The sequence below is a fragment of the Amycolatopsis sp. VC5-11 genome (genome assembly GCF_037034185.1).
Lineage (GTDB): Bacteria > Actinomycetota > Actinomycetes > Mycobacteriales > Pseudonocardiaceae > Amycolatopsis > Amycolatopsis nivea.
Genome location: NZ_JBAGKF010000001.1, coordinates 1 through 110,387, shown reverse-complemented (window position 1 = coordinate 110,387; position 110,387 = coordinate 1). Strand labels below are relative to the sequence as shown.

The 110,387-nt window shown below is 69.1% G+C and carries 127 protein-coding genes and 1 riboswitch (1 of these 128 running past the window's edge); of the genes, 82 read left to right on the top strand and 45 right to left on the bottom strand.

Annotated features, from left to right (window positions below; genetic code table 11):
- From WA670_RS00635 to WA670_RS00615, 5 genes are all read left to right on the top strand, one after another.
- Positions 1–670, top strand: the 3' portion of a protein-coding gene (locus tag WA670_RS00635; RefSeq protein WP_336156662.1) for a hypothetical protein. The gene continues 287 nt to the left of window position 1, outside the view; the window shows 670 of its 957 coding nt (coding positions 288–957); its start codon lies off the left edge, out of view; the stop codon is at positions 668–670.
- A gap of 3 nt (positions 671–673) precedes the next feature.
- On the top strand, positions 674–1,408 hold the full coding sequence (locus WA670_RS00630; protein WP_336156660.1) for an ATP-binding protein: 735 nt from the start codon (positions 674–676) through the stop codon (positions 1,406–1,408).
- 13 nt (positions 1,409–1,421) lie between these two features.
- Positions 1,422–1,664, top strand: coding sequence for a hypothetical protein (locus WA670_RS00625; RefSeq protein WP_336156659.1), 243 nt, complete (start codon positions 1,422–1,424; stop codon positions 1,662–1,664).
- Positions 1,665–1,742: 78 nt separating this feature from the next.
- Positions 1,743–2,288: a hypothetical protein gene (locus WA670_RS00620; RefSeq protein ID WP_336156658.1), complete on the top strand. Its 546-nt coding sequence runs from the start codon at positions 1,743–1,745 to the stop codon at positions 2,286–2,288.
- Between the two features lie 174 nt (positions 2,289–2,462).
- Positions 2,463–2,978 carry a helix-turn-helix domain-containing protein gene (locus WA670_RS00615; RefSeq protein ID WP_336156657.1) on the top strand — a complete coding sequence of 172 codons (516 nt, stop codon included), beginning with the start codon at positions 2,463–2,465 and terminating at the stop codon, positions 2,976–2,978.
- 28 nt (positions 2,979–3,006) lie between these two features.
- Here WA670_RS00615 and WA670_RS00610 read toward each other — a convergent pair whose 3' ends face one another.
- Positions 3,007–3,207, bottom strand: a complete 201-nt coding sequence (locus tag WA670_RS00610; RefSeq protein ID WP_336156656.1) for a hypothetical protein — start codon at positions 3,205–3,207, stop codon at positions 3,007–3,009.
- Between the two features lie 57 nt (positions 3,208–3,264).
- On the opposite strand from WA670_RS00610, the gene WA670_RS00605 reads away from it, so the two are divergent.
- From WA670_RS00605 to WA670_RS00470, 28 genes are all read left to right on the top strand, one after another.
- The gene (locus WA670_RS00605; RefSeq protein ID WP_336156655.1) at positions 3,265–3,528 is read left to right on the top strand and encodes a hypothetical protein; all 264 of its coding nucleotides are present in this window, start codon (positions 3,265–3,267) and stop codon (positions 3,526–3,528) included.
- Positions 3,525–4,532 (top strand): glycosyltransferase, encoded by a 1,008-nt coding sequence (locus tag WA670_RS00600; protein WP_336156654.1) that lies wholly within the window; start codon positions 3,525–3,527, stop codon positions 4,530–4,532. The genes WA670_RS00605 and WA670_RS00600 overlap by 4 nt, the downstream gene beginning before the upstream one ends.
- A complete protein-coding gene (locus tag WA670_RS00595) occupies positions 4,529–4,777 on the top strand; it encodes a hypothetical protein (RefSeq protein WP_336156652.1) in 249 nt (82 codons plus the stop codon). The genes WA670_RS00600 and WA670_RS00595 overlap by 4 nt, the downstream gene beginning before the upstream one ends.
- Positions 4,777–4,920, top strand: a complete 144-nt coding sequence (locus tag WA670_RS00590; protein WP_336156651.1) for a hypothetical protein — start codon at positions 4,777–4,779, stop codon at positions 4,918–4,920. The genes WA670_RS00595 and WA670_RS00590 overlap by 1 nt, the downstream gene beginning before the upstream one ends.
- A complete protein-coding gene (locus tag WA670_RS00585) occupies positions 4,917–5,600 on the top strand; it encodes a galactosyltransferase-related protein (RefSeq protein ID WP_336156650.1) in 684 nt (227 codons plus the stop codon). Before WA670_RS00590 ends, WA670_RS00585 begins: the two co-directional genes overlap by 4 nt.
- Positions 5,601–5,671: 71 nt before the next feature.
- A complete protein-coding gene (locus WA670_RS00580; RefSeq protein ID WP_336156649.1) occupies positions 5,672–7,174 on the top strand; it encodes a hypothetical protein in 1,503 nt (500 codons plus the stop codon).
- 10 nt (positions 7,175–7,184) lie between these two features.
- The gene (locus WA670_RS00575; RefSeq protein ID WP_336156648.1) at positions 7,185–8,702 is read left to right on the top strand and encodes a hypothetical protein; all 1,518 of its coding nucleotides are present in this window, start codon (positions 7,185–7,187) and stop codon (positions 8,700–8,702) included.
- Positions 8,689–9,795, top strand: a complete 1,107-nt coding sequence (locus tag WA670_RS00570) for a hypothetical protein (protein WP_336156647.1) — start codon at positions 8,689–8,691, stop codon at positions 9,793–9,795. The genes WA670_RS00575 and WA670_RS00570 overlap by 14 nt, the downstream gene beginning before the upstream one ends.
- A gap of 37 nt (positions 9,796–9,832) precedes the next feature.
- Positions 9,833–10,456 carry a phage scaffolding protein gene (locus WA670_RS00565; RefSeq protein ID WP_336156646.1) on the top strand — a complete coding sequence of 208 codons (624 nt, stop codon included), beginning with the start codon at positions 9,833–9,835 and terminating at the stop codon, positions 10,454–10,456.
- A 109-nt stretch (positions 10,457–10,565) separates the two neighbouring features.
- The gene (locus WA670_RS00560; protein ID WP_336156645.1) at positions 10,566–11,501 is read left to right on the top strand and encodes a phage major capsid protein; all 936 of its coding nucleotides are present in this window, start codon (positions 10,566–10,568) and stop codon (positions 11,499–11,501) included.
- A gap of 61 nt (positions 11,502–11,562) precedes the next feature.
- Positions 11,563–11,991, top strand: a complete 429-nt coding sequence (locus WA670_RS00555; RefSeq protein WP_336156644.1) for a hypothetical protein — start codon at positions 11,563–11,565, stop codon at positions 11,989–11,991.
- The gene (locus WA670_RS00550; protein WP_336156643.1) at positions 11,991–12,335 is read left to right on the top strand and encodes a hypothetical protein; all 345 of its coding nucleotides are present in this window, start codon (positions 11,991–11,993) and stop codon (positions 12,333–12,335) included. The genes WA670_RS00555 and WA670_RS00550 overlap by 1 nt, the downstream gene beginning before the upstream one ends.
- Before the next feature lie 3 nt (positions 12,336–12,338).
- On the top strand, positions 12,339–12,662 hold the full coding sequence (locus tag WA670_RS00545) for an HK97 gp10 family phage protein (RefSeq protein ID WP_336156642.1): 324 nt from the start codon (positions 12,339–12,341) through the stop codon (positions 12,660–12,662).
- Complete coding sequence (locus tag WA670_RS00540) at positions 12,662–13,123, top strand: hypothetical protein (protein WP_336156641.1); 462 nt, start codon at positions 12,662–12,664, stop codon at positions 13,121–13,123. The genes WA670_RS00545 and WA670_RS00540 overlap by 1 nt, the downstream gene beginning before the upstream one ends.
- Positions 13,124–13,181: 58 nt before the next feature.
- The gene (locus WA670_RS00535; RefSeq protein WP_336156640.1) at positions 13,182–13,790 is read left to right on the top strand and encodes a hypothetical protein; all 609 of its coding nucleotides are present in this window, start codon (positions 13,182–13,184) and stop codon (positions 13,788–13,790) included.
- Positions 13,791–13,887: 97 nt separating this feature from the next.
- Positions 13,888–14,292, top strand: a complete 405-nt coding sequence (locus WA670_RS00530) for a hypothetical protein (protein WP_336156639.1) — start codon at positions 13,888–13,890, stop codon at positions 14,290–14,292.
- Entirely contained in the window at positions 14,199–14,621 is a 423-nt protein-coding gene (locus tag WA670_RS00525) for a hypothetical protein (RefSeq protein ID WP_336156638.1), read from the top strand. Before WA670_RS00530 ends, WA670_RS00525 begins: the two co-directional genes overlap by 94 nt.
- Before the next feature lie 10 nt (positions 14,622–14,631).
- Positions 14,632–18,132: a hypothetical protein gene (locus WA670_RS00520; RefSeq protein ID WP_336156637.1), complete on the top strand. Its 3,501-nt coding sequence runs from the start codon at positions 14,632–14,634 to the stop codon at positions 18,130–18,132.
- Between the two features lies 1 nt (position 18,133).
- A complete protein-coding gene (locus tag WA670_RS00515; protein ID WP_336156636.1) occupies positions 18,134–19,033 on the top strand; it encodes a hypothetical protein in 900 nt (299 codons plus the stop codon).
- Positions 19,034–19,045: 12 nt separating this feature from the next.
- Entirely contained in the window at positions 19,046–20,254 is a 1,209-nt protein-coding gene (locus tag WA670_RS00510) for a hypothetical protein (RefSeq protein ID WP_336156635.1), read from the top strand.
- Positions 20,255–20,264: 10 nt separating this feature from the next.
- Entirely contained in the window at positions 20,265–21,416 is a 1,152-nt protein-coding gene (locus WA670_RS00505; protein WP_336156634.1) for a hypothetical protein, read from the top strand.
- A 10-nt stretch (positions 21,417–21,426) separates the two neighbouring features.
- A complete protein-coding gene (locus tag WA670_RS00500; protein WP_336156632.1) occupies positions 21,427–22,164 on the top strand; it encodes a hypothetical protein in 738 nt (245 codons plus the stop codon).
- A 10-nt stretch (positions 22,165–22,174) separates the two neighbouring features.
- Positions 22,175–22,432 (top strand): hypothetical protein, encoded by a 258-nt coding sequence (locus WA670_RS00495; protein ID WP_336156631.1) that lies wholly within the window; start codon positions 22,175–22,177, stop codon positions 22,430–22,432.
- Between the two features lie 36 nt (positions 22,433–22,468).
- Positions 22,469–22,708, top strand: a complete 240-nt coding sequence (locus tag WA670_RS00490; protein ID WP_336156630.1) for a hypothetical protein — start codon at positions 22,469–22,471, stop codon at positions 22,706–22,708.
- The gene (locus WA670_RS00485; protein WP_336156629.1) at positions 22,705–23,436 is read left to right on the top strand and encodes a hypothetical protein; all 732 of its coding nucleotides are present in this window, start codon (positions 22,705–22,707) and stop codon (positions 23,434–23,436) included. The genes WA670_RS00490 and WA670_RS00485 overlap by 4 nt, the downstream gene beginning before the upstream one ends.
- Position 23,437: 1 nt before the next feature.
- Positions 23,438–24,364, top strand: coding sequence for a glycoside hydrolase domain-containing protein (locus tag WA670_RS00480; protein ID WP_336156628.1), 927 nt, complete (start codon positions 23,438–23,440; stop codon positions 24,362–24,364).
- The gene (locus WA670_RS00475; RefSeq protein ID WP_336156627.1) at positions 24,361–24,567 is read left to right on the top strand and encodes a hypothetical protein; all 207 of its coding nucleotides are present in this window, start codon (positions 24,361–24,363) and stop codon (positions 24,565–24,567) included. Before WA670_RS00480 ends, WA670_RS00475 begins: the two co-directional genes overlap by 4 nt.
- Positions 24,567–24,833 (top strand): hypothetical protein, encoded by a 267-nt coding sequence (locus tag WA670_RS00470; RefSeq protein WP_336156626.1) that lies wholly within the window; start codon positions 24,567–24,569, stop codon positions 24,831–24,833. The genes WA670_RS00475 and WA670_RS00470 overlap by 1 nt, the downstream gene beginning before the upstream one ends.
- Positions 24,834–24,897: 64 nt before the next feature.
- Here the strand turns inward: WA670_RS00470 and WA670_RS00465 are convergent, their stop codons facing one another.
- The 7 genes from WA670_RS00465 to WA670_RS00435 all read right to left on the bottom strand — a co-directional run bounded on the left by WA670_RS00465 (position 24,898) and on the right by WA670_RS00435 (position 30,378).
- Complete coding sequence (locus tag WA670_RS00465) at positions 24,898–25,143, bottom strand: PadR family transcriptional regulator (protein ID WP_336156625.1); 246 nt, start codon at positions 25,141–25,143, stop codon at positions 24,898–24,900.
- A 456-nt stretch (positions 25,144–25,599) separates the two neighbouring features.
- Positions 25,600–25,983: a helix-turn-helix domain-containing protein gene (locus tag WA670_RS00460; RefSeq protein WP_336156624.1), complete on the bottom strand. Its 384-nt coding sequence runs from the start codon at positions 25,981–25,983 to the stop codon at positions 25,600–25,602.
- Positions 25,984–26,369: 386 nt separating this feature from the next.
- On the bottom strand, positions 26,370–26,639 hold the full coding sequence (locus tag WA670_RS00455; protein WP_336156623.1) for a hypothetical protein: 270 nt from the start codon (positions 26,637–26,639) through the stop codon (positions 26,370–26,372).
- A 64-nt stretch (positions 26,640–26,703) separates the two neighbouring features.
- Entirely contained in the window at positions 26,704–27,903 is a 1,200-nt protein-coding gene (locus WA670_RS00450) for a helix-turn-helix domain-containing protein (protein ID WP_336156622.1), read from the bottom strand.
- Between the two features lie 114 nt (positions 27,904–28,017).
- Positions 28,018–28,338 (bottom strand): hypothetical protein, encoded by a 321-nt coding sequence (locus tag WA670_RS00445; RefSeq protein WP_336156621.1) that lies wholly within the window; start codon positions 28,336–28,338, stop codon positions 28,018–28,020.
- Between the two features lie 521 nt (positions 28,339–28,859).
- The gene (locus WA670_RS00440; protein WP_336156620.1) at positions 28,860–29,138 is read right to left on the bottom strand and encodes a hypothetical protein; all 279 of its coding nucleotides are present in this window, start codon (positions 29,136–29,138) and stop codon (positions 28,860–28,862) included.
- A gap of 109 nt (positions 29,139–29,247) precedes the next feature.
- Positions 29,248–30,378 (bottom strand): TetR/AcrR family transcriptional regulator, encoded by a 1,131-nt coding sequence (locus WA670_RS00435; RefSeq protein ID WP_336156619.1) that lies wholly within the window; start codon positions 30,376–30,378, stop codon positions 29,248–29,250.
- Between the two features lie 224 nt (positions 30,379–30,602).
- Between WA670_RS00435 and WA670_RS00430 the strand changes: the two genes are divergently transcribed.
- From WA670_RS00430 to WA670_RS00415, 4 genes are read left to right on the top strand one after another with little or no spacing between them, the layout of a single operon-like run.
- Entirely contained in the window at positions 30,603–31,469 is an 867-nt protein-coding gene (locus WA670_RS00430; protein ID WP_336156618.1) for an FAD binding domain-containing protein, read from the top strand.
- Positions 31,466–31,990, top strand: a complete 525-nt coding sequence (locus WA670_RS00425; protein ID WP_336156617.1) for a (2Fe-2S)-binding protein — start codon at positions 31,466–31,468, stop codon at positions 31,988–31,990. Before WA670_RS00430 ends, WA670_RS00425 begins: the two co-directional genes overlap by 4 nt.
- Positions 31,990–34,329 carry a xanthine dehydrogenase family protein molybdopterin-binding subunit gene (locus tag WA670_RS00420; RefSeq protein WP_336156616.1) on the top strand — a complete coding sequence of 780 codons (2,340 nt, stop codon included), beginning with the start codon at positions 31,990–31,992 and terminating at the stop codon, positions 34,327–34,329. Before WA670_RS00425 ends, WA670_RS00420 begins: the two co-directional genes overlap by 1 nt.
- A gap of 29 nt (positions 34,330–34,358) precedes the next feature.
- Entirely contained in the window at positions 34,359–34,934 is a 576-nt protein-coding gene (locus WA670_RS00415; RefSeq protein WP_336156615.1) for an SRPBCC family protein, read from the top strand.
- Positions 34,935–34,978: 44 nt separating this feature from the next.
- On the opposite strand, the gene WA670_RS00410 is transcribed toward WA670_RS00415, so the two are convergent.
- From WA670_RS00410 to WA670_RS00370, 9 genes are all read right to left on the bottom strand, one after another.
- The gene (locus WA670_RS00410) at positions 34,979–35,593 is read right to left on the bottom strand and encodes a DUF4190 domain-containing protein (protein WP_037808111.1); all 615 of its coding nucleotides are present in this window, start codon (positions 35,591–35,593) and stop codon (positions 34,979–34,981) included.
- A gap of 72 nt (positions 35,594–35,665) precedes the next feature.
- Positions 35,666–36,235 (bottom strand): helix-turn-helix domain-containing protein, encoded by a 570-nt coding sequence (locus WA670_RS00405; protein WP_238603998.1) that lies wholly within the window; start codon positions 36,233–36,235, stop codon positions 35,666–35,668.
- A 43-nt stretch (positions 36,236–36,278) separates the two neighbouring features.
- Positions 36,279–37,604, bottom strand: coding sequence for an MFS transporter (locus WA670_RS00400; protein WP_336156614.1), 1,326 nt, complete (start codon positions 37,602–37,604; stop codon positions 36,279–36,281).
- A 180-nt stretch (positions 37,605–37,784) separates the two neighbouring features.
- Entirely contained in the window at positions 37,785–38,741 is a 957-nt protein-coding gene (locus WA670_RS00395; RefSeq protein ID WP_336156613.1) for a PDR/VanB family oxidoreductase, read from the bottom strand.
- Between the two features lie 21 nt (positions 38,742–38,762).
- Entirely contained in the window at positions 38,763–39,506 is a 744-nt protein-coding gene (locus WA670_RS00390) for an SDR family NAD(P)-dependent oxidoreductase (protein ID WP_336156612.1), read from the bottom strand.
- A complete protein-coding gene (locus WA670_RS00385) occupies positions 39,503–40,006 on the bottom strand; it encodes an aromatic-ring-hydroxylating dioxygenase subunit beta (RefSeq protein WP_037808101.1) in 504 nt (167 codons plus the stop codon). The genes WA670_RS00390 and WA670_RS00385 overlap by 4 nt, the downstream gene beginning before the upstream one ends.
- Positions 39,999–41,270, bottom strand: a complete 1,272-nt coding sequence (locus WA670_RS00380) for an aromatic ring-hydroxylating oxygenase subunit alpha (RefSeq protein ID WP_037808099.1) — start codon at positions 41,268–41,270, stop codon at positions 39,999–40,001. Before WA670_RS00380 ends, WA670_RS00385 begins: the two co-directional genes overlap by 8 nt.
- Before the next feature lie 13 nt (positions 41,271–41,283).
- On the bottom strand, positions 41,284–41,664 hold the full coding sequence (locus tag WA670_RS00375) for a hypothetical protein (protein WP_037808097.1): 381 nt from the start codon (positions 41,662–41,664) through the stop codon (positions 41,284–41,286).
- Between the two features lie 32 nt (positions 41,665–41,696).
- A complete protein-coding gene (locus tag WA670_RS00370) occupies positions 41,697–42,818 on the bottom strand; it encodes an acyl-CoA dehydrogenase family protein (protein WP_037808095.1) in 1,122 nt (373 codons plus the stop codon).
- Positions 42,819–42,953: 135 nt separating this feature from the next.
- Between WA670_RS00370 and WA670_RS00365 the strand changes: the two genes are divergently transcribed.
- The 4 genes from WA670_RS00365 to WA670_RS00350 all read left to right on the top strand — a co-directional run bounded on the left by WA670_RS00365 (position 42,954) and on the right by WA670_RS00350 (position 46,499).
- Entirely contained in the window at positions 42,954–44,411 is a 1,458-nt protein-coding gene (locus WA670_RS00365) for a PAS domain-containing sensor histidine kinase (protein WP_037808094.1), read from the top strand.
- Between the two features lie 96 nt (positions 44,412–44,507).
- The gene (locus WA670_RS00360) at positions 44,508–45,014 is read left to right on the top strand and encodes a flavin reductase (protein WP_037808091.1); all 507 of its coding nucleotides are present in this window, start codon (positions 44,508–44,510) and stop codon (positions 45,012–45,014) included.
- A 22-nt stretch (positions 45,015–45,036) separates the two neighbouring features.
- On the top strand, positions 45,037–45,285 hold the full coding sequence (locus WA670_RS00355) for a hypothetical protein (protein ID WP_051171481.1): 249 nt from the start codon (positions 45,037–45,039) through the stop codon (positions 45,283–45,285).
- Positions 45,282–46,499, top strand: a complete 1,218-nt coding sequence (locus WA670_RS00350) for an amidase (RefSeq protein WP_336156611.1) — start codon at positions 45,282–45,284, stop codon at positions 46,497–46,499. The genes WA670_RS00355 and WA670_RS00350 overlap by 4 nt, the downstream gene beginning before the upstream one ends.
- Here the strand turns inward: WA670_RS00350 and WA670_RS00345 are convergent.
- Both WA670_RS00345 and WA670_RS00340 read right to left on the bottom strand, forming a co-directional pair.
- Positions 46,489–47,103, bottom strand: a complete 615-nt coding sequence (locus WA670_RS00345; protein WP_009084166.1) for a response regulator transcription factor — start codon at positions 47,101–47,103, stop codon at positions 46,489–46,491. The two genes, WA670_RS00350 and WA670_RS00345, sit on opposite strands and share 11 nt — an antisense overlap.
- Entirely contained in the window at positions 47,100–47,708 is a 609-nt protein-coding gene (locus WA670_RS00340; RefSeq protein WP_238604004.1) for a nuclear transport factor 2 family protein, read from the bottom strand. The genes WA670_RS00345 and WA670_RS00340 overlap by 4 nt, the downstream gene beginning before the upstream one ends.
- 568 nt (positions 47,709–48,276) lie before the next feature.
- On the opposite strand from WA670_RS00340, the gene WA670_RS00335 reads away from it, so the two are divergent.
- On the top strand, positions 48,277–48,822 hold the full coding sequence (locus WA670_RS00335) for a TetR/AcrR family transcriptional regulator (protein WP_037808084.1): 546 nt from the start codon (positions 48,277–48,279) through the stop codon (positions 48,820–48,822).
- 452 nt (positions 48,823–49,274) lie between these two features.
- Here WA670_RS00335 and WA670_RS00330 read toward each other — a convergent pair whose 3' ends face one another.
- Complete coding sequence (locus WA670_RS00330; protein ID WP_037354589.1) at positions 49,275–49,487, bottom strand: hypothetical protein; 213 nt, start codon at positions 49,485–49,487, stop codon at positions 49,275–49,277.
- A gap of 326 nt (positions 49,488–49,813) precedes the next feature.
- Here WA670_RS00330 and WA670_RS00325 point away from each other — a divergent pair, with 326 nt between their 5' ends.
- A complete protein-coding gene (locus tag WA670_RS00325; RefSeq protein WP_134728437.1) occupies positions 49,814–50,368 on the top strand; it encodes a hypothetical protein in 555 nt (184 codons plus the stop codon).
- A 20-nt stretch (positions 50,369–50,388) separates the two neighbouring features.
- On the opposite strand, the gene WA670_RS00320 is transcribed toward WA670_RS00325, so the two are convergent.
- Entirely contained in the window at positions 50,389–51,213 is an 825-nt protein-coding gene (locus tag WA670_RS00320; RefSeq protein ID WP_043827210.1) for an acyl-CoA thioesterase, read from the bottom strand.
- 21 nt (positions 51,214–51,234) lie between these two features.
- The gene (locus WA670_RS00315) at positions 51,235–51,963 is read right to left on the bottom strand and encodes an alpha/beta fold hydrolase (RefSeq protein WP_336156610.1); all 729 of its coding nucleotides are present in this window, start codon (positions 51,961–51,963) and stop codon (positions 51,235–51,237) included.
- 47 nt (positions 51,964–52,010) lie between these two features.
- On the opposite strand from WA670_RS00315, the gene WA670_RS00310 reads away from it, so the two are divergent.
- Positions 52,011–53,282 carry a cytochrome P450 gene (locus WA670_RS00310; RefSeq protein WP_336156609.1) on the top strand — a complete coding sequence of 424 codons (1,272 nt, stop codon included), beginning with the start codon at positions 52,011–52,013 and terminating at the stop codon, positions 53,280–53,282.
- A 5-nt stretch (positions 53,283–53,287) separates the two neighbouring features.
- Here WA670_RS00310 and WA670_RS00305 read toward each other — a convergent pair whose 3' ends face one another.
- Positions 53,288–54,046 carry a maleylpyruvate isomerase family mycothiol-dependent enzyme gene (locus WA670_RS00305; protein ID WP_336156608.1) on the bottom strand — a complete coding sequence of 253 codons (759 nt, stop codon included), beginning with the start codon at positions 54,044–54,046 and terminating at the stop codon, positions 53,288–53,290.
- Between the two features lie 86 nt (positions 54,047–54,132).
- Complete coding sequence (locus WA670_RS00300) at positions 54,133–55,113, bottom strand: small ribosomal subunit Rsm22 family protein (protein WP_336156607.1); 981 nt, start codon at positions 55,111–55,113, stop codon at positions 54,133–54,135.
- Positions 55,114–55,266: 153 nt separating this feature from the next.
- Between WA670_RS00300 and WA670_RS00295 the strand changes: the two genes are divergently transcribed.
- From WA670_RS00295 to WA670_RS00285, 3 genes are read left to right on the top strand one after another with little or no spacing between them, the layout of a single operon-like run.
- Positions 55,267–55,692, top strand: coding sequence for a YciI family protein (locus WA670_RS00295; RefSeq protein WP_037808070.1), 426 nt, complete (start codon positions 55,267–55,269; stop codon positions 55,690–55,692).
- Positions 55,692–56,048 (top strand): YciI family protein, encoded by a 357-nt coding sequence (locus WA670_RS00290; protein WP_336156606.1) that lies wholly within the window; start codon positions 55,692–55,694, stop codon positions 56,046–56,048. Before WA670_RS00295 ends, WA670_RS00290 begins: the two co-directional genes overlap by 1 nt.
- A gap of 54 nt (positions 56,049–56,102) precedes the next feature.
- A complete protein-coding gene (locus tag WA670_RS00285; protein WP_134728431.1) occupies positions 56,103–57,380 on the top strand; it encodes an RNA polymerase sigma factor in 1,278 nt (425 codons plus the stop codon).
- 309 nt (positions 57,381–57,689) lie between these two features.
- Here WA670_RS00285 and WA670_RS00280 read toward each other — a convergent pair whose 3' ends face one another.
- Positions 57,690–58,469: an IclR family transcriptional regulator gene (locus WA670_RS00280; RefSeq protein ID WP_081684630.1), complete on the bottom strand. Its 780-nt coding sequence runs from the start codon at positions 58,467–58,469 to the stop codon at positions 57,690–57,692.
- A gap of 242 nt (positions 58,470–58,711) precedes the next feature.
- Here WA670_RS00280 and WA670_RS00275 point away from each other — a divergent pair, with 242 nt between their 5' ends.
- From WA670_RS00275 to WA670_RS00255, 5 genes are read left to right on the top strand one after another with little or no spacing between them, the layout of a single operon-like run.
- A complete protein-coding gene (locus tag WA670_RS00275) occupies positions 58,712–59,938 on the top strand; it encodes a MurT ligase domain-containing protein (RefSeq protein WP_037808061.1) in 1,227 nt (408 codons plus the stop codon).
- Positions 59,931–60,638 (top strand): type 1 glutamine amidotransferase, encoded by a 708-nt coding sequence (locus WA670_RS00270; protein WP_037808058.1) that lies wholly within the window; start codon positions 59,931–59,933, stop codon positions 60,636–60,638. The genes WA670_RS00275 and WA670_RS00270 overlap by 8 nt, the downstream gene beginning before the upstream one ends.
- A 59-nt stretch (positions 60,639–60,697) precedes the next feature.
- Positions 60,698–62,056 carry a HAMP domain-containing sensor histidine kinase gene (locus WA670_RS00265; RefSeq protein WP_238604009.1) on the top strand — a complete coding sequence of 453 codons (1,359 nt, stop codon included), beginning with the start codon at positions 60,698–60,700 and terminating at the stop codon, positions 62,054–62,056.
- Between the two features lie 2 nt (positions 62,057–62,058).
- Positions 62,059–62,727: a response regulator transcription factor gene (locus WA670_RS00260; RefSeq protein WP_009084133.1), complete on the top strand. Its 669-nt coding sequence runs from the start codon at positions 62,059–62,061 to the stop codon at positions 62,725–62,727.
- The gene (locus WA670_RS00255) at positions 62,724–63,254 is read left to right on the top strand and encodes a chloramphenicol phosphotransferase CPT family protein (protein WP_037808053.1); all 531 of its coding nucleotides are present in this window, start codon (positions 62,724–62,726) and stop codon (positions 63,252–63,254) included. Before WA670_RS00260 ends, WA670_RS00255 begins: the two co-directional genes overlap by 4 nt.
- Here WA670_RS00255 and WA670_RS00250 read toward each other — a convergent pair.
- Genes WA670_RS00250 through WA670_RS00240 form a run of 3 tightly spaced genes read right to left on the bottom strand, consistent with a single transcriptional unit; the run spans position 63,243 to position 64,798 of the window.
- Positions 63,243–63,644, bottom strand: coding sequence for a CoA-binding protein (locus WA670_RS00250; RefSeq protein WP_037808048.1), 402 nt, complete (start codon positions 63,642–63,644; stop codon positions 63,243–63,245). The genes WA670_RS00255 and WA670_RS00250 overlap by 12 nt on opposite strands.
- Positions 63,645–63,685: 41 nt before the next feature.
- Positions 63,686–64,252: a hypothetical protein gene (locus WA670_RS00245; protein WP_037808047.1), complete on the bottom strand. Its 567-nt coding sequence runs from the start codon at positions 64,250–64,252 to the stop codon at positions 63,686–63,688.
- 42 nt (positions 64,253–64,294) lie between these two features.
- Positions 64,295–64,798 (bottom strand): VOC family protein, encoded by a 504-nt coding sequence (locus tag WA670_RS00240; protein ID WP_037808045.1) that lies wholly within the window; start codon positions 64,796–64,798, stop codon positions 64,295–64,297.
- Between the two features lie 152 nt (positions 64,799–64,950).
- Between WA670_RS00240 and WA670_RS00235 the strand changes: the two genes are divergently transcribed.
- Both WA670_RS00235 and WA670_RS00230 read left to right on the top strand, forming a co-directional pair.
- Positions 64,951–65,748 (top strand): 2-keto-4-pentenoate hydratase, encoded by a 798-nt coding sequence (locus tag WA670_RS00235; RefSeq protein WP_336156605.1) that lies wholly within the window; start codon positions 64,951–64,953, stop codon positions 65,746–65,748.
- The gene (locus tag WA670_RS00230; RefSeq protein ID WP_051728617.1) at positions 65,745–66,506 is read left to right on the top strand and encodes a 2-keto-4-pentenoate hydratase; all 762 of its coding nucleotides are present in this window, start codon (positions 65,745–65,747) and stop codon (positions 66,504–66,506) included. Before WA670_RS00235 ends, WA670_RS00230 begins: the two co-directional genes overlap by 4 nt.
- Here WA670_RS00230 and WA670_RS00225 read toward each other — a convergent pair.
- Positions 66,496–67,353 (bottom strand): alpha/beta fold hydrolase, encoded by an 858-nt coding sequence (locus tag WA670_RS00225; RefSeq protein WP_134728428.1) that lies wholly within the window; start codon positions 67,351–67,353, stop codon positions 66,496–66,498. The genes WA670_RS00230 and WA670_RS00225 overlap by 11 nt on opposite strands.
- A 91-nt stretch (positions 67,354–67,444) precedes the next feature.
- On the opposite strand from WA670_RS00225, the gene WA670_RS00220 reads away from it, so the two are divergent.
- From WA670_RS00220 to WA670_RS00200, 5 genes are read left to right on the top strand one after another with little or no spacing between them, the layout of a single operon-like run.
- Complete coding sequence (locus tag WA670_RS00220; RefSeq protein WP_107050892.1) at positions 67,445–67,882, top strand: hypothetical protein; 438 nt, start codon at positions 67,445–67,447, stop codon at positions 67,880–67,882.
- 32 nt (positions 67,883–67,914) lie between these two features.
- Positions 67,915–69,552, top strand: a complete 1,638-nt coding sequence (gene boxC, locus WA670_RS00215; RefSeq protein WP_043827222.1) for a 2,3-epoxybenzoyl-CoA dihydrolase — start codon at positions 67,915–67,917, stop codon at positions 69,550–69,552.
- 4 nt (positions 69,553–69,556) lie between these two features.
- On the top strand, positions 69,557–70,978 hold the full coding sequence (boxB, locus tag WA670_RS00210) for a benzoyl-CoA 2,3-epoxidase subunit BoxB (RefSeq protein WP_037808036.1): 1,422 nt from the start codon (positions 69,557–69,559) through the stop codon (positions 70,976–70,978).
- Positions 70,979–70,988: 10 nt separating this feature from the next.
- Positions 70,989–72,551, top strand: a complete 1,563-nt coding sequence (locus WA670_RS00205) for a benzoate-CoA ligase family protein (protein ID WP_037808034.1) — start codon at positions 70,989–70,991, stop codon at positions 72,549–72,551.
- 13 nt (positions 72,552–72,564) lie between these two features.
- Positions 72,565–73,419, top strand: coding sequence for an amidohydrolase family protein (locus WA670_RS00200; RefSeq protein WP_037808033.1), 855 nt, complete (start codon positions 72,565–72,567; stop codon positions 73,417–73,419).
- Between the two features lie 2 nt (positions 73,420–73,421).
- Here WA670_RS00200 and WA670_RS00195 read toward each other — a convergent pair whose 3' ends face one another.
- The gene (locus tag WA670_RS00195; protein WP_037808031.1) at positions 73,422–74,063 is read right to left on the bottom strand and encodes a dihydrofolate reductase family protein; all 642 of its coding nucleotides are present in this window, start codon (positions 74,061–74,063) and stop codon (positions 73,422–73,424) included.
- A gap of 78 nt (positions 74,064–74,141) precedes the next feature.
- Here WA670_RS00195 and WA670_RS00190 point away from each other — a divergent pair, with 78 nt between their 5' ends.
- Complete coding sequence (locus WA670_RS00190) at positions 74,142–74,636, top strand: winged helix-turn-helix transcriptional regulator (protein ID WP_037808030.1); 495 nt, start codon at positions 74,142–74,144, stop codon at positions 74,634–74,636.
- 161 nt (positions 74,637–74,797) lie between these two features.
- On the top strand, positions 74,798–75,301 hold the full coding sequence (locus WA670_RS00185) for an RNA polymerase sigma factor (protein WP_037808028.1): 504 nt from the start codon (positions 74,798–74,800) through the stop codon (positions 75,299–75,301).
- Between the two features lie 6 nt (positions 75,302–75,307).
- Here WA670_RS00185 and WA670_RS00180 read toward each other — a convergent pair whose 3' ends face one another.
- Positions 75,308–75,760 (bottom strand): MarR family winged helix-turn-helix transcriptional regulator, encoded by a 453-nt coding sequence (locus WA670_RS00180; RefSeq protein ID WP_037808026.1) that lies wholly within the window; start codon positions 75,758–75,760, stop codon positions 75,308–75,310.
- An 84-nt stretch (positions 75,761–75,844) separates the two neighbouring features.
- Here WA670_RS00180 and WA670_RS00175 point away from each other — a divergent pair, with 84 nt between their 5' ends.
- Genes WA670_RS00175 through WA670_RS00165 form a run of 3 tightly spaced genes read left to right on the top strand, consistent with a single transcriptional unit; the run spans position 75,845 to position 78,025 of the window.
- A complete protein-coding gene (locus WA670_RS00175; protein ID WP_037808024.1) occupies positions 75,845–76,444 on the top strand; it encodes an alpha/beta hydrolase in 600 nt (199 codons plus the stop codon).
- Positions 76,441–77,571 (top strand): dipeptidase, encoded by a 1,131-nt coding sequence (locus WA670_RS00170; RefSeq protein ID WP_336156604.1) that lies wholly within the window; start codon positions 76,441–76,443, stop codon positions 77,569–77,571. Before WA670_RS00175 ends, WA670_RS00170 begins: the two co-directional genes overlap by 4 nt.
- A gap of 37 nt (positions 77,572–77,608) precedes the next feature.
- Positions 77,609–78,025 (top strand): LapA family protein, encoded by a 417-nt coding sequence (locus tag WA670_RS00165; RefSeq protein ID WP_037808018.1) that lies wholly within the window; start codon positions 77,609–77,611, stop codon positions 78,023–78,025.
- Here WA670_RS00165 and WA670_RS00160 read toward each other — a convergent pair.
- Positions 77,997–78,779: a hypothetical protein gene (locus tag WA670_RS00160; protein ID WP_442893055.1), complete on the bottom strand. Its 783-nt coding sequence runs from the start codon at positions 78,777–78,779 to the stop codon at positions 77,997–77,999. The genes WA670_RS00165 and WA670_RS00160 overlap by 29 nt on opposite strands.
- Positions 78,780–78,870: 91 nt before the next feature.
- Between WA670_RS00160 and WA670_RS00155 the strand changes: the two genes are divergently transcribed.
- From WA670_RS00155 to WA670_RS00120, 8 genes are all read left to right on the top strand, one after another.
- Entirely contained in the window at positions 78,871–79,662 is a 792-nt protein-coding gene (locus tag WA670_RS00155) for an Abi-alpha family protein (protein ID WP_037808011.1), read from the top strand.
- A 5-nt stretch (positions 79,663–79,667) separates the two neighbouring features.
- Positions 79,668–80,912 carry a DUF445 domain-containing protein gene (locus WA670_RS00150; RefSeq protein ID WP_037808009.1) on the top strand — a complete coding sequence of 415 codons (1,245 nt, stop codon included), beginning with the start codon at positions 79,668–79,670 and terminating at the stop codon, positions 80,910–80,912.
- A 48-nt stretch (positions 80,913–80,960) separates the two neighbouring features.
- Complete coding sequence (locus WA670_RS00145; RefSeq protein WP_336156602.1) at positions 80,961–83,969, top strand: patatin-like protein; 3,009 nt, start codon at positions 80,961–80,963, stop codon at positions 83,967–83,969.
- Between the two features lie 243 nt (positions 83,970–84,212).
- Positions 84,213–84,707 carry a diaminobutyrate acetyltransferase gene (gene ectA / locus WA670_RS00140; RefSeq protein WP_037808003.1) on the top strand — a complete coding sequence of 165 codons (495 nt, stop codon included), beginning with the start codon at positions 84,213–84,215 and terminating at the stop codon, positions 84,705–84,707.
- Positions 84,708–84,748: 41 nt separating this feature from the next.
- Positions 84,749–85,999, top strand: coding sequence for a diaminobutyrate--2-oxoglutarate transaminase (gene ectB / locus WA670_RS00135; RefSeq protein ID WP_037808000.1), 1,251 nt, complete (start codon positions 84,749–84,751; stop codon positions 85,997–85,999).
- Between the two features lie 30 nt (positions 86,000–86,029).
- A complete protein-coding gene (locus WA670_RS00130; RefSeq protein ID WP_037807993.1) occupies positions 86,030–86,422 on the top strand; it encodes an ectoine synthase in 393 nt (130 codons plus the stop codon).
- 63 nt (positions 86,423–86,485) lie between these two features.
- Positions 86,486–87,388: an ectoine hydroxylase gene (thpD, locus tag WA670_RS00125; RefSeq protein ID WP_037807990.1), complete on the top strand. Its 903-nt coding sequence runs from the start codon at positions 86,486–86,488 to the stop codon at positions 87,386–87,388.
- A gap of 361 nt (positions 87,389–87,749) precedes the next feature.
- On the top strand, positions 87,750–90,503 hold the full coding sequence (locus tag WA670_RS00120; RefSeq protein ID WP_336156601.1) for an AfsR/SARP family transcriptional regulator: 2,754 nt from the start codon (positions 87,750–87,752) through the stop codon (positions 90,501–90,503).
- A 784-nt stretch (positions 90,504–91,287) separates the two neighbouring features.
- Here WA670_RS00120 and WA670_RS00115 read toward each other — a convergent pair.
- The 6 genes from WA670_RS00115 to WA670_RS00090 form a co-directional block, all read right to left on the bottom strand.
- Positions 91,288–91,959 carry a hypothetical protein gene (locus WA670_RS00115; RefSeq protein WP_037807985.1) on the bottom strand — a complete coding sequence of 224 codons (672 nt, stop codon included), beginning with the start codon at positions 91,957–91,959 and terminating at the stop codon, positions 91,288–91,290.
- 236 nt (positions 91,960–92,195) lie between these two features.
- Positions 92,196–93,080 carry a hypothetical protein gene (locus tag WA670_RS00110; RefSeq protein WP_037809292.1) on the bottom strand — a complete coding sequence of 295 codons (885 nt, stop codon included), beginning with the start codon at positions 93,078–93,080 and terminating at the stop codon, positions 92,196–92,198.
- Complete coding sequence (locus WA670_RS00105; RefSeq protein WP_037807980.1) at positions 93,077–93,553, bottom strand: DUF6932 family protein; 477 nt, start codon at positions 93,551–93,553, stop codon at positions 93,077–93,079. Before WA670_RS00105 ends, WA670_RS00110 begins: the two co-directional genes overlap by 4 nt.
- A 71-nt stretch (positions 93,554–93,624) precedes the next feature.
- Positions 93,625–94,065 carry a LapA family protein gene (locus WA670_RS00100; RefSeq protein ID WP_238604026.1) on the bottom strand — a complete coding sequence of 147 codons (441 nt, stop codon included), beginning with the start codon at positions 94,063–94,065 and terminating at the stop codon, positions 93,625–93,627.
- 6 nt (positions 94,066–94,071) lie between these two features.
- Positions 94,072–94,788 carry an OmpA family protein gene (locus WA670_RS00095; RefSeq protein WP_336157175.1) on the bottom strand — a complete coding sequence of 239 codons (717 nt, stop codon included), beginning with the start codon at positions 94,786–94,788 and terminating at the stop codon, positions 94,072–94,074.
- A 156-nt stretch (positions 94,789–94,944) separates the two neighbouring features.
- Positions 94,945–95,784 (bottom strand): SGNH/GDSL hydrolase family protein, encoded by an 840-nt coding sequence (locus tag WA670_RS00090; RefSeq protein ID WP_037807977.1) that lies wholly within the window; start codon positions 95,782–95,784, stop codon positions 94,945–94,947.
- Between the two features lie 276 nt (positions 95,785–96,060).
- On the opposite strand from WA670_RS00090, the gene WA670_RS00085 reads away from it, so the two are divergent.
- Entirely contained in the window at positions 96,061–96,744 is a 684-nt protein-coding gene (locus WA670_RS00085; protein ID WP_336156600.1) for a DUF3159 domain-containing protein, read from the top strand.
- Between the two features lie 90 nt (positions 96,745–96,834).
- Here WA670_RS00085 and WA670_RS00080 read toward each other — a convergent pair whose 3' ends face one another.
- On the bottom strand, positions 96,835–97,797 hold the full coding sequence (locus WA670_RS00080) for an N-acetylglucosamine kinase (RefSeq protein ID WP_037807971.1): 963 nt from the start codon (positions 97,795–97,797) through the stop codon (positions 96,835–96,837).
- Positions 97,794–98,837: an SIS domain-containing protein gene (locus tag WA670_RS00075; protein ID WP_037807968.1), complete on the bottom strand. Its 1,044-nt coding sequence runs from the start codon at positions 98,835–98,837 to the stop codon at positions 97,794–97,796. The genes WA670_RS00080 and WA670_RS00075 overlap by 4 nt, the downstream gene beginning before the upstream one ends.
- A gap of 155 nt (positions 98,838–98,992) precedes the next feature.
- Here WA670_RS00075 and WA670_RS00070 point away from each other — a divergent pair, with 155 nt between their 5' ends.
- Positions 98,993–99,742 (top strand): GntR family transcriptional regulator, encoded by a 750-nt coding sequence (locus WA670_RS00070; protein ID WP_009084055.1) that lies wholly within the window; start codon positions 98,993–98,995, stop codon positions 99,740–99,742.
- Positions 99,743–99,746: 4 nt separating this feature from the next.
- Positions 99,747–101,246 (top strand): MFS transporter, encoded by a 1,500-nt coding sequence (locus WA670_RS00065; RefSeq protein WP_336156599.1) that lies wholly within the window; start codon positions 99,747–99,749, stop codon positions 101,244–101,246.
- A 24-nt stretch (positions 101,247–101,270) separates the two neighbouring features.
- Here WA670_RS00065 and WA670_RS00060 read toward each other — a convergent pair whose 3' ends face one another.
- Positions 101,271–101,699, bottom strand: a complete 429-nt coding sequence (locus WA670_RS00060; RefSeq protein WP_037809291.1) for a MarR family winged helix-turn-helix transcriptional regulator — start codon at positions 101,697–101,699, stop codon at positions 101,271–101,273.
- An 87-nt stretch (positions 101,700–101,786) separates the two neighbouring features.
- On the opposite strand from WA670_RS00060, the gene WA670_RS00055 reads away from it, so the two are divergent.
- Positions 101,787–102,476, top strand: coding sequence for an SDR family NAD(P)-dependent oxidoreductase (locus WA670_RS00055; protein ID WP_134728411.1), 690 nt, complete (start codon positions 101,787–101,789; stop codon positions 102,474–102,476).
- Positions 102,477–102,635: 159 nt separating this feature from the next.
- On the opposite strand, the gene WA670_RS00050 is transcribed toward WA670_RS00055, so the two are convergent.
- On the bottom strand, positions 102,636–103,580 hold the full coding sequence (locus WA670_RS00050) for a threonine ammonia-lyase (RefSeq protein ID WP_134728410.1): 945 nt from the start codon (positions 103,578–103,580) through the stop codon (positions 102,636–102,638).
- Between the two features lie 154 nt (positions 103,581–103,734).
- Here WA670_RS00050 and WA670_RS00045 point away from each other — a divergent pair, with 154 nt between their 5' ends.
- Positions 103,735–104,514 carry a hypothetical protein gene (locus WA670_RS00045; protein ID WP_336156598.1) on the top strand — a complete coding sequence of 260 codons (780 nt, stop codon included), beginning with the start codon at positions 103,735–103,737 and terminating at the stop codon, positions 104,512–104,514.
- Positions 104,515–104,741: 227 nt separating this feature from the next.
- On the opposite strand, the gene thiE is transcribed toward WA670_RS00045, so the two are convergent.
- Positions 104,742–105,407 carry a thiamine phosphate synthase gene (gene thiE, locus WA670_RS00040; RefSeq protein WP_238604031.1) on the bottom strand — a complete coding sequence of 222 codons (666 nt, stop codon included), beginning with the start codon at positions 105,405–105,407 and terminating at the stop codon, positions 104,742–104,744.
- Between the two features lie 30 nt (positions 105,408–105,437).
- Positions 105,438–105,544: riboswitch (TPP riboswitch) on the top strand.
- Between thiE and thiO the strand changes: the two genes are divergently transcribed.
- The 3 genes from thiO to WA670_RS00025 all read left to right on the top strand — a co-directional run bounded on the left by thiO (position 105,541) and on the right by WA670_RS00025 (position 107,584).
- The gene (gene thiO, locus WA670_RS00035; protein WP_336156597.1) at positions 105,541–106,629 is read left to right on the top strand and encodes a glycine oxidase ThiO; all 1,089 of its coding nucleotides are present in this window, start codon (positions 105,541–105,543) and stop codon (positions 106,627–106,629) included. Its footprint overlaps the riboswitch before it by 4 nt.
- Entirely contained in the window at positions 106,629–106,829 is a 201-nt protein-coding gene (gene thiS / locus WA670_RS00030; RefSeq protein WP_037361904.1) for a sulfur carrier protein ThiS, read from the top strand. The genes thiO and thiS overlap by 1 nt, the downstream gene beginning before the upstream one ends.
- Positions 106,830–106,831: 2 nt before the next feature.
- A complete protein-coding gene (locus WA670_RS00025) occupies positions 106,832–107,584 on the top strand; it encodes a thiazole synthase (protein WP_037807946.1) in 753 nt (250 codons plus the stop codon).
- Position 107,585: 1 nt separating this feature from the next.
- Here the strand turns inward: WA670_RS00025 and WA670_RS00020 are convergent, their stop codons facing one another.
- Together WA670_RS00020 and WA670_RS00015 are read right to left on the bottom strand one after the other, a co-directional pair.
- Positions 107,586–108,134: a zinc-binding dehydrogenase gene (locus WA670_RS00020; RefSeq protein ID WP_336156596.1), complete on the bottom strand. Its 549-nt coding sequence runs from the start codon at positions 108,132–108,134 to the stop codon at positions 107,586–107,588.
- Positions 108,135–108,190: 56 nt separating this feature from the next.
- Positions 108,191–109,135, bottom strand: coding sequence for an NAD(P)-dependent alcohol dehydrogenase (locus WA670_RS00015; protein WP_336156595.1), 945 nt, complete (start codon positions 109,133–109,135; stop codon positions 108,191–108,193).
- A gap of 57 nt (positions 109,136–109,192) precedes the next feature.
- Between WA670_RS00015 and WA670_RS00010 the strand changes: the two genes are divergently transcribed.
- The gene (locus tag WA670_RS00010) at positions 109,193–109,816 is read left to right on the top strand and encodes a TetR/AcrR family transcriptional regulator (protein ID WP_037807937.1); all 624 of its coding nucleotides are present in this window, start codon (positions 109,193–109,195) and stop codon (positions 109,814–109,816) included.
- A 144-nt stretch (positions 109,817–109,960) separates the two neighbouring features.
- Positions 109,961–110,387, top strand: a 427-nt coding sequence (locus tag WA670_RS00005; RefSeq protein WP_336156594.1) for a MarR family winged helix-turn-helix transcriptional regulator, incomplete at its 3' end; no start/stop codon positions are given.

Genomic DNA, 110,387 nt, shown 5'->3' with positions numbered 1-110,387 from the left:
GATGGCCCGCGAGTTCATGGCGACCGCGGCCGCAAAGGCGTACGAGGGTGTCGCGTCCGCGCGCATCCGAGGCGTGATCGTCCACGAGCTGCAGCGGCTGCGCCGCGACGAACCGAGCCTCCTTGGATGGAACTCGAAAAGGCTCCTGGCCGTACTCAAAGACCCTTCGGTTGATCCGTCCGAAATGGACCCGCCAGAGGCATCCGCAATGCCATTGGACAAGGCATCGGCCGAGCCATTGCCGTTGCCGATTGTCGAGGCATCGGGAGAAGAGCCCCCTACTACCTCTACTACTACCTCTACTACTTCTACCTCTACAAACTACGCCGATTCCGGCGACGCTCGCGCGTCCGAGAACAAGCCCGCGGCCTACTCCGAGAGCTTCGAAGCCGCGTGGGTCGCATACGGCCGCAAGGGCGGAAAGCGCACCGCCTACGCCGAGTGGCAGCGCGCGATCAAGCGCGCGGATCCGGCAGTGATCACTCAGGCGATTCCCGCCTACGTCGCGGCCACCACCCGAGAGCCGAAGTACCGCAAAGACTTCGAGCGCTGGCTCAAGGGCGACCTGTGGGAATCCGCCGTCGTCCCGGATCAGCCAGCCGCCAATGGCGGCCACCGAACCTTCCGCAACCCGGCCGACCAATCGGCCTACGACCAACCCCTGGGGTGACCCATGACGACCAACCAGCCCCGACGACTCGCCGACACCCTCGCCGAATGGGAAAACCAGCAACGCGCCCAATGGGAAGCCGCAGACACGCCGCTCACCTTCGACGCGTGGAAGCAGCAGCAGCGCGCACAGCGAGAGATCGAAGCCGAAGCCCGCATCGCCGCCGAAGAACGCGCCGCCGCCGCGCGACGCATCCGCGCCCACTTCGAGCGGAACGTGCCCTACCGGTACCTCGACGCCAGCACGGACCACGCGGACCTGCTCTCCTGGGCAGGCTCGCTCGCCGAGGCGAACACCAGCAACGGCTACCTGCGCGGCCGGAGCATCCTGCTCGTCGGCCCGACCGGCGTCGGCAAAACCCACGCCGCGTTCGGCGCGCTCTACCGGTACGTCCAAGACGGCGGACACTGCCGACCCACCATCGTCACCGCCGCCGACCTCTACGCCCAGCTCCGGCCCCGCCCCGGCCGCGACTCCGAAGAACTCTTCGAGCAGCACGCCCGCGCGAACCTGCTCTTCGTCGACGACCTCGGCGCCGCGAAATCCTCGGAATGGGTCGAGGAGATCAACTACCGGCTCGTCAACCACCGGTACGAACAGCAACTCCCGACCCTGATCACGAGCAACGTCCCGCCCGCCGAACTCGGCACCATCCTCGGCGACCGCGTCGCCTCCCGGCTCACCGAGATGTGCACCACCGTCGTCCTCAAAGGACACGACCGCCGCCGCGCCGCCTGAACGGAGAACCGCCATGCGCGAATCCATGCCCGGCCGCCCCGCGGCCCAGCGCGAGCAGTACCAGCCCGACGAGACCCGGCCGCCATCCGAACTCGACCGACTCTACGACCGTGCCGCGATCTTCCGGCAAATGATGATCGACAACCCGCCCGAACCGCCCGACGAATTCGCCCTCGCCGCCAGCAAGGTCATCGACCGCGAGGAGCGCCATCGCGGACCCGAATGGCACCGGGCCCGGATGGCACTCGGCGGCTGAATGTTCTTGCCGCTGCCTTCTTGCCAACTCCTTACGCTGTAAAGTGATCGGCGAGGGTTGTTTCGGTAGGGAGGCAGCGTGCAAGCATCCGAGGTTGTTGACCTGCTCGGCCACGTCGTCCGACGCGAGGCCGTCACCCGCAAACCGGGCGTGATCGGCACCAAATCAGGGTTCCGCTCCCGGCCGCCGATCGACCTCGACGCGCTGGAGTTGCGCGACCGGCTCGCATGGGCTGCGGGCTCGGAGTATGTCGAGCTGGAGGAGTTGGCAATGGAGCGCATCGAGCGCCCGGCGCGGGTCCCACTCGGCCTGTGTACGTGCGGCGAAGCCGTCCATTGCGAGTTCGACCGCGTGGCCGGCCAGTGCGGAGGCTGCGGAGAGTGGCTGTCGCGCGCCGAGTCGGTGCACGCGGCCCGCGAGTACGTCGAGACGACGTGGCTGACGGCTGCCGAGATCGAGGACGAGACCCGCGGCTGGGGCGAGCCGGTCAAGGCGGCGCGGGTGCGGCAGTGGCGCTGTCGCGGGCAGATCGTGCCGGATGAGCACGGCCGGTTCCTGCTGGCTGACGTGCTGGGCATGATCGATGTGACGACCGTGTTTGACGACCGTGCCGAGGTTGCCTAACATTTGTTCTGTCACGCGTGTGACAAGTCGAGGCGGAGCTGTCTCCGCAGAACCCCACCAGACCACAGGGTCGGTGGGGTTCTCTCATCTCCGGTCGAGCGCGGCGCAGCGTGCACCTACCTCGCGCCTGCGCCGCGCTCCCGGATCCACGGTGCGGAAGGGCGGTGACCCGTCATGCCCGACGCCGGCCAGAACCACGCGAACCGCGCCCAGCAGGCCGAGCGCCGCGCCGAGGCGTACCGGCTCAAGCTCCGCGGCTACTCGGACCGCGCCGCCGGGGAGAAGCTCGGTGTCTCGCACACCACGATCCAGAACTGGACCAAGCAGGAAGCCGACGAGGTCGTGCTGCCGCTCGCAGCGGAGTACCGGAAGGTCCAGCTGGAACGGCTCGGCGAGATGCGGCAGGCCGCGCTCGCGGTGCTGGAGCGCTACCACGTCACGGTCTCCAACGGTCGCGTCGTCGAACTCGACGGTGTCCCGGTCGAGGACGACGCGCCGCAGCTGGCCGCGATCGACCGGCTGCTGCGGATCGAAGAGCGGATCGCGAAGCTGCTCGGCCTCGACGCGCCCACCCGCGCGGAAGTCGAAGCCCGGGTCGAGCCGAAACCGGACGGACTGATCGACCTGATCAAGCGTGCCAGGCAGCAGACGGAGGAAGACGAGGCCCGGCTGACCGAAGGGCCGCCGTGACAGCCGGTGCGACCACGGCGGCGAGCGGTCAGAAGAGCTTGATCACCAGCGGCACGCCAGGCGAGATCAGCAGCTCTACCTCGTTGCTGCCATTCGGTGCACCGACGATCTCGGCGGACAACCAGAACGGGCCCTGGCTCAGCTTCTCCTTGATGTCGTCTTGGGCGTGCGCTGGGTTGATCGCGTCGTGCACACGGTAGTCGACGCCTGCGTAAGTGATGTTGACCATGCTTCGTAGTCGTGAGCTCGCGCTTCGCCGTTTCAACTCGCTGATCACGATCGGGGGGTGGCTCGCATGGCTGGCGCGATGCCCGCGCGGCTGCAGGCGTACTGGCTCGGCGAAGGGCTGGCCCGCTGGGCGGCGACGGCGACGCCGTACCGCTCGCTCGTGGCTGCGCTGCTCAAGGAGGGCGTGCCCGAGCGCCAGGTGCACGGTGCCGCGGCCCGGCTTTACCACAAGCACTTCGGGCGCTGGCCCGGCAAGCACGACGGCGCACCGACCGCCGGCGAGCAGATCGCCGCACGACACGGGAGAGGGCGGCGCGCGTGAAGATCTTCTACTGGCTGGCCGACTACTCCGGCTGCGGCTACTACCGCTGCCTTCTGCCCGGGGTCGAGCTGGCGAAGCGCGGACACGACGTGATGGCCGACGGCCGCGTGGTGCCCGACGAGGCGAAGAACGGCGAGTGCGACGTGATCGTGGGCCAGCGCGTGTGCACCGTGGGTGCGTCGCACACGTGGCAGAAGCTCGCGCGCGCCGGGCATACCCGGCTGGTGTTCGAGACCGACGATCTGCTGTCCGAAGTGGACCCGTCGAACCGGCAGGCGCACCGCTTCTACGACGAGGAGAGGGTGCGCCGGTACCACGAGAACATGGCCGTGGCCGACGTGATCACCGTGACGACGGACCGGCTCGCCGAGCACGCGCGCACCATCAACCGCACCGCGGCGATTCACGTGCTGCCCAACCAGATCCCGGGATGGCTGCTCGACCACGAGCGCCCGAAGACCGGCGACCTGGTGACGATCGGCTGGCGCGGCGGACTGAGCCACGGAAGGGACTTCGGCGAGCTGGCCAAGCCGCTGCGCCGGTTCCTGCAGCACCCGGACAACCGCGACCGCGCGGAGTTCCACGCGATGGGCGCGCCGTACCACGAGCGCGTCGCCACGCGGCACGGCCGGACCCGGTGGACCGGCTGGCACGAGGCGGTCGGCGACTTCCTGCGCGCGGTCGACTTCGATCTGGCGGTAATCCCGTTGCGGCCCAGCCGGTTCAACGAGGCGAAGTCGGACCTGGCGCTGGTCGAGATGTCCGCGCTCGGGATCCCGGCGATCGTCTCGGACTTCCCCGGCTCGCCGTACCGCGTGCTCAATGGCTACGCGGCTCCGGTCGCCCACCTGGCCTCGCGGGCGAGCGATTGGACGGACCATCTGCGCTACCTCGTGAACGACGCCGAGGCGCGCGAACAGCTGGGCAAGCAGGCCAAGGAATGGGCCGCTGGCCGAACGATCGAAGGCAACGCACATCGGTGGGAAGAGGCGTACAGCTCATGATCAGCAAGTTCAGCGACCTCACAGAGGCCGAGCGGAAGTACCTCGCGGCGGCCGCCACCGAAGAGTCGCAGCGGCACGACGAGCTGACCCGTCGCCCGGGGATGACCCTGGACGAGCAGTACCGGCTCTGCGCGCGCTGGCGGGAGATCGCCGACGCGATCGCGCACGGCGGCAAGCAGCCGCACCGCGTCGAGCCGGGCCGGTGGACCGCTCTGCCGGACGCAGGAAACGGGGGCTACTGCTGATGAAGCGTGTTCGATGGCAGCCGTACCCGCATGAGCCGTTGTTCGGCTGGGCCGACGACCACCCGGTCTGGGCGTGCGTGTTCGTCGTGGCGTGCATCGTGGGCGTGAGCCTGCTGGCCACGTGGTCAGGGATGCAGTCGTGAGCGCCGTGATTGTGCCGTGGGGCACCGACAACGGGCCGCGCGAGCGGGTGTGGACCCGCGTGCGGAAGCTGTGGGAGCAGACCGACTGCGACCTGATCGTGGCCGCTGACCCGCTGTTCGGCAAGGTTCGTGAAGCCGAGTACTTGGTGCCGGATGGTCCGATGTGGACGAACGTGCACCGGTTCAGCGTGGCGCGTGCGGTCAACAACGCCGTGCGCGTGGCGCCGCCGGAGTACGACAAGTTCGTGACCTTCGGTGCGGACTTCCTGCCGTGCCCCACGACAGTTCGGTGGGCAGCGAGCGAACTGGACCGCCAGCCGTGGACGCTGCTGTTCGATCGCGGCGTCGACTTGGACCAGGCGCGGACCGACGAGTTCGTGGACACCGGCGCGGTGCGGGGGCTCCGGGACTTCCCGCACCAGATCTTCACAAGCCCGTGCGTCGGCCCGATCGCATTCAGCCGCGCGACCTTCGAGAAGGTCGGCGGGTTCGATGAGCGCTATGAGGGCTGGGGCTACGAAGACGTGGACCTCTGGTATCGCCTGCAGCGCGACACTCCGCGCACCGCGGCGCAGAACTACCCGGGCACGCCGCTCGTGCAGTTCTGGCATCCGACCGAGCATCACGATCTGTCGCAGGCGAACCCGAACGTCCGGCTGTTCGCCGAGACCTGGGGCTGAGCGGCTGCCCGGCGGAGTCGGGTAGAGCCCTCGGTCACGGCACCGCGCACGGGCAGGACGCGGAGGGCACCATGTTCGACCTCGACGCGTACCTGTCCGGCCTGGACGAGCGGCTGCTGGCGGATGCCGAAGGCCGGCGGATTCTGACCCGGCTTGACCCGATGTTGTTCGCGCTCGTGTACCTGCCGCACCACCTGGCGGGGCCGGAGACGCGGGGGGAGCTGACGTTCAGCGAGGCGCACCTGGACTGGTGCGACCTGGCGAAGCGGTACATCCGGCCGATTGCCTCGTATCTGCCCGGCGAGCTGCGGGACGCGATCATCGCCCCGCGCGGCAGCGGCAAGTCCACGTGGTGGTTCCTGCTGATCCCGATGTGGCTCGCCGCGCACGGGCACCGGCGGTTCATCGCGGCGTTCGCCAACAGCGACAAGCAGGCGACGGACCATCTCGGGACCTTCAAGCGGGAGCTGGAGAACAACGAGCTGCTGCGGTTCGACTTCCCCGACCTTGTCACCCCGGCGCGCCGGCCGTCGGGCACCACGGTGTCGGACAGCCAGCACATGTACGTCGCCGCGAGCGGGTTCGTGTTCAACGCCGCGGGCATCGACACGCAGGTGCTCGGACTGAAGATCGGGAACACCCGCCCGGATCACCTCATCCTCGACGACGTGGAGGGCACCGAGGGCAACTACTCGCCGGTGCAGAAGGCGTCCCGGCTTGCGACGATCACCGGCGGGCTGTTCCCGATGAACAACCTCGCGTCGGTGACGATCGCGGGGACGGTGGCGATGCCGGGCGCGATCATCGACGACATCGCGGCGAAGCAGCGCGGCGAGCAGCACCCGGAGTATGTCGACGACGAGCAGCTGACGGCCCGCTACTACGACATCATCCAGACCGACGCCGAGGGCGTCGAGCGGTCGCTGTGGCCGGAGCGCTGGCCGATGGCGTGGATCAACAGCATGCGGCACACCCGGTCGTTCCAGTCGCAGATGCGCAACGACCCGATGGCCGCGGACACGGCGTTCTGGTCCAAAGAGGACTTCGTCTACCGCGCCGATCTGCCGGTCGCGCGGCAGTTGCTGTCGATCGACCCGGCGGTGACGACGAAGGCGAAGAGCGATTACACCGCGCTGGCGGTGATCGGCGCGACCGCGCCGGGCCCGGACCGCGCGTGCGTGGTGCGCTACGCCCGGCAGGTGAAGATCCCGCCGGGGGAGCGGCTTCGGCTGCTGGTACTGGAGATCCTGACGGAGTTCCCGGACATCGGCGGCGTGGTGGTCGAGACGAACCAAGGCGGGGACACCTGGTTGGCGATCCTGCACGACCTGCCGGTGAACGTCGCGACCGTGCACCAGACGCGGCCGAAGGAGGTCCGCGCGGGCTCGCTGCTGGCGAAGTACCAGCGCGGCATGGTGTTCCACGAGCGGCGGCTGCACCAGCTGGAAGCGCAGATGCTGAAGTTCCCGCTCGACGCGCACGACGACCTCGTGGACGCCGTCGGCACCGGCGTGGACGTGTTCCTGAAGGACGTACCCCCGCAGCAGGTGAGCGCGCGGGAAGCAGCAGCGTGAGGGGGTTGTGGTGGCGGATCTCGACGACGGTCTGAAGGCGATGGACGACGCCGCGCCCGGCTACAGCAAGGCGAAGGCGTACAGCGACGGCCCGGTCGAGGAGGTGTTCACCTCCCGGCGGGTGCGGCGGCTGCTGCGCGACCAGGGCGTGGAGTTCGAGACGCTGCACGGCGATGTGGTGATCGACGCGGTGGCGGACAAGCTGACGATCGAGGCGATCACGTCCGACACCGACGAGCGCACGCAGATGATCGCGGACGTGGACGAGGCCAACAACATGGCGCTGGTCCGGCCCGCGGTGATGCGGCGCGCGCTGCAGCTCGGCGACTCCTACCTGATGGCGTGGCCGCGGCTGGACGACAACGGCGACGTGGTCGAGGGCAAGGTGCAGGTCTCGGTGCACGACCCGAAAACGATGCGCGTGGTCTACGACGAGGACGGCGAGGAACGGTTCGCGATCCAGCGGTGGCAGGTGAAGACCCCGCTCGGCGCGAAGCGGACGCGGGTGGACCTGATCTACGCCGACCGGATCGAGCACCTGATCTCCCGCGGTGCTCGTGCGTCGAAGGCCGGCGACTTCCAGCCGTACGAGACCGACGGCGTCCCGGCCGAGGAGGACAACCCGTACGGCGAGCTGCCGGTGTTCCACTTCCACGGGACCGGGCTGCCGGGGGAGTACGGCACGCCGGAGCACAAGTGCTTCTACGGCACGCAGAACAAGCTGTTGAAGCTGGAGATCGGCGACATGGCGGGCGTGGACTTCAACACGCTGCCGCAGCGGCTGGGGCTGCGCGAGGCCGGGAAGGTCGGGCCGTCCCCGGTGGACGATCTCGACGAGGACGAGTTCCTGGCGAGCCCGGACGGGCAGCGCACCCGCTCGACGACCGGCGACCGGAAGTCGAAGCTGTCGAGCGAACCGGGTTCCTTCTGGGACCTGGAGGGCTACCGGGACGTGAAGCAGCTCGACCCGGGCAGCCCGGCGGTCTTCCTCGACCGGCGCGAGGCGTACCTGCGCGAGGGCGCGCTGGTGTCGAAGACGCCGCTGCACCTGTTCGACCGCACCGGCCAGATCCCCAGCGGCGAGAGCTTGAAGACGGCGAACGAGCCGCTGGACAACAAATCCTCGCGGCGCAAGACCGCGTTCGACCCGACCTGGCGCGGCTTCTACCGGTTCGTGCTCAAGCTGCTGGGCCAGGACGACGCACCGGTCACGCTGGCGTGGGCGCCGATCGAGTCCACCGACGAGACGACGAAACTCGCGCAGGCCAAGCAGAAGCAGGAACTGGGCGTCCCGGTCGACCAGGCGCTGACCGAGGTCGGTTACAAGGCCGAGGACGTGGCGCGCTGGTTCGAGGACGGCGACGGCGGCCTGCCGCAGCGGGTCGAGCTGCTGGCCGTGCTGGGCCAAGCGATGGCGTCGATGGCGACGGCCGTCTCGTCCGGGGTGATGGACCAGGCGGCGGTGAACCAGATGGTCACCAAGGTCATGGGCGACCTCGTCGAGGACGGTCGAGATGGATCCGCGTGAGCTGATCCGCCGCCACGACAAGCAAGCGCAGGACGCCGAAGACGCCGCGGTCGCGGAGATCGTCGGCCCGGTCGAGAACGCGTTCACCGCGCTGTGGCGGTGGCTGCTGCGCACGTGGAACCGGTTGTTCGGCAAGCCCGCGGACATCGCGAACGGGAAACCGTTGCGGTCGTTCCTCGACGACCTGATCGAGCGGATCGTGGGCGTGGGCCTGGACCCGGTCGACGCGATGCTGCACCACGCGCAGCGCGCCCGGCTGCTCGGTGCCGACCAGGGAGCCCGCGAGATCGGGCTGCCGACGCTGGCCGACCCGGGCGAGGTCGAGCGCGGGACCCGCGAGGCGATCGAGCGCGGCGTGCGCTGGGCACAGGAAAAGCTCGAGACCGGCGCGGCCGAGCTGGACCGGCTGCGCGACGCGACCCTGGACCAGGTGCTCGCGCGCGCGTCCGTTGCCCGGCAGGCGAACGCGATCCTGGAACGCACCGCCCGCACCGCGTGGAACGCCGAGCTGAACGCCGGCATCCGCGAAGCGGCGAAGGCCTCCGGCGCGCGGCTGGTGTGGGTGGCGGAGCGGGACGCGTGCGTCGACTGCCTCGCCCAGTCCGGGCAGGTGATCGACTGGGACGGCCAGTTCAATCCGGCGCGCACGTTCGGCAAGAAGGCCCGTGTGTTCCACGGTGCGCTGCACGGGCCGCCGCGGCACCCGAACTGCCGGTGCCGGGTCACGCCGTGGCTCGGGCACGACACCGAGGGCGCGCTGTCGGTCACGCACGACTGGGCCGACGCGATCAAGGAAGCCGAAGCGAAGGGCGACACCGTCGCCGCGGACGCCGCGCGCCGCGCAGCCGCCGCCGCGGCCGATTCGGCCAGCTTCGACCTGCCCGCCTCACTCCGGCGGGAGGCCGAGCGCTCGATCCTGCGCGGCGACAAGCTCCCGTCGGAGTCGGAGAACATCCGGCTCCGCGCCGCGGACCGGCTGCTCGCGCGCATCGGATCCGGCAAGAACTCCCGCTCACCGTCCGGCTGGCAGGTGCCCGCCTCGGTGAAGAAGCGGGCCGAGAAGGCCGTGCAACGCGGCCGGTTCACCAGATAGCCCCGAGACGGGGCGGACACGAAGAGAGGACGCCGCGATGGCGACCAAGACGCTCAACTCCCGGTTCCGCCAGTTCGCCCGCGAAGCAGGCGAGGACGGCGGCACGGGCGGCGGAGGCACTGCCGGTGGCGATGGCCAGGGCACCGGCGGGACCGACAACGGCAAGGACGGCGGCGCGGGCACTCCGACCGAATGGAAGCCGCCGACGAAAGCCGAGTGGGAGGCCCAGCAGGCCGAGTTGTCCCGCGTCAATGCCGAGTCGGCCAGCCGCCGGGTGAAGCTGAAGGAGCTTCAGCAGCAGCACGAGACCGACGCGGAGAAGGCCAAGCGCGAGGCCGAGGAGGCAGCCGCAGCTAGGTACAAGCCGACTGCGGTGAAGGCAAGCGCCCGCGCGGCGCTGCTGGAGGCCGAGGCGAAGACCGACCGCGTGGCCGCGCTCATCGGCCTGGTGGACGTGTCCAAGCTGGACATCGACGAGCAGGGCGCAGTCACCGGCCTGGAGGCCGAGGTGAAGCGCGTCAAGACCGAGTACCCCGAGTTCTTCAAGGCCGAGGGCGACGGCGAGAAGCCGCGGCCCGGACGGCTGACCCCCGGCGGCAAGCAGACCGCCGACACCCCGAAGACCCCGGGCGAGATCATCGCCGCCCGGTACGGCGGCTGATCCGGTCCGCCACCCCAGCACCAAGAGCAGCCCGTGAGGGCATTCCGGCCGCGCAGCAACCCGAGGCACGGCCCTTTCCCTCATTTCCCAACTGAAACGGAGAGCCGTCATGGCTGTCGCTTTCACCGGGGCGGGCTGGATCCCGATCGAGACCAACCCCGATGTCATCCAGAAGGTTCAGCAGACCTCGGCCGTGGAGCGCTTCGGCAACCACGTGCCGATGGGCTCGAACACCCTCTACACCCCCCGTTCCGGCGGCGTGGTCCTCGGCCGCTGGGCCAAGTCCACCAGCGCGCCGGCCGACAGTTCGCCGAACGACTCGGTGCTGCTGGCCTCGGACAAGATCGGCGGCAAGGTCACCGTCGCCGAGGAGGACATGTCCGACTCGCTGGCGTCCATCGTGGACACCAAGAGCGTGGACGCGGGCAGCTCGTACGGCAAGCTGTTCGACAACGTCACCCTCGGCATCACCGCGTCGAAGGCGACGAGCGGCTGGCTGTTCGACAGCCTCTACTACGTCCTGACCCAGTCGGACACGGTCACCGGGTACACCGCGAACGCGAACCTGACCACGGGCGCGACCGCGGCGACGTACGACAACCTGTCGGCGGCGCTCGGGCTCTACGAGGTGGGCGACTTCTTCGACGAGGCCGAGACGGTCGTGATCGCGCACCCGTCGTTCAAGCAGGTGCTGCGCGGGATCAAGAACGCCAACGGCGATCCGATCTTCCAGGAGTCGAGCAACGGCACCGCCGGCGGCGGCCAGGCGGCGACCGCCCGGACGCTGTTCGGCTACGACCTGCAGTTCTCGATGGGCGCCAAGACGAGCGCGGCCGGGTCGGCCAACCCGACCGGCAAGCCGTTCATCGTGTTCGGCAACCGGCAGTACCTGCAGGTCGGCGACCGCAACCCGCTGGCGCTGAACTTCCAGGACAGCCAGACCGGGATCGGCGTCGACACCGACGAGAACGTGCTGTACTTCCGCGCCCGCAAGGGTTTCGCGGTCGGTGCACCGGGCGCGTTCTCGATGCTGGTGATCGGCTGACGCACGGCGTGACGGGGCCGCGTGGTTCGCTGCGCGGCCCCTCTCCGGAAGGGAGTGCGCCATGGTCGACAGCTGGGCCACCGTCGCGGACGTGACCACCTACGCGAAGTCCACAGTGGACGACGCCGAGGTGCTGCGCGCGCAGGCGGTGATCGACAGCTACGCGGGCCGGATCTACGCCGACGCGGCCAAAGTCGGCGACCGGGACAAGTACTGGCTCAAACTCGCCGTCGCATACCAGGCCGCGTGGCAGGCCGCGCAGCCCGACCAGTTCGAGCGCCAGGACATCACCTCGACCGGCGGGAGCCAGTCGACACAAGGCACCGGCACCTGGCTAACCCTCGCCCCGCACGCGGCGCAGGCGCTGCGGCGGGTGTCGTGGCTCGGCTCGGGCTCGCTGCACGTCCGCGCGCCGAACGAACCGGTGGACCTGCGCCGCGAGGTGTACGGCGACGACGGGAACGACCCCGGACACTGGCGGCCGCTCTGATGTGGGCGCTCGCGACGTGCCGGGCGTCGATCTTCCGCGGCGCCACGCCCTCGGCTTACGGCGACCCGGTGCCGGACAACACCACCCCGGCCGCGTCCGGCGTGCTGCTCGCGGTCAACGAGCGGCACTCCCGCACCTGGGACCCGGCGACCCAGACCCCGCGCGTGGTGCGCGTCGTCTCCGGCGCGGTCCCGTCCACCACGGACATCCGCACCGGCGACCGGATCCGCGACGACACCAACGGCGTGCTGTACCTGGTGCAGAACGTCACCCGCCCGCGGACGCCGGGCCGGACGCCGGACACCGAGCTGGAGCTGAAACGCATCGGCGACGACGGGGGGTGAACCGTGGCGGAATACCGCGAAGAACCCGGCTGGCGGGAGAAGATCGCCGCCGATGTCCGGGATCTGTTCAGCAGGCTCACCGGCGAAGTGCTGGAAGACGCGAAACGTCTGGTGCCGGTCGATACCGGGCACCTGCGCGAGTCGCTGTCGAGTGAGATCCGCGGCGACACCGCGCGGATCGGCACGGACCTGAACTACGCGCTGTACGTCGAGGAAGGGCACCGGGTCGCCTACCGCGGGCCGGACGGCGAGACGGTGTTCACCGGCGACGTGGCGCCGCCGCAGCCGTACCTGCGTCCGGCGCTCTACCGCAAGCGGGGCGCGTGATGACGGCGCCGTTCATCTACGCCTCCGACGAGGCGGTGACGCGGGCGTGGCTCGCGCAGCTGTCGGGGTTCTCGGCCGCGATGGTCGGGGAAGTCCTGCCGCGCGAGGCGAACACCTGGGCTGTAACGGGGTTCCTCACTGTCGCGGTGGCAGGCGGAAGCACGCTGCCGGAAGCTCGGTTCGAGTCGCCCGTGATGGACGTGCGCGCCTGGGCGACCACGCCGGGCACCGACGCGCCGCCGTGGAACATGGCGCGCAATCTCGCCACTGCGGTGCAGGCGGGAACCTACCGGCGAGAGCCGTGGTTCCTGCAGCTGGCCGAGTGCAGCGAGAACGCGGTGGTGAAAACCGCGTGGGTCCTCGGGAAGCCGAGGCGGGCGTACGGCGATTTCGGCGACTACGCCGTGTATGCCCTCGACCTGGTCCTGAATTGGGTCCCGGTCGCCAAGAGCACCCCGTGAGGGGACTGGTCAACCAACCGTACGGGCCGCACGGCCCACAGTCCTCTTTGGAGTGATCATGGCCGATACCGATGGCCTGCAGCCCGGAAACCTGGTGATGGGCCCGGCCCGGCTGTACATCTACCGCAACGCGTTCGACCCGACCCTGCCCTACGAGCCCGCGCTGGCGGACGTGAACCTGGCCCCGGCCGCGAGCGCCTGGTACGACACCGGCATCACGCTCGGCGGCACCGACGTGTCGGTCGAACCGACCTGGACGCCGCTCACCGGCGACCAGCTGGTGGACAAGCTCGGCGCCCGGCTGACCGACCGCGACATCAAGGTCTCCGGCAACCTCGCCGAGATGACCCGCGTCAGCCTCGCCTACGCGTGGAACATGACTGCGGGCCCGACCGGCGCGAACTACTCCGTGTCCGACCTGAACGCCGGCCAGAACGCGAACCGCGCCCCGTACCGGACGCTGCTCATCGACGGGCTCGGCCCGGACGTGACCGACGGTTCCCGGTCGCTGAAGCGGCGCGTGATCGTGCGCAAGGCGCTGCCCTCGGGCAACACGAAGCTGAGCTGGACCAAGACCGATCAGCAGGTGCTGGCGGTCGAGTTCCAGGCGTTCTTCGTCGCCGAGACGGTGAGCCCGTTCCGGATCATCGACGAAGTGGCGAGCTGACCCCACCCCCTCGACGCAGCCCCGGGCTCGTGCGCGCCTGACCGCCGCGGGCACGGGGCTGCCCCTCTTTCCCTTGTCCTGTCAGGAGGACCGCACCATGGCCGCATCCGCGCCCCGCAAGACCACCACCGCCCGCAAGACGACACCGCGCAAGCGTCCGACCAAGGCCCCGGCCGACCTCGGCCTGGTGCTCGACGACGACGCTGCGCGCGCCGAGACCGACAAGATGCTCGCCGACCGCGAACCGCTGTTCACCATCGGCGGCACCACCTACACGATCCCGAAGCAGGTCCCGCCATCGTGGTCGGTGAAAGCGTTCACGATCGCTGTCACGAAGGGCGAGTCCGCAGCCATTGAGTACGCCGCGGAGAAGCTGCTGACGCCGGAAGCGTGGGAAGCGCTGCAGGAATGCGAGACCGTCACCCCGGCCGCCTGGAAGACGATCTTCAAGGCGTTGATGGACCGGATCCTGCCGGAAAGCGGGTTCGGCCCAAAAGCCTGACCGACGCCTGGCGCGAACGGCTGTCGACGGTCGGCTGGTTCTTCCAGCACCTCGACGACGTGCTGAGCGACATGTCCGTGTTCCACCGGGTCGACGACCTCGACCAACTGCCCGCCGCGGTGTTCCTGCCGCGGATGGTGCGGCTGCCGCTCTACGACGGCGCCGTGCGGCACGCGCTCCGCCTGGAAGCAGAGCGGCCGGCACCGGCGGCCGAGCCCGTCGACGAGCAGCCCGCACAGGAACCGGTCGCGATGGTCACGGCACACAACCAGTCCCGCGAGTTCGCCCCGATGGGGGTGAACCAGGCGGGCGTCTTCGACTTCGGGTGAGGAGGCTTCCGTGACCGCACCTGGCGGAGAGTTCAAACTGGCCGGCGCTTTCGTCGAGATCCGGCTGAAGGACGAGACTTCCAGCGACCAGAAGCGCATCCGCGCCCGCATCGAGGGCGAGTCCGCGGTCAAGTGGGACACCGCGCTCAACGACCCGAAGAACACCGAGGCCGTCAAGAAGAAGGTCTCGGCCGGGAAACCGGTCAAGTTCGACGCCGACCTCGACGACAAGCTCGCGCAGGCCAAGGCGGACGAGTTCGTCGCCACGCGGCGCAAGGCCGTCATCGACCTGGACGCGAACATCGCCAAGCTCCGCACCAAGCTGGAGGAGCTGAACAAAAAGCGCGGCACCTCGGTCGAAGTCGACGCCGACATCCGCAAGGCCGAGGCCGAACTGGCCGCGCTGGTCGCCCGGCGCCGCACCGTAAAGCTGGAAGTCGAGGCGAAGACCCGGCCCGCCGAGGACGACCTCGAGCGGATGGCCAAGCGTGCCAACGCACAGTTCGACGCCCTGAAGTTCACCATGCTGTCGGTCGGGCTGCCCGCCGCGGCTGCGGTCGGCGCGGCCGGGGTCGGCACGTCGCTGGCGCTGATCGCCGGTGGTTTCGCCGCGCTCGGCACCTACATCGCCTCGACCGACGAGGGCATCGCGACGAAGTTCACCGACCTGGTCGAGCACATCGAGCGCGACGCGAAGCAGATGGGCGGCGGCTTCAAGACCGAAGTCGCCGGGGCGCTCGACGACGTGGGCGCGGCCTGGGGGCGGCTGCGCCCGCAGGTCGCGGCCGCGGTCAACGGTTCGGCGCCCGCGGTGCGGATCCTGACTGGCGCGGTGACGGACTTCGCCGAGGGTGCCATGCCTGGCGCGGTGACTGCCGTCATGGCGTCGAAGGAACCCCTGCTCGGATTCCGCGCGCTGGTCGGCCAGACCGGCACAGGCCTCGGGCAGTTCTTCGCGAACGCGTCGGCCGGCGCGGCCGGTGCCGCACAGGGCATGACCCTGCTCGGCGGGATCGTGCAGCTGCTGCTGTCCCGATTCGGCACCCTGTTCGCCAACCTGGCGCAAGGCTCGGCCGGTCCGCTGCACTCGCTGTACGCGATCACCGACGATGTCACCGGCGCTCTGGTCGACCTGACTGCGCAGGGTTCGGGAGCGATTGGGTTCTTGCAGGGGTTCACCAACGCCGGGACCGGTGCCGTGGGAGTGCTGCGGCTTGTGCTCGGTCTGGTGTCGCTGCTGCCGCCCGAGCTGACGCAGCTGGCAGGTTCGCTCACCGCGTCGACCATGATCCTCTCGAAGCTGGGCATCGACGCGGGCAAGGGTTTCGAGGGCATTGCTGACAAGGTGCGTTCAGCTGAGGGCGCCGGAGGGAAGTTCAAGGCCACCATCAGCGGGCTAGCTGCGGGTGCGTTCCACCCGGCCGCGTTGGCCGCCGTGGCGCTCGGTGTGGGCCTGGACATCCTTGGACAGAAGCAAGCTGCGGCAGCGGCGAACGCGGCGGCGCACGCGGAACGCGAGCGCAACCTGGCGCAGGCACTGCGGGACTCCGGCGGCGCGATCGACGAGAACGTGCGTTCGCAGGCGGCCTACGACCTCGGGAACTACAAGGTCGCCGACGGCGTGCGGAACCTGAACAAGGACGTGCTGAACCTGGTGGGGCAGCAGGGCTTGCAGCAGCTGCAGGACGCCTACCTGGGCAACACGCAGGCGGGCGACACCCTGAAGGCGTCTCTCCAGGCGATCGCGACCGAGCACAGCAAAGTCGCGACGGGATTCCAGGCGGGGCGCGCGGCCTTCGACGACCACATTAACTATGTGGACGGCGTCGCCCGCGCTTACGACGACACGGGATTCCGGGCGCAGCAGCTGCTGGACATCATCAGTGGCGAGGGCGGTACGTTCGCCAATGCGTCGAAGGATGCGAACGCCAACTCGCAGGCGCTGAAGGGCGTTTCCGCTGCGGCGCAGGAGGTCACGCCCGCGCAGTACGCGGCGAAAGCCGCGGCGTCCAGCCTGAACTCGGCGTTCACGACGCTGAACCAGACCGCCGGGGACACGGTGTCCAAGGGCCAGGCGATCATCGACCTGCTCGACCGGCTCTCCGGGCGGCACAAGTCCGAAGAGGAGGCGCTGCAAGCCTGGAACGATCACCTGCGGGCCATCGGCGATTCGTTCAAAGACCTGGGTTTGTCCAAGCACACCAAGGATCTGATCGACAACTCTGGCGCGATCAACACCACGTCCGAGGCCGGGTCGAAGCTGCAGGATGTCCTGCAGCAGGGCGCTACCGACATGGCGTCGTATGCGCAGTCGCTCAAGGACGGCGGTGCGTCGGCGGAGGACATCACGTCGAAGCTCGGGCCGTTGCGGGAGAAGTTCGCCGAGCAGCTGAAACAGTTGGGGCTCAACGATTCCCAGGTGCAGACGCTGCTGCAGCACTACGGCCTGGTCCCGGCTGACATCGTGACCACGCTCGGCTTGGAAGGCGACACCGAGACGCAGGACAAGATCAAGCGCGTCGTGTCGGACCTGACGAAGCTGGGAGCGGGCGCGTCGGTGAAGCTGACCGCGGACGACAAGCAAGCAGTCGACGCGCTCGGAAAGCTCGGCTACCAGATCGTCAGCTTGCCGGACGGCACCTTCCAGGTGTTCGCGAACACCGCGGAAGGCAAGCATGCCGCGGACGTGCTGCTCGCGAACATCAACCAGACCAAGGGAACCGTGTCGGTCTACGGCAACACGGTCCCTGCGGGCTCGGCTGTTGCGAACTGGAAGACCGTCACGAACAGCACCGAGGGCAAGACTCGGACCACGACCGATATCGACCCGGCGACGGGGAAGGTGCGGCAGTGGAAGCAGACGACCGATTCCACTGGTGCCACGACAACGACCTTCGCGACCACCGACCCGGCAACGGGCGCGGTGCGGTTGTGGAAGCAGAATGCTGACGGCACGTGGGCTGAGGTGCACGCCAAGGCCGATGTGCGGGAGGCTGAGGCTGCGCTGAACGAGGCCGCTCGCAACCGGTCGATGAAGATCACGGCGACCTACAGCATCCCGGTTTTGCCGCGCGGCGCGAACCGGGCGGACTTCGCTGCGGGCGGCGGTCTGCTGACGCATCACGGTGCTCGCCGGTACGCCTCGGGCGGTGCGACGGCCGGAGCGCTGTCGGCGATCGGCGGTGGTCTGTTGTCCGGTCCGGGCGGTCCGCGTCAGGACTTGATTCCGGCGTGGGTGTCGCCGAAGGAGTTCGTGGTCAACGCGGTGGACACCGCGAAGTGGCTGCCGGAGTTGCTGGCGATCAACCGGGGGATGACTCCGGACGCGTTCGCGCCGAAGGCGGCCCCGGTTGCAACGGCGGCTATTCCGGCGCAGCGGTCGGCATCATCTGCCGTCGCCGGAAAGCAGGTGGTGCAGCACTTCCACATCTACCCGCCGGCCGACTCGGATCCGCAGCGGATCGCGGCGTCGGTCTCCAGCCAGGTCGGCTGGTCGATGAGGGGAGTGTGAGGTGCCGACGCAGGTCATCCTCCCGACGTACACGATCGGCTCGTGGTCGGCCAACGTGGACGACGATCAGGGGTGCCGCTGGGTGATCTCGCCCGGCGGTGCCTCGTTCGTCACCGACGGCCCGGCACGGAAGATGCACACCAACGAACGCCCGTTCGGGTCGGGCGCGTACCGCTCGCGCTCGTACCCGGCGGCCCGCTCCGGAGTCCTGCAAGGCTGGTGCGACGCCGGAAACCGGGTCGCCCGGGTGGCCGCGCGCGACCGGCTGATGGGGATCTTCCCGGACGGCGGCCAGGCGCTGCTCGTGGTCGACGACGGGATCTCGCCGCGGCAGATCACGGTCGAGCTGGACGCGGACGCGCCGCGGTGCGCGGTATGGGCGGACGGCGCGGGTTTCGACTGGCAGCTGCCGCTGTACGCGGCAGACGGTCGGTTGCTGTCCACGGTGGAGCGTTCGGCGAAGGCGACGTTGGCCACCGGGGCCACTGACGGTCTCGACTGGATCGGTGGCACGCCGGGCGGTCTCGACTGGGGCAACGGCGGCTTGGACTGGGGCAGCAGCGGCGCGAACAACGTGCTGGCGCTGGAAAACAGCGGCAGCACGACCACGTGGCCGCTGCTGGTCGTCACCACCCCCTCGAGCTTGCAGAACCCGGCCTGGACCGACCCGGTGTCCGGCGGGGTGCTCGCTTATACCGGGACGATCGTCGCGGGGCAGACGCTGCGGATCGACTGCGATCCGTTCAACCCGACGCCGGTGACGCTCGACGGCATCGACCGCACGGGCGCGCTCGGCAGCGCCCAGTTCATCTCTCTCCCGCCCAAATCCTCTCGGGCGATCCAGTTCACCGGCGTGGGCGCCGGAACCACTGTCGCCTTCTGGCGCGACGCGAACAACTGAAAGGGGGCTGTCATGGCTGCTGTGAACGCCGACGCCGACGGCTTCTGGTCCGCGATGCCCAACGGCAACCGGGTCAACAACTCCCGCCAGGGCCGTGCCCTGGTCCAAAGCCTGTTCCTTGGCGGCTCGAACACCTCTCCGCTGTCCGCCATCCGGTCCGGGGTGATCCCGACGGCGGCGGACGCGCTGTCGGCGTACGACCTGCGGGTGTCTGTCCAATCCGGACGGACGCTGCTGGTGAACCCGGGCTCCGCGGTCATCGGCCGGTCGGGGCAAGGCGGGTACCTGTCGTGGGAGCTGCCCGCCGCGCGCACCGTCACGTGCGACACGCCTCCGGCGACCAACCCGCGCAACGACATCGTCGTGTTCCGCGCCTACGACACGCAGCTGGGCGACACCATCCCGGCGAGCGGTGGCATCCCGGGCCGGATCGAGATCATCACCGGCCAGCCGGGCGGGACCCCGGTCGACCCAGTGACCTGGGACCCGATCCTCGGGCACATCTCGACGTGGCCAGCGGCCGCGTCCGGAGGCGGCGCAGGTATCCCGCTGGCACGCGCGAGGGTGGCCACCGACGGCACGGTGACGTTGACCGACCTGCGCCGCAGCACGGCCCCGATCGGCGGCGTGCGGGTGCTGCTGCCCGGTGACCTGCTGTCGGATCCATCGTTCATGCCGGGGGATATCGCTTGGTACAACGGGCATCGCTACTGGGACGGCACGTCGTGGAACGAGCTGTCGTCGCCGCTCGGCTACGCCAAGGGCTTGATCGCGAAGACGGTGTATTCCGCCGAGGGTGTGTTCGACACCCAGACTGAGACCGTGGGCGACGGCGCATCCTTCACGTTCGACCCGGCGAGGTCGTACCAGTTCGAGTGGCAGGGCACCATCTCCGCGACCGCCGACCGGCCGTACATGAGCATCGGCTGGCGCATCGCCAACGGCGGCACCGTCACCAACACGTCGCCGCTGATGTACTCGACGCTGCTGCCGATCCAGGGCAACGGGAAGTTCGACAAGGCGCACCTCACCTGCCCGATCAGCGGCGCGGCCATCGCGGCGCTGGGCATCTCGGCGGGGACGGTCCGGGCCGCGATCACGCACTACATCACCGCGGGCAACGGCGGCAGCGGCTGGCAGGTCCGCGGCGACAACGGCGCGGCCCCGGCGCTGCCGAACAAACGGCATTTCGCGGTGTTCGACACCGGGCTGAGCCGGTAAGGGGGCCATAGTGGCGACCGTCGAGCGCGAGTACACGGCGCTGGTCTACGAGACCGTCACCGGCCGAGTGCTCTACGACCTCGATCTGCTCGCCGAGCCGGACTGGTCCGCGCTGATCAACGATGCGGGCGGCTGGAAAGTTGCTGTCCCGCTCGATGGCGGGCCGCGCACCGCGCGAGTGCGGGAGTGGTGCGTGCCGGATCGGCATTCGGTCGCGGTGCTGCGCGGAGACTTCGTGTGCCAAGCCGGGCCGATCACGCCGTACCAGCCGGATTCGGAGACGACGGACTTCACGGTGTCCGGCAAAGGAATCTGGGACATCCTGGATCGTCGCGTGCTGCACAACGCGGCGTGGAATCCGGCGTCCGGGCAACGGCTGACCGATCCGGCGGCGGACATCACGATCAACGGTTCGTTGCCGTACATCGCCCGCGAGATCGTCAACCACCAGATCAACATGAGTTTCATCCCGGGCAGCAACCTGCCGATCGATCTGCCGACGATCAGCCCGGGCGGGGGGAATACCCGGACCTATCACGGATACGACCAGGCGTACGGCGGTGCGCGGCTTCGAGAGCTGACGCAGGTCGACCAGGGGCCGGACATGTTTTTCCAGCCGTACCTCACGACAGTGGGCGGTCAGCGCTACATCCGGCACCGGCTGCTGGTCGGGAACCCGTATCTGGTGCAGCCCGGCGTCGATCTGCGGTTCTTCTACCGGCGCACGCTGACGAAGCTCGACATCGCCGGGGGAGTGAAACCCGGTGCGGTGCGGTCGTTCGTCAAGGGAGCCGGAAACGAGGCCGGCCAGCTGTACGGCACCGCGACCGCGGATTCGCTGATCGCCGCCGGGTGGCCGTTGACCGACGACGTGGACAGCAGCCACGCCGACGCGTCCGTGCAGTCCACGTTGGACAGCTGGGCGACCGCGAACGTGACGCTGTCCTCCTCGCAGCCCGAGCAGTGGCAAGCCACCGTGCTGGCGGACGCGGACCCGCAGTTGGGCACCTACAACCCCGGGCACTTCGCCACCTACTCGGCGACCGATCACCACTGGCTGCCGGACGGGAATTACCGGTGGCGCGTCATCGGAATCTCGCGCACCAGCACGACCCCGCGCGACCGCGTCGACCACCAGCTGCAGGCCATCCGGGCCGGATAGGAGAAAGCCCGTGGTTGCGAACGACCCCGTCGAACGTCCGGGCTCGCCGGACTTCATCAAAAACGAGCTGACTGCGTTGCGGAGGGACCTCGACGCGCTCACACGCCAGTCCAAGTACCCGTTCTCGATCAGCCACGACGGCACCCCCGATTTCGAGGTGCTGCCGGACCCGGCTGATCCAGGCGGCGGCGCGAAGGTCCGGATCCTCAACGGCGCCGGGGCTCCGATCTTCGAGACTTTCTACTCGACCACCTACAGCGGCAAAGCCGCGCGGATGCTGGACTTGTCCGGAGCCTCGATGTGGGCGCAGGACCAGTTGGCCGGGTACGGTATCTCGCATCCCAGCCTCACCGGCTGGCTCGCCCCGGACTTCTACGGGCAAGGGCTCAATCCATTCGGCACCGGCGCGGAGACTTCGGTCGCGACCGGACAGTTCTTCGCCTACAACCCGGCGTGGCGGCTCGGCGCGCTGGTGCGCACCGGAGGCACTGGCCTGGTGAGCTGGCGGTTCAGCATCGCCTACAACGGCGGGACCGTGTACGGGCCGCTCACCACCGGCGCGACAGGCAACTTCTACATCGGCTCCACACTGCTGCTGCCCGCCAGCGCGATGGCCAACCAGGTGACCGCGTCCCTGCTCGTCACCAACACGTCCGCGGCCCAGACCATCCAGGTCTCGCCGACACGCTGCTACGGCGTCTCGGCCGCGCAGTACTACATCGACAACGGCCTGCCCCTCCCGTTCTAGGAGCGCCAACGTGAGCACCTTCGCTTTTCCCAAGCTGCAGTACGCCGTCTGGGACGGCACGAACGTCGCCGAGATCGGGGAGTTCGTGCACGGCGCGTTCGTCGCCGCCGACGGATCCCTGCAGTACCCGGGAGTCCCCGGCATGGGAGTCCCGATCACGTCGGATCACGGCGTGTACGTCGTCGGCACTCCCGGCGGGGTGTACCCGATCGGCGTGTTCGCCACCGAGGCCGAGTTCCTGGCCGCGTACTCGCCGGTTTCCAACTGACGGCTCGTCCGTCCACTGTGCACGAAAGGGGTGGGCGTGAGTGCGCTCGCACAGCTGTTCTTCGGGATTGCGGCCCTGGTTACCGCACTGCTGTCCGGGGTCGCCGGGATCATCGCCGTGGTCCGCGTCCCGAAACGGGCTGCGGAGAAGGCCGCCGAGATCGCCGTCGCCCGGACACTCGGCGACGACGATGACGACGAAGACCAGAAGGAAGAGATTCTCGACGCAGTCCGCAAACTCCTCGAGGAGAAGGCCCGGGATGGTGAGGACGAGTGACCGGTGATCTGAACCGCACGGTCGTGCAGCCCGCGGCCAAGCGTGCAACGTCCGGGCGGCGACGCTGGATCGTCGCGGTGGGCGTGCTGTTCGTGATCTCGCTCGCGGGGATCGGCCTGGTGCTGTTCTCTCAGCACAGCCAGATCGCGCAGCTCGAGACCAGCGGAACCGCGCGGGACACCACGAACCGGGAGCTGGCGCGGGACGTGGCGGCGTTGGCCGACCAGGTGAAGCGGCTCGGCGGGACTCCGGTGGTGCAGCCGCCCGCCGCGCCAGCGGCCGCGCAGGCCGACCCCACCCAGTTGCGGGCAACCGCGCGACAGGCGGTCGAGGACTACTGCGCCACGCGGAACCAATGCCGCGGCGCGAATGGCGCGAGCCCGGATTTCGACGCGCTGACGAACGCAGTGTTGGCGCGGATCCCGGTCCCGAAGGACGGCACGGACGGCCACGACGGGCGCGACGCACCGGTCCCGGACTATCCCGCGCTGGTGGCCTCGGCGGTCGCGTCCTACTGCGACGCGCACGACCAGTGCCGCGGCGAACCCGGCACCAACGGCAAGAACGGGAACGACGGCGCGCCCGGCCCGGCGTGCCCGTCGGGGTTCGAGCTGCGCGATGCCGTGATCACCGCCCCGGATGGCACCACCTACCAGGGCAAGGCGTGCGTCGACCCCGCGTCCGGCAGCGCGCCGCCCTCCACCGACCCGCCGACCACCGGAGGCTGACATGGCTCGATGGGCCGACTATTCCGCTGGACGCCCGTCCGGCGCCGCGCTGCGCAAGGCCGGGTTCTCCGGCGTGATCCGCTACATCGGGCTCGGCAGCGAGGGCAAGCAGCTCGTCGCCAGCGAGTACCGCGACCTCGTCGGCGAGTTCGGCGCGGCCAACGTGCTGCTCGTCGCTGAGGCTGGGACAGGTGACGCGTGGGGCACCGAGACCGACGACGACTACGGCCGCGGCGTGGCCTACGGCCGGACCGCGCTCTCCGACGCCCGGGCGCAGGGCGTGCCGGACTGGGTCGGGCTCGCCTGCGCGGCCGACGCGCACGCGCAGGCGTTCCAGCTCGACGACGTGGTCCGCTACGCGAGCGGGTTCCGCGACGCGGTCGGACAAGCGCGCTGCGGGTTCTACGGCTTCTCCGAAACCCTCGCCGCGGTGCACAACGCGGGGATCGGTTCCTGGTACTGGCGCTGCGGATCCGAACCCACCCAGGTCGAGAAGCAGTGGGTCAACTTCTGGCAGCGCAACCGCGACCCCCAGCGGATCACTGTCGCCGGAATCCCGTGCGACATCAACGAGGTCTACCGCATCCCCACCACGGAGGACGACATGCCCAGCGTCAACGACCTGCTCGACGCATCCGTCGGCAAGCGCGCCGACGGCACGGACGTGCTGCTGAAGGACGCGATCGTGAACACCTACCTCGCGCAGTTCCAGGGCGGAGGCGACGGCGGAGCGCTCGCGGTCAAGGCGGGCATCAACGCGTTGAACGCGAAGCTGGACGCGCTCACCCAGGCTGTCGCGAAGCTGGCCGCAGACCCGGAGATCACCCCGGACGCGCTCAAGGCGATGCTGAACGAGGCGATCGCCAACAACGTCAAGATCACCGGCTCGGTGGAGATCACCGGCGCGAACGCCGAGGCCGCCCAGTGACCGGCCAGCAGCGGCTCGCCGGCTGGGCTCCCATGCGGAAGATCCTCGCCACCATCGCCGCGGCCGTGCTGACCGCCGGACCTCTGGCCGTGCTCGACGCGGTCGGCGTGCACGTCGACCAGGCCGTGGGAGTGCTGATCGTCGGCATCCTCACCCCGCTGGCGGGATACCTCACACCCGAGAAGAAGACCGAGGAGCCCTGATGTCCGAGACCGAATACCACCCGGCCGATCCGCACTTCAACCCCGCGCACCCCGACCACGAAGGGTGGGCGGGCCGAGCTGCCTCGCCGCAGCTGCCCGCCGAAGCGCAGATCGTGCGCGACTTCCCAGACCCGGCCGAAGCGCCGGCCGCCGAAGCCGGGATCGTGCAGGCGCTGGCCGACGGCGCGATCGCCGCCGAGCACGTGGCCCTGCCGAGCACCGAGCCCGGCGGGCAGGCCAAAGCGAGCCGGAAGCGATCCGCCTGACCCCCGGACACATGAAAAGCCCCCGCCTCCTGCAACGCGCAGGGGGCGGGGGCTTTTCGTCGTGCTAGTCGTCGGACAGTTCTTCCCGGCCGTGCTCGGTGAGCGCATAGACGCACCGAGCACGGGCCGGATCTGACTCGGGCCACTCTTGTGCGATCCAGCCCTGTTGCTTCATCTCTTGCAACAGCGGGAGCATCCGCGCGTTGCTCAGGCCGGTATCGCGCCGGAGGTCCGTAGCGTAGAAGCGGGCGTCGGTGCCGCCGATGAGGAACACCGTCGCCAGCTTGTCCATTTCACGGGCTGACCGCATGGCCCGATGCTACTCCGGCTGGCCGTCTCCCGGCGGCTGGTCGGGACGCCACTTGAACCGAGTCGACCGGTAGTCCGCACCGGGGTGCGTCGGTCCGGCCGGTTGGCGCGGCGGGTAGCTTGCAGGTGACCCGTAGACCAGATTGCCCGGCCGACCGGAGGCCAAGCAGCTGCGCATCTTCCGAGGTTCGCGACGATTCGGCATCCCTACTGCTTCCGCTTAGGGTCGGGCCGGTCGGGCTGGATCGCACGGGGCTGCGGGCTGCGGTTCTTCTCTGTGGGATTGGTCGTCCGGTGGTCCTTGCCCGACACCTGACTGGTCGGCCCCTTGCCCGCGGTGTTCCGCGGCTGATCTCCTCGCGCCATCTGACTGTCCTCATTCCGTCGTGGAAACGTGGGCAGCCCGATAGCCCGACCGTCGGGCGAAGCGCGACGACCGGGCGGCATCGGATCGGGCCTACTCGCGGGATCGGGGAGTCAACAGGGGCGAGAGTTCAATGGCGTTCTGCCCGCCGTGCGGCCGGATGGTCACCTTGTTGCGGAGCAGCAGCCGGCGGATGGTGCCGTACGACGTGCGGTGCTTGTCCGCCAGTGCCTGCATCGACGCCCCCTTGCCGTACTCGCGGATGATCGACGCGGTAGGCAGGTCGGCGCGCCTGACGCCCTGACGGATCGGCGGGAGCACCGCGCCCTCCTGCCGCAGCAGGCGACCGGTCCAGCTCAGCGACAAACCGTGCTCCCGAGCGATATCGGTGATCGGCGTACCGGCCCGCCAGGATTCGAGCATCCGGCGATTCCGCTCGATCCGGTTCGCGCGCGCCTCTTCCGGCGTGTCGGCCATTCGCTGTCCCGTCGTCGCAAGTCTGTGGATGGGGGCGGCGGCCTTCGGGAGAGGCCGCCGCCCCCTGCGCCCCGGCCCGGCGGGGGCGCACCCGGCGCCGCGGCGTGTCGGGGGATTACCGCCGCGGCACTCGGGGGTCTATTTGCCGCAGGTCCAGAACGGCTCGCCGCAGGTGCCGCACCGGTGGTCTGTCGCTGTGGCGGTCGCTCGGCAGGCTTTGCAGGCGAGCCGTATCCGAATCGGCCGGCGGGGCGGGCCCGGCCGAATGAAACCCGGAGCTTGACGCAGCCAGTCCGCGAAGAGGAACAGGGGATTGATCCCGCATTCGTCGTCAGCGTGGTGACGCCGCCGGTAGGCGTGGCCCCGCTGTTGCGCCGCTGCCGCGGTCATCTTGCGTCCAGCCCGGTGCAGCCGGGGCACCAGTCGGCGTCCACGAAGCCGGTCAGGTCGATCTCGCCGCGCTCGTGCCGTTCCGGGTAAGGGTCGCCAGTCGAGCACCACGGGATCAGCCAGCGCACCGACGGGTCGGCGAGGTCCCGCTTCCAGTAGCGGTGCGCTGTCTGGCGGTTCCCGTTGGTCGGGTCGGAGTGGACCCGCAACGCGAGCTCCGAGGTGTGCGGCCCTCCGTGTCGCCTTAGCTCACTCCGCGCTGTCATGCGAACAACGCTAAGAGTGATCGACGAGGCGAGGGGTACGGTTCGTACCCTCACCTGATCGGAGTCAGGCGATGGCGAGCCCGACTCGGCCGACGAGGTTGCGTACGGCGTCGCCTTGCCCCGCTGGCGGGCGCTTCGTGAGATCGATCAGCATGTCTCGGGCGTACCCGTTGAAGGAAATCGTCTCGCTCGCGACGCGCTGTGCCCGGTCGAGCAGCGCCAGCGTCCCGGCGCCGTCGTCCTCCTGGGCGTGGATTCGAGCCACCTCGATCAGATGCCGACCTCGGCGAGCAAGCGACGGGATCAGGACCGGGTCAAGGGCATCAGCGGCACGCCGAGCCTCCCCAGTGCGGCGCAGCTCGACGCCGAGCGTCACGGCGTGAGCCTGCATCACGCTGCGGGAGAACGAGGTTTGCGTGTGGCGGTAGTCGTCGCCGAGCTGCCGGGCGGTGCGCTCGGCAGCCTCCCAGTGGGCCCACGCGTCGCCGTGCCGCCCGCGCCGTGCGTGCACGTAGGCGATCTCCGCGTCGAGCGCGCCCGCCATCCCCCGCCAGTCGGCCGGCGAGCCGTCGAGGTACGGCAGCAGCAGGTCGCGCGCGTCGGTCGCCAGCGTGATGGCCTCGTCCCATCGGCCCGCGTCGCGCAGGGCCTGCACCATCGCCCACGAGCCCCCGGCCATGGCGTACGGGTCGTCAGCCTCCTGGGCTTCGGTCAGGGCGCGGTCGGCAACCATCCACACCAGTTCAGGCGACGGCTGGTACGCCACGTAGAAGTCGGCGAGCTGGTAGACGCCGCTGAGCACGACCCGTGCCGCGCGTCGTTCCTCGCCGCGCAGGGCGCGCGCAGTTGCTTGCGCGTCGCGGATGAGACCCGGCAGCAGGCTTCCGAGCTGGGTGCGGTGGTCGGACGACGAGTGGCGGACCAGCCATGCCATGCGCAACCGCTCGGCAAGATGCGGGACGGACGCCGGTGCCGGTGTGCGGCTGACGCGGTATTCGGTCAGCGCCGCCTGTACCTCGGAGAGCGCCGCGTGCCGCGGCCCGGCGTACACACTGACTGGGACAGCGTGACCGTTCCCGGTCAGGTCGGCGAGGTCGTCGAGTTCGAGCGCCTGGGCGATGCGCAGCAGCATCTGAAGCCGCGGCGTCTGGATACGGCCGTTCTCGACGGCCTTCAGCCACTCCGCGCTCTTGCCGAGCAAGCCAGCAAGAACAGGTCGGGACATGCCCGCCCTGTCGCGGTAGTGCTTGATCCTCTTGCCCACAGGAACATCGTCCGTGCTGGCCACAGTGACCACCCTCGTTCGCGGAGTCGTCCTCTCCACGTGGCCCCGGTGATCAGCCGGGGCCGTCCCTCCGCGAAGAGGTGCAGCGCCAGCCTAGCGCGCCGGTCCGGTGGGCCGCGGCCTCTGGCGCTGAGGGTTCACCAGCGCTACGCCGGCCAGGCCGACGATGCCCAGGATTCCGAGCGGAAAGGTCCAGGCACGGCGTGTGCCGACTGCGGAATCGCACGCCGTTTGCCTTAGCAAGTCGCCCAAATGGTCGTTGGCGCTGAGGCTGGTTCCGCAGTCGGACTGCGCGACCGTTGAGGCCGTGGGGGTGATGCTGAGGTCGGGGGCATGCACCTGCAGCACGGATCCGATGAGCGCCGCGATCAGGCACGCGGCGGCGATGACACCGATGAAGGCTCGGGGACTCATTCTCGCTCCCGGTTTGTGTAGTTCTGGCTCCGGTTGGTCGTGTTGATCTCCGTGGGTGTTACTGCTTCGCGTAGTGCGGCGTCAGCTTGATGCGGCCGTCCGCGCAACCGCGATCGCTGGTTGCGCGCAGGTTGCGCGGACGGCCGCGTAGCAGCAGGAATGAGGCGGTTCCGACCGGCATACGGACCGCCCTGACCTGTACTGACTAGTCCTCGTCGTCACCGAAGAGGACTAGCCGTCACCTACCTTGTCGGACTTGTAAACAGAAGGTCAGGGGTTCGAACCCCCTTGCCGGCTCCAGGAAAGCAGCCTTCGGGCCGCCCGAGTTGATCTTAACGCGCTGAGGCAAGCCCGAGCGGGCGCGACGAAGCGATTCGCGCCGTCCGTCTCGGGCGGGCCGGAATGGCCGCCGGTGCGGCAGTCTTGCCGACGACCGGAATCAGGCATCGCGCCTTGGTTGAGCCGGTTTCCTTCACTCGGCCCCAGGTTCGCGAAGACCCATTTGCGTCGAGGCTGCTGGTTCAGGCAGCGGACCGCGGGATGTCCGTGGCAGGCAAATCGATCGCGGCTCGACCGGCCTCGGTGAGGAGGGCCGGAACGCGCTCGCCGCGGCGGCCTGAGCGCAGGGGGACCACCAAGGCGAACCGGGCGAGGCGGTGGGCGGTGAATTGGTCGCAGCAGGGGACGCCGTCGATGTAGAGGTCGGGTTCGCAGCTGCAGGTCATTTCGGCGCGGCCGAGGCCGACGGCGGTGAGAGTGGCTCGCTCGCGGTGGTTCAGCGGGAGGATCTGGGCCGACATGACTGCCTCGCTGGGGTGGGTTCGCTTAGTGCTTCCTCCCACTGTGCGAGATCCATCTGGTGCCAGCCAGAGCCAGTTTCGAGCCTATCTCGCGGTACCAGATCCTGGATCAGGCCGGATCCGCCGAGGATAGGGATTCTTCCAAGATTCCCAGCAGCCTCGACAACGCAGTCCGTTCCGCGCTGCCCACTTGGCCGAGAAGTTCGTTCTCCCGCGGGAAATGCTCGCGCGCCACGCGGTCTATCAGTGCCCGGCCGGATTCGGTCAGGCGGAGGTGGACGACCCGGCGGTCCTTGCTGTCTCGTTCGCGGACTACCAGGCCTGCCTCCTCCAGTTTGTCTGCGCGGAGGGTCACGCCGCTCGGGCTCACGAGCGCCGATTCCGCGATCTCGCCCACGGTGCGGCGATACGGCGCGCCTGCCCGTCGCAGTGCGGTCAGGACGTCGAACGCCGCCATGGTGATCCCGTGTTCTTCCGCGATCCGGCTCACCGAAGCCCGGTACAGCGCTGAACATCGGTGCAGCCTGCCGAAAACGGCGAACGCGGACACGTCCTGCCCGGGGGTTTCGGTCCGCCATTCGTCCGGGACGCGGTCGACGGTGTCCGCGGCCGGCGGGTGTGCGCTGTCCAGGGCCGCGGACATCGCTTCGGCGAAGTAGGGCGCGAACGCCGCGCTCGGCACCGAGTGGGCTGGCTCGTGCGCGAACAGGTACCGCTCCATGACCACGCCGAACAGCACGCTGCGGACAAGCGCGATTCGCTCTCGTGCGTCCGGCGCGTCGGCCAGCAGTTCGGCGAGCGGTTCGGTGACTTGTTCGTCGAGGATCGCGCGCAATTGCTCAGCGCTCGCTTCGTGGGTGACCGCCGAGCGGATCAGCGCGGCCCAGGGGTGTTCGGCCGGCGTGCGGTCCCAGCGTTCGAGATAGGCGTTGGCCAGCGCGTGCGACAGCCGGGCCGGGCCGTCCGCGGCTGCCGCGACGATGTCGACGGTGATGCCCGTGCTCCCGCCGACGATTTCGCGGAACAAGCCGTCCTTCGAACCGAAGTACGCCATCACCGAGCCCGCTGTCACCCCGGCTTCGGCCGCGACCTCTCGGATCGACGTTCCCTCGTAGCCGCGTGCGGCGAACAGCCTGCGCGCGGCGTCCAGCACCGCGCGCCGGTTGCCTTCCGGATCTTGGGGGCGACCGCGGCGGCCCGCGGTCTCGCCCTGGGGCGGCGGGGCGTCGTCGGCGCTCATGCGGCCATCTTAATCGGTGGAGTTTGAACGACTGTTCATGATCGCGGGAGAGTGTTCGGGCGGCGGGTGGGGTGGATATATGGCAGGTGGGGGCGAATATTTCGATATGCGGCGGGGATCTGGCACGCGGGCCGCGGCAAGGAAATCTGCGGATGATCCTTGCGGTAGTAAATCTTTGGTGTAACTATCTTAGGGCTCAACGAACTTGACCGGAGAGGGTCAGCATGAAACCGAGCCCCTTCGATTACGCCGCTCCTGCCACCGTCGCGGAGGTCGTCGCGCTGCTGGCCGACGGGGACCGCGAGGCCAAGGTGCTCGCCGGGGGCCAATCGCTCGTGCCCATGTTGTCCATGCGGCTGGCTCGGCCCGAGGTGCTGGTGGACATCACCCGGATCGCCGGTCTCGCCCGGTGCGCGGTCGGCGGCGAAGGGGAGCTGCGGATCGGTGCCGCGGCCCGGCAGTCGGCGGTCGCGGCCGACCCGGTCGTCCGGCGCGGCTGGCCGTTGCTCGCAGCCGCGATCGACCGCATCGGGCATCCGCAGATCCGTCAGCGCGGGACGGTGTGCGGCAGTCTGGCCCACCATGATCCGGCCGCGGAACTCCCGGCCGTCGCGATCGCGCTGGACGCGTCGTTCGTGCTCGCCGGGCCATCCGGGACCCGAACGGTGCCCGCGGCCGAGTTTTTCGTCGCCACGTTTCAGACCGCGCTCGCCGACGACGAATTGCTCACCGAGGTCGTTTTCCCCGCGCAGCCTCCCGGACGAGGCTGGGCGTTCGAGGAACTGGCGCGGCGGCACGGTGATTTCGCCACCATCGGTGTCGGTGTCGTGCTCGATCGCGCCGCCGATTCTGTCGCCGGAGCACGGGTTGTGTTTTGTGGTGCGGGACCGGTGCCGGTCCGGCTGCTGCCCGCCGAAGCCGCCTTCACCGGAACTGCGCTCGACGCCGATGACCTGGCAGCGGCCGCGCGTGTCGTCCGCAGCCAGCTGGAACCGGCCGGGGATGTGCACTCGAGCGCTGAGTACCGCCGCGAAGCCGCCGCCCACTTGCTGACCCGCGCCATCACCATCGCTTGGGAGCGCACCCGATGAACACACCTGCCAACCCGCCGCTGACCGAACCGTCCGCATGGCACGCCGTCCGCCTGACCGTGAATGGGGAAGTCGTTGCCGCGCAAGTGGAATCCAGGCTGCTGCTGTCCGACTTCCTGCGCGATCGGCTGCGCCTGACCGGTACCCACACCGGTTGCGAACACGGGGTCTGCGGTTCGTGCACTGTCCTCGTCGACGGCGCACCAGCGCGCGCGTGCCTGACGTTCGCCGTGCAGTGCGAAGGCGCGGACATCCGGACTGTCGAAAGTCTCGCGCCGGGCGACGCGCCGCTCACGGCCGTGCAGCGCGCCTATCACGAATGCCACGGAATGCAGTGCGGTTACTGCACTTCCGGGCTCCTCATGACCACGACCGCACTCGCGTCGGCCGAGCACCGGCCCACCGAAGCCGAGGTCGCCGACGCGCTCAGCGGGCATCTGTGCCGATGCACCGGCTACCGCAACATCCGTCGTGCCGTGACGCAGGCGCTTGACGCGCAATTAGGAGAGGAATCCGCCTGATGACCGGAAAATCCGGCTGGATCGGCCGCCCGATGGCTCGCGTCGAGGACGACCGGCTGCTGCGCGGGCAAGGTCGATACGTCGACGACCTCGCCTTGCCGCACGCGTTGGAGGCGGCGTTCCTCCGCAGTCCCGAAGCGCACGCTCGCGTGGTTTCCGTGGATGTGTCGGCCGCGCTCGCGGCACCGGGCGTCACCGCCGTCTGGACCGGAGAAGACCTGGCGGACCTCGCCCCCTTGCTCAACCGCGAAGAATTGCGCATCCCGGCGGGGCTCGCGGAGACCGTCGATCCGACAGTGCGGATTACGCCGATGCCGCTGCTCGCCCGCGAGAAGGTCGCTTACGTAGGTCAGCCGGTCGCCGTCGTCTTCGCCGAAAACCGTTACCTGGCAGAGGACGCGCTCGAGTTGATCGACGTGCGATACGCATCGCTGCCGGTGGTAGTCGATCCGGAAGAGGCGTTGAAACCCGAGGCGCCGTTGATCCACGAAGACCTTCAGGACAACACCGCGGTCGCTGTGACGGCCCGCGTCGGGGAACCGGACGCGGCGTTTCGCAACGCTCACACCGTGATCAGCGAGGAATTTCACGCACACCGGTACGTTGCCTCTCCGATCGAGACCCGTGCCGTCGCCGCGCACGTGGACCCGTATCGCGGTGAGCTGACCGTCTGGTCCGGAACCCAGACGCCGCACCGGCTTCGCGATTCGATCGCGCGCACGCTCGGGCTCGACGCCGAAGCCGTCCGGGTGCTCGCCGTCGACGTCGGCGGCGGGTTCGGGCAGAAAGGAATTCTGTATGTCGAGGAGCTGATCGTCCCGCACGCCGCGCGATGCCTCGGCAGGCCGGTGCGCTGGCGCGAGGACCGCACGGAGAACCTCGTCGCGTCGTCGCACGCCCGCGAGCAGATCCATCGCATCGAACTGGCGGCCGACGCGGACGGACGGCTCCTCGGCGTGCGCGACCGGATCACGGTCAATTTCGGCGCTTACAACATGACCGGCCTCGTGGTGCCGTACAACTCGCTGTGCCACCTGCTCGGCCCGTACCGCGTGCCGAACGTCGCGATCGACGTGACCGGCGTGCTCACGAACACGACGTTCTCGACGCCGTACCGCGGGGCCGGGAGGCCCGAAGCGGTGTTCGCGATGGAGCGTGCGATGGACCGGCTCGCCGCCGCACTCGGGCTCGAACCCGCTGAGCTGCGCGCGCGGAACCTCGTGCGGCCCGCCGAAATGCCGTACCGGACCGGGCTGGTCGACCGGTCCGGTCAGCCGCAGGTCTACGACTCCGGGGACTTCCCGGAGCTGCTCCGCCGCGCGGTGGCGAGGGTCGATCTGCCCGCGATCCGGGCCCGGCAGGAATCGGGTGCGGTGGAAGGGAAACGCGTCGGCGTCGGGTTCGCGCTCTACATCGAGGCCACCGGCCTCGGCCCGTTCGAGACCGCCCGGATCGACCTCGCGCCCAGCGGCCGGGTGAAGCTGGCGATCGGCACCCCGTCGCAGGGCCAAGGGCACCGCACGGCCATGGCGCAGATCGCCGCGGACGCGCTCGGAGTCTCGCCGCGGCAGGTCGACGTCGTCGGCGGCGACACCGCCGCAACGGCCTTCGGGGTCGGCACTATCGCCAGCCGTGCGCTGGTCAACGCCGGCAACGCCACGCACCGCGCCGGACTGCTCGTGCGGGGGAAGGCACTCGCCGCCGCGGCCCGCAGGCTGGAGGTCGACGCGGCTGATCTCGACCTGGCAGACGGCGTGTTCACCGTGCGAGGGACCCCCTCCGGGCCGTCGCTGACGCTCGCCGAATTGGTCTCGGGTGCCCCGCTGTCCGACGACGGCCCCGGTGCCGAGCTGTCCGAAACCGTGCACTTCCGCCCGCCGGGATTCGCCGTGTCCAGCGGGGCGCACGCGGCCGTCGTCGAGGTCGACGAGCGCACCGGCGTGGTGGAGATCCGGAAGTACGTCGTCGTGCACGACGCCGGTGTCATCGTGAACCCGCTGATCGCCGAGGGCCAGGTGACCGGCGGGATCGCGCAGGGCATCGCGGGCGCGCTCTACGAGGAGATGATCTACGGGCCGGACGGCCAGCCGCGCACCGCCACGTACCTGGACTACCTCGTCCCGACGTCGTCCGAGATTCCGGATCTCGACCTCGACGAACTGCACACCCCGAGTCCGATGAACGACCTCGGCGTCAAAGGACTGGGCGAGGGCGGTGCGATCGCGCCGCAAGCGGTTCTCGCGAACGCGATCGAGGACGCCCTGCGCTCGCACGGCGTGGTGGTCCGCCGCGGCCCGCTCTCGCCCAGCCGGGTCCGCGACCTGCTGCGGTCTGTCTGAACCCGCACTCACGAAACGGAAAGAACGCGATGCGCCTCGACCACTCTTTCACCGTTCCTGCTGCCCCGGACGCGGCGTGGGAGCTGTTCCTCGACCTCGAGCGGGTCGCGCCGTGCCTGCCCGGCGCGGTCCTCGACCGGCTGGACGGGGAGTCGTTCTCCGGACGGGTCAAGGTCAAGGTCGGTGCGGTCCAGATGAGCTATCAGGGCTCGGGCACCGTCAAGCGCGACGAAGCCGCCCGGACTGTGGTGCTCGACCTCGAGGGCCGCGAAAGCCGGGGCACCGGCACCGCCGCCGCGACGGTCACGGCCGTGCTGGCCCCCGATCCCGCCGGGACTCTGGTGCGGGTGCGCACCGAACTCGCTCTCACCGGCCGTCCCGCGCAGTTCGGCCGCGGGATCCTCGCCGAAGTGAGCGACCGGATCGTCCAGCAGTTCACCGCGCGGCTCGCGGAAGCTTTGGCCGACCCGGGTTCCTCCCCGGCCGAGCCGGAAGCCGTCGATCTCGGGGCCGCGGTCGTGCCGGTGCTGCTGAAGAAGGCTGCGTTGCCCGCCGCGGCGCTCGTGGCTGTGGCGATTGTGGTTCGCCTGTTGCGTCGTCGATAGCTGCCGGTGCGGAGAAGGGCCCGACGAGCCCTTCTCCGCGCCGATCAGAAGCCGTCGCAGGTGGCGGTCGCGAAGTTGCCCGATGCCTTTGCCGTCTTGGCTTCCTTGCCGTCCACGACGACCTTGCAGGCCACCTCTCCGCCCTCGGCGCCGGTGGTCACCGACAGGCTGCCGCCCTTGAACAGGCCCTTCGTGGTGATGTCTTTCGACCACGGCAGGGTCTGCGGCTGGTCCTGGTTGGAGGACGCGTTGCCGTCGCCGATGGTGGTGTAGGTGATCGAGGCTTCCTTCGCGGTGCCGGTGACCTCGTAGTGGATCGTCACGACGCGGTTCGCTTCGTTGTTGACCTCGTTGACCACCTTGGCGGCCGTCACGGTCCACACGATGCAGATCGCCAGGCCGATCACCGACAGCACGAGACCGGCGATCGAGAGGCCCTTGTTCGTGGCCTTTCCGGACCGCGTCCGGACGAAGCCGAGTGCCGAGAAAATGATCCCGAGGATCACCAGCGGCCACGCCACGAGCCCGACGACCGGGACGAACGAGAAGATCAGGCCGATCAGTCCGAGCACGAACCCGGCGGTGCCGAGCCCGTTCTTCGGCTGGGCGGGCGGGGCCGGGTAGGGAGCGGGCGGCGGAGGATAATCAGGGGCGGACATGAGAGCCTTTCGTGATCGAACGTGCACAACCAGGTCGCACTGATCGCCCCGAGTGTTACGTGATGTCTGGTATCAATTCGTGCGCGGCTCCACATGCACTCGCTCGCCCTGCAGTCCGAAGAGGATCAGCAGTTCGACCGCGCCTCCGTCGGCTGAGCCGAGCCAGTGCGGTTCCGTCGTGTCGAACTCCGCTGCCTCGCCGGGCGGGACGGTCAGGTCCTTCGCGCCCACGATCAGGCGGAGATGCCCGTTGAGGACGTACAGCCATTCGTAACCGCTGTGTGTTTTCAACGCTGGTTCGGCGGAGCGGCCGGGGATGAGCATTTTGTACGCGTGCACGCCGCCCGGTCGCCGGGTCAGCGGTACGTAGGTCATCCCGTGCTGGTGGATCGGGCGCAGGTGGACGCGCGGGTCGCCGGCGCGGGGCGCGCCCACCAGGTCGTCGATCGGCACGTCGTAGGCGCGCGAGAGCGGCAGCAGCAGTTCCAGGTTCGCCCGGCGCTGGCCGTTTTCCAGGCGGGACAGGGTGCTTTCCGAGATGCCGGTCTCCGCTGACAGGTCGGCCAGGGTGATGCCTCGCCGGGTGCGCAGGGTGCGCAACCGCGGGCCGACCGCGTCCAGGACTTCGTCGATCTCACGCATGACCCCAGTCTCGCGGAAGCGGCGAGACTGGGGCGCGTTCAGGTCAGCCGACCAATTCGGGAGCCGGTTTCGCGGCACGCCGCGCGGGGGCGGTTTCCGGGAGGATCAGCAGGCAGACCAGGCTCAGCACGAGCAGCGCGGCCAGGTAATAGCCGACCGCGAGGGCGTCGCCGGTCGCCGCGACGATGCGGTTGGCGATCATCGGGGAGAGACCGCCGCCCAGCACCGCGCCGACGTGGTAGCCCACGCCGAGGCCGGACTGGCGCTGCTCGCGCGGGAACAGTTCGGCGAACCACGTGTACATCGGTCCGAAAAGGATTCCGGTGGCGGCGAAACCCAAGAGCAGCGCGACGAATACCGAACTGATGGTGCCCGCCGACGCGATCGGGAACATCACGAGAGCGGCGATGATCGACAGGACCGCGCCGGTCACCATCACCGGTTTGCGGCCGATCCGGTCGGACAGCCAGGCGGATCCGACATTCGCGGCGGCGTGGCACAGCAGCGTGATCGTCGAAATGGTGACGATCGGCGCACGCGGGAGGCCGAGACCTTCCGGGGCGGCGGCGGTCGCGTAGGACAGCATGAACGTGACGAGCGCGAAAGTGCAGGCGGTGAGGCCGAGGTTCGCGCCGGCGATCAGCAGCAGTCGTCGCCAATTCGAGCGGAGGACGTCGGCGAGCGGCTTTTTCGCACGCGTTTCCGCGGCGGCCATTTTCTCGAATTCTGGGCTTTCCGAAACGCCGCGGCGGACCCAGATGCCAATCGCCAGCACGATGCCGCCGGCGAGGAACGGGAGACGCCAGCCCCAGTTCATGATGTCGTCGTTGGGCAGCAGGAGAACCAGCGCGAACGCCAGGTTCGCCAGGACGACACCGATCGGTGAGCCCAGTGCGACGAAGGAACCGTAGAGGCCGCGCCGTTTTTCGGGCGCGTGCTCAACGGCGAATACGGCCGCACCTGCGCTTTCCCCGCCGCGGGCGGCACCGTGCAGCAGGCGCAGTCCGACGAGCAGCAGCGGCGCGGCGATGCCGATCACCGCGTACGGCGGGAGAACGCCCATGCCCAGCGTCGCGATACCCATCAGCAGAAACGCGGCGTACAGCGCGGTGCGACGGCCTCGACGGTCGCCGATCCAGCCGAAAAGCGCCGCGCCGAGCGGGGCCATCACGAAACCGATGGCGAAGGTCGCGAGGCTCATGAAGGTGCCGAACCAGGCGTTGCCGGTTTTGAAGAACACCGACCCGAACACCAGCGCCGCCGCGGTGCCGTAGATCGAGAAGTCGTACATTTCCAGGGAAGTGCCGACGCCGGCGGCGAATCCGAGCCGCAGCACGCCGGGAGGGTGCGCTTCGTCGCGCTTGGCCATAGCAGGCCTTTCGTCGTCTCGCGCGGAATGCGCGGAGTGTCCGGTGGTGGGGAAACGGTGGACACAGCTTAGGGAAAGCGTGACGAAGGAGGCAAAGTCCGATTTGCGGCGGATTGATAAATAAAATCGATCAATTAATAGACAAGACGGCCGGAATCGCGAGGATTCCGGCCGCTCGGCTCAGTACAGTTCGATCACCAGTTTTTCGGAGCGCGCCCGCGACACGCACAGCGCCATCTGGTCGCCGGAAGCCTTGTCGCTGGCCGAAAGACACTGGTCGCGGTGCTCCGGCGTGCCTTCCAGCACTCCGGAAACGCACGAACCGCAGATGCCTTCCTCGCACGATTTGAACACCTCGATCCCGTTGTCGGTCAGCACCGACAGGATCGACCGGTCGGCCGGGATCTCGAATACCTCGCCGGTGTCGAGTTCGACGGTGAACGGCTGGTCGCCGCTCGTGTCGACCTCGGCCGCGGTGAAATGTTCGACGTGCACCTGCGGTTCGCCGACCACGGGAGCGAACACGCCGGTGACCTGCTCCATGAACCCTTCCGGGCCGCAGGTGTACACGTGCCCAGCGGAACCGAGCCCGGAGGCCACTTCGGTAAGCACGGCGGGCTGTTCATCGCGCGGTACCCCGAAATACAGCAGCACTCGGTCCCGGAATTCAGCCTGTTCCTCAAGCAGGGAAACAAAAGCCGCTGACTCCCGGCTGCGCGCGAAGTAGTGCAGTTCGAATTCCGCACCGTCCGCGTGCAGCTGATAAGCCAGGCTCAGCAACGGAGTGATGCCGATGCCGCCCGCGATCAGCACGTGCCGCTCGGCGTCCGGAGCCAGCGAGAGCAGATTCCGGGTTTCGCCGATCTCGAGCTTGTCGTTCTCCGCGACGGTGTGCAACGCCTCGGAACCACCGCGCGAATCCGGCTCCCGTTTCACCGCGATCAGCAGCGAGGACGTGTCGTCCGGCCGCCCGCACAGCGAATACTGGCGCAGGATCCCGGTCGGACCGGTGACGTCGACGTGCGCACCGGCGGGATGCGGGTCGAACGGCAGACCGTCGGCGCGCACGAGGCGGAGCGCCCGGATTCCAGGCGCTTCCTCGACGACCTCGGCCACGCGGACCACGGTGTTCGGCATCGGCTCTCCGTTTCAAGCGGTTCAGCGCAGGTAAAGGCCGCCGTTGGCGTCCCAGCAGGCCCCGGTGACCGAGGCCGCGCCGGGCGAGGCGAGCAGCGACACCATCCGTGCGATGAACGCCGGGTCGCCGAGCCGTCCGACGGGGATGTTCTTCGTGAAGGCCTCGAGGTTGTCCTCGCCGACGATCGAATGCACCATCGGGCTGTCCAGCGGCCCGGGGGACACGGAGTTCACGGTGACCCCGCGCGAGGCGAGTTCGCGCGCGAACACCTTCGTCGCGGACATGATCGCGCCCTTGGACGACGCGTAGTGCCCGCCGGTCGCGGTGCCGCCGTTCTGGCCTGCCAGCGACGCCATGTTCACGATCCGCCCGTAACCCTGCTCGGCGAAGTACGCGCCGAAGATCTGGCAGGCGGTGAACGTGCCGGTGAAGTTGACCGCGAGGACCGCGTCGAGGTCTTCCGGCGTGATCTCCATCAGCGGGGCTGCCTGGGTGCGGGCCGCGTTGTTGACCAGCACCTGCACGCTGCCGAAATCGCGGACGACGTCGTCCTTCAGCTGCGCGAGCGCCGCTCGATCCCGTACGTCGACCTCGTAGCCGCGGCAGTAGCCAAGGGACGCGGCCAGCTTTTCGGCCGCTTCACCGTTGATGTCCACGATCGCGACGCGGTAGCCCTCGGCGTGCAACTGCCGCACGATCGCTTCGCCGAGGCCGTTCGCGCCACCCGTAACTACCGCGACGTGCGGCTCCGTTTGCGCGCTCACAGCAGGAATCCCGCGGCCGGAACGGCTTCGTCGCTGTTGACCAGCCGGACGACCTTCAATGCGATCCGGTCGCCTTCGGGACCGTCTGGCGAGAACCGGATGCGGTGCACCAGATCCGCCGCCCACAGGTCGTGGTTGCCGCGCTTGTAGGCGACCAGGATCTGGGCTGAACGCAGCACGACTTCTTCGTCCGAAACAGATTCCGGCACGAAACGCGACACCGTGCGCACGGTGCGGGCGGAGTCGACGGCGGCGAGCGCGTAGCCCTCGGTCATCCGCGCGACGCGCATCTGCCGCATCCGCGCGTCGTCGTAGACCATGTTCAGCGAACCGGCGAAATCATCGGTTTCCCGGTCGATCGGGATGACGTAAATCCCGTCTTCGGCGAACAGCTTTTCCCACTCGTGGTATTCGGTGCGGTCCAGCAGTTCCGCTTCGCGGTTGACCAGCTCGACGGCGCGCGCGACCCGCGTGTCGGTGGTGGGGATGGTCTCAGTCATCGCCCATCATCTCCTTCCACTGGGCGTACGCGGCGCGCATGCCGGTTTCGTCGGTGACGTGCGAGGTCGGCCAGCCTTCGGGGCTCGCCTTTTCCCGCGCGAGCCCGCGGTTGACCAGGATCGGCAGGTCCGGGCCGCCGTGCGCCCCGCGCTGCACGCGGTCCCAGCCCTCGGCGTCGTCGGGCGTGCCGAACCCGAACGGGCCCTGGAAGTGTTCGTGGATGCGCAGCCGTTCGCGGTTGACCACGTCCAGCTCCGGCGGTCCGTCGGGACCGATCGCGACGTGCTCGATCAGCGTCTCGTTGACCGAAATCGGCCGCAGCACGCGGAAAAACGCCGCGGACATCGAGACGTTCGGGAACAGGTTGAGGTTGAACCCGGTGCCGTGCATGGCCCGGACCACCTTGCGCACCTGCGCCTCGTCCAGCGTCTTCGACAGTTCGGACACGACGTGGTCGAACCGGCCCTGCAGCGGCTCGGTGCCGTCGTCGACGTCCAGATCGGAGTGCTCCGGCACCATCTGCATGACGCTGTGCCCGTTGCCGAGCGAATGCGTGATCGCCGACGGATCGGTCATGAACGACATCATGTCGGCGGTTTCCGCGTCCACCGAAGCCATCCACGACCGGTGCACGATCGGGAAGTGGTAACCGTCGGTGGTGTTTTCCAGCTGGATCTTCCAGTTGCCGCGGAACTTGAACTGGTGCTTGCCCAGCACCTTGATCGGGTAGCCGCCGCCCTGCTTCATGAACCGGTCGATCCACAGTTTCGCGTCGCCCAGGAAGTCCTCAAGGGACTCGCCGTCCTCGGCGAAGGTCGCGAAAACCATGCCGCCGTAGGATTCGGTGCGCAGTTTCTTCAGCGACAGTTCGCCCTTTTCCAGCACGCCTTCGTAGCCGTCCGGGTAGGGGATGCCGCGCAGCTTGCCGTCGAGGCCGTAGCTCCAGGCGTGGTACGGGCAGGTGAAGCCGTTGGCCTTGCCGCTCGGCTTCTCGCACAGGCTCGCGCCGCGGTGGCGGCAGCGGTTGAGCATCGTGTGCAGGGTGCCCTTGCGATCCCGCGTCACGATGACCGGCTGACGGCCGACGTAAGTGGATTTGAAGTTCCCCGGCTGCGCCAATTCGCTTTCGTGCGCGACCCACACCCACGAACGTTCGAAGATCTGCGTCATCTCGCGTTCGAAGATTTCCGGGTCCGTGTAAAGCCGGGCGGCTACGCGGTCGCTCTCCGCGAAATCGGCGGGAACAACGGTGTTCTCAGTCATGAGGTCTCCGATTTCAGTCGGGCAGGTCGACGTCTTCGCGGACGGTCAGCGGACGGCCGATCCGGGCTTCGATCTTGGCGAAGCGCCACAGCTTGACGCCATTGCTGCCGACCTCCGTGGTGCGCAGCAGGTTGCAGCCGGCCTTGACGGTTTCCTGGCTGTCGGCGTCGGCGAGGATGTAGCAGGTCCACGGCCAGCCGTCAGACGGGCCGACCATGTGCGCGTCGTCGTCGATGTCGCCGATGAACGTGATGCCCGGCAACGCTTTCAGCTGGTCCATCATGGACACGAAGGACTGCCAGACGTCGCCGATGGTGATGCCGTCGGCGGGCAGGTCGAAGAAGTTCTGGTTGATGCCGATGCAGAAAAGCACCCGCAGGGGCTGCGTGCTCACAGTCGGAGACTCCTCGTCGTGGTGGTGGCTGGTCAGCGGAAGCCGGGGCTGGTCGGCGGCTGTCCCATGAGAACCGCGCCGGCGGCGTCGTGGATGGCCGGGCCCAGGAACGCATGCTGCTTGGGTACCAGTGCGTCGCCCTGAAGTCCACGCAGCGGGTGCGTCGAGTAGATCGGCGCGGTGCCGGAAATCTCGACGAGCTTCGATACCACCTCGGACGCCGTCTTCGCCAAGTGCGCGGACGAAAGCCGCAACTGGGCGTTCTGTTCGTCGGTGGCCTCGTCGCCGGAAACGACGGTGTCCCAGACCTCGTGGCTGACCTCGTAGAACCAGGCGCGGGCGGACCGCAGCGCGGCCTCGGCGTCGGCGTACCCGGTGCGGTAGTAGCCGCGGTCGGCGAGCTTCGGCGCGCCGGTGACGCCGGTGTATCCAGCGCCGACCTCACGGGCGTGGTCGAGCGCGGCCCGTGCGACGCCCGCGCCGACGATGGCGAGAACCTGCGCGGCGTAAGCGATTGTGGGGTACCGGTAGAGCGGCTCGTCGACGGTGGGCGCGCCGCCGCGGATGAACGTCCACTCGCGCGGGACCTCGACGTCGCGCACGACCAGGTCGAACGAACCGGTGCCGCGCATGCCGACGACGTCCCATTCCTGCACGATCTCGACCTGGTCGGGCCGCAGCAGCGCGGTGCGCGGTTTCCCGCCGGTCGATTCGTCGCCGGGGATGCCGACGCCGAGGATGTCCGCGCCCATGCAGCCGCTGGCGAACTTCCACCGGCCGTCCACGCGGAAGCCGGTTTCGGTCGCCGGGGCGGGCTGGACCGGGAAAAGCCCGCCGGCGAACGCGACGTCCGGACCGTTTTTGTACAGCTCGGCCTGGGTGTCGAGCGGGAGCGCGGCGAGGTAGATCAGCGACGAGCCGAAGCTGGCGACCCAGCCGGTCGAACCGTCCACTGTGGAAATCCGCTCGATCAGGCGGAGGAATTCGGCGGGCGGGAGCGGGTTGCCGCCGAACTTCGCGGGCGTGCTGGCCCGGTAGACGCCGACCTGCTTGAGCCGGTCGATGAAGTCGCGCGACACGTAGCGCTGCTGCTGGAACTCGTCCTTGCGCGTGGCGAGCTCGGCGAGCACCTCCTCCATGGTGACTTCGCTCATCGCTGCTCCTCAGAATGCCGGTGCGGTCGGTCCGACGGTACGAAGGACGCCGCCGCGCGGGAATTGGTAGTGCCTGAGCGGGCGTAGGGGATTTCTTCAGTGCGAGCCGCCAGCCAGGGGCTTTACCCTGAGCCGATGGAAGCGGACCCGCGCGCGCCCGAGCTGACGACGCACGATTTCGTCGCGATGCTCAACGCCAGCCGCACGTGCGTGCTCGTGCACGACGGCGCGACGAAGAACATCCTGTGGGCCAATCCGGCTGCCTGCGAGATGCTCGAATGGAGCGTCACCGAGCTGCGGCCGCTCAAGGCGAACCACATGAGCAGCTCCGCGCAGCAATACGACCGGGTGATCGGGCGGGCGTGGCTGCAGGAGGCGGTCGAGAAGGGCGTCAGCCGGATCGAATGGCACTACCGCACGAAATCCGGCCGGGTGATCCCGACGGACGCGGTGGCCACGCGGGTCGAGCTGGCCCAGGGCCCGGCGGTGATGGTGCAGTTCCGCGACATCGAACGCGAGCAGGAAATCGAGCGTGAGCTGCGGTTGACCACGTCCTGGGTGGACGCGCTGGCCCGGCAGACGTCGGCGGTCGCGCTGATGCTCGACGGCTCGGGCGAACTGCGGTTCGCGACGGACTCCGCGGTCGCGCTGTTCGGGGCGACGCCGGATGAGCCGCTGGGCCGGTTGACCGACTACGCCGCTCTGCGTCTCGACGACCGTCCGGCCACTTGGGACGAGGTCCGCGAACGCGCCGTGCCAGCCACTCAAGTTCGGCTGGAAATTCAGGGCCGCGTGTGGCTGGAGGGCAGCGTCGAACGGCTTCGGGAGCCTGGTGGAGACGCGTTTCTGCTGCTGCTCCACGACGTGTCCGAGCGCATCCGCGGCGAGGTTCAGCGCGAGCGTGACCTGCACCGGGAGAACTACCTCGCGCGCTACACCGCGATGGGCGACATGGCGATGGCGATCGCGCACGAGCTGAGCCAGCCGCTCGCCGCCGCGGGCAACTTCCTGGCCGGTGTCCGATCGCGGACGCTCGATGCCGCGCCGGTTGTGTACGGCATCGACAGCGCGGTCCGGCAGATCGAGCGGGCGAGCCAGATCGTGTCGTCCGTGCGCGCGTTCGTCGGGCATCTGGAGCACGTCGAGCAGGTCGCCGACCTCAACGAGATCGTCGAGGAATGCCTGTACTTCGTGCGGTTGCGAGCCGAACCGGCCGCGATCGAGGTGACCTTCGACCGGTCGGCCGAAGCGGTGCCCGTGCACTGCGAACGCGTGCTGACCGGCCAGGTCGTGCTGAACCTGTGCTTCAACGCGATCGAAGAAATGGCTCAGTGCCCGGCGCAGCGGCGCAGCCTGGTGCTCACCACGCGCCGCGACGGCGACACCGGCGTGGTCACCGTGGACGACCGCGGCCGCGGCTTCCCGCGCAATCCGTTCGACGAGTCGTTCACCGCGAAGGAGCGCGGCAGCGGCATCGGACTGGCGCTGAGCCACCGCATCATCACCCGCCAGCACGGGACGATCTGGGCCGAACACCGCGCGGGCGGCGGTTCGCGCTTCGGCTTCGCACTGCCCGCGACCGGCCCGGGTTAGGAATTCTTCAGCTACGCCGGGGAAGTTCTCGATATCCCGGGACCGGTGCGGCTTTGTACGGTCAGAGAAGTCCCGGCCCCAGTCCTAGGAGGCACCGTGTCCGAGCTGACCCGGACCCAGCGCGAATTCCGCACCGCGATGGCCAACCTCTCCGCGGCCGTCAACGTCGTGACCACCGCCGGCCCGCACGGCCTCGCCGGGATGACGGTGAGCGCGGCCTGCTCGGTCACCGACAGCCCGCCGACCGTGCTCGTCTGCGTGAACCGGTCCAGCCGGTCGCACGCGATCCTGGTCGGCAACGGCCAGGTCTGCGTCAACGTCCTCGGCCCCGGCCAGGAAGACCTGGCCATGCACTTCGCCGGCGCGACCAAGGTGCCGACCTCCGAACGCTTCGACCAGGACTGCTGGGACCTCGACAGCGAGGACGCCCCGGTCCTGCGCGGCGCGGCGGCCTCGCTGGTCGGCCGGATCGTCGGCGAACAGGAGCACGGATCGCATTCGGTGCTGTTCGTCGAGATCGAGAAGGTGCTGACCGCGCCGGACAGCGGTGCTTTGGTGTACTTCCAGCGCCGCTTCCACCGGCTTGCCGCACTCAGCGCCTGATCGAGGAGAACCCGTGGACCGGATGACCCTGACCTGCTACAACGACACGCACGGCTACGGCTGGCGGCACGTCGACCTCTTCGTGCACGACGAGCACGGCCGCGAGCTGGACTGGGTGCACTGGCAGGTCCCGGCCGACGGCCCGGACGCCGCCGACGAGGCCACCGCCCGCGTCGAACCGCTGCTGCGCCGGACGTCCGACTGGCGGCACGCGGTCAGCGCGAGCGGCATGGACTACTGGACCGCCGACGCCGCCTGGACCCAGCCGTGACCGGCCCGTGGTCGCTGCGCGCGCTGGTCGCCGATCTGACCGCTGGCCGGACGACACCGGAAGAGGCCGTGGCGGAGGCCCGCTCGCGGATCGCGGCAGCTTCCTACGACGCTTGGGTTTCGTCGGCTTACCTGCCTGCTTCGCCGGGTCCGCTGGGCGGAGTTCCGTTGGGCGTCAAGGACATCATCGACCTGGCCGGACTTCCGACCCGATGCGGCTCCGTACTGCGCGCGGAGGCTGCACCGGCCACTGTGGACGCTTCGATCGTCAGCGAATGGCGGCGGGCCGGCGCGGTGCCGATCGGCAAGACGGTCACCACGGAATTCGCTTTCTTCGCACCCGGTCCCACGGATAATCCCGCGGCACCTGGCCACACCCCAGGCGGTTCCTCGAGCGGTTCCGCCGCTGCCGTCGCCGCTGGGCACGTCCCGCTGGCTTTGGGCTCGCAGACCGCTGGCTCGGTTACGCGACCGGCCGCGTTCTGCGGAGTCGCGTCGCTGGTCATGACCCGGGGCCGGTTCCCGGTCGACGGCGTCACCGGCCTGAGCCCGAGCCTGGACAGCCACGGCATGTTCACCGCGACGGTTTCCGATCTGGCCCTGGCCTGGTCAGCGCTGTCGGGGGAGCCGGAGGTCGCTGCTTCTTCGGCACCGCGATTGCTGGTGTGGTCCCCGGCTGACGCGAGCCCAGCAATGCAGACCGCGCTTGGCACTGCGGTTTCTCTGCTGCGCGCTGCCGGTGCCGTTGTCGATGAATTCCCGGACCCCGCTCTGGTGCTTGGCTTGACCGCCGCACACCCAGTGGTGATGGCCTACGAAGCCGCGCGCGAACGTTCTGTCGAGCTCGCTTCTGCGGACCGTCTCAGCGCCCCTCTCTCGCAACTGCTGCGTACCGGCGAGGAGATGCCGCGCGCGGAGTACGAGGCCGCGCTGGACGTCGTCGCTTCCGGCGCTGCCCGGCTGGCGGAGCTCGTGGCCGGCTACGACGCCGTCCTCACCCCAGCCGCGCTCGGCTCGGCCCCCGCGGGCCTGGCGGCGACCGGCGACCCAGTGCTCAGCCGCCCGTGGCAGGCGCTGGGCCTGCCGGTTATCGCCGTCCCGGGCCTGCGCGACGAGGCCGGTTTGCCGCTGGGATTGCAGCTGGTCGGCAGTGCTTCCGGCGAGGCCGCGCTGCTGGGTACGGGCTGCTGGGCGGAGACCGCGCTCAAACGGTGACGCGATGGGTGAGGATGTCGCGGACCAGCGTCCCGAGGCTGTCCGCTGACGTCTTCGCCTTGATCCGCGCCCGATGCACGTCGACGGTTTTGACGCTGGTGCCCAGCCGGTGCGCGATCGCCTGGCTGGGCATCCCGTCGACCACCAGCCGCAGCACCTCGCGCTCGCGCTGGGTCAGCGTGTCGAGCCGGGCCCGGACCGCCTGCCGCTCCGCGTGCTCCGCGAACCGGCGGCGGGCCTCGATGAGCTGGGTCTGAACCACCTCGACCATGCGCTGGGCCTGGTAAGGCTTCTCGAGGAAATCGACCGCCCCCGCGGTGAGCGCACGGACCGACATCGGAATGTCGCCGTGCGCGGAACAGAAGATCAGCGGAGCCGGACAGTCGATTTCCGCGAGCTTTTCCTGCAGCTGAAAACCGCTGATCGCGGGCATGCGCACGTCGACGATCACGACCGCGGGCTCGGCCGGGTCGAATTCGTCGAGGAAGGTCTGGGCGTCCGGATAGGTCAACGCCTGCACGCCGACGCTCTCCAGCAGGAACACCAGGGACTGCCGGAGGTCCTCGTCGTCGTCCACCACGTGCACGACCGGGTCGTCGCTCATGGCTTCATCAGCACCGAGGCCGAGGGATAGTCGCTGGCCCAGCCTTCCGGCAGCGGGGCGATGAAGACGTTTTCGGTGCGCGTGCGGGTGATCCGCCAGGTCTCGCCTACCCGCCGGAACGCGTTGTTCAACCGGCTGGACCGCAGGAGCGCTTTCCCGTCGGAGAACAGCCACGGTTGCATGTGGATCCATTGTCCCGTGGCCTCGTCGCCGTCCACATGGATCTGCTCGGAAGTGAGATAATGGGCGTTCAGGAGAAGTTCGGGGTCTTTCTTCTCGCCCCAGAACCGCTGGAAATGCGCCCGGATAGCCGCGGCGCCCTCGGCCCGCCCGAACTGCCCGTCGTAGTACTCGCCGACGCCCTCCCAGACCGCGTCCTCGGTGTAGAGCTCCATGATGAGATCGATCCGCTCGTCGTCGCCGCCGACGCCGAACTCGGGGCAAGGCGTGTCGCAGAGGAACATGTAGCGCGCCTGCACCCGGCGGATCTCCGCCTCGGCCTCGAGCACCCCGACCCGCCGAACCAGCCCCGCGACAGTCTCCTCCAACGCGGCCACCCGCCGGTCCTGGCTGGCGTCGGACAGTGCGGAGTGCTCGAGAGACATCGTTTTCCTCGCTAGGAAGTCGTTGACCGGTTGGCGCTTCGTGCCGGGGTTGGCCTTTCGGTGCGGTTTTCGGCTCGTTGACAGGGTAACCGGACCGCACCGGGCATTGGCAGCTTGTGACCAGCCTCTGCCGGGGTCGGAAGGGTTGTCAATCGAATCGGTGAGTTATGCGTGGCGTGTTTCAACCCGGTGGTGGGGGTTATCAATGGGTTGGCGGACAACGTCTTGGGCGGGTGTCCTGTTCGGAGTGGTGCGCTGGGATGGCTAGGCCGGGGTTCTTCGTTGTTGCTGGGCGGGTTGTTTCCTTGCGGGTGCTGCTCGCGGTCCCTAGGAGCGCTGGTGTTCCCGAGATGCTCTCAGTCATTGGCGGCTGAGCTCGCTGGCGTTCCCCGGGTCAACGTCGGTCTTCGGCGGGCGGATGGCTGGTGTTCCCTGGGTGCGCTCGGCCATCGACCGATGGGGGCGCTGGCCTTCCCCACGGAGCGTTTGGTCCGCAGATTATGCAGCTCTCGCAGGGTCCGCGATAACGTTGCGGCATGTGCGTTTCCACAGGTACCGGTCGCAGGCGATGAGCGCGGCTCAACGGGCCGACGCCCGGGAGAACCGGGAGCGGATCGTCGAGATCGCCCGCGAGGCGATCGCCTCCACGGGAGAGCTGCGCCTGAACGCGGTCGCCAAGTCGGCCGGAGTCGGGCAGGGAACGCTCTACCGGCACTTCCCCACACGCGAGGACCTGCTCGCCGAGGTGTACCGGCAGGAAGTGGAGGACCTGGTCGCGCTGGCGCCGGAACTGCTGGCCGCGTGTGAACCGGTCGAGGCGCTGTCCCGCTGGTTCGACCGGATCGCCGAATACGCACGAGTCAAACGAGGCGTCTTCGCGGCACTGGAAACCGCGGTGTGGAAAGGCCTGTCCGAAGAAAGCCACGGCCCGCTCGGCGACGCCATCACCCTCCTGCTCGACGCAGGGAAGGCCGAAGGAACCATCCGCCCCGACATCGACGCCCGGGACCTGTTCATCTTGTCGGGCTATCTGACGCGCCTGGACGAGGACGAGTGGGATTCCCGCGCTCGGCATCTCTTGGATGTCCTGCTGCAAGGAGTTCTTTCCCGCTGACCCTGGCCTTGGCTGATCGCGTCGAGCGGAGGTCGGCGGGCGGCTTTCCGGTTGGCCGGGCAACGCGGTGGTGCTTGCTTTTCACGCATAATCGGCGAGCGACGCGGGTGAGTTCTGCTTGCAAGGCAACAGATTCCCGCGCTACGGCACCGATCGCGGCGTGGTTGTTGAGCTGCGGCAGGCGCGGTGCAGCGCCGAGACAGCGATCGCCGCGGACGTGGCGAGGCGGATATGCGTACAGCAAATACGCGGCGTGAGCGGAGCACGTCGTGCCGTGGACAGCACGACGTGAGCACAGCAGCAAGCTCTGCCGAAAAGTTCAGGAAATTCAGCGTGAGATCCGGCCGAAAGCCGGAGCGTCGGACGTGGTGTCCATATTGGACGGGCCGCTCGCGGATGCGGCCGGCCCGGTCCCCCAGATTCCCCAGTGGTGGTGCTGTTGGTGTTGTGGCTCAGGAGGCGACGGCCAGGCGGACCCGGCGGTCGCGGGCGTACGAGACCAGTTCCCGGACCTCGTCGGTGGTGATGATGCGGACTGCGTCTTCCAGGATCTCGGCCGTGGCCACCTGCAGCGGCCAGGAACGCAGGCCGGGAGCGGGTTCGTGCCAGAACCACTGGCCTTGGGCGAGATCTTCGGCGGCGACGGTGGGTTCGTCGGTGTTCATGCCTGCAGCCTAACTTGCACCACCGACAGAAAATCGCTCTACCGGACATCCCGGGACAACCCTGGAGGAAGCGCAAGAAGTGAATGCGGATTCCGGGATAATTCCTGCTGGTCGGGAGGATGCGCGCGGGCCGACGGGTGGCGTGGGTCACGCGGTCTGCCCAGTCGGTGGGTGGGTTGCGCGCCGGGTGCGAAAGTAAGGGGCGGTGACCTGGTCCCGCTCCGCGGCGGGTTCGGGTGGATTTTGCACGGTCGGACGGCCTGCCCTAGGCTTCGCCGGTCACCGCGCACACACCGGGGGTTTCCGGGACGAGAGGAACGGTGCGAATGGCTTTGCGCGACCCCGAGGCGTACCGCGACGTCGATCTGCCGACGATTCTCCGGATGGAGCGGCGGCTTCCCTGGTACGGCTGGCCGCACCTGCCGTTGGGGCTGCTGGTCTGCGTGGCCGCGATCCTCGCCGCCTACCGGGTTCCGGTTTCGTATCACCTGACTACCGCGCTGGTCGCGGGCGGCGGCGTGGTCGGCGGGTTTTCCGGGTACGGCTGCGGGCTGGTCATGGTCAGCACGCCGGGGTTGGTCCAGACCGGCTACCTGAACTGGCGGCGCACGCGGGTGCTGCGGGTGTTGCTCATCGTGCTGGGCGGGCTGTCCGCGGCGTCGATGGTCGTCGTCGTCGCGTGCCACATTTCGTTGCTGGCCGGGGCTTCCGACCAGCATCCGTTCCGGCTTTCGGTGCAGGCCGGGTTGTATTTGGTGCTCGTCGTAGCGAACACCGTTCTCGCCGGGCTCGAGGCGTGGCAGTTGTCGAAGGTGCTGCGCGAGCCGGTCGCCGAGGTTGCTGCCGAGCCTGCCGGGCCGGTGCGGGTTCGGCTTGGCTGAACTGTCTACATCGGACTGAGTCAGCGCCTGCGCAGCAGCACTTCTTGGGTCACTGAGGCGACGAGCCGTCCGTCGGTGGTGAAGAATTCGCCGTGGGTCAGGCCTCGGGTGTTCGCGTAGCTGGGACTTTCCATGTCGAACAGCAGCCATTCGTCCGCGCGGAACGGGCGGTGGAACCACACCGCGTGGTCAAGCGACGTCAGCTGCGGCTCGCCCGGGTCGTCGCGGTGGGGCAGCAGGGCGGTGCCTGCCAGGCGGATGTCGGAGATGTAGGTGAGCGCGCAGACGTGCGCCAGCGGGGCGTCCGGCAGCGCGTCTTTCGCCCGGACCCAGATTTGCTGACGCGGGCCGCGGCCGGTGTCGGGGAGGCCGGTTTCCGGGCTGCTGACGAAGCGGACCTCGATGGCGGACAGGACGATCGGCGAGCGGTCCTGCTCGACGACGCCCGCCTCGTCCGGGGCGGGGACGTCCGGCATCCGCGCCTGGTGCGCACTGCTGTCCGCCTCGGTCTGGAACGACGCGGACAGGCTGAAAATGCTCTCGCCGTTCTGGATCGCGACGACCCGGCGCGTGGTGAACGAACCGCCGTCACGAGTCCGCTCGACCTCGTAGATGATCGGCATGTCGGTGCGCCCGCCGCGGATGAAATAGCCGTGCAGCGAGTGCACGTGCCGCGCCGCGGGCACGGTCGCGCCGGCCGCGGTGAGCGCCTGCGCCGCGACCTGACCGCCGAACGCCCGCTGCGGCGAACCCTGGTGGCACCAGCCGCGGAACAGGTTCAGCTCGAGCGGTTCGAGCTTCAGCAGCTGGTCTAGCCCGGTCCGGGTCGGATCGATCGTCGTCACCCGGCCAGTCTAAGCGCCTGCTCAGTCGCTTCGCGGGGTGAGCAGCGCCGCCACCGCGGCCGGGTCCTCGACGTGCGCGTTGTGCCCGAGCCCGGACAGGACCACTGCTTCGGGAACAAGGGCCCGCAACTGCTCGGGACGGCACATCGGATCGTTCTCCCCGGTGGCGAGCACCACAGGGCAGCGCGCGTCCGCCAGCAGGCTCGGCATGTCCGGACGGCCGACCCCGAAGGCGGGCGAGTCCAGGGCCAGCCGCCAGCCGTCCGCGGTCTCGGTGACGCCGTCCGGGTCTGCCGGGGCCAAGCCGGTCAGCCCAGCGATCTTCAGATAGGCGGTTTCAGCCTCCTCTCGAGTGGTGAACAGCCGTGGCGGACGGGTTGCCATCGCGGCGGCACGGGCCAGGTCGTCTTCGCTCCACTCCACCTTGATGCCCACCGCCAGCACGCTGCTGACGTCGAGCCCGTAGCGGCCGCTCGCCAGCTCCAGCGCGACGACCCCGCCGAGCGAATGGCCGAGGACGGCGACCGGGCCGGGCTCGTCCAGCGCGTCGGCGACCGCGGCCGCGAGCGCTTCGAACGTGTACTCGGGCAGCCGTGACGAGCCACCGTGGCCGGGCAGGTCCGGTGCGAGCAGCCGCTGGTCGAGCAGGCCGGCGAGGCCGTCCCAGACCGCGCCGGTGGCGCCGAGCCCGTGCAGGAGCAGGACCGGCGGTTCGCCTTGTCCGGTGACGCGCAGCTTCAGCTTTTCCACCGGACGGATCTTTCCGCAGGCGGCGGTCTCGGGGCTAGGGTCGGAACGTGTCGAGTGCTGTCATCGCCGACCCGGACACCTACGTCACGGGCGTGCCATACGACCTGCTTGCCCGTCTGCGCCGGGAAACGCCGGTGACGCGGATCGGCGACTTCTGGGCGGTGCTCCGCCACGCCGACGTGCGGCACGTGCTCCGCACCCCTGCGGTGTTTTCGTCGCAGCTCGGCGGCACCCAGATCCGCGACCCGGCCAGCGCGGAGGACCTGCGGTACGTGCGCCGGATGATGCTCAACATGGACCCGCCCGAGCACGGCAGGCTGCGCGGGCTGCTCACGAAGGCGTTCACCCCTCGCGCGGTCGGCCGGATCACGGAACGGATCGAAGGCTGGGCACGGGATCTCGTCGCGGCGGTGGCCGATCGCGGCGAATGCGATTTCGCCAAGGACATCGCCGCCGATCTGCCGTTGCTCACGCTCGCCGAGGTGTTCGGCGTGCCTGAGCAGGATCGCCGGCTGATGTTCGACTGGAGCAACCGCGTGATCGGCTTCCAGGACGCCGAATACGCGGTGAGCGCGACCGTCAACGCCGACGACGTCACCGACCTCGCCCGTGCCGCGCTGGCCGTGCGTCCGGAACCCGGCCCGGACGGCCAGATGCCGGATCCGCGCAGCCGCGCCGGAATGCCGGACCTCTACGCCTACGCGCACGCGCTTGGCGAGCACAAACGCGAGCACCCCGGCGACGACGTGATGAGCAACCTGATGCATTACGTGGACGACGACGGCGGCCGCGTGTCGATCGAGGAGTTCGAGAACCTTTTCTGGCTGTTTTCCGTAGCGGGCAACGAAACCCTGCGCAACGGCCTGCCCGGTGGGATGGCCGCGTTGCTCGCGCATCCCGAGCAGTACCGCAAGCTTCTCGACGACCGCAGCCTGCTTCCCGGCGCGGTCGAAGAGATGCTGCGCTGGCACACGCCGGTGATGCACTTCCGCCGCACCGCGACCCAGGACACTCGACTGTCCGATGTGGACATCAAGGCCGGGGACAAGGTCGTGGTGTGGTTCTCCTCGGCCAACCGCGACGAGACGGTCTTTCCCGATCCGGACGTGTTCGACGTGACGCGCGCGCCGAGCGAGCACCTGACGTTCGGCCACGGCCCGCATTTCTGCCTCGGTTCGCACCTCGCGCGGATGCAGATGCGCGCGTTGTTCGCGGCGGTATTCGACCAGCTCGGCGAGGTCCGTCTCGCGGGCGAACCCCGCCGGCTGCGGTCGAACTTCCAGAACGGGATCAAAAGCCTCCCGATCCGCTGGGACTGACCGGCTCAGCCGAACCCGACGAGCGAAAGCCAGCGGTCCAGGTATTCCGTGTCGCCGGTGCGGTGCGCGATCTCCGGCGACAGCCTGCCGTAGACCATCAGCAGCAGGTCGCCCAGCGGTGCGGACGCGGTGGCCGCCGCGTGCGCCGGCGGACCCGGATGCCAGGCCAGCTGATCGCCGGTGAGGTCGACCGTCCAGGACGCCGCGTGGTCGGTCGGCGCGAGGTGGATCGTGCGGTCCGGGCCGAGCAGCTCGCGGCGTTGGGGTACGTACTCCAGCAATTGCGGCAGCGACCCGAGCTCCAGCCATTCCTCCGTCGCATCGTGCGCGACTTCCGGCGCGACAGTGAATTCCCCGCCCGCGGCCAACGTCGCGTCGGCACGGTGGATCAGCGTCTCGTTCATGAACCGGCGCGCGTAGAACGCCGCTCGCGGCGGTCCATTCGGGACCGGCGTGAACACCTCCGCGTCCGGCCCCGCTTCGCGCAGGGTCGCCACCAGCGCCTTCGCCCCGTCCATGAGCCACGACGCCGGTCGCGGGGTGCTGACCGGGTTCTGGAGCCGGTCCTCCGGCAGCCAATGGTCGGCCCGCGTCCGCACGGTCTCTTCCGCCCACCGGTGCCCGGTGCTGACGTGATCGAGCAACTGTCCGAGATCCCACTCCGGGCACGCCGCGATCCGCGCCGTGCGGTCCGCGCCTTCGACGGCCGCGGCGAGCAGTTCCGTCTGCCGCAGAATCTCGGCGCAACGCTCGTGGAAGTCCATGTGGTGTCCTCTCCGGTTCAGATCCGCTGACACCAGACAGTCGGAGCCGACTCAGCCATCCGGACACCGCGGCGGGAGAACCCGGGTTATTCCACGCTCCAGGCGTCTCCCCATTCCGCGTCGCGAGCGGCGCGGTACCGCACGCCGTGCCGCTTCGACACGACGGTGCCGGGCGCGAGCCCGTCGGCGGTGCAGAGGTCGAGTTGCACGAACCCCTTGTGCTTGCGCGGATGCCGGATGATCCGGGCCGACGGACGGTCGACCGGTGCCGACGTGGCCGCCACGTACGAGAACTTCTCGTCCTCGAATCCCAGAGTGCCGGATTTGATCCGCCGGTGCACCCCGCTTCGGGGAAGCCGTGCGGAGAAATGGCACCAGTCCTCGCCCGGTTTGATCGGGCAGGCGTCATCGTGCGGGCACGGCGCCACCACGCTGCGGCCCATTTCGCGCAAAACTTCGCGAGCCTCGCGGATCCGCGCGAACCCCGCTGGCGTGCCGGGCTCGATGAGCACGACCGTGCCAGCCTTCGCAGCGAGCCACTGGACGACGTCGGCACGGCCGCGTTCGGGAAGCTCGCCGAGGACGTACGAGAGCGTGACCAGGTCGGCCTCCGGTGCCGCGGACGCGGAATCGACCAGTCCGCGCTGCCAGACCGCGGTGCGGACGGCCGGCTCGTCGGCGTTCGCCGCCAGCTTGCGTCCCAGCGCCAGCGCGGCCGCCACCTGCTCCAGGACAGTGCACTTCTCCAACGACGGCCAGACGTCGGCCGCGGCCCACACCGCTGCTCCGGTGCCGCCGCCGATGTCGACGTGCGTCTTCGGGACGAAACCGGGCGCGGCGGCAGCCACCTCGCCCAGCACCGCGCTGACCGCCGCGTACGTCGCCGGCATCCGGTACCCGGCGTACGCGGCGACATCCAGCTCCGAAGAGAGGATCGGCGAGGTCGCCGAGTCACCTTGTCGATAACGCTTGCTGAGCCGCTCCACGGCCTGTGCGAGCCGGGATTCGGGGAACCGGGCCAGCTCGTCGTCGAGCGCGGCGCGGAGAGCTTCGGGGAGTACTGCCACGGACAACGATTCTCCCACGCCCGATTTGTCCCCCGAGGTTCGCCTGACCTGCTAGTTTCGCGGTCAGAAAAAAAGTTCGCGGACCTTGTCGATCCGGACGCGGCCCGTTCGACGCAGTGGTGGAAGCAAGCCGAGAGCGAAGGGGAACCGAAGATGCGATTCATGGTGATCATGAAGGCCAGCGAAGAGAGCGAAGCGGGCCAGATGCCCAGCACCGAGCTGCTCGCCGAGATGGGCAAGTTCAACGAGGAACTCGTGAAGGCCGGCGTGATGCTCGCGGGCGAGGGGCTGGCGCCGAGCTCCGAGGGCGCCCGGGTGAAGTTCTCCGGGGACAGCGAGCCCAGCGTGGTCGACGGCCCGTTCGCGGAGACCAAGGAGCTGATCGCCGGGTTCTGGATCCTCCAGGTCCGTTCGCTCGAGGAAGCCGTGGAGTGGATCAAGCGGGTGCCCAACACCGACGGCGCGCACCACGAGATCGAGATCCGGCGGATCTTCGACGCCGAGGACTTCGGCGACAACCTCACGCCGGAACTGCGCGAGGCCGAGGAGAAGCTGCGCGAGCAGGCCGCGAAGAACTGATGCGGTTCATGGTGCTGGTGAAGGCCAGCGAGGAATCCGAAGCGGGAGCCGTGCCCAGCGCCGAATTGCTCGAGCAGATGGGCCGGTTCAACGAGGAACTCGCCGAATCCGGTCACCTCGTGCAGGCGGCCGGGCTGACGCCCAGCGCGGAAGGCGCCCGGCTGCTGTGGTTCGACGGCGAGGCGGAGCCGAGCGTGGTCGACGGCCCGTTCGCCGAGACCAAGGAACTCGTCGCCGGCGTGTGGATTCTGGAGGGGGAGTCGCTCGCCGAAATCGTCGAGTTGATGAAGCGGGCGCCCAATCCGGACCGGCAGGCAGGCACCGTCGAGATCCGCCCGATGTCCGGCGAGCTGTGACGCCGTGCCCGCCCGAGGGTTGCCTCGGGCGGGCCGGGCCGGTCTGATGGGCCGGTGGACACGCGAAGTGCGGTAGAGGCCGTTTGGCGGATCGAGTCGGCGAGAGTGATCGCTGGTCTCGCGCGGATGACCCGCGACGTGGGCCTCGCCGAGGAGTTGGCGCAGGACGCGCTCGTCGCCGCGCTCGAGCAGTGGCCGGAGACCGGGGTGCCGCGCAACCCGGGCGCCTGGCTGGTGACGATCGCGAAGCGGCGGGCCATCGACCTGTTCCGGCGGAACGAAACCCTCGGCCGCAAGCTGGACGAGATCGGCCGGGAAGCCGAACAGCTCGGCGAGGGCGTGCTGCCGGACTTCGACGCCGTGCTCGACGACGAGCAGATCGAGGACGACCTGCTGCGGCTGGTGTTCACCGCGTGCCATCCGGTGCTGTCCACCCAGGCGCGGGTGGCGCTCACGCTGCGCATGCTCGGCGGGCTCAGCACCGACGAGATCGCCCGCGCGTTCCTGGTGAAGGAATCCACTGTCGCGCAACGCATCGTGCGGGCGAAGAAGACGCTCGCCGAGGCCAAGGTGCCGTTCGAAACGCCGGTCGGCGACGAACGCGTGGCGCGGGTCCCGGCCGTGCTCGAAGTGATCTACCTGATCTTCAACGAGGGCTACTCCGCCACGCGCGGCGACGACTGGATGCGGCCCGCGCTGTGCGAGGACGCGTTGCGGCTCGGCCGGGTGCTGGCCGGACTGATGCCCGCCGAACCGGAAGTGCACGGACTGGTCGCGCTGATGGAAATCCAGGCGTCGCGCTCGGCGGCGCGCACCGGCCCGAACGGCGAACCGGTGCTGCTGATGGACCAGGACCGCAGCCGCTGGGACCGCCTGCTGATCCAGCGCGGCCTCACCGCGCTGGCCCGGTCCGAACGGCTCGCGGACGGCACGTACGGGCCGTATTCCGCGCAGGCCGCGATCGCCGCGTGCCACGCCGTCGCGGTCGCGCCGGAAGAGACCGACTGGGCGCGGATCGCGGCCCTGTACGCGGGCCTTGCGCAGCTCACGCCGTCTCCGGTGATCGAGCTGAACCGGGCCGTCGCGGTCTCGATGGCCGAGGGGCCGGAAGCCGGGCTCGCGCTGGTGGACAAATTGCTGACTGAGCCCGCGCTGAAGAACTACCACCTGCTGCCGAGCGTGCGCGGCGATTTTCTGTACAAACTGGGCCGCCGGGACGAGGCGCGCGCCGAGTTCGAGCGCGCGGCGAAGATGACCGGCAACGAACGGGAGCGCGTGCTGCTGCTGGGGCGGGCCGAGTCGTGCAGCAAGCTGGAAGCGGGAACGAGATAGCGGGGCACCGTGCGGTGCGGCAGTGATCGACATGCCCGCAACGGTCCACCACCACGCCGACAATTCCCGCCGTCGCCACCAGCCATCCCCAGGGTTGTCCACAAGTCGACACCCCTGTGGATAACCTGTTTCCGCAGGTAGCGAAGACGGAGACCGGCCGCCCGGCCCGATCCGGTGAAAGCGGCATGCCTGCGCCTTCGGCTGCCCAGGGCGCTCATCCGACGTCTCAGCTCCAACGGAATGAGACGACTCGTACTGCCGCCGCGAGCATCCGCGACTAGCCGGTTCACGCGGCTAAAACCGGAGGCCTCAGCGGTTCCGGACGTACCCCAGCCGCATCGACAACGCGGCCGCGGTCCCGGCGACCGTCGCGCCCAGTTCGTCCGCCCGGCGCATCACCCGGGGAGCCGGCCCGGCGACGCTGATCGCCGCGATCGGACGGCCCGAGTGGTCCCGCACGGCCGCTGCGACACAGCCGACGTCCGGCTCGTTCTCCAGGTCGTCGACGGCCCAGCCGCGCCGCCGGGTGCGCGCCAGTTCGTCCAGCAACCGGACCGGGTCGTTGATGGTCTTGAGGGTGAGGCTGTCCAGCTTCATCCGGCGCACGCGCTCCACCCGGTCGGCCTCCGGCAACGCGGCCAGCCAGGCCTTGCCCAGCGACGTCGCGTGCTGCGGCCGTCGAGTGCCGAGGCGGCAGGACAGCGTGACCGCGCTGGCACTGCGTTCGGTCGCGACGTAGACCATCGCGTCGTTGTCCGGCACCGCGAGGTACGTCGTCTCCCCGGACCGCTCGGCCAGCGCGGTGAGATACCGCGGCGCGCAGCGGTGCAGGTCGGTCGCCGCCATCGCGCGGGCGCCCAGTTCGACCAGCCGGGTGCCGAGCCGCACGCGTCCGGTGACGGTGTCGGCCTCCAGGTACTCCAGCCGCTTCAGCGTGCCGACGATCCGGTAGGCGGCGCTGCGGGACAAACCCAGTTGCCGGGCGAGCGCGTTCGTGGAAATTTCCTGGTGCTGCCCGACGTGTTCGAGCACCGCCAGCCCGCGCTCCAGGGTGCCGCTTTGGTCCAGCCCGCGTGCTGCTGCGTCCACGTTCGCCCTCCGCCTGTCGCTCTGCGTTCCCGGTCACCGGTGCGTGGTGCCATCAAGCGGGGTTGGACGCTAACACCTCCGATGTATGGACGGAAGATCTTGACCGAACTCTGTCATTGTGCAAGGTCAAGGTTGCGCCGAATGGTTCAACCTCCGATCGGTAAGAGTGCTTACAAAGGGTAACGGAGACTGGAGTCACCCTCTCAGGAAAATCACAGCGCCCGTGCCGCACGGTTTGGGTGATGTCCACACGTCTGCGCACCCGGGCGTCGGTCGCCGCCGGGCGGCTGACCGCGTGGTTTTCCCGTACCGCCCGGCTGGGCCGCGGCGGGGTGATCGGCGGCCGCGTCACGCTGCGGCTCGACCCCAAGGCGTTGCGCAGGCTCGGCCGCGACCGCACGGTCGTGATCGTCACCGGCACGAACGGCAAAACCACCACGTCGCTGATGCTGACCCGCGCGCTCGAAGCCCTCGCCGAAGTCGCGCACAACGGCGACGGCGCGAACATGCCCGACGGTCTGGTGGCCGCGCTCGCCGCCAGTCCGGACGCGCCGTACGCGGTGCTGGAGGTGGACGAAACCTACGTTCCGTGGGTGGCCGAGCAGGTGCAGCCCGCGGCGCTCGTGCTGCTCAATCTCAGCCGTGACCAGCTCGACCGCGTCGGCGAAGTCCGGATGATGGAGCGCGATCTCCGTGCCGCCTTCGCCGGTCTGTCGCGCACGGTCGTGGTCGCGAACTGCGATGACGTGCTGGTCACGTCGGCGGCCGCCGCGGCGGCGCGCCCGGTGTGGGTCGGCACCGGACGGCGCTGGTCGGGCGATTCCGTCTCCTGTCCGCGCTGCGGCGGCGCGATCACGCACACCGATCGCGAATGGCGTTGCGCGGTGTGCGCTTTCGCTCGCCCGGAGCCGACCTGGACCCTCGACGGCGACCTGGTCCACACGCCCGGCGGCCGGCAAGTCGACCTCGACCTGCGGCTGCCCGGCGAGGCCAACCGGGCGAACGCCGCTCTCGCGCTCGCCGCCGCGCACTGCGTAGGCGTGCCGCCGCACACCGCCGCGGCGCGGCTGCGCACAATCACCGACATCGGCGGCCGCTACCGCACGATTCGCCGCACCCGGCATTCAGTCCGGCTCATGCTTGCGAAAAATCCGGCTGGCTGGGCCGAAACGTTGCGCGTGCTCGACGAGGACACTCCGGTCGTCGTCGCGGTCAACGCGCACGAGGCGGACGGCCGCGACCTGTCGTGGCTCTGGGACGTGCACTTCGAGCGGCTGCGCGGCCGTCAGGTCGTCGTGGCCGGCGAGCGGTCGGCGGACCTCGCGGTGCGGCTTTGCTACGCCGAGGTGCCGCATTGGTCGGCCCCGGATCCGGTCAGCGCGATCGACACGCTGCCGCCGGGCGGGGTCGAACTCGTCGCGAACTACACCGCCTTCCGCGACCTGGTGGACCGGTTGCCCGATGTCTGATTCGACCGTCGGCATCGGCTTGTTGCTCCCCGAGGTGCTGGGGACCTACGGCGATTCCGGCAACGCACAGGTGCTCTGCAAACGCTTGCAGTGGCGCGGTTACGACGCCGAGGTGGTGCCGGTTTCGCTGGACTCCGAGGTACCGTCCACTTTGGACCTCTACTTGCTCGGCGGCGGCGAGGACATGGCGCAGGTGCTGGCCGCGGATTTCCTGCGCAACTCGGCGGGGCTGCGCAGCGCGGCGAATGCGGGACGCCCGGTGTTCGGGGTGTGCGCGGGTCTGCAGATTCTCGGCAAGCGTTTCCGCGGCGTCGACGGCATCGAGCACGCTGGGCTGGGACTGCTCGACCTCGTCACCGAGCCGGCGGAGCAGCGTGCGGTGGCTGAGCTGATCGTCGAACCGAACCTGCTCGAGACGCCGCTGACCGGCTTCGAGAACCATCAGGGCGCGAGTGTGCTCGGCCCGGGCAGCGCACCGCTGGGCCGCGTCGTCCGGGGCACTGGCAACGGCGACGGCACCGAGGGCGCGGTCACCGATCACGTGCTCGGCACCTACCTCCACGGCCCGGCGCTGGCGCGCAATCCCGAGCTGGCTGACCTGCTGTTGTCGTGGGTGCTAGGCCATGCGCTGAAGCCGCTGGACCTGACTGAGGTGGACACGCTGCGCTCGGAACGGCTGGCCGCACGCCGCGCCCGATGACGTCCCTCCGCGCTCGTTACGCTGCGTGCGTGAGACTTCTCGCTGCCGCAGGTGTCCGGATGCGGACAACCGGGGTTGCCGTGCTCGCGCTCGCGTTGGCCATCGCGACCGCGTGCGTCGTCGTGGTGCTGTTGCTGCAACAGTCCCTCGACCGAAGCGTCACCGAGAGCGCGCGAAGTACCGCGAGGCAGGTTGCTGTCCAACTCGTGCGCGCGGGTGCGCGAGACCTGTCCCCGAGCGACGTCGCGAGCACTGGGGACACTGAAGCCGTGACGCAGGTCCTCGGGCCGCGAAGCACGCCTATCGCGAGCGACCCGTCGATCGTCGGCCGTCCGGCCATCACCGCCGCGCGCCCGGCTCCGGGACAGGAGACCGTCGAGACACTGCCGCTCGGCTTAGACGGTGACGGCAGCGACTACCGCTTGGTTTCGGAAGGCGTCAACGGACCGGGCGGACCGTTCACCGTCATCTCCGCACGGTCGCTTGAGCCGGTCACGGAAGCCTCTGCTCGGCTTACGCTGCTGCTAGGCCTGATCTCGCTGCCGCTGCTCGGTATCGCTGGCTTCGCGGTGTACCGCTCTGTCGGCTCCGCGCTGCGCCCGGTTGAGCGGATGCGGCGCACTGTCGCCGAGATCTCGACGCGTGACCTCGCGTTGCGCGTACCGCTGCCACCTGGCAGCGACGAGGTGCACCGGCTTGCTGTCACGCTTAACGAGATGCTTGAGCGGCTTGGGTCCGCACAGGCCGCGCAACGACGCTTCGTCGCCGACGCGAGTCACGAGCTGCGCTCGCCGCTGTCGACCATCAGCACCGCGCTCGACGTTTCAAACCAGCACCCGGAGACCACCGACGAATTGGTGCCGGTGATTACTCGCGAGACCGCGCGCCTGCGAGAGCTGGTCGACGACCTCCTGATGCTCGCGCGCACCGACGACGCCACCGACCGGCCCGCGCGTACCGAAGTCGATCTGGACGACATCGTTCGTGCGGAAGCTGAACGCGTACGCGGCGAAGCGGCTGTCGAGATCGAAGTGCGCGCCGGACCGGCGAAGGTGCGCGGCAGCGAGGCGCAGCTGCGTCGCGCCGTACGCAACCTCGTCGACAACGCGTGCGGGCACGCGCGCGAGCGGATCCGGATTGCGAGTTCGGTGCAAGATGAGATGGTCGTCGTGGAGGTGAGCGACGACGGCCCGGGCGTCGCCGAGGGCGACCGGGAGCGAGTGTTCGAGCGGTTCGTGCGGCTGGACGCTTCGCGGCGGCGCGGCGGGACCGGACTGGGCCTGTCGATCGTGGCCGGCATCGCGGCAAGGCACGGCGGCCGCGCGCGGTACGTCGACGTCGCCGACCCGAGTTACCCGGGCGCGCATTTCGTGATCGAACTGCCGAGCATCGAACTGCCCCGGATCGAGGAGGACTGAGCATGCGGTTGCTGATCGTGGAGGACGAGCTGGAGTTCGCCGAAACCCTTCGCCGCGGCCTGGTCGCCGAGGGGTTCACGGTGAACGTGGCGCACACCGGCCGGGACGGGCTCTGGTCGGCGATGGAGCACGATTACGACGCCGTGGTGCTCGACATCATGCTTCCCGAGCTTTCCGGCTACGAAGTGCTGAAACGCTTGCGGGCAGCGGAGAATTGGACGCCGGTGCTGATGCTCACGGCGAAGGACGGCGAATACGACGAGGCCGACGCTTTCGACCTCGGCGCGGACGATTATCTCTCGAAACCGTTCTCGTTCGTCGTTTTGCTGGCTCGGCTCCGGGCGTTGCTCCGCCGGGGTGCACCGGCTCGCCCGGCGGTGTTGACCGCTGGGGATCTGCAGCTCGACCCGGCTGCGCGCACTGTCCACAGGGGAGAGACGCGGATCGAGCTGACCGCGCGGGAGTTCGGGTTGCTGGAGTTTCTGCTGCGGCGGCAGGGGGCGGCGTTGACGAAGAACGAGATCCTCGGACACGTTTGGGACGCGCATTACGAGGGGGACGAGAACGTGGTCGAGGTTTATGTGGGGTATTTGCGGCGGAAGATCGACGCGCCGTTCGGGACGCGGACGATCGAGACGGTGCGCGGGGTGGGGTACCGGCTCGTCGGATGAGCGGGCACGTCATTTTCCTCAACGGCACGTCCAGTTCCGGCAAGTCGAGCATCGCGGCGGAACTGCTGGATTTGCTGCCGGGCCCCTATTTCTACCTGCCCCGAGACGCGGTCAACAGCATGCGGTCGCGGTCGCGGACCCCCGAATTCGGCACGCCGGAGTTCGATGCGGTTTTCGAACGGACAGTGCGCGGCTACCACCGCATGCTGGCCGGGCTCGCGGCGGCGGGTAACGGCGTGATCGCCGACCACGTACTCCGGCCGCACTGGCTTGCCGACTGCCTGGAAGTGTTGCGGGATCAGGAAGTTACCTTCGTAGGTGTGCATTGCCCGCTGCCAGAGCTAAAGCGGCGCGAGCAGGCGCGAGGCGACCGCCCCGCCGGTCTGGCGGAGCGGCAGTATTCGATCGTGCACGCCCACGGCGGTTATGACCTCGAATGCGACACGTCAGTGCACAGTCCAAAAGAATGCGCACAAACAATCGCGGAACCAGGGCGTTCCAAAGCTTTCGCCCGGTTAATTCAGTGAAATCCCCGCCACTGCCCGTACCACGGCAGTGCACCGGTCCTCGACATACTCCAGCCCGGCCTCCGAAGCGATCTTCCGCGCCTCCGCCGACACGATCCCCTGCTGCAACCACAACGCCTTAGCCCCGATCGCCACCGCGGAACGGGCGATGTCCGGTGCTTCCCCTGCCGGGCGGAAGACGTCCACCAGATCCACCGGTTCCGGAATCTCCTCCAGCGACCGGTAAGCCTTCTCCCCGAGCAGTTCAGTCGCCGACGGATGCACCGGGATGATCCGGAAACCGTGCGCTTGCAGCGAAGCCGGTACGCCGTGCGCGGCCTTGCCCGGGTCACGGCTCAGGCCGACCACAGCGATCGTGCGCGCGCCAGCGAGGATCTCTTCAGGCTTCATACTCTCCTCAACATCCCGACCCAGCGAACGATTCCGCCACGTCACAACCGCCACAGCCGCAGGCCGCGGACGCGATACACCGGCCACAGCACGTGCCACGGCGACCGCCGGAGGAACGCGGAGCTGCAGGCCAAAACATTGCGCGCGACGGTGGACGCGACTTCGTTCCGGTCCGGCCACACTTCGCCGCGGGCACCGAGCGCTAGCCGGAAGACGGTCAGCAGACCGCGTCCTTGCAGGTCATAGCGGGCACCGGTATCACCCGCGTCCGGAAGGAGACGGCTGATCTCCGCGCGAAAAGCACCAGCGACAGGCTCGCCCACGGGCACGTCCGCGACACTGCCCACGATCGCGCGGCCGTGCAGCCGACGCGCGAACCGTGTGAGCAGCCGTCGCTCCCACCACGGCAGCAACCGCCGGTGCGCCAGCAGCGCGGCACACTCGCCGTGGCCGAGGGCGAAAACCTCGGCGAGCTCGTCGTACCGGCTGATCGCGGTCGGTTCCGCCAGGTGCAGCCGCACCTCGAAGCGGACCCGCGCGATCAGCTCGTCGATCGCTTCCCGCCGGTCGAGCCGTGCTTTCTGCCGCGAAGCCGCCCAGTCGCCCATGGGCCCACACTCTGAACCCGGCGGCGCACCGAGTCCAGTGGTTCAGCCGATCTTCGACCCGTACATCTCGCCGAGGTCGTCCGCGATCAGCTCGATCCGGGCGCCGTCCGGGTCCGCGAAGTAGATCGACGTGCCGCTTTCTTCCTGGTACTTGACGCCGGCGGCGTCGAGCCGGGAGCGCGCGCCCGCCCACGCTTCCGGGGTGAGTGACAGGGCCAGGTGGTGCAGGCCGCCGAGTACCTCCGCGTACGGGCCGAGGTCGAGTCCGGGCAGGTCGAAGAACGCGACCGCGTTGCCGTTGCCGACGTCGAAGAAGAAGTGGCTCGACCCCGGGTAGTCGCGGTTTTCGATCAGCTCGGTGAGCGGGAAGCCGAGAATGTCCTGGTAGAAGGTGATCGTCCGCTCGACGTCGCTGGACAGCAGCGCGGTGTGGTGGATGCCGCGGCCGACGGTCGCCGGACGTTCCTCCGCCGGGTGCAAATGCTGCTCCCGCAGCCGGTCGCGGGTCTGCGCGAGCTGGGCGACTTCGGTCTCGGTGGGTGCCATCGCGGGTCACGTCCTCTCTGGGAGCCAACACGAAGTACGGTACGCCGACAAACTCTCGCGCGCAAGAGGTTAGCGAGCGAGAGAAGTGGCTCGTACCGGTGAATGGAACGACCGGGTTGGCGCGGGCGGCTCGGTCAGGCAGAGTCCGACCCGTGGAACCCGCTGAGCTGCAGGACGCCGTCGCGCTGCTGACAAGCGCGTACGAGCGACGCGAGCCGATCGATCCGCTCGTGAAGACCTTCCCCGACGCGACCGTCGAAGACGCCTACCGCGTGCAACAGGAGCAAGTCCGCGCGTGGGTGGCGGCGGGCGACGTGGTGCGCGGCCACAAGGTCGGCCTCGCCTCCGCGGCGATGCAGCGCCAGATGGGCGTGAACCAGCCCGACTTCGGGCACCTCACCAGCTCGATGTTCCTGCTCGAACACCAGCCGATCCCGACGACGCGGTTCCTGCAGCCGCGCATCGAACCGGAGATCGCGTTCGTGCTCGGCGCGCCGCTGCGCGGTCCGGGCGTGACCGTCGCCGACGCCGTCCGCGCGGTCGACTTCGTGCTTCCGTCGCTGGAGATCGTCGACTCGCGGGTCCGCGACTGGAAAATCTCGATCTTCGACACCGTCGCGGACAACGCGTCGTCCGGTGGCGTCATCCTCGGCAGCAGCCCGACCAATCTGCGCGACGTCGACCTGCGGCTCGCCGGCTGCACGCTGCACGTCAACGGCCAGCTCGCCGCCACCGGCGCGGGCGGTGCGGTGCTGGGCTCGCCGATCAACGCCTTGGTCTGGCTGGCCAACACAGTCGGCCCGCTCGGCGTGACGCTGGCGCCCGGCCACGTCGTGCTGCCCGGTTCGATGACCGCCGCGCAGACCGTCCGCCCCGGCGACACCGTCGTGGCGACCATGGCCGGACTGGGCAGTGTGACCGCGGTGTTCGCGCCGGAGGAGGACAAGTGACCGCCGAAATCGTTGCCGCCGCGCAGGATTTGCTCAACCGGACAGACGAAGGCGCGCAGCTCACCGACACCTGGGCAGACCTCGACCTCGCCACGGCGTATGCCATCCAGGACGAGGCTCTGCGGCTGCGTCAGGAACGCGGCGAGACGCTGATCGGGGTGAAGCTCGGGCTCACGTCGCGCGCGAAGCAGCAGCGGATGGGCGTCGAAGAACCCCTGCTCGCGTGGCTGACCGACGCGATGGTGCTGCCCGCGGGTGCGCCGACGCCGCAGCTCATCCACCCGCGCGCGGAGCCGGAACTGGTGTTCGTGCTTGGCGAGCGGCTCGCCGGTCCTGGCGTCACCGCGGCCACCGCGCTCGCGGCGGTTTCCCAGGTGTACGGCGGAATCGAGATCATCGACAGCCGTTACCGCGACTACCGTTTCACGTTGCCGGACGTCGTCGCGGACAACGGTTCGTCGGCGCTGTTCGGGCTCGGCTCGGTCGGCCGTCCACCGTCCTCTTTGGACCTTTCGCTGGAAGCCGCGCTGCTGGAAGTGGACGGTCAGATCGTCGACACCGCGACCGGCGCTGCCGTGCAGGGGCACCCGGCCGAGGCGTTGGCGCTGGCGGCGAATTCGCTGGCCGCACGCGGGTTGGCGCTGGAGGCAGGCTGGCTCGTGCTGACCGGCGGGATGACCGACGCCGTCGAACTGCGCCCCGGCTCCCGCGTCGCCGCGCACTTCTCGAACCTGGGCTCGGTGACGATCAGCGGGTAGCGAGCCGTTTGATCCCGGCGATCACTCGCGGCCACACCTCGCGCGGCAGGTCGTGTCCCATCCCGGGGATGAGATCGAGGTCCGCGCCGAGCGCGCGGGCCGTCGCACGGCCGCCGGACACGTGCACGAGCGGATCGGCCGTACCGTGAATCACGAGGGACGGCACGGAAAGCCGGCGCAGATCGGCGGTCCGGTCGCGGGAGGACAGGATCGCGGCGAGCTGCCGGAACACGCCCGCCGGGTTGAGGCCGCGGTCGTACGTGCGTTCCGCGCGCTGGCGGAAATGGTCCTCGTCGAACAGGTACTCGCGCGAGCCGATCAGCTTTGACGTGCGCACCAGCTGCGTCACGTAGTCCTCGCGCGTGCGCGGTCCCGGAGCCAGCATCGCGAGCGCGGCCCGCGGGCTGGGCAGGCCGACGGTCCGCGCGCCGGTGGTCGACATGATCGAGGTCAGCGTCCGGACGCGCTGCGGATGCCGGATCGCGAACTCCTGCGCGATCATCCCGCCCATCGACGTGCCGACGACGTGCGCGCGCTCGATGCCGAGTGCGTCGAGCAGTTTGCCCGCGTCGTCGGCCAGGTCGCCGAGGGAGTACGGCGCGGACCGCAGGAAGTACGCGAGCGGCAGGCTGGCCCGGCCGGTCCACCACTGCGAACGCCCGACGTCGCGGTTGTCGAACCGGTGCACGTGGAAACCGGCCTCGGCGAGCTGGGCGCAGAACTCGTCGTCCCACCAGATCATCGGCGCGGCGAGACCCATCACCAGCAGCAACGGCGGCGCGTCCGGATCGCCGAAGGATTCGTGGCACAGGGTGATGCCGTCGGCCTCGATGGTCTGCTCGGTCATGGCTCCAGTTTCGCGCACGGCTTGGCCGGTCGCCGCCGTCCGGGTACGCTCCCGCTAGAGCGATCTATCAAATCGCAAGGGGGCGAGCGGCATGGACGTTCTGCGCGAGAAGGGGCTCGGCCCGCTGCGGCTGATCCTGGCGTTCACCCTGGCCAGCACGGTCCTGCACTACACCCACAACGTCGTGCGCGCGGCGGACTACCCGCAGGTGCCGGGGATCAGCGTGCCCGTCACGCAGGTCGTGGTGGCGATCAGCTGGGTGGTCTTCACCGCGTTCGGCGTGCTCGGCTATCGCGCCTACGGGCAGGGCCGGTACTGGCGTTCGCTGGCGTTTCTGCTGGTCTACTCGCTGTCCGGGCTGGCGAGCGCGGGGCATTTCCTGGTCGGCGTACCGCAGGTCCCCGCGTTCTGGTTCGCGACGATCTTCACCGACACGTTCGCGGCGTTCGCGTTGTGGGTATTCGTGTGCTGGGCAGCCATGCGGCTCAACCGGGTGAGCGTTGCCGGGCAAATGTCTACACAACATTGACGTTCGTTGAAACCATGTAGACAATCGAGGGCGTGACCACCACCACACCTGTCACGTTCGAGCGGCATCCGGACACTTACCGGCACTGGCGGCTGACCGTCGACGGCGAGGTCGCCTGGCTGGAGATGGACGTCGACGAACAGGGCGGCCTCGTGCCCGGGTACGAGCTGAAGCTCAACTCGTACGACCTCGGCGTCGACATCGAGTTCTACGACGCGACGCAGCGGCTGCGGTTCGAACATCCGCAGGTGCGCGCGGTGATCGTGACGAGCGCCAAGGACAAGGTGTTCTGCGCCGGGGCCAATATCCGGATGCTCGCCGCGTCGCCGCACGAGTGGAAGGTGAACTTCTGCAAGTTCACCAACGAGACCCGCAACGGCATCGAGGACGCCACCGAGTTCTCCGGCCAGACCTACGTCGCGGCGGTGAACGGCAGCTGCGCCGGCGGCGGCTACGAGATCGCGCTGGCCTGCGAAAAGATCCTGCTGGTCGACGACAACTCGTCCACCGTCGCGTTGCCCGAGGTGCCGCTGCTCGGCGTGCTGCCCGGCACCGGCGGGCTCACCCGCGTGGTCGACAAACGGCGCGTCCGCCGGGATCTCGCGGACGTGTTCGCGACGCGGCCGGACGGGGTCAAGGGCAAGACCGCGGTCGACTGGCGGCTGGTGGACGAGCTGGTGCCGCGCGTCGGGTTCCGCGAGAAGGTGCTGTCGCGGGCGCACGAACTGGCCGCCGAATCCGACCGGCTGCCCGCTGAGCAGGGGATCGAACTGGCCCCGCTGGAGCCGTCGGTGACCGACGACGGCATCGAGTACCGGCACGTCCGGATCGCGTACGACCGGCCGAACTCGCTGGTCACGCTCACCGTGCTCGGCCCGGACGGGGAACCGGCGCTCGACGGCTGGCTGCTGCGGCTGACCCGCGAACTGGACGACGCGATCCTGCGGCTGCGCACGAACGAACCGGAACTCGGCACCTGGGTGCTGCGCACCGAAGGCGACCCGGAGCAGGTGCTCGCGCACGAGGAGGTCGTGCTCAGCGGGAAAGACTGGCTGAGCAACGAAATCCTGCACTACTACAAGCGCACGCTGAAGCGGCTGGACGTCACCAGCCGCACCTTGATCGCGTTGATCGAACCGGGCAGCTGCTTCGCGGGCAGCCTGCTCGAACTGGCCTTCGCGGCGGACCGGCAGTACCTGCTGGACGGGCCGCCGATCGACGACGAGGACTCGCCGGAACGCGCGTCGATCACCTTGTCGGAAGCCAACTTCGGCGTGTTCCCGATGGGCAACGGACTGTCCAGGCTCCAGTCGCGGTTCTACGGCGACGACGACCACCTGACGTGGCTGGCCCGCGAACGCGACCGTGCGCTGAGCGCCGCCGAAGCCGTCGAACTCGGCCTGGTCACCGACGCGCCGGACGACCTCGACTGGGAGGACGAGATCCGGATCGCGCTGGAAGGCCGCGCCTCGCTGTCGCCCGACGCGCTCACCGGGATGGAGGCGAACCACCGGTTCGTCGGCCCGGAAACGATCGAAACCAAGATCTTCGGGCGGCTGACCGCCTGGCAGAACTGGATCTTCACCCGACCGAACGCCTCCGGGCCCGACGGCGCGCTGCGCCGGTACGGCACCGGGCAGAAGGCGGTCTTCGACAGGAAGCGGGTCTGAACCGATGCCCGAAAAGATCGACTACGACGCCAAAATCCCGAACAACGTCCAGCTCGCCGACGACCGCAGGCTCCAGCGCGCGCTGGAGGGCTGGCAGCCGAAGTTCATGAACTGGTGGGGCGAGATGGGCCCCACGCTGGAAACCGAGGGCGTCTACCTGCGCACCGCGGTGAGCGTCGGCCGCGACGGCTGGGCGCACTTCGACCACGTCAACGTCCCGGACTACCGCTGGGGCATCTTCCTCGCCGAACGGGAACCGGACCGGCGGATCGGATTCGGCGAGCACGCCGGCGAACCGGTGTGGCAGCAGGTGCCCGGCGAATACCGGGCCGACCTGCAGCGGCTGATCGTGATCCAGGGCGACACCGAACCGGCGTCGGTCGAGCAACAGCGACTGCTCGGGCTCACCGCGCCGTCGCTGTACGACCTGCGCAATCTCTTCCAGGTGAATGTGGAAGAAGGGCGGCACCTGTGGGCGATGGTGTACCTGCTGCACGCGTACTTCGGCCGCGAAGGCCGCGACGAGGCGGAGGGGCTGCTGCTGCGCAACTCCGGCAGCCCGGACGCGCCGCGCATCCTCGGCGCGTTCAACGAGGAAACGGCCGACTGGCTCGCGTTCTACATGTTCACGTACTTCACCGACCGCGATGGGAAATACCAGCTCGGCACGTTGAAGGAAAGCTCGTTCGACCCGCTGTCGCGCACCTGCGAGTTCATGCTCAAGGAGGAGGCGCACCACATGATGGTGGGCACCACCGGCGTCGACCGGGTGGTGCAGCGCAGCGCCGAACTCATCCGCGAGCACGACACGTACGACATCGCGTCGCACGGCGGGATCCCGCTGGACGTGATCCAGCGGTACCTGAACTTCCACTACACCGTGTCGCTCGACCTGTTCGGCAGTGAAACGTCGACGAACGCGGCGAACTACTACACCGCCGGGCTCAAGGGCCGCTGGCAGGAGACGCGGCGCAAAGACGACCACAAACTCACCGAGGACAGCCGGCTGCTGGAGCGTCCGCGCGACGACGGGACCTGGACATCCGAGGAATTGCAGGCCATCCTGCTGCTCAATCTCGACCTGCGCGGCGAGTACACCGCGGACTGCCAGACCGGGGTCAACCGGTGGAACAAGATCCTCGGCGACGCCGGCATCGACTTCCGGTTCGCGTTGCCGCACCCTGGTTTCAACCGCGAGGTGGGCATAAACTCCGGCCACCACGTCACTCCGGACGGCAGCATCGTCGACGAGGCAACGTGGGAGGCAGCGCGGCACAAGTGGCTGCCGACGGCCGAGGACCTGACGTTCGTCCGGTCGCTCATGCACCCGGTGTACGAGCGCGGGAAGATCGCCAGCTGGGTCGCGCCGCCGAGGCAGGGCATCAACGGCAAACCTTTCGACTACGAGTACGTGTACCTCACCTGAGGGGGCACCGATGACGGTTCCCGCGAACTTCAACGCCGCGGAGTACCTGCTCGGCCAAGGCCGTCCGGACGCGCTCGCGGTCGTCTCGCCGCGGCGCACGCTCAGCTACGGCGAACTCGCCGCCGAGACCCACCGGGTCGCTTCCGGGCTGCGCGCGCTCGGCGTGCGTCCGGAAGAGCGGGTCATGTTCTGCATGGTCGACGACGTCGAACTGCTGAGCGGGATCCTCGGCGCGATGCTCGTCGGCGCGGTCGCGGTGCCGGTGTCCACTATGGTCACCGGGCTGGAACTGGGTCAGGTGCTCGCCGATTCGCGGGCGCGGGTGCTGTGCGTGTCCGGGGAGTTCTCCGCGCAGGCGGCGGGCGCGCTGACCGGTGCGCCCGAGGTGACCGACGTCGTGCTCGACCGGGCGGACCCGGCGGAATTCCCCGCCGGGGTGCGGACGCACCGGTGGCCGCTGACCCCGACGGACGACGTCGTGGCGTCGCCGACCTGGGAGGATTCGCCCGCGCTGTGGCTGTACACCTCGGGCACGACCGGCAAGCCGAAGGGCGCGATGCACCGGCACGGGAGCATCCGCGCGGTGTGCTCGACTTACGCCGCGCAGGTGCTGGGAGTGTCCTCTTCGGACCGCTTCCTGTCGGTGCCCAAGTTGTTCTTTGCATACGGTCTCGGGAATTCGGCGTTCTTCCCGCTCTCTTGTGGAGGGACGACGCTGCTGGAACCGGCCCGTCCGACGCCGGGGATCATCGCCGCGCGGGCGCGGGCGGACCGTCCGACGTTGTTCTTCGGAGTGCCGACGTTCTATGCGGCGCTGTTGGCCAGCGACGTGCCGGACGACTCGTTTTCCTCGGTGCGGTACGCGGTTTCGGCTGGGGAGCCGTTGCCGTCGGCGCTGTTCACCCGGTTCCGCGAGCGGTTCGGGGTCGAGATTCTGGACGGGATCGGGTCGACCGAGGCGTTGCACATTTTCCTGTCCAACCAGCCGGGTGCGGTGCGGCCGGGCAGCACCGGGGTGGCGGTGCCGGGGTACTCCGTCGAGCTCCGGGACGAGCAGGGCGCGGTGATTTCGGAAGCGGGACGGCCGGGTGAGCTGTTCGTGTCCGGCCCGTCCATCGCGACCGGGTATTGGGCGCGATACGAGACTACGAAACAGGTTTTCCAGGGTCCGTGGCTGCGGACCGGGGACAGCTACGTGCGCAACTCGGATGGCACGTATACGTGTCTCGGCCGGTTTGGCGACATGTTGAAGGCGGGCGGGATTTGGGTGTCTCCGTCCGAAGTGGAGGAACGACTGCTGCAACATCCGGCGGTTGCCGAGGTGGCGGTGGTCGCCGCGCCGGACGAGGACGGATTGGACAAACCGGTGGCCTGCGTTGTCGCCGCCCCTTCGTCCACTGTGGATGCTGAGGAGCTGATCGAATTTTGCCGGGAGGGCTTGGCGGCGTTCAAGCGGCCGCGCGGAGTGGTCGAGATGGCCGAGTTGCCGAAGACCGCGACCGGGAAGATCCGGCGGAACGTGATCCGCGAAATGGTGCGCGAGTCGCTGCTCGTGCCGCAGCCGCAATCGTGATCGACTGGCTGGCATGATCGACGAGCATTTCGTGGTGGACGCCCACGTGCACACCCCGCGGCTGCCCACGCTCAAACCCGCGTGGCTGGACTGGGCGCGCGACTTCGCCGGCGAGTACCCGTGGCGCACGGTCTACGACGCGGACGGCGCGGTGATTCCCGCGGCGATGGACGACCTCATGGCACAGGAGGGCGTCGACCGGGTCCTGCTGTTCTGTGAATACAGTCCACGGGCCACCGGTATTCAGGCGATTGAAGACAATCTACCGTTGGTCGCATACAACCCCGAGCGGTTTCGCTTGGTGGCCAACGTGAATCCGCATCTGCACCATCCGCTGGTCGACGAGGTGGAACGGCAGCTCGCGCTGGGTGCGGTGGCGTTGAAGATCCACCCGGTGCACGGCGCGTTTTCCCCGGCGGACAAGGAGCTGTACCCGGTCTACGCCTTGTGCGCCGAACGCGGGGTTCCGGTGATCCTCCACTCCGGACTGTCGGTGTTTCCCGGATCCCGTGCCAGCTATGGGGATCCTTCGCTGCTGTCCGATGTGGTCGAAGACTTCCCGTCGGTGAACTTCGTGTTCGCGCACGGCGGCCGGGGCTGGTGGTACGACGTGGCGGCGTTCATGGCCCAGGCGAGGCCGAACGTGTGGCTCGACCTCGCCGGGCTGCCGCCGAAGAAACTGCCGGAGTATTACGCGCGGTTCGATCTCGTGCGGTTGGCCCGGAAATGGATCTTCGGCACGGATTGGCCGGGGGTGCCGGGAACCGCCGTGAACGTCCGCGCGGTCGCCGATTTGGGGTTGCCCGCGGAGGTGCTGGACGGGGTGCTGTCCGGCAACGCGTTACGGCTGATGCCCGGCCTGCGCTGAGGTTACTTGCGCCAGAACAGGTGGTGCACGACTCCGCTGGGGCTGGGAATTTTCTCCAGGTGGTAGCGGTCGGTCAGCTCGTCCGGGCTGGTCCAAAGCCGTTCCCCGGAACCGAGTTCGACCGGCGAGACGGCGATGTGCAGCGTGTCGATGAGACCGGCTTCGAGGAATTCCCGCACTGTGTTGACGCCGCCGCCGATGCGCACGTCCTTGTCGCCAGCGGCTTTCTTCGCCTGCGCGAGTGCTTCCTCCGGGGTTGTATTGAGGAAGTGGAAAGTGGTCTGGCCCAAGGTGATCGACGGACGTTCGTGGTGGGTGAGGACGAAGACCGGGGTGCGGAACGGGGGTTCGTCGCCCCACCAGCCCTGCCAGTCGTGGTTCTCCCACGGGCCGCGGTGCGGGCCGAACTTGTTGCGTCCCATGATTTCCGCGCCGACGTCACCGCGGTGCATGTCCCGGGTGAAGTAGTCGTCGAGCCCGCGAGTGCCGCCGGGCTCGCCGCGCATCGGCCAGCTGGCGGTGGCCCCGGCCCAGGCGAAGAGCGGTCCCGGGTTCGGATGACCGAACGGCTGCTCGAGCGTTTGGTCCGGACCGGCACCGTAGCCGTCGGCGGAAACGTTGAAGCACTGGACGCGTACCAGCATCGATACTCCCTGCTTGTCTTTTGCAAGCACTATGCCGGAGGCGATGGTAAAGTGCAAGTGGTTTGGAGGAGGTATGCGATGCCGGACGGCCCGCGCTCGGGGTGCCCGATCAACGCCGCGATCGAGGTCGTCGGCGACCGCTGGAGCCTGCTGGTCCTGCGCGACGTGATGTTCGGCGACCGGCGGCATTTCCGGCAATTGCAGTCGCAGTCGGAAGAAGGAATCGCGTCGAATATCCTCGCCGACCGCCTGCGCACGCTCACCGAAGCCGGTTTGCTCACCCGTGATTCGGCCGGTCGCGGACAGCGCGCGACGTACAGCTTGACCGAAGCGGCGATCCAGCTGGTGCCGGTTTTGGTGGCGCTGGGAAGCTGGGGTTTGCGGCACCGGCCGACGACGCCGGAATTGCGCGTGCGAGCGGAACTGCTTGAGGCTGGCGGTCCGGCGCTGTGGGAAGAGTTCATGGCTGAGTTGCGGGAGCGGCATCTTGGGGTCCCTCGGCCGGACGGCGACGGACCGACGGCAACGGAACGCTTGGCGGCCGCTTATGCGGAGGCTGTCGCGCGGTCTTGACGTGGCTGGCTTGGATCGATTTGTCGACCTCATCTTCGCGCGCCCGAGACGCGTGCCCGGCCCGGGATACATCCAGCCGAAGTTGATCACTCAATCCGGCATCCGCGCTGCTGAAACGGATCCGCCGAGCCGCCCGGCCCGTCAGCCTTCCCGTGCAAGGAATGCGGAACGAGGACGAAGTACGCCGTCTGTCGACGAGAATGAACCGGATCGTCGGCGCGAACCCGGGATTTCGCGCCGAGGCGGACGACGCTTGCCAAACGGCCTGGCTGGAATTGCTCAGCCGCCAGCCGGATTTGCAGGATCCGAACGGCCTGGCCGGTTGGCTGACGACCGTCGCGCGGCGGCACGCGCTCCGTGCAGCCGAAAATCGCGCACGGGTGCAGTTGGTCGATGACGCGTGCCTGGATGCGCACGAACCGACGGAGTCACCCGAGGCGAAGACCTTGGCCGGAGAACTGGCAGCTGCGCTGTGGCGAGCGGTGGAGAAGTTCCCGGAACGCCACCGGCGGATGCTGCTCCTGCTGGCGCACTGCCCGGAGCTGCGACACGACCAGCTGGCCGCCGAACTGGGCATCTCGCCGTCGAGCGTGAGCCGAATCCGGCACCGCTGTTTGACGGTCCTCCGTCGTCGGCTGGAGGCCGAGGGCTTCAGTTATCCATGACCCGGCTCACCCGTTCACCGAACGAAGCGTCCGCATCGCCTCCGCCAACCCCTCAGCATCCGAACCCAGCGGCGTCAGCACGATCCGGCGCAAGATTTCCGCGCACGCGGCCCGTGCCTTGAGCGCTACCTCCAGCCCGTGCTCGGTCAGGGAAGCGAACGTCACCCGGCGGTCTTCCGGGCTCGGGATGCGGCAGATCAAATCCGCGGCGACCAAGCGGTCCGCCACCTTGGTGAAGCCTCCGCTCGACAGGGCGGCTTCGGTGGCCAGGCGGGTCATCGGCATGCGGTGTTCCGGCGACCGCACCAGGCGCAGGAGGATGTCGAACGACGCGGGGGCTAGGCCGAACCGGTCGGCGATTTCTCCCATCAGTGCGTTCTGTGTGGCCAGATAGCCCTCGATCACGAGGCCCCACCACGTCACGATCTCGTCGTCGTCCGTCTGCGGATCCGGGGTCATCTGCCGGATTCTACCCGGAATACATCTTGCGCGCGAGAAGTTACCCTGGACAATGAAGGAAGCGGTGTCCACAGAGGAGCGACGATGATGCACCGGTACATCGAGGGCGACCCGGACCTCCCGGTGCTTGTTCTCCTGCACGGAACCGGCGGTGGTCCAGACGATTTGCTCAGTGTGGCGCGCGAACTGAGTCCGGAATCGGCAACGCTCGCGCCGACCGGGCCGGTTTCGGAAAACGGGGCGGCGCGGTGGTTTCGGCGGCTGTCGGAGGGCGTGTTCGATCACGAGGACGTCCGGGCGCGGGCGGACGAGCTGGCGGATTTCCTCAACGACGCCCGGGAAAAGTACGGGTTCGGCAGGGCAGTGGCGGTCGGGTTTTCGAATGGGGCGAATATCGCGGCGGCGGTAGCGCTCACCCGGCCGGACGTGCTCCGGGAAGCGATTCTGTTCTCGTCGATGTCTCCATTGCCGGAATTGCCGAGTCTCGACCTCACCGGAACTCGCATATTCCTTTCCAACGGCGAGCACGACCCGATGGCTCCGCTGCCCGCCAACGACGAACTCGTGCGCCAGTTCCGCGAGCGGCATGCGGACGTGGCGACGCACCGCTGGCCGGGAGGGCATCAGGTGACCGTCGAAGGAATAAGCGCGGCGAAGGCCTGGCTCGCTAGGGTCGAGGCATGACCGAGCTGACCCGCGCGCAAGACCTGCTCGCCTCCACGATCCTCGCCGACGGACACAACGACCTGCCATGGGCGCTCCGCGACAAAGCCGGGCCGAACCCGGTCGAGGCGGTGGCCGGCGTGGATCTCACAGTGCCGCAGCCGACGCTGCACACCGACTTCCCCAAACTCGCCGAAGGCAAGCTGGGCCTGCAGTTCTGGTCGGTGTACGTGCCGTGCGAGTTCAAGGGCGACAGCGCGGTTACCGCGGTGCTGGAACAGATCGAGGTGGTTTACCAGCTCGCCGAGCGCTACCCCGAACGGCTGCGGCTGGTCACCACGGCCGACGAAGCCGAGGCGGCGTTCGCGGACGGGCGGATCGCGTCGTTGCTCGGGGCCGAAGGCGGGCACAGCATCGCCGAATCCCTCGGGGTGCTGCGGATTCTGCGCCGCCTCGGCGTCCGCTACATGACGCTGACCCACAACTTCAACACCACCTGGGCCGATTCCGGAACCGACAAACCCGAGCACGACGGGCTCACCGAGTTCGGCCGCGAGGTCGTGCGCGAGATGAACCGGATCGGCATGCTGGTCGACCTTTCCCACGTCGCGCCCAGCACCATGCGCGCCGCGCTCGAGGTGTCGAGCGCGCCGGTGATCTTCAGCCACTCGTCGTGCCGCGCGGTCAACGACCATCCGCGCAACATCCCCGACGACGTCCTCGCCCAGCTGCCCGGCAACGGCGGCGTCGCGATGATCACCTTCGTGCCCGCCTTCATCTCCGCCGCGGTCACCGAGTGGGACAACCAGCTCCGGGACGCGATGACCGCCGCCGGGCAGGAGTTTCTCGACCTCGGCCAGCGCGGCCGGTTCGCGAAGACCTGGGACGCGCCGCCCAAGCCGAAGTCGACGATCGCGGACGTCGTCGCGCACATCGAGCACGCGCGCGAGGTCGCCGGGATCGACCACATCGGGCTCGGCGGCGACTACGACGGCGTCGGCGAACTGCCCGAAGGCCTTGAGGACGTGTCGAAGTACCCGGTGCTCGTCGCCGCCCTGATGGAACGCGGCTGGAGCGACGAGGACTGCGCGAAACTCGCCGGCCGCAACACGCTGCGGGTGCTGCGCGAGGTCGACGCCAAGCGCTGAATTAGCGCATCACGGCGAGTGGGCGGACAATCACGATATGTCCCACGCGCGAAACGACGGTCCCGACGAGGCCGCGAAATCGGAAATTCCCGAGGCGCCGGGCACTGAGGTGCCCGGCGCACTCGACCACGCCGCCCCGGGCACCGCACCGGGAGCCGAACCCGGACCGCGGCCGTCCGCCGCGAAACCCGCGGGCCGCCGGGGCAAGGTCAAATCCACCCGGATCAGCGGCACCTGGATCGCCGTGATCGTGGCGATCGTCGTGCTGGCGTTCCTGCTGGTGTTCATCCTGCAGAACCTGGACACGGCGACCGTCCACTTCCTCGGCGCGTCCGGCAGCATGCCGCTCGCGGTGGCGATGCTGTTCGCCGCGATCGCGGGCGCGGCGCTGGTCGCGCTGATCGGCGGGGCGCGGATCCTGCAGCTCAGGAAGCAGGCGCGGCGTCGGCGGTGAAGGGCTCGCGAGCCCGCAGGCTCAGCAGGATCTCGCACACCGCGGGATCCCCGCTGACCTGCACTCGCGCGTCCGCTTCCGCCGCGGGCAACGTCCCGCTGCACAGCCGCCACAACGCGTCCGCGTCGGTCGCCAAAGCCGCGAGCGGAGACCGTGACGTCGCGGCACCGCGGTCGATCGTCCAGCCCACCGCGGTAGCGCGGAGCGTCCACCGCCCGGCCTCCTCCACCGAACACGCCACCTGACGTCCGGCCCGCGCGGGCACCGCCCGCAACGTCTGCGGCAGCGAACGCAGCAACGTGTCCACCACCGGCGTCCGGAACTCCGGCTCGTCGAGCAGCGGAGCTTCCACCGCCTCCCGGATCTGCTGCTGGAGCACCCACTGCTCCGCGTAATCGCGAGCGACCGTCAGCCACGTCGGCATCGCGGCTGGTTCGTCCAGGTCGCGGTGCTTCCACAGTTCGGTCAGCTGCGTCGTACTGTCCACGAGCATCGCGAACAGCACCTCCGGCGACAGTTGCCGGCAGGCGGAGACCCAGGACGTCCCCTCGCCGAGGTGGCCGTCCCGATCCCGCGAGAGCCGCCTGAGTTTCAGCCCCAGGATGTGCGCGGTCAGGTCGTGCACCGTCCATTCGCCGAGCGCGGGCAGGGCCCACTCGGGCGTCCGGAGGTCGGAGAGAACCCCGATCAGCGCCTGTTCCTCGCGCACGAGCAGCGGCAGCACGTCGATCGGCGGTCCCCACGGCGCGGTCATGCGCGTCATCCAACACCCACCGGCAAGGCATCACAGGGCCATTCGGCCTACTCGCAGGTAGCATCAGCGCGAACAGTGAGGGGAGCAGCCCGTGGACTACCAGCGACCGAACGGCCGGGGCACCGCCGAGGACGTGGCCAACCTGGCCCGCCGGGCAGGTCAGCTCGCCGGATGGGCGGCGCGCACCGGCTTCGACCTGACCCGCAAACTCCCCGGGATCGACACCGCCGAACGCGGCCTCAAGCAGGTCGAACGCGGGCTGCTGAGCGAACTGCGCCGCCGCCTCGACGAGGTCGACGATCCCTATCACGCGGCGCTGACCGCGGCGTCCGCGATGAACCGGGCCGACGTCGGCAGCCGCGCCGTCGAAACGACGGTGACGCTGGTGCCCGCCCGCGATCACGTCGAACCGCTGCGCGCGGCGATGGCCGAACTGCTCAACCACTCCATCGGCTTCGGCCGCGAGCGCGCCCGCGAATACCTGTACGCGATCATTCTCCGCCAGCTCACGCCTGACGAGGCGCGCATCCTCTCCGCGCTGTCGGACGGCTCCCCGTTCCCCGCGATCGACGTCGCCGAGCGCAGCGCCATCGGCGGCACCGGCCGGATCGTGCTGCGCAACGCCTCGACGGTCGGCAAGGCGGCCGGGGTGTCGCTGCCGGACCAGGTGCCCGGCTACGTGACCCGGCTGATCGGCCTCGGGCTGGTCGAACTGGACGAGGAGGTGCCCTCGCTCGAGACGCAGTACGAGATCCTGCTGACCGACGAGTCGGTCCGCGAGGTGGAGAAGCAGGTGAAGCGGATCAAGATCATCCGCCGCACCATCCACGTCTCGCGGCTCGGCGCGCAGTTCTGGCAGGCCTGCGACCCGAGCCTGGGCTGACCCCGATGGGCGAGTTCGTCTCGAGGCTCCTCGACGATTTCGTCCGGCACTGGCCGCTGTATGTCTCCATCCCGATCGTCGCCGCGCTGATCGGGTACGGCACGAAGCTGGTCGCGATCCGGATGATGTTCCAGCCGGTCGAGTTCATCGGCGTCAAGCCGTTCCTGGGCTGGCAGGGCATCGTGCCCAAACGGGCCGCGCGGATGGCGAGCATCGCCTGCGACACGATGACCGAGCAGCTGATCAAACCGGCCGAGGTCGTCGCCCGGCTCGACGCCGACCGGATCGCGAAGGAAATCGAGAAACCGCTGCTCGCGGCGGTCGAGGACATCGTGCGCGAGGTGGCCGGGCACTATCAGCCGGGTCTGTGGGAATCACTGCCGGTCGGCGTGCAGCGGCTGGTGATCCAGCGCGTGCAGGCCGAATCGCCGCACATGGTCAAGGCCGTGCTCGAACTCATCCAGTCCGATGTGGACAGTGTGTTCGACCTCAAGGGCATGGTGGTCACCAGCCTCGTCAAGGACAAACGGCTGCTCAACCGGATCTTCCAGGAAGCGGGCGCGGAGGAGTTCAAGTTCATCGCGCGCTCCGGGCTGGTGTTCGGCGGCCTGATCGGCGTGATCCAGATGGTCGCGTGGGTGCTGTTCAAGTTCCCGCCGATCATGCCGTTGTTCGGTCTCTTCACCGGCTGGTTCACCGACTGGCTCGCGCTGCGGATGATTTTCTACCCGCTGGAGCCCAAGAAATACTTCGGCGTCACCTGGCAGGGCCTGTTCCTCAAGCGGCGCGCGGAGGTCGCCGAGGCGTACGGCGAGTTGATCGCGAAAGAAATCATCACGCCGCACAACGTCATCGAGGCGGTGCTGCAGGGCCCGCTTTCCGACCGCGTGCTCGCGCTCATCCAGCGGCAGCTCGACCGCGAGCTGGGCCGGGCGGCGAACGTCGCGAAACCGTTGCTGGTCTTCGCCATCGGCAGCCGCCGCTACCAGGACATGAAGCTCGCCATCTCCGAGCAGATCATGACCCGGCTGCCGGACACCATGCGCTACATCGAGGATTACGCCACCGACGCGATGGACATCCGGAACGTCCTGGTCGGCAAGATGAAGGAATTGTCGCCCGAGGAGTTCGAGCAGCTGCTGCGCCCGGCTTTCCAGCAGGACGAATGGATTCTCATCGCGACCGGCGCGGTGCTCGGGTTCGCGGTCGGCGAGGCGCAGGTTCTGGTGCTGGAGCACCTTGCCTCCTGAATCCGCCCCCCTTGTGGAGGAGCGGGCCGGGCCGGGAGACTGACCCTCATGGGTGAGACGGCGGTGCCGTGGCCGCAGGAAATCCGGATCGCGATGGCCATGGTGGGGGGATCCAGCCTGGCAGTGTGGATGGGGGGAGTCGCTACCGAGACGTCGGCGCTGCTGCACGCTTCGCGCACGCCGAACGAAGGTAACGGCTATCGGAAACTGCTCGACCTTTTGCACGCTTCGGTGCGCCTGGACGTGCTCACCGGGACGAGCGCGGGCGGCATCAACGCCGCGTGTCTCGGATTGGCCGAGGCGTACCGGTCGACGCCCGCGATCTTGCGCGACACCTGGTTCTCCGCCGGGTCGCTGGAGAATCTGATCCGCGACCCCGGCGAGACGCGGCCGCGTTCGGTGCTGAACGGCGACAAGGTGCTGCTCGGCGGCCTCGTCCAGGCGATGCACGACATCACCGGATCCGGCGTCGTGCCCACCGAGCCGCCGGACGTGACCGTGCTGCTCACCGGAACCATGCTCGACGGCGAGACCACGCAGTACGACGACGCGCTCGGAAACCGGGTGCGGGACACCGAACATCGCATGCTGTTCCGCTTCGACGGTCCATTGTGGAACAACCAGGTGCACGGCCCGCTCGCGCTCGCCGCCCGGTCGAGCGCGTCCTTCCCCGGCGCGTTCGAGCTGTCGCGCATGCCGATCGGTCCCGAGGCGGCGGACCGGCTGCATCCGGACATGACCGACTACACGGAGCTGGTGCGTTCGCATTGGCTCGCCGACGGCGGCGTGCTGGTGAACAAACCGCTGCGGCCCGCGTTGCGGGAGATCTTCGAACGCTCGTCGTCGACGGATGTGCGGCGGCTGCTGCTGTACGTCGTCCCGACGGTCGACGGCGAAGCCAAGCCGATGACCTGCGACCCGGCCGAGCCGCCGATGCTCGGCACCGCGCTCGCGAAGGTCGCTTCCACGATCATGAGCCAGACCATCAGCGTCGAGCTGGAGGAATTGAGCAGGCACAACTCCGCCGTGACGCGCGCCAGGGACACCCGGGTCGCGCTCGCGTCGCTCGGCCTGCGCGGCGGGCAACTGGTGGACGACCGGGTGCACCGGGCGTACCTCGACCGCCGGGTCGCGCTCGACGCGGCCGACCTGGTCCGCGCGGTCACCCGCCGCTACGAACTGTCCGATGAGGACAGTGGGTGGGCGGCCGGGAATTCGGCACTGCTGCAGGACATCGCAGCCGACGGACTGCGCCGCGGGATTCCCAGCACGCTGCCCGGCGAATCGGTCACGGTCGGCGAGATGGTCCGCTACCGCACCTCGACGCTGGAAGACGCGGTCGCGACCGGCATCCAGCTGATCAACGCGGGCTTCCGGATGGGCCCGGATCTCGACCAGGCGACCCAGCTCAACGAGGCCCGCGCGAAGATGCACGCCGCCCGCCGAAGCGCGGCTCGCGACGTGCGGCTGTCCGCGTGGGTGGCCCGGCACGAGCCGCCGCCGTCCGGCACCTCGATGCCGGACTGGATCGGTCAGCTCGCCGCCGAATGGGCGGATCTCGGGGCGTCGGACGCGGTCCGCGAGGCGTGGCCGGAGGTGACCGGCGCGCTGCGGTCGGCCGCTCCGGTGCTGCAAACGTTGTCGGGCAAGGAAAACCAGTGGTCCGCGGATGCCGCCGACACGGTGACGGCGCTGCTGGACTGGTTCGGCCTGGACAACGCGGACGTCGCGGACGGGTTCGTGCTGGCCCGGTTTTTGCTGCTGCACATGGCGACGCGCGGGCTGCTGGCCGAAGCGCCGGCGGTGGACCAGCGCGTCGACCTGGTGCAGCTGAGCGCGGACAGCCGGACGCTGCTGGACCTGGCGCGCCCCCGTGGCCGGGACAAGCTGACCGGCACCCAGGCGAACAACTTCGGCGCGTTCTACAAGGCGTCCTGGCGCGCGAACGACTGGATGTGGGGCCGGATCGACGGCGCTGGCTGGCTGATGCAGTGCCTGCTCGACCCGAAACGCCTGCGGGTGCTGCGCGACATCGTCGGCCCGGAGGAATTCCGGGAGCAGGTAAGGACGACGTTCCGCGAGATCGGCTGGGAGCCGCCCTCGCCCGCGGACAACGGGATGCCCTCGGACCTGCCCGGGCTGCTCGCGCAACTGGGCGACGAACTGGCTTTCCTCGGCCTGGACGCGAATCTGTCGCCGGTCGACTTCGGCAAGGAGGTGCCGACCAGTCTTCCGGTGACCTCGATGGTGCTGGCGAAGTCGCGGCAGCTGGCCATCGCGCGAGAGGAACTGCCGGTGCTCGCGAGCCAGGCCGAGGCGGATGCGAAGGAGGGCAACGGAAAGGCTTCGGAGAGTTTCCGGAAGCTGATGGCCGCCCGGCCGCTCGAACGGGAAACGGCTGCCCAGCCGGAAAACTCCGGCCAGCAGGACGCGGCGCAACGCGCTTTCCAAGCCTGTCAGGTTTCCGCCGAACGTTTCGAGGGCGAACTCGGCAGTACCCTGCTCACCAAAACGATTGTCAAAGCCGGAGCGGCCGGGCTCAATGCCGCTTCCACAGCCACCCGGGTCCCGAAAACGCTCCAGCCGCTGGCGAAATTCGCGCAGCTCAGCAGCCGCAGTTCGTGGTGGGTCACGCAAGGCGCGACGCGGCTGGGCCGGCCATGGAACCTGCTGGCCGCCGCCATCACCGCGGTCGCCGGGTTCGTGCTCAGCGGCGAGGGCGGATCCGTTCTGCAATGGCTCGGTCTTCCGGTGGCGGGCGGTGCGCTCGTGTTCCTCGTGGTGAGCCTGCTGACCTTGAGGCGCACGTGGCGAATGGTGCTCACCGTGCTGGGCGTGCTGGTGATAGCCGCGTTGCTGTTCGCGGCTTTCCTGCCGCCCATCGCACAGCCGTTGTTCGGCTGGCTCGGCACCGTTGTGGACGGTTGGCGGCGCGGGCAGGCCCCGCTGTGGTGGCTCGCCGTGGTCGCGCTGCTCCTGCTCCCGGCGGTCTGGACGCCGCTGTCCGGGCTCGGGCGGAAGAAGCGGCGGCGGTCGCGTCCGGACAGTCCACGCTGAACCCCAGGTAGACCACGATTTTCCGGCGCTGGAGTTGCGGTAGCGCCGCAGAAGGCCCATGGTCTGGGGTCACAGGTCGCATACCGATGGTGTGCGGCCCAGGCGCACGCATGCCCAGAACTTCCCCCTGCTAAACATGTTTGTGGTCCTCCTCACCGGGGTATCCCTGTCGTCCCTGGTGAGGGCGGTGGACGTGGCATGGATCGCTGGCGGCGCGAAAATTCTCTGTTACGTTTCCAAAGTATGTCCGGAAAGCACTTGATCGAATCCCCGACCAAGGCCGATGGTGCCGCTCTCTGGCGAATCGCACGCGATTCGCAGAAGCTTGATCTCAACTCGCCGTATGCGTACCTGTTGTGGTGCAAGGATTTCGCGGAGACCTCGGTCGTCGCCCGCGTCGACGGTGAGCCAGTCGGATTCGTGATCGCTTACCGAAGGCCGTCCGCGCCGGACGCCGCGCTCGTGTGGCAGGTCGCCGTCGACGCCTCGCAGCGCGGAAAAGGCCTGGCCGGGCAGTTGCTGGACAGCCTGTACACGCGGCTGGTCGGCGAGGGCGTGCGGTACCTGGAAACCACGATCACCCCGGACAACGCGGCGTCGATCCGCCTGTTCGAGTCGTTCGCGAAGCGCTGGAACGCGGATCTGGAACACCGCCGGCTGTTCGAAGTCGCTGATTTTCCGCAGGGGGAGGCACACGAACCCGAGGATCTTTACCGCATCGGGCCGTTGCGCCGCTAATAACCCGTCAATTTCGCCGAGTAGGAGCGAAAGAAATCGTTATGAGCATCTTCGAAGAGCTCGAATCAGAAGTCCGCAGTTACAGCCGGGGCTGGCCGGTCGTCTTCGACCGGGCGCAGGGCAGCAGGCTCTACAGCGAGGACGGCAAGGCCTACCTCGACTTCTTCGCCGGCGCCGGCGCGCTGAACTACGGGCACAACAACCCGCATCTCAAGAAGGCGCTGATCGACTACATCCAGCGCGATGGCGTCACGCACGCGCTCGACATGTACACCGTCGCGAAGCGGGACTTCCTGGAGACCTTCCGGGAGAAGATCCTCGCGCCGCGCGAGCTGGACTACAAGGTCGTCTTCCCCGGCCCCGGCGGCGCGAACGCCGTGGAGGCCGCGCTGAAGCTCGCGCGCAAGGTGACCGGCAAGGAATCGGTCATCAACTTCACCAACGCGTTCCACGGCATGACGCTCGGCGCGCTGTCGGTCACCGGCAACTCGATGAAGCGCGGCGCCGCGGGCATCCCGCTGGTGCACGCCACGCCGATGCCGTACGACAAGTACTTCGACGGCGCGATGCCGGACTTCATGTACTTCGAGAAGCTGCTCGAAGACTCCGGCAGCGGCCTGAACGAGCCCGCCGCGGTGATCGTGGAGGGCGTGCAGGGCGAGGGCGGCATCAACGCCGCGCGCCTGGAATGGCTCAAGGGCCTCGACGACCTGTGCAAGCGGCACAACATCCTGCTGATCCTCGACGACGTGCAGATGGGCTGCGGCCGCACCGGCCCCTTCTTCAGCTTCGAGGACGCCGGCATCTCGCCGGACATCGTGTGCCTGTCGAAGTCGATCGGCGGCTACGGCCTCCCGATGGCGCTCACGCTGATCAAGCCGGAGCTGGACGTCTGGGAGCCGGGCGAGCACAACGGCACCTTCCGCGGCATCAGCCCGGCGTTCGTCACCGCGACCGAGGCGCTGCGCGTCTACTGGAGCGACGACGAGCTGGAGAAGTCGACCAAGGCCAAGGGCGAGCGCATCGCGAGCACCTTCAAGGACCTGGTGGAGAGCTACCCGGAGGCGAACCTCGTCGCGAAGGGCCGCGGTCTGGCGCGCGGTCTCGAATTCGCGAACGGCGAGCTCGCGGGCGCGGTCTGCAAGGCGGCCTTCGAACGCGGCCTGCTGATGGAGACTTCCGGTCCGGATGGCGAAGTGATGAAACTGCTGCCGCCGCTTACCCTCACCGACGAGGAGCTGAGCGAAGGCCTCGCGATCATCACCGAGTCCGTCGCCGCCGTCCTCAAGTAACCACCCGAAGAACAAGAAGGAGCCTTTCACTTGCTGGTCCGCACGCTCGACGAGATCACCGACACCGACGCTGACATCAAGACCCCGAACTGGCGCAGCAAGCGCATCATCCTCGCGAAGGAGGGCGTCGGCTTCTCGGTGCACGAGACGACGCTGTACGCGGGCACGGTGAACGACTTCTGGTACGCCAACCACATCGAGGCCGTGTTCATCACCTCCGGCGAGGGCGAGATCGAAGACCTCGCCACCGGCGAGGTGCACCAGCTCAAGCCGGGCACGCTGTACCTGCTGAACGACCACGACAAGCACCAGGTCCGCCCGAAGACCGAGATCAAGTGCGTGTGCGTGTTCAACCCGCCGGTCACCGGCCGCGAGGTGCACGACGAGAACGGGGTCTACCCGCTCGTCACCGAAGACTCCTGAGACTGAGCCACTCCCACCACCCCGAGAAAGAAGAAACGCCAGAAGAACTGGAGGCGAGCCACTGTGACGATCATGGACACCCGGGTCAACGACGGCTACCCGACCCGGATCACCGGTACGCCGGAGCATCTTCCGCGCGTGCACCCCACGGTGTGGGGTACCGAAGCTGACGGCCCGATCGACGCCGCGACCCTGGCGAATCACGACGCCAAGGGCTACACGGTCGTGGACGGACTGCTCTCGCCCGGTGAGGTCCAGACGTACTGGCAGGAGGTCGTCCGGCTGTCGTCGGACGAGAAGCTGCACGACGACGAGCGCGTGATCACCGAGGCGCGGACCGGCGAGGTCCGGTCGATCTTCGACGTGCACGAGATCTCGGGCCTGATCGCCGAGCTGGTGCGCGATCCCCGGGTGCTCGACCGGGCGCGGCAGATCCTCGGCTCCGAGGTCTACATCCACCAGAGCCGGATCAACTACATGCCGGGCTTCAAGGGCACCGGCTTCTACTGGCATTCCGATTTCGAGACCTGGCACGCGGAGGACGGCATGCCGTCGCCGCGTGCGGTGAGCTGCTCGATCGCGCTCACCGACAACTACCCGTACAACGGCGGGCTCATGGTCATGCCGGGTTCGCAGCGCACGTTCGTGCAGTGCGTGGGCGAGACCCCGGACGCCAACTACAAGAGCTCGCTCAAGGACCAGCGGGTGGGCGTGCCGTCGCCGGACGACATCACCAAGCTGGCGGCCGACTGCGGCATCGACCAGTTCACCGGTTCGGCCGGTTCGGCGCTGTGGTTCGACTCGAACATCATGCACGGATCGTCGAACAACATCACGCCGTATCCGCGCTCGAACATCTTCCTGGTGTTCAACAGCGTGGACAACGCGTTGCAGGAGCCGTTCGCCGCGAGCGCGCCGCGGCCGTCGTTCATCGCCGGCCGCAACTCGACGCCGATCACGCGGTGACCAGCGTTACCTTCGCCAACCGGCGGGTCGCTCGTAACGAAGAATGTGCGCCCTGTTACGTTGTCGGCACCTCGCAGCTCGTCTGCGGAGGCGTGGTTGTCCGCAGCGGTCCGGGTTCTTGCTCGGGGTGAGCCCCCCGAACCGCCGGCGGACGGCCGAGATGCACGGGTGGACCGCGCCCCCTGGCGGCCCGGCCGACGATCATTGAGTCCGGCCCCGCACCATCAGATCGGGACTGATGGTGCGGGGCCGGACTCGTCTGTTCAGGGTCGAAATTCACGAAAGAGCGGTGTCTGCGGGCCGCCGCTGACGGTAAGTTGACCTGTCTGGCTGGGGGTGAGCCTGGGAGGTGCGCGCGAGCATGGCCGATGCCGGCGCGCGGGTCGAACTGCTCGGCCCGGTGCGGCTGCTCGACGGCAGCCGTGCGGTTCCCGTCGGCGGCCCCGGGGTGCGGGGGCTGCTGGCGCTGCTCGCGCTGCGCGTGGGCAAGGTGGTGCCGCTCGAGGAGATCATCGACGCGCTGTGGGGCCACGATCCGCCTGCCACCGCCCGCACCATCGTGCACGGCAACGTGTCGCAGCTGCGCCGGCTGCTGCGCGAGATGGCCGATCCGGTGGCCGAGATCAGCACCCGTCCGCCGGGCTACCAGCTTTCCCTCGCACCGGACCGGATCGACGCGCACCGGGCGCGGGCGCTGCTGGACCAGGCCGCGCTGGAATCGCCGGAGAGCGCCTCGAAGCTGCTCGCCGAGGCGCTCGCGCTGTGGCAGGGGCCGACGCTGTCCGGTGTGCCCGATTCGGTACGGGCGCCCGAATTGGACGAGTTGCGGCGCGCGATCCGCTACGCCCGGGTCAACGCGGATCTCGACCTCGGCCGCTACGACGAGCTGATCGTGGAGCTGAGCCCGATCGTCCGCGCCGACCCGCTCGCCGAGCGCGTCGCCGGGCAGTTGATGCGCGCGCTCTACCACGCCGGGCGGCGCGGGGAAGCGCTCGAGCTGTACCACACCGTCTCGCGGGCGACGCTCGGTTCGCTCGGCGTCGAACCCGGCGCGGATCTGCGCTCGCTGCACGAGCGGGTGCTCAACGACGATCTCGCCGCGCACGAGAGCGCGGTTCCGGAGCAGGCCGTCGCGCCGTCTCAGCTGCCGCCCGCGCTGCCGACGCTGGCCGGGCGCGAGGCGGAGCTGGAATGGCTCGACGGGCTCGCCGGACGCGGCGACAGCACGGTGATCGTGTCCGGCACCGCCGGGGTTGGCAAAAGCGCGCTGGTCATCTGGTGGGCGCACCGCGCGGCCCGGCTGTTCCCGGACGGGGTGCTGTACGCGGCGCTGCAAGGGTTCGATCCGCATCAGCCGCCGCTGGAACCGGGCGATCTGCTGTCGCAGTTCCTGCTCGGGCTGGGCGTGCCAGCGGACGAGGTGCCGGAGCAGGTGCACGAACGCGTGGCGCTGTACCGCTCGCTCATCGCCGGACGACGGATGCTCGTGCTGCTCGACGACGCGCGTTCCGCCGAACAGGTGCGTCCGTTGCTCCCTCCGGGCGCACGGTCGATGACGGTGGTGACCAGCCGGTCGCGGCTGGAGGCGCTGGCGGTGTCCCACGCGGCGAAGCTGCGGGTGCTCGGCACGCTCGCGCCGGAAGCCGCGGTGAGGGTGATCGAGGAATTGGCCGGGCCGGCGGACTTCGACCTCAACCACGCGCTGGCCCGGCTGTGCGGCTACCTGCCGCTCGCGCTGCGGATCGCCGGGGCCAAGCTCGCCGCGAGTCCACAGTGGACACTCAAGGATCTGGTCGGGGAGCTGGGAAACGAACGCACCCGGCTGGCCGGACTCGACGTCACCGGAGCCGAAGACGGCGTCCGGGCCGCCTTCGACGTCTCGTTCCGCGGCCTTCCGGACGGGCTGGCCCGGACGCTGCTCCGCCTGGGCGCGGTGCCCGCGCGGCACACCGGTCCGCACCTGACGGCGGCGATCGCGGAGATCCCGGTCGAGCAGGCCCGCCGCGAACTCCGCACGCTGGCCGCGCACAACCTGGTCGCCGAGACCTCGCGCGACGCCTTCGCCCCGCACGACCTGGTCCGGCTGTACCTGCGCGAGCTGGCGGAAACCGAACTGGACCCGGCGGAACGCGCGGCGGTGCTCGACCGGGCGATCCGCTACCACCAGGCCGCCTCGGACACCGCGCGGCGGAAGATGCTGCGCATAGTCGACCCGCTCGACCTCACCGGCCTCGTGCCGCCGGACGCGCTGCCGCCGCTGGAAACCTTCGCCCAGGCCCAAGACTGGTTCGCCGCGGAATGGCCGAACCTGCTCGCCGTGCTCGACGCCGCACACGCCGACGGCCGCTACGCCGACGTCTGGCGGCTCGCCCGCGTCGCGCACACCTACCGGGTCGTCTGCCCGCTGTACGAGGAATGGATCCGGCTGGTCGACCTCGGCCTCGCCGCCGCCGAAGCCGCGAACGAACCGCTCGGGCAGTGCTGGATGCTGATCTCCCGCTGCGCCATCGCGCTCACCTTCGAGCTGTCGCAGGGCAGCATCGCCGACGCCGAACGCGCGGTCGGGCTGGCCACCCGGCTCGACGGCCGTTCGCTCATCGTCGCCAAGATCCACCTCGGCAGCGTGCTGACCCTGCTCGGCCGCTATTCGGAGGCGATCGAACGGCTGCTGGAGGCGGTCGCGGAGACCGAACGCACCGGTGATCTCGAACTTCGCGGGCAGGCCCTCAACAACTGCGCGGAGACGGAGAAACGCGCGGGACGTCCGGCCGAGGCGATCACGCATCAGCTGGCCTCGCTGGAGATAGACCGCGAACTCGGGGACGACAGCTATGCCGTGGTGTCGCTGAACAACCTCGCGGAACTGCATCTGGGCATCGGCGAGCTGGAAGCCGCCGAACGCTACGCGCGGGAAGCCGTGTCGCTCGCGGTCGCGCGGCAGTTCGAACTGCAGGAGGGCATCCTGCGGGTGACCCTGGCGCGGATCCTGCGCGGCCAGGAACGGCTGGAGCCGGCACGCGAGCAGTACCGGCTGGCGGTGGCGCTGTACGAGCGGATGAACCCGCGGCAGGTCGAGGACTTGCGGAAGGAAGCGGCTGATCTGGGGGATCAGTAGCGGCCTGATTCCCGGAACACGGGGTTCCTGGTCCTTCACGGACCTTCCGCGACCTATGCCAGGAGGCTTAGGCCGGGCGTTACGCCATCCGGTTGAGGCGAGTCTGCCCAGGCCGGAGCGGGCGGCGGGGGTGTGTCGTGCGTGGGGGCCGCCCTGAGGGACTCCGATTCCAATGCCAGGGACTTAAGGCGGCCCTGCGGGTGGGTGGGGAGCGCGTCCGTCCGGGTCGAGAAGGCCGGGCTGACTGCCGGCAGTCGGGCGGAAGCGCGGTGTGCGGTCTGTGAGGGACCCCTTGAGGGAATCAAATTCCCTCAAGGGGTCCCTCACCGACCCACGGATACGGTCATACGGGTATCAATCAGCCATTTCGTCGGGATTGGCGTCCTGTGTGGACAGTCCGCAGGCCGAGGCCGCCCGGCTTAAGTCCCTGGCATTGGACCTGAAGGCACCGGCCGCGGCAACCCCGGAATGCCGCCGAGCGGGCAAGAAAGCCGTCGGCGCACAGTGAGCGGGCAGTCGTCCGCGCCCGGCTCTTGTACAATGTTCAGCTGTGTTTTCCCAGGTCACCGTGGTAATAATCGCGTCCGCTTAGCGGATTCTTAGCCATCAGGCGGTCAGCGCGCGTAGGGTCGGCCGCGACGCTGGCGGAGCCCTAGGGGAGGGGCAGGCTGTGAAGCCGGCGACGGGACCGCGGCAGTACCGCGCGGACCTGGAAGAGCCGCCAGGAGCGGTTCGGTGGCGGTTGGCCGGCCGAGATGGGGGTAGGCCGGCCGGCCGCCAGGCCCTATTCGACGTTCGAGGTGCAGAGCGCGATCGAACTGCCGCTGCTTTCGGCGACCTTTTTGCCGTCGACGATGATCTGGCAGCTGATCTGGTTCGTCACGCCCGCGTTGGCGGTGTCCGCGGTCAGCGAAAGCACCGGCCTGCCGCCGTCGTAGGAGGCGTGCCCGTGCCAGTCGTCGGTGCTCGGCGGGGTGGTCGCGGTGCGCTGGTCGTTCAGCGTGCCGTAACGGACCGTCGCGCCGTTCGCCGAGCTCACCACGAAGTCGACCGAATGCTTCTCGCCCGGCTGCGGCGGGATGTGCAGATCGCCCGCGCGGGCGGTGCCGAACATCGACGGGTACAGCAGCATCGCGCCGCACAGCAGGGCGGCCAGGGCGGAAAGCGTGGTTCCGGTGAGTGCGACACCCAATCCGCGCATTTTTCCCTTGGAGGAAAGGACGATTCCCGCAATTCCGCCGGCGAGGCCGATGCCGGCGAGCGGCCAGGCGAGGAAGCCCCAATCCGGGAGGAAGGCGACGCCCGCCGCGGCCAGTCCGAGGGTGACCGCGAGCCCGCCGGGCCAGTTGGCCTGTCTCCGGGACGGCTCCTGCTGGGGCGGACGGTGCGGACCAGGACGAGCAGTGGTCCTGCTGTGTCGCGCGGGTGCGGCCGGATACGGCTGCTCGGTCGTCATGCGTGCCTCTTCCGCTGGGATGGCGAAGACGCTAACGCAGATGCCCGCGTGGTTGGAATAATCGTTATCGACTGACAATGTCATCCATTTACCGCGTCCGGGCGGACGGGGTCATTTCCCGCCGGATTGCGCGAAGCGGCGCCATTCGCTGCCCGAAAAAGGCAGCGTGATTCCGCAGAGCGACCGCGCGCTTACCCGGCGGTCCTGACCTGGCGACGCGGCACCGCGCGCGCCATTCACTGATCGAAAAGATTGACTTCCGGAGTGATCTCGAGAAGTTCGTGCACCGGCCTGCCGCGCCGTCCGTCGATGGTCGTCGTGCGCACTACGCGCAACCGCGCGGTCACCGGCCGATCGAGGTTTTCTTTGATCTGGTCGAGCAGATCCGGGGCGACCGCGCCCTGAATGGTTCCGCCCGATTCCCGCTCCAGGTAGAAAATCCGCCGCCGGGTGCGCACGCCGTCGAGGCGTCCGGTCACCGTCTCGTAGCCGACCGCCTCGCGGGACTCGCGCAGGCTGCCCTGCAGCACCCGCGCCTGTTCGGTGGTCATGCTCCGGGTCACCTGCTCGCCCGCGGTGGGCGTGAGCGCCATCCCGATGCCCGCGTGCTTGCTGACCGCGTTGACGACGTCGCTGACCGCGTTGCGCACCGTGTCGCGCTGCAGCAGCACCGCGTCGAGCGCGCCGTCGTCGGAACCGTTGGCGGGCAGGAAATCGCAGAGTTCCTTCACCGCGCGCTCGGACAGCGTTTCGATGCCATCGTGGATCAGCGCGTCGTCGACCGCCGGTTCGGGGAAACCGAAGAAGATCGCGTTGCCCGCCTGTCCTTTTTGGATCAGCGGGGCCTTGTCCCGGTCCGCCTGCTGGACGAAGGTGACCTCGTTCGACGGATTGCGGATGATGTGCCCGATCTTCGCCGTCGCGTCCTGCAGCGCGCGGCTGATGTCGGAAAAGGTGTACGCGTCGATGTGCGTTTCGCCGATCACCGACACGTGCAGCAGCGGCGCGCGGCAGGTCCGCTCGAACTTCGCGTTCGCCGCCATCGCCGAGGCGCGCGCGAGGTCGTCCAGCCACGTGCCGCCGGGGATCTCGTCGGCGATCCGCCGGAACTCGTTCCTCACCACACCATCTCCGGAATGCCTCTGCCGCCGTCGGCCCACACCGCTTCCCACACGTCCTCGTCGCCGGGACGGCACAGGAAACCGTCGAGCATGCCGCCCACCGGCTGGATCTGGTCGAGGTACATCGCGGGCTGGCCGACGATGATGCCGCGCAGGGTCAGCAGGCCGTACAGCGCGGTGCGGCCGCTGTCGTCAAGCCGCTTCAACGCGCCCCACTCGTCCGGCAGCAGCACCACGTCGAGCCCGCGCGGCGGATGCGCCGTGCGGGTGACGAACGCGCCGCCGAGCCAGGCCCGCCCGGACGTGATCACCCGCTGGGCGACCCCGAGGTAGCTGTTGAGCGCGCTGAAGAGGATCTCGCGCTCGTTCTGGTGCGGCGCGTCGTAGACCAGCCGCTCGTAGACGTCGGCGAGGTCGGCGTGATGGCGGCCGGGGGGCAGCAGGTTCTGTGGCGTCCAGTGCGGAAGCGCCATCGGACCTCCTGACGTCGTCCGGGGCCCTCGGCGCCCGCTTACCGTGCGTAGCCGAATCTACCAGGTGGGTGTCAGCCACTGCGTCCAGGTCGGCGGGGCGCGGGTTCGTCGGCCGGCCAGTGCGGACTCCGCTGGTCGTCCTCGGGCCAGCTCAGTTCGCCCGACAGCCGCGGCTCGGGATCGGGCAGCGGATGCCCGGCCGGGTCGTGCGCCGGGGGCTGCCCGTGGTACGGATCGTCCGGGTCGACTTCCGGATAGTCGTTGTAGACGCGCTCCGGCTGGTCCTCGTAATGCGGGTACGCCGGTTCCTCGTAGTCCTCGTACGGGTTCGCCGGCGGGATGTGCCGGGTCTCCTCGGCCGCTTCCTCCGCCGGAGCCGCCGCGGGCCGGTACGGCTCAGCCTCGGGTTCGGCCTTCGGCCGGGCGGCCCGCGTGAACAGCCACATGACCGCCGCCCCGAGCAGGAACGAGACGAGCAGCCACAGCCAGATCTGCCCGAAGAGCCAGAGCATCCGCCATCACCTCTGTTCCACTGTGATCTCGACCCGCCGGTCGCTGTCGCCCCCGTTGCCCGAACTGTCCGAGCCGTCCGAGCCGCTCGCGCTGGCCACCGCGAGCAAGCGGTCGGGCGGCACGTCCTCGCGGATCAGCAACCGGATCACGGTCAGCGCCCGGTTGCGGGAGAGCTTCAGCGCCGCGCTGCGCCCGCCCGGACCGTCGGCGACCCGGCCGACGAGGCGGTAGCGGAAGTTGTCCGGTGCGTCGCGCAACAGCGGCGCGAGATCGCGCGCGGCCTGCTCGCCTTCGTCGGTGAGCTTCGCGGTGTCCGGTTCGAAGGTGATCGGCGCGGCCGCGAGCTTGCGGTCCACTTCGGCCTGGATCCCGTCGCGGTCGGTCGGCGGCGCGGGCGGCGGGGCGGAAGAACTCGGCGGCGGGCTGGACGGCGGCGTCGTCGACGGTTCGGGCGACGGCGCGGACTGCACCGGCCCGGCCCCGCCGGAGGCTTGCGCGGATTCGACCCCGTCGACCCCCTGCACGATGCCCAGCGCGCGGCCGGCTTCTTCGGCCGGGAACCCTTCGAGGGTCGCCTGCCGTCCGGAGAACTTCACCTCGCCGCCGCGCAGGCCCGCCGCGTCGAGCGCGGAGCGTGATCGGGAGGCGAGGTCGTCCTGGATTCCGCTGCCCTGCAGCCAAGTCACGAGGCCCGCGAGCAGGGCCGTGACCACCACTGCCACGGGGATCAAGCGAAGCCACCCTCGTGCACCGGACATAACAGGACCCTATGTCGGGCCGGTCGGCTTGGCGACCTGGTAAAGGCCGCCGTTCGGGTGGCTCTCGCGACAGTGCCCGCACCGGTGGTGACCGGCGCGGGCACTGTCGGGGGACGGCGTTCAGGAGGCGGTCGCGTTGCCCCGCACGTCGCCCCGCATGTCGAGGTCGATGCTCGCCGGGTTGTCCGGCACGAGCGGGACGAGCGGAGCCAGTTCCGGGCGCTTCGGCGACAGCCCGTCGCCCATGGACTCGCCGCGCAGCTGACGGCGGATCCACGGCAGCAGGTGCACCTTGGTCCACGCGAGATCGGACCGGCGCGACGTGATCCAGGTGGCCGGTTCGGTGCTCGCCGGGTACGGCTCGCGCCAGTCCTCGGTGACCGGGACGCCGAGCACCTCGGCGGTGAGCAGCGCGATCCGGCGGTGCGCGTCCGGCGTGAAGTGCAGCCGGTCGTCGCTCCAGGCGCGCCGGTCGTGCAGCGGCTCCATCGTCCAGAGGTCGACCATCTTCGCGCCGTGCCGGGCCGCGATCGCCCACAGATGCGTGTTGTAGATCGCGACCTTGCCGCGCAGCACGCTCATCACCGACAGCGTCTTGGTGTCCGGCCCGTTGAAGATCACCACCGGGATCCCTGCCGCGCGCAGCTTCGCCACCCCCGCTTCGAAGCGCTCCGCGATGGCGTCGACGTCCGCCCCCGGCACGATGACGTCGTTGCCGCCCGCGCACAGCGTGACCAGATCGGGTTTCAGCTCGAGGGCGATCGGGAGCTGCTCGTCCATGATCTCGTCGAGCATCTTGCCGCGCAGCGACAGGTTCGCGTACTGGAAGCCGGGCTCGTCGCCGGCCAGCATCTCCGCGAGCCGGTCGGCCCAGCCCCGGAACGTCCCGTCGCCCCGATGGTCGTTGAGGCCCTCGGTGAAGCTGTCCCCGATGGCTACGTAGCTGTTGATCCCGTACACGCTGGGTTCCCCTTTCCCGCTGGTGCGCGCCTGTTCCCCGTGAAGTCCCGGATCTAGTTGTACACCCCAACTAACAGTCGGATATCCCCATATCCTTCCCGCCGGACACGACCGGTTCAGCCGGACGTCACAGTCTCTTACCTTGTCGGGGGTTCGCGCCTCCCTATTACGGCAATTTCACCGGGACGAACCTCACGTTCCGCCCCGTACCGGGCGCCATGTGGGGTAGGTCTCCCGACCTGGGGCTCCGCCGGGAGTTGCGGCAGGCTGGAAGGTGTGACAGACGAGACTGCGAAAGGGCCGGCGCGGGAGTCGCTCACGCAGATCCTCGGCGGGCGGCGCGGCGCGATCGACGCCAGCATCCCGCCCGCCGCGTTCGTCGTCGGCTGGCTCGTTTCCGGCCAGTCGATCGCCTGGGGAGCGGGCGTCGCGATCGGCGTCGCCGTGCTGCTCGGCGCGTACCGGCTGATTCGCGGCGACAAGGCGCGCGCGGTGGTGGTGAGCCTCGCCGCGGTGGTGATCGCCGCGCTGATCGCGATGCACACCGGCCGCGCCGAGGACTTCTTCCTGCTGCAGCTGTTCTCGAACGCGGCGAGCGCGCTGCTGTTCGCGGCGAGCATCGCGGTCCGCTGGCCGCTGCTCGGCGTGATCGTGGGACTGCTCCTCGGGCAGAAGACGCGCTGGCGGCGCGACCCGGCCCTGCTGCGCGCGTACTCGTGGGCGAGCGGCGTGTGGGTGCTGCAGTACTTGCTGCGAGTGGTCGTTTACGGGCTGTTGTGGTGGACCGGGCAGGTGGTGGCGCTCGGAGTGGCGCGCACCGTGCTCTCCTGGCCGCTGGTGGCCGCGACCGTCGCGGTGAGCGGCTGGGTCCTTTACCGGAGCCTTCCAGCAGAACACCCGGGCCTTCGCCTGGCGAAAGACCCGGGTGCGGGCGAGTCCGAAAACGGACCCGGAAGTTAAGGCGGCCCCCGGCGAGGGGGGAGGGTCCGGGGGCCGGTTCCTACGGTACCCGGACCGGAGGGGTTGAGTCGACGGTTTCGACTCTTCCGCTCAAGTTTTGGTGGCATTCACCCGTCGGGATGGTCGCGGGGTGTCCTCGCCCCACGCGTGCACCGCCGCGAGCCAGGCCGCGCCGAGCACCCCATCGGAGCTGGTCAGAACGTTAAGACCGGCGAATTCGGCCCGCACGCGAGCCCCGACCGGGCCGTTTTCGGCCAGCACGCTGCCCACGAGCACGATCGGAGTTTTTTCTCCCGGCTCGCGCGTGGCGCGAGCGACGCGCACGAGATGCCGGGCGCCCCGCGCGACGATCTCCTCCGCGGCGGCCTCCCCGGCGGCAGCGGCGGCACTCACCAGCGGCGCGTACCGGGCGAGCCGGACCGGGGGTTCCGCGTTGGCATGGGTCACCAGTGCCCACATGACCTTGAAGCGATCGGACAGGTCCACTGCGGACGGTCCGAACGCTTCGGCGAGGACCGCCTCGGGCAATCCGCCGAGCGGGCCGTCGCCCTCGAGCGCGGCGAGCGTGGCGCGCACGGCTTCGCGGCCGAGCCAGAAGCCTGAGCCCTCGTCGCCGAGCAGCCAGCCGTGCCCGCCCGCGGTGGCGACCATCCGGCGGCCGCGGATGCGCCCGGCGATCGAGCCGGTGCCCGCGACGAGCACGGTGCCGTCCGGCTCGGCCGTCGCGGACGCGTAGGCCACCTCGGCGTCACCGGTCACCCGGACCCGGCCGGCGAGACCGATCCGCTCCCACGCCGCGGTGAACTCCGCGGCGACCGCCGGGTCGGACAGCTTGCTCTCGCCCGCCATGCCGACCACGACGCCGAGCACGTCGGTCCGTCCGTCCACTGCGGACTCGATGGCCCCGGCGATCCGGGCCGCCGCCTCCGCGGGCGGATGCGAGTTCGGGTTCGCGCCCGCCGCGGCTCCGGTGCCGTGCACGACGCCGGCGGCGTCGACCGCGATCGCTCGCGTCGACGTGCCGCCGGCGTCCACGCCTACTACGAGGCTCACCGGGTCTTGGTCACCTTCAGCAGACCGCGCGGGTTGTCCGGGTTGCCGCCGCGCGCGAGCGACAGCCCGAGCGCGATCCGCTGGATCGGCAGGATTTCCAGCACTGGAGCCAATTCCTCGACGGTCGGGGCGACCGGGATGCGCACCGCGGCGGGCACGTCGTTCGCCGCCGAGCCGACCGCGAGCACGTCCGCGCCGCGCTCGCCGACCGCTTCGAGGACCTCGCGCATGGCCTCGCCGCCGCGGCCGAGGCTGGTGGCGGCGAGCACGGCGGTCTCGCCGTCGACCGCCGCGACCGGACCGTGCAGCAGGTCCGCGCCGCTGTACGCGCGGGCCGCGAGGTAGCTCGTCTCGGCGAGCTTCAGCGAGGCTTCGAGCGCACTGGCGTAGGAGTAGCCGCGGCCGGTGGTGAGCACCCGGTCGACAAAGCGATAGCGGTCCACCGCGCGCTGCACGCCTTCGGCGGCGCCGTCGAGCGTCTGCTGGGCCAGTTCGCCGATCTTCTCCGCGTCCTCGCCCTTGCCGCCGCGGATCGCGTCGATGAAGAGGTACAGCGCCATCAGCGTCGCCGAGTACGTCTTGGTCGCCGCGACCGCCTTCTCGACCCCGGCGCCGATGTCCACGCCCAGTTCCGAAGCCGCGCGCAGCGGCGAGTCCGGGGTGTTGGTGACCGACACGGTCAGCGCGCCCTGACGGCGGGCGGCCTCGGTTACCTCGATCAGGTCGGGCGACCCGCCGCTCTGGCTGACGGTGATGAAGAGCACGTCGCGCAGGTCCGGACGGGCGCCGTAGAGCGTCGCGGTGGACGGGGACACGAGCCCGGCCGGGAGGCCGAGGAGTACCTCGATCAGGTATTTCGCGTACAGCGCGCCGTGGTCGCTCGAACCGCGAGCGGCGAGCAGGGCGAACCGCGGCGGGTTCTGTGAAATCTTTTCCGCGACTGCTGCGATGCCGGACCGCCGCTCGACCAGCCCGGCCAGAATGCTGGGCTGCTCCGAGATTTCCGCGGCCATGTGCTCGCCGGGACGTAGTTGGGTCATCACTTTCCTCTCCGCCGGGACGGGTGTCCCGGTGTGCTGAGCGGCGTCCGGTCAGGTCTAGACCAATGCTAGCCGGGCGGAGCGGGTCGGGAGAAGGGTACGTTTCCTCACGGGGCAGTGGCGCGTTTAATGTGGGAAGACTGAGGGAGCCGGGCATGCTGGAGACACCCCCCGCGAGCGAGGCGGGGACTGCTGCGCGAGGGCAGCGCGAACCCAAGTACTGGGCGCTGAAGCAGCATCTGCTGGACCTGCTCGACGCACTGCCGCCGGGATCGCCGATCCCGACCGAGCGGGCGCTGGCGGGAGAATTCACCGTTTCGCGCACCACCGTGCGCCAGGCGCTGGCGGATCTCACCGCCGAGGGCAGACTGCACCGCGTCCAGGGCAAGGGCACCTTCGCCGCCGAGCCGAAGCTCGCGCAGCGGCTGCAGCTGTCCTCTTATACCGAGGACATGCGCAAGCAGGGCCTGAAGCCGTCGTCCCAGTTACTGGAACTCGAAGAGCTTCCGGTCGAGGGCGAGATGACGAAGCTGCTGCAGTTGCGCAACGGCGCGAAGATCCTGCGGCTGCGCCGGCTCCGGCTCGCCGACGGCCAGCCGATGGCGCTCGAGACCACGCACCTGCCGCTCGGCCGGTTCCGCGGGCTGCGCAAGCACATCACCGCGGGCGGTTCGCTGTACGCGGTGCTGCGCGAGCATTACGGCGTCGAGCTGGAGCGCGCGGAGGAGACGATCGAGACGTCGCTGGCCGGGCCGCAGGAAGCGGAGATCCTCGGCGCGGACGTCGGCATGCCGGTGATGATGCTGACCCGGCATTCGTTCGCCACCGACGGCAAGCCGGTCGAGTTCGCCCGCGCGGTCTATCGCGGCGACCGGTACAAGTTCGTCACCACGCTGCTGCCCTGATCGCGTGAGTGTCGCGGGGGACACCGGCATCCGCTGGGGCACGCCCGCGGCTCGCGGCGTGCTCTGGACGACCATCCTCGGGTCGGGGATGGCGATGCTCGACGGCACGATCGTGAACGTCGCGCTGCCCCGGATCGGCGAGGAGCTGGGCGCGTCCGTCGCCGGTCTGCAGTGGATTCTCGACGGCTACCTGCTGGCGCTGGCCGCGCTGATCCTGGTCGCCGGGTCGCTCGGCGACCGCTACGGCAGGCGGCGGGTGTACCTGATCGGGGTCGTGTGGTTCGGGCTCGCGTCCGGGCTGTGCGCGGCGGCGACGTCGACCGAGCTGCTCGTGCTGTTCCGGGTGCTGCAGGGAATCGGCGGGGCGTTGCTGACGCCGGGTTCGCTGGCGATCCTGCAGTCGTCGTTCTCGCACGAAGACCGCGCGCGGGCGATCGGCTCGTGGTCCGGGCTCGGCGGAATCGCCGCGGCGGTCGGCCCGCTGCTCGGCGGACTGCTGGTGCAGGCGTGGTCGTGGCGACTGGCGTTCCTGATCAACCTGCCGCTCGCGGTGATTGTCGTGCTGATGGCGCGGCGGTTCGTGCCCGAGTCGCGCGATACCGCGGCGACCGGACATCCGGATTATGTCGCCGCTGCGATCGGCGCGCTCGGGCTGGCCGGGGTGACCGGTGCGCTGGTCGAGGCGCCGGTACGCGGGATCGGCGATCCGGTCGTGCTGGTCGCGCTGGTGGTCGGTGTCGCCGGGCTCGGGATGTTTCTGTGGCTCCAGCACCGGGCTGCCGAACCGCTGGTGCCGCCTTCGTTGTTCCGCGACCGGACGTTCACGCTGTCGAACGCACTGACGTTCGTGGTTTACGCGGCGCTCGGCGGCGTGATGATGCTGCTGGTTCTGCAGCTTCAGGTGTCGCTGGGGTATTCGCCGACGCTGGCCGGGCTGGCCGGATTGCCGATCACGGTGATCATGCTGTTGCTCTCCGGCCGCTCAGGGGCGCTCGCGCAGCGGATCGGACCGCGGCTGCAGCTGGTGGTCGGGCCGATCGTCGTCGGCGTCGGGATGTTGCTGCTGACGCGGGTCGGACCGGGGTCGTCGTACCTCGGGTCGGTGCTGCCCGCGGTGGTGGTGTTCGGGCTGGGACTGGCCACTGTGGTCGCCCCGGTGACCGCGACTGTGCTGGCCGCCGCCCCGGACCGGTACGCCGGGGTCGCGTCCGGGGTCAACAACGCGATCGCCCGATCGGGTGGACTTCTGGCGGTGGCAGTCCTGCCCGCCGCGGCGGGTCTGACCGGTTCGGCTTACCGCGATCCGACCGCGCTGACCGCCGGATGGCAGACGGCGTTGGTGATCTGTGCGGTGCTGGCGATCGTCGGCGGGCTGATCGCGTTAGGAATTCACAACGGGGTGCTCGGCGCTGCCGAACCGGACGATTCGCCGCATCCCGGGGATTGTCTGCATTGCGGGGTGGAAGGGCCGCCCACGCACGTCCATCCGGGCGGGCATCGCTGATTCTTTGTGGGAATGCTGGCTGGCCTACGTGGTGCTGCGGGATCGGGCGACTAGCCGGGTCTCGATGCTCTGCAAGGCAGTGATCAAGGCGCTGGCCTCGGCCGGTTTCGTTCCCTCCAGCAGAGCGGACCATGTGTCGCGCAGCCGTTGCAGGTTCTCCGCTGCCTTGTCGGTGGGGTAGAGCCGTACTCGGCGGGCGTCGTCGGGATCGGCTTCGCGGCGCAGCAGCCCCTTGTTCTCCAGGCCCCGCACGGCTCGGCTGACGTTGCTGGAGATCATCTGGGTCGCCTCGGCCGCGGCGTTGACCGTCGTTCCGGGGTGCCGGTCGACGAACCGCATCACCGCTCCTTCCAGCGGCGTCCCCGACTCGGCATTGGCTTCCTTGGCGGCGTTGATGTGCCGGGCCACCGCGAGGATCAGGTCGGCCAACTCGAAGAGCTGTTCGTCTTTCACCCGGCCAGCGTAGCCCAATACCTATCGTTTGACAGGTATCTCCCCGGCGAAGTAGGTTAACTATCAATTGATAGCTAAGGGGAAGTCATGACCACAGGCAAGAGCGCGTTGATCATCGGGGCGTCGCGGGGGCTCGGCTACGCGCTGGCCGCCGAGTTCCTCCGTCGCGGCTGGCAGGTCACCGCGACCGAACGCACGCCGTCCGCACTGCACGAGCTGGCCAAATCGGCCGAGGGCAGGTTGACGGTGGAGACCGTCGACATCACGGCGCCCGAGCAGGTCGCCGCGCTGCGTGCCCGGTCGGGCCGGTTCGACCTGCTGTTCGTCAACGCCGGGACCAACTACACGACCGACCCCTCGGCGACCTTCGCCGACGTGTCCACCGAGGACTTCACCCAGGTCATGGTGACCAACGCGCTGAGCCCGATGCGCGTTGTCGAAACCCTGCAGGACCTGGTTCCCTCGACGGGCACCATCGGCGTGATGTCGTCGGGCCAGGGCAGCGTCTCCGGCAACACGAACGGCGGCTTCGAGGTCTACCGGGCGAGCAAATCCGCGCTGAACCAGCTCATGCGCAGCTTCGCCGCACGGCACGCCGACGACCCGCGCACCCTGCTGCTGATGGCGCCGGGCTGGGTGAAGACGGACCTGGGCGGCCCGAGCGCGCGGCTGACCGTCGACGAGAGCATCCCCGGAGTCGCCGACACGATCGAAGCTTGGGCGGGCAAGGGCGGGCTGCACTACCTGGACCGGCAGGCGCAGACCGTCAACTGGTGACCGGCCTTGAACATCCCCAATGCCACTTTGGGTGCGCTAAACGCACCGAACGCCACTTTGGGTGCGCTAGACGCACCGAGCGCCGCATTGGGTGCGCTAGACGCACCGAATGCCGCATTGGGTGCGCTAGATGCACCGAGCGCCGCATTGGGTGCTCGGCTAGGCGAGCAGTTCGGCCAGCATCGCCGGATCGATGTTGCCGCCGGAAACGACCGCGACGGTGCGTCCGCCGGGGAGTTCGTCGGCGTGGTGCAGGTAGGCGGCCGGAGCGGTCGCGCCGCTGGGTTCCGTCACCAGGCGGCCCTGCTGGGCGAGCGCGCGGACGGTGTCGCGGATTTCGTCCTCGGTCACCGTGATCACGCCGTCCAGGACGTGCCGCAGGTGCGCGAACGTGAGCTCGGACGGTTGCGCGCGCAGGCCGTCCGCAATGGTTCGGGCGCGGTCCGTGATGGGCCACTCCACGATCTCGCCCGCGGCGAGGCTGGCGGCGGTGTCGGCGGCCAGTTCCGGTTCGACGCCGTAGACCTTCGCGTTCGGGCACTTCGCCTTGATCGCCACGCCGACCCCGGAGGCGAAGCCGCCGCCGCTGATCGGGACCAGCACAGTCTCGACGTCCGGGAGGTCCTGTGCGATCTCCAGCCCGACGGTGCCCTGCCCGGCGATGATGTCCGGGTGGTCGAACGGCGGGATCAGCGTGAGGCCGCGTTCCTCGGCGAGGGCGAGCGCCGCCGATTCCCGTTCCGCGATCGGCACTTCGCGAACTTCCGCGCCCCAGCGGCGGGTCGCTTCGACCTTCAGCCGCGGCGTGACGTCCGGCACCACGATCACCGCGGTGATCCCGAATTCGCGCGCGGCGTAGGCGACCGCTTGCGCGTGGTTGCCGCTCGAATACGCGACCACGCCGCGTTCCCGTTCGGCGTCGGTGAGCGCGGCGATCGCGTTGTACGCGCCGCGGATCTTGAACGCGCCGATCGGTTGCAGGCTCTCGGGTTTTACCCAGAATTCGCCGGGAACCCAGAGCTGGCGCAGCAGCGGGGTGTGCACCGCGGTGCCCTTCAGCCGTCCGGCCGCGGTTTCGATGTCGGAGATCGTCACGAGGTGCATGAGGCGAGTATGTCAGGAAAGTGTGAGCTTTAGTCTATCCATTGTGGACAGTCAACGTGGCGTCCCTCACGCCGGGGCAACGAAGGGAGCACCTCGGACGACTTAACCGTTGAAGAAGCAGGGAACAGGGCTGGGAAACGATCAGATCGGAATCATGAGCGAGGAGCAGAAGGAAACCGCGGAGGACAAGAAGAAACTCCGCATGACCTCGGTGCTCGCCGCGGCGCTCGCGGCGGTCACCGCCGCGTTGCTGGGTTCGACGCTGGGGGTCGCGGGAACAGTCATCGGCGCCGGGGTGGCCAGTGTGGTCAGCACCGTCGGCGGCGAGTTGTACCTGCGGTCTTTGCAGCGCACTCGCGATGCCGCGCGGAAGGCGATGGAGACGGCGGCGCGGCGCAGTCGCGGTGCGCTGGTGCCGGTGGAGGCGGTGCGGGAGTCCGGTTCCGGCGACGCGGCGACGGTGCATGTCGACGCTGACGTGGCGAACATGCCGACGGTTCGGTTGCGTCCTACTCAGCCGGATGCGGCTGAAGGTCTGGGCGAGAAGCTGCGGAAGATGCGGTGGCCGTTGATCATCGCGTCCAGTGTGGTCGCGTTTGTCGTGGCGTTGGTTGTGCTGGTGGGGATTGACTGGACGACTAAGGGGAATGTGTCGACTGGGTTGATTCCTCGGCAGCCGGAGACCAGTCAGCAGCGGGATGATCATCCGGACAACACGCCCAGTACTCAGCCGCAGGCGCCGCCGACTGGGGAGTCTCGGTCTAACGGTCCGACGTCTGCGCCTACTACTACGGCTAGTGCGCCGCCGTCTTCGCAGGCTACGCGGGAGAGTCAGGCGCCGACTTCTTCGTCTAAGCCGTCTAGTAGTTCGCAGGCGCCTAGTGGTAGTCAGACGGCTACTGCGCCTGCGGTTCCGTCTAATGGTGGGGAGTAGCTCGTCGCCTGGCGGCGACATTGCGCACGGTGGTTGCGTGGGGCACCCCGAAGCTTGATTGTGCTGACGGTTCGGGGGTGCTTGTCAAGGCGGGAAAGATGCCTTGACAAGCACCCCCGAACCGCAGGGGAGCTTCGTATCGGGGTGCGGGGGAGGTGTGGGTGCCTCGCTCGTTGGGGGCACCGGTGCGGTTGGGTGGCTCGCCTTGGGTGGGTCGGCGGGCGTGGTTATCCCAGGTGGGCTCGTAGGGTTTGTGCGGCTGCTTTGGGGTCTTCCGCCTCGGTGATTGCTCGGACGACGACGATGCGGGTCGCGCCTGCGGCCAGTACTTCGGGTAGGCGGGGTTCGTCGATGCCGCCGATGGCGAACCACGGGCGTTCGGTGTTGCTCGCTGCGGTTGAGCGGACCAGGTCCAGGCCGGGGGCGAAGCGGCCGGGCTTCGTCGGGGTGGGCCAGCAGGGGCCGGTGCAGAAGTAGTTCACTCCTGCCTCGGTGGCGGCTGCTGTGGCTTGCTCCTCCGAATGGGTGGATCGGCCGATGACTACGTCGTCGCCCAGGACTCGTCGGGCCAGGGAGACTGGGATGTCGTCTTGGCCCAGGTGCAGGACGTCGGCGCCGACGGCCAGCGCTACGTCCGCACGGTCGTTTACCGAGAGCAGCGCTCCGTGTCGGGCGCAGGCCTCTGCCAGGACTTCCAGTGCTGCGATCTCCTGCTTGGCCTCGAGCGGGGCGCCGCCGGTCTTGTCCCGCAGTTGGATGATGTCCACGCCGCCCGCCAAGGCTGCGTCGGCGAACTCGGCGAGGTCGCCTCGGGACGTGCGGGCGTCGGTGCACAGGTACAGCCGGGCGTCGGCTAGCCGGGTGCGAATTTGGTCTCCGGTCAAGGCAGGCATGGCGGTGACGTTACCCGCGCGCTACGGTGTGGGAGTCCGCACGGGAGCCCGAGGCAACGGGCTGAGAGGGAGCTGCCGCTCCGACCGTGGAACCTGATCCGGGTCATGCCGGCGCAGGGAGCGTGATTCCACTGTGAACACCAGCACCACAACCGTCACTGTCGTCGGCGGCGGCGTCATCGGGCTGTCCGTCGCCTGGCGTGCGGCCGCTCGCGGATGGCGCGTCACGGTCGTCGACCCGGAGCCCGCGCGCGGCGGGGCGTCCTGGCTGGCCGGCGGGATGCTCGCACCGGTCACCGAGGCGTGGCCGGGCGAGGAAGCCGTGCTCAGCCTGGGGGAAGCGTCGCTGCGGCGCTGGCCAGGCTTCGCACGCGACCTCGCCGACGAGGGCACCGATCCCGGGCTGGCCGAGCACGGCACGATCGTCGTCGGGTTCGACAGCGCCGATGCCGGGCACCTCGACATCCTCGCCGGGTACCTGCGTTCGCTCGGTCGCGACGTCGAGACGCTCACCGGCCGCGAGGCGAAGCGGCTCGCGCCGGGCGTCGGTGCGGTGCGCAGCGGCCTGCACGTCCCGGGTGATTTAGCCGTGGACAACCGGAAACTGCTCACAGCGCTGAGCGAAGCGGCTACGAAGCGTGGGGTCGAGTTCCGGCGCGAGCGGCTCGAGAGCCTTTCCGACGTGTCCGGCCCGGTGATCCTCGCTGCGGGGGCGTGGACCGGGCAGCTGCATCCGTTGCTGGAGCACGCCGTACGCCCGCTGAAGGGCGAGATTTTGCGACTGCGTCCGCGTCGTGGCTGTCTGCCGCCTCCGCCGTACACGGTGCGCGCGATGGTCGAAGGGCGGCCGATCTATCTGGTACCGCGAGAAGACGGCGAACTGGTCCTTGGCGCGACGCAGTACGAAGCCGGTTTCGATCAGGCTGTCACCGCGCGCGGCGTACGCGAGTTACTGGAAGGCGCGGAACGTATTCTGCCCGGCATCACGGAGTACGAGCTGGTGGAAGTCGCTGCCGGACTGCGTGCTGCGAGCCGTGACGCTCTGCCGTACATCGGCGAAGTGAGCGAAGGCGTGTACGCGGCGACAGGACATCACCGCAACGGTTTGCTGATGGCGCCCGCGACTGCGGACGCCGTGGTCGCGTGGCTGGCCGGCGAAGCCCCGCCGCCGGAGGTCGCCGCGGCGACGCCCGCCCGTCTGGTCGAGAAGGAGCGAGTCTGATGGAGATCAAGGTCAACGGCGAATGGCGGGAATTCCCCGACGACAGCACCGTTTCCGCGGTCCTCGACGCGCTGGGAGCGGAACGCAGGGGTGTGGCCGTCGCGGTCAACGGCGAGGTCGTGCGGCGTGGCGAATGGGAAGAAGCGGTCGTGCCGAAGGGCGCGCAGCTCGAAGTGCTGACCGCGGTTCAAGGAGGTTGAGCATGGACGACCTGATCATCGGCGAACACAAGCTGTCGTCGCGACTGATCATTGGCACCGGTGGCGCGGCGAATCTCGAAGTGCTGGAACGAGCGCTCGTCGCGTCGGGCACCCAGCTCACCACCGTGGCGATGCGCCGAGCCGACGCCGAAGGCGGCTCGGGCGTACTGGAGCTGTTGCGGCGCTTGGACATCGAGCTGCTGCCGAACACCGCAGGCTGCCGCACGGCGGCGGAAGCCGTGCTCACCGCCCAGCTGGCCCGCGAAGCGCTGGAAACGAACCTGATCAAACTCGAGGTGCACGCCGACGACCGCACCCTGCTGCCCGATCCGCTGGAAACCCTGGAAGCAGCCGAACGCCTGGTGGCGGACGGTTTCACGGTGTTCGCGTACACCAACGACGATCCGGTGCTCGCCCTGCGCCTGGAGGAGGCGGGCTGCGCCGCGGTGATGCCGCTCGGTGCTCCGATCGGTACTGGGCTGGGAATCCGGAACCCGCACAACATCGAACTGATCGTCTCGCGCGCGTCGGTGCCGATCGTGCTGGACGCGGGGATCGGCACCGCGTCGGATGCCACGCTGGCCATGGAACTCGGCTGCTCGGCGGTACTGCTGTCGACCGCAGTGACCCGGGCGGCGGACCCGGAACGAATGGCCTTGGCGATGCGGAGCGCGGTGGAGGCGGGGTACCTGGCGCGCGGCGCGGGAAGGGTGCCGCAGCGGTTTTGGGCGCAGGCGTCCAGTCCGCCTCGCTGAGCTACACCTCGACGACGATTCTGCCGCGCACACCGCCGCTTTCGAGCGTGCGGTGTGCGTCGGCGATATCCGCCAACGGAAACACCCGGTCCACCAACGGTCGCACCAACCTGGCGGTGACCCACCGGCTCAGGTCGGCGAGCAGATCTGCCTTCGGGTTCACGCGTGGGAGGAACGGTTCGTGAGTGGCGTGAAGCGAGAACTCCTGTGGTCGAGTGATCGGCACTTCAGGGTCTGGTCCTATGGTGCCGGGCACTCGGTGCTGGAATTGAGGACAACGGAATGGTGCGAGCGCGCGGATCCTGATCTGGACATTATTAAGATCCTGTTTTTCGGCGTTTCGGAAATGGGATTGAGCATCGGGCACGGTGGCCCGGTGGCTCTGTGGTCTGTTGACCAGTATGGTTCGTATCAACCTCGGTCGAGGCATCCGCGCTTGCTTGTCGAGATTGACGGTGGTGAGCGGAAGGGCTTCGCTGATGCCGCCAGCCTGCACATTCATCGGGAAAATCAGAGCGGCGACCAGCTCGAGTGTCTCTTCAAAGCTCACGCGGGAAAGGCTTAACAGCTGGTCGGTCAGGGTGCGTCAGCGCCGGTGCGCGCACTTCACGGAACTGAGATCACCACTTTGCCGCGCACCCCGCCTTCCTCGAGTGCTCGATGCGCCCCCGCGATGTCCGCCAACGGAAACACCCGGTCCACCAACGGTCGCACCAACCCGGCGGTGACCCAGCGGCTCAGGTCAGCCAGCAGGTCTGCCTTCGGGTTGCCGCTGAACCCCCGCACCCACCGCCGACGTCGTAGCGAATTGGCCGCGACATAGCCAACCGCACGGGCCGGACGGTTGAGGTCGAACGCGATCGCGACCATCCGTCCGCGCGGGGTCAGCAGCTGCCGGAACGTGTCTAGGTCTCGGCCCACGGTGTCGAGGATGACGTCGAACTTCCCCAGGTCGCCCGGATCGCGGTAGTCGAGTGCGGCGTCCGCGCCGAGGTCCCTTGCCAGTTCAAGATTTTTGGCGCTGGCAAGACCGGTCACGTGCGCGCCCATTGCTTTGCCGAGTTGTGTGGCCACAAAGCCGACCCCGCCGGTCGCGCCGCGGACCAGCAGGCGTTCGCCCGGTTTCAGATGGGCCTTGTCCCGCAGTGCGGTGATCGCGGTGATGCCCGCCAGCAGCGACGCGGCCTGCGCGGGATCCAGCCCGGCAGGCACGTGGTCCAGCCGATCCGCGGCCAGCACGCGGTACTCGGCGGCGGTGCCCATCCGCCGCCCGCCGCCCCAGACTAGGTCGCCGGGCGTGAACCGGCTGGTTCCGGGATCGACGACCTCACCCACCAGGTCTACGCCGATTCGCTTGGGGAAACGCTTGCCGCTGAACGGAAGCAGCTTCCCGGACCGCATGGCCAGTTCGCCGCCGTTGACTGTCAGGGCGCGCACTCGGACGAGGACTTCGCCGGGGCCGGGCGTCGGCGTCGGAAGGGTGGTCTCGCGCAGGACTTCCGGTGGTCCGTAGCGGTCGTAGGTGATGGCGCGCATCGAAGTGGAAGGCATGTTCCACTTCTAGCACGGAAAGTGGAAAGGGGCTTCCGATTCACGTAAAGTGAGAGAGTGCCGGAAAAATCGACTCGGTTGCGCACCGACGCCGCCCACAATCGCGCGCACCTCCTCGAGGTCGCCGAGCGCACGTTCGAGACCGAGGGGCTCGACGTGTCGATGAGCGAGCTGGCGCGCCGCGCGGGTCTGGGCGTCGCCACGGTGTACCGCCATTTCCCGACGAAGGCCGATCTGGTCGCGGAAGCCTTCGCGGAGCCGATGGCCGAGTGCGCGGGCATGCTCGACGAAGCGCTCGCCGACCCCGATCCGTGGCGTGGGTTCTGCCGGGTGATCGAGGAGGTGTGCTCGATGCAGGCGCGCAACCACGGTTTCTCCGCCGCGATCGTGACCGCGCTGCCGGATCAAGCCGCCTTCGCCGAGTTGCGGGACCGGGCGTTGCGGGCATTCGCCGAGTTGATCCGCCGGGCGCAGGACGCCGGTGCGCTGCGGGCTGACTTCGCGGTTTCCGACCTGTCGTTGATCTTGCTGGCGAACGGCGGGCTGCGATCGGGCGCGGGAGCCGCGGCACCGGCGGCGTCGCGGCGGCTCGCCGGCTACCTGCTGCAGTCGTTCCGGGCGGAGGCCGCCGCGCCGCTGCCGCCGCCCGCCGAGCTGCCGCTCGACGTGTCGGTGCTCTGAATGGGGCGGCCAAGCTGCACAAATAGTCGGGTTGTGGTGATTTCGCCCGCGCTTGACACGGATTGAGCACGGGTACGCCGTATGGTTGACGGCACCCTTTCCGGCGCACCCAGCGGCGGGCACCAGCGTCAGAAGGAGCCGATCGTGACTCTTTCCTCGGTCCAGGACGTAACGGGCCGGTTGTATCTAGCGGTGGGGCGGCTTTCCCGCTCGCTGCGCCAGGCGGGCGCGCCCGGGCCCGGACACGGGTCGATTTCCGCGCTGGCCACGCTCGTACACTTCGGCGAACTGCGCCTCGGCGACCTCGCCGCGAAGGAAGGCGTCGCGGCGGCCACGATGTCGCGGATCGTGGCCACCCTGGTGGAGGCCGGTTACGTCACGCGCGAATCCGACCCGGTCGACCGGCGCGCCTGGCTCGCCCGCGCCACCGAGGAAGGCGAACGCCTCGTCTCCGGCGTGCGGTCCACCCGCGTGCAGGAACTCAACCGCCGCCTCGACCGGCTCACGCCCGAGGCTCGCGAGTCGATCATCGCCGCGCTGCCCGCGCTGGAAGCCCTGATCTCCGACGAGG

Bases quoted from the DNA above. Each gene is read 5' to 3' on its own strand.
- WA670_RS00610 (WP_336156656.1), bottom strand. From the start codon at position 3,207: ATGGTCAACATCACTTACGCAGGCGTCGACTACCGTGTGCACGACGCG.
- WA670_RS00205 (WP_037808034.1), top strand. From the start codon at position 70,989: ATGACGGTTCCCGCGAACTTCAACGCCGCGGAGTACCTGCTCGGCCAA.
- WA670_RS00440 (WP_336156620.1), bottom strand. From the start codon at position 29,138: ATGTCGGCCCAGATCCTCCCGCTGAACCACCGCGAGCGAGCCACTCTC.
- WA670_RS00260 (WP_009084133.1), top strand. From the start codon at position 62,059: ATGCGGTTGCTGATCGTGGAGGACGAGCTGGAGTTCGCCGAAACCCTT.
- WA670_RS00470 (WP_336156626.1), top strand. From the start codon at position 24,567: ATGTCCGAGACCGAATACCACCCGGCCGATCCGCACTTCAACCCCGCG.
- WA670_RS00510 (WP_336156635.1), top strand. From the start codon at position 19,046: ATGGCTGCTGTGAACGCCGACGCCGACGGCTTCTGGTCCGCGATGCCC.
- WA670_RS00180 (WP_037808026.1), bottom strand. From the start codon at position 75,760: ATGACCCCGGATCCGCAGACGGACGACGACGAGATCGTGACGTGGTGG.
- WA670_RS00220 (WP_107050892.1), top strand. From the start codon at position 67,445: ATGGACGTTCTGCGCGAGAAGGGGCTCGGCCCGCTGCGGCTGATCCTG.
- WA670_RS00570 (WP_336156647.1), top strand. From the start codon at position 8,689: ATGGATCCGCGTGAGCTGATCCGCCGCCACGACAAGCAAGCGCAGGAC.
- WA670_RS00430 (WP_336156618.1), top strand. From the start codon at position 30,603: ATGAAACCGAGCCCCTTCGATTACGCCGCTCCTGCCACCGTCGCGGAG.
- WA670_RS00115 (WP_037807985.1), bottom strand. From the start codon at position 91,959: ATGACGACCGAGCAGCCGTATCCGGCCGCACCCGCGCGACACAGCAGG.
- WA670_RS00630 (WP_336156660.1), top strand. From the start codon at position 674: ATGACGACCAACCAGCCCCGACGACTCGCCGACACCCTCGCCGAATGG.
- WA670_RS00565 (WP_336156646.1), top strand. From the start codon at position 9,833: ATGGCGACCAAGACGCTCAACTCCCGGTTCCGCCAGTTCGCCCGCGAA.
- WA670_RS00160 (WP_442893055.1), bottom strand. From the start codon at position 78,779: ATGACCGCGCCGTGGGGACCGCCGATCGACGTGCTGCCGCTGCTCGTG.
- WA670_RS00380 (WP_037808099.1), bottom strand. From the start codon at position 41,270: ATGACTGAGAACACCGTTGTTCCCGCCGATTTCGCGGAGAGCGACCGC.
- WA670_RS00410 (WP_037808111.1), bottom strand. From the start codon at position 35,593: ATGTCCGCCCCTGATTATCCTCCGCCGCCCGCTCCCTACCCGGCCCCG.
- WA670_RS00465 (WP_336156625.1), bottom strand. From the start codon at position 25,143: ATGCGGTCAGCCCGTGAAATGGACAAGCTGGCGACGGTGTTCCTCATC.
- WA670_RS00175 (WP_037808024.1), top strand. From the start codon at position 75,845: ATGATGCACCGGTACATCGAGGGCGACCCGGACCTCCCGGTGCTTGTT.
- WA670_RS00075 (WP_037807968.1), bottom strand. From the start codon at position 98,837: ATGACCCAACTACGTCCCGGCGAGCACATGGCCGCGGAAATCTCGGAG.
- WA670_RS00525 (WP_336156638.1), top strand. From the start codon at position 14,199: ATGCGAGACCGTCACCCCGGCCGCCTGGAAGACGATCTTCAAGGCGTT.
- WA670_RS00240 (WP_037808045.1), bottom strand. From the start codon at position 64,798: ATGGCACCCACCGAGACCGAAGTCGCCCAGCTCGCGCAGACCCGCGAC.
- WA670_RS00170 (WP_336156604.1), top strand. From the start codon at position 76,441: ATGACCGAGCTGACCCGCGCGCAAGACCTGCTCGCCTCCACGATCCTC.
- WA670_RS00415 (WP_336156615.1), top strand. From the start codon at position 34,359: ATGCGCCTCGACCACTCTTTCACCGTTCCTGCTGCCCCGGACGCGGCG.
- WA670_RS00185 (WP_037808028.1), top strand. From the start codon at position 74,798: ATGCGGAACGAGGACGAAGTACGCCGTCTGTCGACGAGAATGAACCGG.
- WA670_RS00245 (WP_037808047.1), bottom strand. From the start codon at position 64,252: ATGGGCGACTGGGCGGCTTCGCGGCAGAAAGCACGGCTCGACCGGCGG.
- WA670_RS00405 (WP_238603998.1), bottom strand. From the start codon at position 36,235: ATGCGTGAGATCGACGAAGTCCTGGACGCGGTCGGCCCGCGGTTGCGC.
- ectB (WP_037808000.1), top strand. From the start codon at position 84,749: ATGAGCATCTTCGAAGAGCTCGAATCAGAAGTCCGCAGTTACAGCCGG.
- boxB (WP_037808036.1), top strand. From the start codon at position 69,557: ATGCCCGAAAAGATCGACTACGACGCCAAAATCCCGAACAACGTCCAG.
- WA670_RS00435 (WP_336156619.1), bottom strand. From the start codon at position 30,378: ATGAGCGCCGACGACGCCCCGCCGCCCCAGGGCGAGACCGCGGGCCGC.
- thiS (WP_037361904.1), top strand. From the start codon at position 106,629: ATGGAGATCAAGGTCAACGGCGAATGGCGGGAATTCCCCGACGACAGC.
- WA670_RS00550 (WP_336156643.1), top strand. From the start codon at position 11,991: ATGTGGGCGCTCGCGACGTGCCGGGCGTCGATCTTCCGCGGCGCCACG.
- WA670_RS00305 (WP_336156608.1), bottom strand. From the start codon at position 54,046: ATGGACTTCCACGAGCGTTGCGCCGAGATTCTGCGGCAGACGGAACTG.
- WA670_RS00530 (WP_336156639.1), top strand. From the start codon at position 13,888: ATGGCCGCATCCGCGCCCCGCAAGACCACCACCGCCCGCAAGACGACA.
- WA670_RS00425 (WP_336156617.1), top strand. From the start codon at position 31,466: ATGAACACACCTGCCAACCCGCCGCTGACCGAACCGTCCGCATGGCAC.
- WA670_RS00025 (WP_037807946.1), top strand. From the start codon at position 106,832: ATGGACGACCTGATCATCGGCGAACACAAGCTGTCGTCGCGACTGATC.
- WA670_RS00385 (WP_037808101.1), bottom strand. From the start codon at position 40,006: ATGACTGAGACCATCCCCACCACCGACACGCGGGTCGCGCGCGCCGTC.
- WA670_RS00555 (WP_336156644.1), top strand. From the start codon at position 11,563: ATGGTCGACAGCTGGGCCACCGTCGCGGACGTGACCACCTACGCGAAG.
- WA670_RS00365 (WP_037808094.1), top strand. From the start codon at position 42,954: ATGGAAGCGGACCCGCGCGCGCCCGAGCTGACGACGCACGATTTCGTC.
- WA670_RS00335 (WP_037808084.1), top strand. From the start codon at position 48,277: ATGAGCGCGGCTCAACGGGCCGACGCCCGGGAGAACCGGGAGCGGATC.
- WA670_RS00070 (WP_009084055.1), top strand. From the start codon at position 98,993: ATGCTGGAGACACCCCCCGCGAGCGAGGCGGGGACTGCTGCGCGAGGG.
- WA670_RS00345 (WP_009084166.1), bottom strand. From the start codon at position 47,103: ATGAGCGACGACCCGGTCGTGCACGTGGTGGACGACGACGAGGACCTC.
- WA670_RS00540 (WP_336156641.1), top strand. From the start codon at position 12,662: ATGACGGCGCCGTTCATCTACGCCTCCGACGAGGCGGTGACGCGGGCG.
- WA670_RS00195 (WP_037808031.1), bottom strand. From the start codon at position 74,063: ATGCTGGTACGCGTCCAGTGCTTCAACGTTTCCGCCGACGGCTACGGT.
- WA670_RS00045 (WP_336156598.1), top strand. From the start codon at position 103,735: ATGAGCGAGGAGCAGAAGGAAACCGCGGAGGACAAGAAGAAACTCCGC.
- WA670_RS00355 (WP_051171481.1), top strand. From the start codon at position 45,037: ATGACCCTGACCTGCTACAACGACACGCACGGCTACGGCTGGCGGCAC.
- WA670_RS00400 (WP_336156614.1), bottom strand. From the start codon at position 37,604: ATGGCCAAGCGCGACGAAGCGCACCCTCCCGGCGTGCTGCGGCTCGGA.
- WA670_RS00625 (WP_336156659.1), top strand. From the start codon at position 1,422: ATGCGCGAATCCATGCCCGGCCGCCCCGCGGCCCAGCGCGAGCAGTAC.
- ectA (WP_037808003.1), top strand. From the start codon at position 84,213: ATGTCCGGAAAGCACTTGATCGAATCCCCGACCAAGGCCGATGGTGCC.
- WA670_RS00200 (WP_037808033.1), top strand. From the start codon at position 72,565: ATGATCGACGAGCATTTCGTGGTGGACGCCCACGTGCACACCCCGCGG.
- WA670_RS00560 (WP_336156645.1), top strand. From the start codon at position 10,566: ATGGCTGTCGCTTTCACCGGGGCGGGCTGGATCCCGATCGAGACCAAC.
- WA670_RS00460 (WP_336156624.1), bottom strand. From the start codon at position 25,983: ATGGCCGACACGCCGGAAGAGGCGCGCGCGAACCGGATCGAGCGGAAT.
- WA670_RS00225 (WP_134728428.1), bottom strand. From the start codon at position 67,353: ATGACCGAGCAGACCATCGAGGCCGACGGCATCACCCTGTGCCACGAA.
- WA670_RS00100 (WP_238604026.1), bottom strand. From the start codon at position 94,065: ATGCTCTGGCTCTTCGGGCAGATCTGGCTGTGGCTGCTCGTCTCGTTC.
- WA670_RS00015 (WP_336156595.1), bottom strand. From the start codon at position 109,135: ATGCCTTCCACTTCGATGCGCGCCATCACCTACGACCGCTACGGACCA.
- WA670_RS00615 (WP_336156657.1), top strand. From the start codon at position 2,463: ATGCCCGACGCCGGCCAGAACCACGCGAACCGCGCCCAGCAGGCCGAG.
- WA670_RS00055 (WP_134728411.1), top strand. From the start codon at position 101,787: ATGACCACAGGCAAGAGCGCGTTGATCATCGGGGCGTCGCGGGGGCTC.
- WA670_RS00455 (WP_336156623.1), bottom strand. From the start codon at position 26,639: ATGACAGCGCGGAGTGAGCTAAGGCGACACGGAGGGCCGCACACCTCG.
- WA670_RS00120 (WP_336156601.1), top strand. From the start codon at position 87,750: ATGGCCGATGCCGGCGCGCGGGTCGAACTGCTCGGCCCGGTGCGGCTG.
- WA670_RS00105 (WP_037807980.1), bottom strand. From the start codon at position 93,553: ATGGCGCTTCCGCACTGGACGCCACAGAACCTGCTGCCCCCCGGCCGC.
- WA670_RS00145 (WP_336156602.1), top strand. From the start codon at position 80,961: ATGGGTGAGACGGCGGTGCCGTGGCCGCAGGAAATCCGGATCGCGATG.
- WA670_RS00165 (WP_037808018.1), top strand. From the start codon at position 77,609: ATGTCCCACGCGCGAAACGACGGTCCCGACGAGGCCGCGAAATCGGAA.
- WA670_RS00255 (WP_037808053.1), top strand. From the start codon at position 62,724: ATGAGCGGGCACGTCATTTTCCTCAACGGCACGTCCAGTTCCGGCAAG.
- WA670_RS00370 (WP_037808095.1), bottom strand. From the start codon at position 42,818: ATGAGCGAAGTCACCATGGAGGAGGTGCTCGCCGAGCTCGCCACGCGC.
- thiE (WP_238604031.1), bottom strand. From the start codon at position 105,407: ATGCCTGCCTTGACCGGAGACCAAATTCGCACCCGGCTAGCCGACGCC.
- WA670_RS00275 (WP_037808061.1), top strand. From the start codon at position 58,712: ATGTCCACACGTCTGCGCACCCGGGCGTCGGTCGCCGCCGGGCGGCTG.
- WA670_RS00420 (WP_336156616.1), top strand. From the start codon at position 31,990: ATGACCGGAAAATCCGGCTGGATCGGCCGCCCGATGGCTCGCGTCGAG.
- WA670_RS00270 (WP_037808058.1), top strand. From the start codon at position 59,931: ATGTCTGATTCGACCGTCGGCATCGGCTTGTTGCTCCCCGAGGTGCTG.
- WA670_RS00580 (WP_336156649.1), top strand. From the start codon at position 5,672: ATGTTCGACCTCGACGCGTACCTGTCCGGCCTGGACGAGCGGCTGCTG.
- WA670_RS00325 (WP_134728437.1), top strand. From the start codon at position 49,814: ATGGCTTTGCGCGACCCCGAGGCGTACCGCGACGTCGATCTGCCGACG.
- WA670_RS00330 (WP_037354589.1), bottom strand. From the start codon at position 49,487: ATGAACACCGACGAACCCACCGTCGCCGCCGAAGATCTCGCCCAAGGC.
- WA670_RS00265 (WP_238604009.1), top strand. From the start codon at position 60,698: ATGCGGACAACCGGGGTTGCCGTGCTCGCGCTCGCGTTGGCCATCGCG.
- WA670_RS00340 (WP_238604004.1), bottom strand. From the start codon at position 47,708: ATGTCTCTCGAGCACTCCGCACTGTCCGACGCCAGCCAGGACCGGCGG.
- WA670_RS00595 (WP_336156652.1), top strand. From the start codon at position 4,529: ATGATCAGCAAGTTCAGCGACCTCACAGAGGCCGAGCGGAAGTACCTC.
- WA670_RS00250 (WP_037808048.1), bottom strand. From the start codon at position 63,644: ATGAAGCCTGAAGAGATCCTCGCTGGCGCGCGCACGATCGCTGTGGTC.
- WA670_RS00590 (WP_336156651.1), top strand. From the start codon at position 4,777: ATGAAGCGTGTTCGATGGCAGCCGTACCCGCATGAGCCGTTGTTCGGC.
- WA670_RS00150 (WP_037808009.1), top strand. From the start codon at position 79,668: ATGGGCGAGTTCGTCTCGAGGCTCCTCGACGATTTCGTCCGGCACTGG.
- WA670_RS00190 (WP_037808030.1), top strand. From the start codon at position 74,142: ATGCCGGACGGCCCGCGCTCGGGGTGCCCGATCAACGCCGCGATCGAG.
- WA670_RS00445 (WP_336156621.1), bottom strand. From the start codon at position 28,338: ATGAGTCCCCGAGCCTTCATCGGTGTCATCGCCGCCGCGTGCCTGATC.
- WA670_RS00290 (WP_336156606.1), top strand. From the start codon at position 55,692: ATGCGGTTCATGGTGCTGGTGAAGGCCAGCGAGGAATCCGAAGCGGGA.
- WA670_RS00050 (WP_134728410.1), bottom strand. From the start codon at position 103,580: ATGCACCTCGTGACGATCTCCGACATCGAAACCGCGGCCGGACGGCTG.
- WA670_RS00295 (WP_037808070.1), top strand. From the start codon at position 55,267: ATGCGATTCATGGTGATCATGAAGGCCAGCGAAGAGAGCGAAGCGGGC.
- WA670_RS00480 (WP_336156628.1), top strand. From the start codon at position 23,438: ATGGCTCGATGGGCCGACTATTCCGCTGGACGCCCGTCCGGCGCCGCG.
- WA670_RS00395 (WP_336156613.1), bottom strand. From the start codon at position 38,741: ATGCCGAACACCGTGGTCCGCGTGGCCGAGGTCGTCGAGGAAGCGCCT.
- WA670_RS00535 (WP_336156640.1), top strand. From the start codon at position 13,182: ATGGCCGATACCGATGGCCTGCAGCCCGGAAACCTGGTGATGGGCCCG.